The sequence below is a fragment of the Isoptericola sp. GX10416 genome, assembly GCF_056590155.1.
Map to the genome: position 1 here is coordinate 113,309 of NZ_JBWPVO010000004.1, position 100,770 is coordinate 214,078.

98 protein-coding genes, 3 tRNA genes, 1 pseudogene and 2 riboswitches (1 of these 104 running past the window's edge) are annotated in these 100,770 nt (G+C 71.5%); of the genes and pseudogenes, 43 read left to right on the top strand and 59 right to left on the bottom strand.

The genetic code is table 11. The features are described 5' to 3' along the window. The 7 genes from ACWAT2_RS08240 to ACWAT2_RS08270 form a co-directional block, all read right to left on the bottom strand. Positions 1 to 2,230, bottom strand: the 5' portion of a protein-coding gene (locus tag ACWAT2_RS08240; RefSeq protein WP_402374728.1) for a LamG-like jellyroll fold domain-containing protein. Its footprint begins 749 nt before the window's first position; 2,230 of the gene's 2,979 nt are visible here — the first part of the coding sequence; the start codon lies at positions 2,228 to 2,230; the stop codon falls past the left edge of the window. Positions 2,231 to 2,467: 237 nt separating this feature from the next. Beyond that, positions 2,468 to 4,534, bottom strand: a complete 2,067-nt coding sequence (locus ACWAT2_RS08245) for a glycoside hydrolase family 31 protein (RefSeq protein ID WP_402374730.1) — start codon at positions 4,532 to 4,534, stop codon at positions 2,468 to 2,470. Continuing rightward, positions 4,531 to 6,525 (bottom strand): glycoside hydrolase family 127 protein, encoded by a 1,995-nt coding sequence (locus ACWAT2_RS08250; protein ID WP_402374732.1) that lies wholly within the window; start codon positions 6,523 to 6,525, stop codon positions 4,531 to 4,533. The genes ACWAT2_RS08245 and ACWAT2_RS08250 overlap by 4 nt, the downstream gene beginning before the upstream one ends. Before the next feature lie 11 nt (positions 6,526 to 6,536). Continuing rightward, positions 6,537 to 7,355, bottom strand: a complete 819-nt coding sequence (locus ACWAT2_RS08255; RefSeq protein WP_402374734.1) for a carbohydrate ABC transporter permease — start codon at positions 7,353 to 7,355, stop codon at positions 6,537 to 6,539. Then, complete coding sequence (locus ACWAT2_RS08260) at positions 7,352 to 8,335, bottom strand: carbohydrate ABC transporter permease (protein WP_402374736.1); 984 nt, start codon at positions 8,333 to 8,335, stop codon at positions 7,352 to 7,354. The genes ACWAT2_RS08255 and ACWAT2_RS08260 overlap by 4 nt, the downstream gene beginning before the upstream one ends. A gap of 67 nt (positions 8,336 to 8,402) precedes the next feature. Next, positions 8,403 to 9,683 carry a sugar ABC transporter substrate-binding protein gene (locus ACWAT2_RS08265; RefSeq protein ID WP_402374737.1) on the bottom strand — a complete coding sequence of 427 codons (1,281 nt, stop codon included), beginning with the start codon at positions 9,681 to 9,683 and terminating at the stop codon, positions 8,403 to 8,405. Positions 9,684 to 9,818: 135 nt separating this feature from the next. Continuing rightward, positions 9,819 to 10,841, bottom strand: coding sequence for a LacI family DNA-binding transcriptional regulator (locus ACWAT2_RS08270; protein ID WP_402374739.1), 1,023 nt, complete (start codon positions 10,839 to 10,841; stop codon positions 9,819 to 9,821). A 214-nt stretch (positions 10,842 to 11,055) separates the two neighbouring features. Here ACWAT2_RS08270 and ACWAT2_RS08275 point away from each other — a divergent pair, with 214 nt between their 5' ends. Further along, positions 11,056 to 11,649 (top strand): DNA-3-methyladenine glycosylase I, encoded by a 594-nt coding sequence (locus tag ACWAT2_RS08275; RefSeq protein WP_402374741.1) that lies wholly within the window; start codon positions 11,056 to 11,058, stop codon positions 11,647 to 11,649. A 25-nt stretch (positions 11,650 to 11,674) separates the two neighbouring features. On the opposite strand, the gene ACWAT2_RS08280 is transcribed toward ACWAT2_RS08275, so the two are convergent. Then, positions 11,675 to 12,046: a winged helix-turn-helix transcriptional regulator gene (locus ACWAT2_RS08280; RefSeq protein ID WP_402374743.1), complete on the bottom strand. Its 372-nt coding sequence runs from the start codon at positions 12,044 to 12,046 to the stop codon at positions 11,675 to 11,677. Between the two features lie 79 nt (positions 12,047 to 12,125). Here ACWAT2_RS08280 and ACWAT2_RS08285 point away from each other — a divergent pair, with 79 nt between their 5' ends. Continuing rightward, positions 12,126 to 12,536 (top strand): RidA family protein, encoded by a 411-nt coding sequence (locus tag ACWAT2_RS08285; RefSeq protein WP_402374745.1) that lies wholly within the window; start codon positions 12,126 to 12,128, stop codon positions 12,534 to 12,536. On the opposite strand, the gene ACWAT2_RS08290 is transcribed toward ACWAT2_RS08285, so the two are convergent. Further along, complete coding sequence (locus tag ACWAT2_RS08290; RefSeq protein ID WP_402374747.1) at positions 12,479 to 13,426, bottom strand: LysR family transcriptional regulator; 948 nt, start codon at positions 13,424 to 13,426, stop codon at positions 12,479 to 12,481. The genes ACWAT2_RS08285 and ACWAT2_RS08290 overlap by 58 nt on opposite strands. A 95-nt stretch (positions 13,427 to 13,521) precedes the next feature. Here ACWAT2_RS08290 and ACWAT2_RS08295 point away from each other — a divergent pair, with 95 nt between their 5' ends. Then, a complete protein-coding gene (locus tag ACWAT2_RS08295) occupies positions 13,522 to 14,238 on the top strand; it encodes an SDR family NAD(P)-dependent oxidoreductase (protein WP_402374749.1) in 717 nt (238 codons plus the stop codon). Positions 14,239 to 14,343: 105 nt separating this feature from the next. On the opposite strand, the gene ccsB is transcribed toward ACWAT2_RS08295, so the two are convergent. The 3 genes from ccsB to ACWAT2_RS08310 all read right to left on the bottom strand — a co-directional run bounded on the left by ccsB (position 14,344) and on the right by ACWAT2_RS08310 (position 16,914). Beyond that, on the bottom strand, positions 14,344 to 15,303 hold the full coding sequence (gene ccsB, locus ACWAT2_RS08300) for a c-type cytochrome biogenesis protein CcsB (protein ID WP_402374751.1): 960 nt from the start codon (positions 15,301 to 15,303) through the stop codon (positions 14,344 to 14,346). 2 nt (positions 15,304 to 15,305) lie between these two features. Beyond that, complete coding sequence (locus ACWAT2_RS08305) at positions 15,306 to 15,653, bottom strand: hypothetical protein (RefSeq protein WP_402374753.1); 348 nt, start codon at positions 15,651 to 15,653, stop codon at positions 15,306 to 15,308. Positions 15,654 to 15,774: 121 nt separating this feature from the next. Then, the gene (locus tag ACWAT2_RS08310; RefSeq protein ID WP_402374755.1) at positions 15,775 to 16,914 is read right to left on the bottom strand and encodes an App1 family protein; all 1,140 of its coding nucleotides are present in this window, start codon (positions 16,912 to 16,914) and stop codon (positions 15,775 to 15,777) included. A gap of 127 nt (positions 16,915 to 17,041) precedes the next feature. On the opposite strand from ACWAT2_RS08310, the gene ACWAT2_RS08315 reads away from it, so the two are divergent. Together ACWAT2_RS08315 and ACWAT2_RS08320 are read left to right on the top strand one after the other, a co-directional pair. After that, positions 17,042 to 17,500: a DoxX family protein gene (locus ACWAT2_RS08315; protein ID WP_402374757.1), complete on the top strand. Its 459-nt coding sequence runs from the start codon at positions 17,042 to 17,044 to the stop codon at positions 17,498 to 17,500. Positions 17,501 to 17,529: 29 nt separating this feature from the next. After that, positions 17,530 to 17,976: a hypothetical protein gene (locus ACWAT2_RS08320; protein ID WP_402374759.1), complete on the top strand. Its 447-nt coding sequence runs from the start codon at positions 17,530 to 17,532 to the stop codon at positions 17,974 to 17,976. Between the two features lie 91 nt (positions 17,977 to 18,067). On the opposite strand, the gene ACWAT2_RS08325 is transcribed toward ACWAT2_RS08320, so the two are convergent. From ACWAT2_RS08325 to ACWAT2_RS08370, 10 genes are all read right to left on the bottom strand, one after another. Continuing rightward, positions 18,068 to 18,691 carry a TetR/AcrR family transcriptional regulator gene (locus ACWAT2_RS08325; protein ID WP_402374761.1) on the bottom strand — a complete coding sequence of 208 codons (624 nt, stop codon included), beginning with the start codon at positions 18,689 to 18,691 and terminating at the stop codon, positions 18,068 to 18,070. A 52-nt stretch (positions 18,692 to 18,743) separates the two neighbouring features. Continuing rightward, complete coding sequence (locus ACWAT2_RS08330; RefSeq protein ID WP_402374763.1) at positions 18,744 to 19,457, bottom strand: ABC transporter ATP-binding protein; 714 nt, start codon at positions 19,455 to 19,457, stop codon at positions 18,744 to 18,746. Beyond that, positions 19,454 to 19,951, bottom strand: a complete 498-nt coding sequence (locus ACWAT2_RS08335; protein WP_402374765.1) for an FtsX-like permease family protein — start codon at positions 19,949 to 19,951, stop codon at positions 19,454 to 19,456. Before ACWAT2_RS08335 ends, ACWAT2_RS08330 begins: the two co-directional genes overlap by 4 nt. Positions 19,952 to 20,146: 195 nt before the next feature. Further along, positions 20,147 to 20,701: a DUF488 domain-containing protein gene (locus ACWAT2_RS08340; RefSeq protein ID WP_402374766.1), complete on the bottom strand. Its 555-nt coding sequence runs from the start codon at positions 20,699 to 20,701 to the stop codon at positions 20,147 to 20,149. Positions 20,702 to 20,761: 60 nt separating this feature from the next. Continuing rightward, on the bottom strand, positions 20,762 to 21,874 hold the full coding sequence (locus ACWAT2_RS08345; protein ID WP_402374768.1) for a hypothetical protein: 1,113 nt from the start codon (positions 21,872 to 21,874) through the stop codon (positions 20,762 to 20,764). 75 nt (positions 21,875 to 21,949) lie between these two features. Continuing rightward, positions 21,950 to 22,603 carry a response regulator gene (locus tag ACWAT2_RS08350; protein ID WP_402374770.1) on the bottom strand — a complete coding sequence of 218 codons (654 nt, stop codon included), beginning with the start codon at positions 22,601 to 22,603 and terminating at the stop codon, positions 21,950 to 21,952. Further along, complete coding sequence (locus ACWAT2_RS08355; RefSeq protein WP_402374772.1) at positions 22,600 to 23,970, bottom strand: sensor histidine kinase; 1,371 nt, start codon at positions 23,968 to 23,970, stop codon at positions 22,600 to 22,602. The genes ACWAT2_RS08350 and ACWAT2_RS08355 overlap by 4 nt, the downstream gene beginning before the upstream one ends. Positions 23,971 to 24,039: 69 nt before the next feature. Then, on the bottom strand, positions 24,040 to 24,906 hold the full coding sequence (locus tag ACWAT2_RS08360) for a CPBP family intramembrane glutamic endopeptidase (protein ID WP_402374774.1): 867 nt from the start codon (positions 24,904 to 24,906) through the stop codon (positions 24,040 to 24,042). 12 nt (positions 24,907 to 24,918) lie between these two features. After that, positions 24,919 to 25,566 carry a lysophospholipid acyltransferase family protein gene (locus tag ACWAT2_RS08365; protein WP_402374776.1) on the bottom strand — a complete coding sequence of 216 codons (648 nt, stop codon included), beginning with the start codon at positions 25,564 to 25,566 and terminating at the stop codon, positions 24,919 to 24,921. A gap of 14 nt (positions 25,567 to 25,580) precedes the next feature. Continuing rightward, positions 25,581 to 26,816: an NYN domain-containing protein gene (locus ACWAT2_RS08370; RefSeq protein ID WP_402374778.1), complete on the bottom strand. Its 1,236-nt coding sequence runs from the start codon at positions 26,814 to 26,816 to the stop codon at positions 25,581 to 25,583. A 94-nt stretch (positions 26,817 to 26,910) separates the two neighbouring features. Further along, a riboswitch (SAM riboswitch) is annotated at positions 26,911 to 27,018 on the top strand. A gap of 5 nt (positions 27,019 to 27,023) precedes the next feature. Between ACWAT2_RS08370 and ACWAT2_RS08375 the strand changes: the two genes are divergently transcribed. From ACWAT2_RS08375 to ACWAT2_RS08390, 4 genes are all read left to right on the top strand, one after another. After that, positions 27,024 to 28,031, top strand: a complete 1,008-nt coding sequence (locus tag ACWAT2_RS08375; RefSeq protein WP_402374780.1) for a methylenetetrahydrofolate reductase — start codon at positions 27,024 to 27,026, stop codon at positions 28,029 to 28,031. Positions 28,032 to 28,137: 106 nt separating this feature from the next. Then, complete coding sequence (gene metE / locus ACWAT2_RS08380) at positions 28,138 to 30,594, top strand: 5-methyltetrahydropteroyltriglutamate--homocysteine S-methyltransferase (protein WP_402374781.1); 2,457 nt, start codon at positions 28,138 to 28,140, stop codon at positions 30,592 to 30,594. A 363-nt stretch (positions 30,595 to 30,957) separates the two neighbouring features. Next, a complete protein-coding gene (locus ACWAT2_RS08385; RefSeq protein WP_402374783.1) occupies positions 30,958 to 31,458 on the top strand; it encodes an FBP domain-containing protein in 501 nt (166 codons plus the stop codon). Between the two features lie 184 nt (positions 31,459 to 31,642). Next, entirely contained in the window at positions 31,643 to 32,068 is a 426-nt protein-coding gene (locus ACWAT2_RS08390; RefSeq protein ID WP_402374785.1) for an Hsp20/alpha crystallin family protein, read from the top strand. Between the two features lie 33 nt (positions 32,069 to 32,101). Here ACWAT2_RS08390 and ACWAT2_RS08395 read toward each other — a convergent pair whose 3' ends face one another. After that, positions 32,102 to 32,320 (bottom strand): hypothetical protein, encoded by a 219-nt coding sequence (locus tag ACWAT2_RS08395; RefSeq protein ID WP_402374787.1) that lies wholly within the window; start codon positions 32,318 to 32,320, stop codon positions 32,102 to 32,104. A 57-nt stretch (positions 32,321 to 32,377) separates the two neighbouring features. On the opposite strand from ACWAT2_RS08395, the gene ACWAT2_RS08400 reads away from it, so the two are divergent. Further along, positions 32,378 to 32,962 carry a P-loop NTPase family protein gene (locus tag ACWAT2_RS08400; protein ID WP_402374789.1) on the top strand — a complete coding sequence of 195 codons (585 nt, stop codon included), beginning with the start codon at positions 32,378 to 32,380 and terminating at the stop codon, positions 32,960 to 32,962. Here the strand turns inward: ACWAT2_RS08400 and ACWAT2_RS08405 are convergent. The 6 genes from ACWAT2_RS08405 to ACWAT2_RS08430 all read right to left on the bottom strand — a co-directional run bounded on the left by ACWAT2_RS08405 (position 32,959) and on the right by ACWAT2_RS08430 (position 39,739). Beyond that, a complete protein-coding gene (locus ACWAT2_RS08405) occupies positions 32,959 to 33,372 on the bottom strand; it encodes a (deoxy)nucleoside triphosphate pyrophosphohydrolase (protein ID WP_402374791.1) in 414 nt (137 codons plus the stop codon). The two genes, ACWAT2_RS08400 and ACWAT2_RS08405, sit on opposite strands and share 4 nt — an antisense overlap. 91 nt (positions 33,373 to 33,463) lie before the next feature. Then, positions 33,464 to 33,697: a LuxR C-terminal-related transcriptional regulator gene (locus ACWAT2_RS08410; protein ID WP_402374793.1), complete on the bottom strand. Its 234-nt coding sequence runs from the start codon at positions 33,695 to 33,697 to the stop codon at positions 33,464 to 33,466. 246 nt (positions 33,698 to 33,943) lie between these two features. Next, entirely contained in the window at positions 33,944 to 34,312 is a 369-nt protein-coding gene (gene gcvH, locus ACWAT2_RS08415) for a glycine cleavage system protein GcvH (protein ID WP_402374794.1), read from the bottom strand. 75 nt (positions 34,313 to 34,387) lie between these two features. After that, entirely contained in the window at positions 34,388 to 35,554 is a 1,167-nt protein-coding gene (gene gcvT / locus ACWAT2_RS08420) for a glycine cleavage system aminomethyltransferase GcvT (protein ID WP_402374796.1), read from the bottom strand. A 7-nt stretch (positions 35,555 to 35,561) separates the two neighbouring features. Then, a complete protein-coding gene (gene gcvP / locus ACWAT2_RS08425) occupies positions 35,562 to 38,504 on the bottom strand; it encodes an aminomethyl-transferring glycine dehydrogenase (RefSeq protein WP_402374798.1) in 2,943 nt (980 codons plus the stop codon). 147 nt (positions 38,505 to 38,651) lie between these two features. After that, positions 38,652 to 38,747, bottom strand: a riboswitch (glycine riboswitch). A gap of 83 nt (positions 38,748 to 38,830) precedes the next feature. After that, positions 38,831 to 39,739 (bottom strand): LysR family transcriptional regulator, encoded by a 909-nt coding sequence (locus ACWAT2_RS08430; RefSeq protein WP_402374800.1) that lies wholly within the window; start codon positions 39,737 to 39,739, stop codon positions 38,831 to 38,833. Between the two features lie 141 nt (positions 39,740 to 39,880). On the opposite strand from ACWAT2_RS08430, the gene ACWAT2_RS08435 reads away from it, so the two are divergent. Continuing rightward, positions 39,881 to 40,288 carry a CBU_0592 family membrane protein gene (locus tag ACWAT2_RS08435; RefSeq protein WP_402374802.1) on the top strand — a complete coding sequence of 136 codons (408 nt, stop codon included), beginning with the start codon at positions 39,881 to 39,883 and terminating at the stop codon, positions 40,286 to 40,288. 4 nt (positions 40,289 to 40,292) lie between these two features. Here the strand turns inward: ACWAT2_RS08435 and ACWAT2_RS08440 are convergent, their stop codons facing one another. Beyond that, positions 40,293 to 41,462 (bottom strand): pyridoxal phosphate-dependent aminotransferase, encoded by a 1,170-nt coding sequence (locus tag ACWAT2_RS08440; RefSeq protein WP_402374804.1) that lies wholly within the window; start codon positions 41,460 to 41,462, stop codon positions 40,293 to 40,295. 82 nt (positions 41,463 to 41,544) lie between these two features. On the opposite strand from ACWAT2_RS08440, the gene ACWAT2_RS08445 reads away from it, so the two are divergent. From ACWAT2_RS08445 to ACWAT2_RS08455, 3 genes are read left to right on the top strand one after another with little or no spacing between them, the layout of a single operon-like run. After that, the gene (locus ACWAT2_RS08445; protein WP_402374806.1) at positions 41,545 to 42,117 is read left to right on the top strand and encodes a DnaJ family domain-containing protein; all 573 of its coding nucleotides are present in this window, start codon (positions 41,545 to 41,547) and stop codon (positions 42,115 to 42,117) included. A 10-nt stretch (positions 42,118 to 42,127) separates the two neighbouring features. Then, positions 42,128 to 42,931: a Nif3-like dinuclear metal center hexameric protein gene (locus ACWAT2_RS08450; RefSeq protein WP_402374808.1), complete on the top strand. Its 804-nt coding sequence runs from the start codon at positions 42,128 to 42,130 to the stop codon at positions 42,929 to 42,931. Next, a complete protein-coding gene (locus tag ACWAT2_RS08455) occupies positions 42,928 to 43,998 on the top strand; it encodes an alpha/beta hydrolase (RefSeq protein WP_402374810.1) in 1,071 nt (356 codons plus the stop codon). Before ACWAT2_RS08450 ends, ACWAT2_RS08455 begins: the two co-directional genes overlap by 4 nt. On the opposite strand, the gene ACWAT2_RS08460 is transcribed toward ACWAT2_RS08455, so the two are convergent. After that, positions 43,999 to 44,514 (bottom strand): low molecular weight protein-tyrosine-phosphatase, encoded by a 516-nt coding sequence (locus tag ACWAT2_RS08460; RefSeq protein WP_402375108.1) that lies wholly within the window; start codon positions 44,512 to 44,514, stop codon positions 43,999 to 44,001. A 126-nt stretch (positions 44,515 to 44,640) separates the two neighbouring features. Here ACWAT2_RS08460 and ACWAT2_RS08465 point away from each other — a divergent pair, with 126 nt between their 5' ends. Next, positions 44,641 to 45,579, top strand: a complete 939-nt coding sequence (locus ACWAT2_RS08465; protein ID WP_402374811.1) for an SDR family oxidoreductase — start codon at positions 44,641 to 44,643, stop codon at positions 45,577 to 45,579. A 201-nt stretch (positions 45,580 to 45,780) separates the two neighbouring features. Here ACWAT2_RS08465 and ACWAT2_RS08470 read toward each other — a convergent pair whose 3' ends face one another. The 3 genes from ACWAT2_RS08470 to ACWAT2_RS08480 form a co-directional block, all read right to left on the bottom strand. Further along, positions 45,781 to 46,422, bottom strand: coding sequence for a hypothetical protein (locus ACWAT2_RS08470; protein ID WP_402374813.1), 642 nt, complete (start codon positions 46,420 to 46,422; stop codon positions 45,781 to 45,783). 231 nt (positions 46,423 to 46,653) lie between these two features. After that, positions 46,654 to 46,941 (bottom strand): hypothetical protein, encoded by a 288-nt coding sequence (locus ACWAT2_RS08475; RefSeq protein WP_402374815.1) that lies wholly within the window; start codon positions 46,939 to 46,941, stop codon positions 46,654 to 46,656. A gap of 164 nt (positions 46,942 to 47,105) precedes the next feature. Continuing rightward, positions 47,106 to 49,841 carry a pectate lyase family protein gene (locus ACWAT2_RS08480; RefSeq protein ID WP_480048787.1) on the bottom strand — a complete coding sequence of 912 codons (2,736 nt, stop codon included), beginning with the start codon at positions 49,839 to 49,841 and terminating at the stop codon, positions 47,106 to 47,108. A gap of 341 nt (positions 49,842 to 50,182) precedes the next feature. Here ACWAT2_RS08480 and ACWAT2_RS08485 point away from each other — a divergent pair, with 341 nt between their 5' ends. Beyond that, entirely contained in the window at positions 50,183 to 51,001 is an 819-nt protein-coding gene (locus ACWAT2_RS08485; RefSeq protein WP_402374819.1) for a response regulator, read from the top strand. On the opposite strand, the gene ACWAT2_RS08490 is transcribed toward ACWAT2_RS08485, so the two are convergent. The 3 genes from ACWAT2_RS08490 to ACWAT2_RS08500 form a co-directional block, all read right to left on the bottom strand. Further along, positions 50,977 to 51,363 (bottom strand): hypothetical protein, encoded by a 387-nt coding sequence (locus tag ACWAT2_RS08490; protein ID WP_402374821.1) that lies wholly within the window; start codon positions 51,361 to 51,363, stop codon positions 50,977 to 50,979. The two genes, ACWAT2_RS08485 and ACWAT2_RS08490, sit on opposite strands and share 25 nt — an antisense overlap. A gap of 203 nt (positions 51,364 to 51,566) precedes the next feature. Continuing rightward, positions 51,567 to 51,896: an Hpt domain-containing protein gene (locus ACWAT2_RS08495; protein WP_402374823.1), complete on the bottom strand. Its 330-nt coding sequence runs from the start codon at positions 51,894 to 51,896 to the stop codon at positions 51,567 to 51,569. Next, positions 51,893 to 52,276, bottom strand: coding sequence for a response regulator (locus tag ACWAT2_RS08500; RefSeq protein ID WP_402374825.1), 384 nt, complete (start codon positions 52,274 to 52,276; stop codon positions 51,893 to 51,895). The genes ACWAT2_RS08495 and ACWAT2_RS08500 overlap by 4 nt, the downstream gene beginning before the upstream one ends. Before the next feature lie 154 nt (positions 52,277 to 52,430). Between ACWAT2_RS08500 and ACWAT2_RS08505 the strand changes: the two genes are divergently transcribed. Genes ACWAT2_RS08505 through ACWAT2_RS08515 form a run of 3 tightly spaced genes read left to right on the top strand, consistent with a single transcriptional unit; the run spans position 52,431 to position 56,431 of the window. After that, on the top strand, positions 52,431 to 55,493 hold the full coding sequence (locus ACWAT2_RS08505) for a response regulator (RefSeq protein WP_402374827.1): 3,063 nt from the start codon (positions 52,431 to 52,433) through the stop codon (positions 55,491 to 55,493). Then, positions 55,393 to 55,899, top strand: a complete 507-nt coding sequence (locus ACWAT2_RS08510; protein WP_402374829.1) for a pyruvoyl-dependent arginine decarboxylase — start codon at positions 55,393 to 55,395, stop codon at positions 55,897 to 55,899. The genes ACWAT2_RS08505 and ACWAT2_RS08510 overlap by 101 nt, the downstream gene beginning before the upstream one ends. Beyond that, entirely contained in the window at positions 55,889 to 56,431 is a 543-nt protein-coding gene (locus tag ACWAT2_RS08515) for a hypothetical protein (protein WP_402374831.1), read from the top strand. Before ACWAT2_RS08510 ends, ACWAT2_RS08515 begins: the two co-directional genes overlap by 11 nt. A 48-nt stretch (positions 56,432 to 56,479) precedes the next feature. On the opposite strand, the gene ACWAT2_RS08520 is transcribed toward ACWAT2_RS08515, so the two are convergent. Next, positions 56,480 to 56,989 (bottom strand): MarR family winged helix-turn-helix transcriptional regulator, encoded by a 510-nt coding sequence (locus tag ACWAT2_RS08520; protein WP_402374833.1) that lies wholly within the window; start codon positions 56,987 to 56,989, stop codon positions 56,480 to 56,482. An 87-nt stretch (positions 56,990 to 57,076) separates the two neighbouring features. On the opposite strand from ACWAT2_RS08520, the gene ACWAT2_RS08525 reads away from it, so the two are divergent. Further along, positions 57,077 to 57,505 (top strand): Rid family hydrolase, encoded by a 429-nt coding sequence (locus ACWAT2_RS08525; protein ID WP_402374835.1) that lies wholly within the window; start codon positions 57,077 to 57,079, stop codon positions 57,503 to 57,505. A gap of 27 nt (positions 57,506 to 57,532) precedes the next feature. Then, positions 57,533 to 58,399, top strand: coding sequence for an NmrA family NAD(P)-binding protein (locus tag ACWAT2_RS08530; RefSeq protein ID WP_402374837.1), 867 nt, complete (start codon positions 57,533 to 57,535; stop codon positions 58,397 to 58,399). 18 nt (positions 58,400 to 58,417) lie between these two features. On the opposite strand, the gene ACWAT2_RS08535 is transcribed toward ACWAT2_RS08530, so the two are convergent. After that, positions 58,418 to 59,362: an alpha/beta hydrolase family protein gene (locus tag ACWAT2_RS08535; protein ID WP_402374839.1), complete on the bottom strand. Its 945-nt coding sequence runs from the start codon at positions 59,360 to 59,362 to the stop codon at positions 58,418 to 58,420. A 117-nt stretch (positions 59,363 to 59,479) separates the two neighbouring features. Here ACWAT2_RS08535 and ACWAT2_RS08540 point away from each other — a divergent pair, with 117 nt between their 5' ends. Further along, entirely contained in the window at positions 59,480 to 60,094 is a 615-nt protein-coding gene (locus ACWAT2_RS08540) for a TetR/AcrR family transcriptional regulator (RefSeq protein ID WP_402374841.1), read from the top strand. 690 nt (positions 60,095 to 60,784) lie between these two features. Here the strand turns inward: ACWAT2_RS08540 and ACWAT2_RS08545 are convergent. Beyond that, on the bottom strand, positions 60,785 to 62,035 hold the full coding sequence (locus ACWAT2_RS08545; RefSeq protein ID WP_402374843.1) for an ATP-binding protein: 1,251 nt from the start codon (positions 62,033 to 62,035) through the stop codon (positions 60,785 to 60,787). A 678-nt stretch (positions 62,036 to 62,713) separates the two neighbouring features. On the opposite strand from ACWAT2_RS08545, the gene ACWAT2_RS08550 reads away from it, so the two are divergent. Further along, complete coding sequence (locus ACWAT2_RS08550; RefSeq protein ID WP_402374845.1) at positions 62,714 to 63,328, top strand: hypothetical protein; 615 nt, start codon at positions 62,714 to 62,716, stop codon at positions 63,326 to 63,328. A gap of 788 nt (positions 63,329 to 64,116) precedes the next feature. Next, positions 64,117 to 64,578 carry a hypothetical protein gene (locus ACWAT2_RS08555; protein WP_402374847.1) on the top strand — a complete coding sequence of 154 codons (462 nt, stop codon included), beginning with the start codon at positions 64,117 to 64,119 and terminating at the stop codon, positions 64,576 to 64,578. A 225-nt stretch (positions 64,579 to 64,803) separates the two neighbouring features. Here the strand turns inward: ACWAT2_RS08555 and ACWAT2_RS08560 are convergent. Further along, positions 64,804 to 64,887 (bottom strand) — tRNA-Leu (locus ACWAT2_RS08560). Positions 64,888 to 65,163: 276 nt separating this feature from the next. On the opposite strand from ACWAT2_RS08560, the gene ACWAT2_RS08565 reads away from it, so the two are divergent. The 7 genes from ACWAT2_RS08565 to pknB are packed head-to-tail and all read left to right on the top strand — an operon-like array spanning position 65,164 to position 74,258. Further along, positions 65,164 to 65,883 carry an FhaA domain-containing protein gene (locus ACWAT2_RS08565; protein ID WP_402374849.1) on the top strand — a complete coding sequence of 240 codons (720 nt, stop codon included), beginning with the start codon at positions 65,164 to 65,166 and terminating at the stop codon, positions 65,881 to 65,883. A gap of 10 nt (positions 65,884 to 65,893) precedes the next feature. Continuing rightward, positions 65,894 to 66,382 (top strand): FHA domain-containing protein FhaB/FipA, encoded by a 489-nt coding sequence (locus tag ACWAT2_RS08570; RefSeq protein ID WP_402374851.1) that lies wholly within the window; start codon positions 65,894 to 65,896, stop codon positions 66,380 to 66,382. Positions 66,383 to 66,389: 7 nt separating this feature from the next. Next, on the top strand, positions 66,390 to 67,715 hold the full coding sequence (locus tag ACWAT2_RS08575) for a PP2C family protein-serine/threonine phosphatase (protein WP_402374852.1): 1,326 nt from the start codon (positions 66,390 to 66,392) through the stop codon (positions 67,713 to 67,715). Next, a complete protein-coding gene (locus ACWAT2_RS08580; RefSeq protein ID WP_480048794.1) occupies positions 67,712 to 69,298 on the top strand; it encodes an FtsW/RodA/SpoVE family cell cycle protein in 1,587 nt (528 codons plus the stop codon). The genes ACWAT2_RS08575 and ACWAT2_RS08580 overlap by 4 nt, the downstream gene beginning before the upstream one ends. After that, positions 69,295 to 70,752 carry a peptidoglycan D,D-transpeptidase FtsI family protein gene (locus ACWAT2_RS08585; RefSeq protein WP_402374854.1) on the top strand — a complete coding sequence of 486 codons (1,458 nt, stop codon included), beginning with the start codon at positions 69,295 to 69,297 and terminating at the stop codon, positions 70,750 to 70,752. Before ACWAT2_RS08580 ends, ACWAT2_RS08585 begins: the two co-directional genes overlap by 4 nt. Beyond that, the gene (locus ACWAT2_RS08590; RefSeq protein WP_402374855.1) at positions 70,749 to 72,200 is read left to right on the top strand and encodes a serine/threonine-protein kinase; all 1,452 of its coding nucleotides are present in this window, start codon (positions 70,749 to 70,751) and stop codon (positions 72,198 to 72,200) included. Before ACWAT2_RS08585 ends, ACWAT2_RS08590 begins: the two co-directional genes overlap by 4 nt. Then, positions 72,201 to 74,258 (top strand): Stk1 family PASTA domain-containing Ser/Thr kinase, encoded by a 2,058-nt coding sequence (pknB, locus tag ACWAT2_RS08595; RefSeq protein WP_449768914.1) that lies wholly within the window; start codon positions 72,201 to 72,203, stop codon positions 74,256 to 74,258. Positions 74,259 to 74,290: 32 nt separating this feature from the next. Here pknB and ACWAT2_RS08600 read toward each other — a convergent pair whose 3' ends face one another. From ACWAT2_RS08600 to ACWAT2_RS08615, 4 genes are read right to left on the bottom strand one after another with little or no spacing between them, the layout of a single operon-like run. After that, positions 74,291 to 74,944, bottom strand: a complete 654-nt coding sequence (locus ACWAT2_RS08600; protein WP_402374858.1) for an aminodeoxychorismate/anthranilate synthase component II — start codon at positions 74,942 to 74,944, stop codon at positions 74,291 to 74,293. Next, entirely contained in the window at positions 74,941 to 75,105 is a 165-nt protein-coding gene (locus ACWAT2_RS08605; RefSeq protein WP_402374860.1) for a hypothetical protein, read from the bottom strand. Before ACWAT2_RS08605 ends, ACWAT2_RS08600 begins: the two co-directional genes overlap by 4 nt. Further along, positions 75,105 to 75,887 carry a class E sortase gene (locus ACWAT2_RS08610; protein WP_402374862.1) on the bottom strand — a complete coding sequence of 261 codons (783 nt, stop codon included), beginning with the start codon at positions 75,885 to 75,887 and terminating at the stop codon, positions 75,105 to 75,107. Before ACWAT2_RS08610 ends, ACWAT2_RS08605 begins: the two co-directional genes overlap by 1 nt. Next, positions 75,884 to 76,615, bottom strand: coding sequence for a DUF881 domain-containing protein (locus ACWAT2_RS08615; protein ID WP_402374864.1), 732 nt, complete (start codon positions 76,613 to 76,615; stop codon positions 75,884 to 75,886). Before ACWAT2_RS08615 ends, ACWAT2_RS08610 begins: the two co-directional genes overlap by 4 nt. A gap of 126 nt (positions 76,616 to 76,741) precedes the next feature. Between ACWAT2_RS08615 and ACWAT2_RS08620 the strand changes: the two genes are divergently transcribed. Beyond that, entirely contained in the window at positions 76,742 to 76,981 is a 240-nt protein-coding gene (locus tag ACWAT2_RS08620; RefSeq protein WP_402374866.1) for a cell division protein CrgA, read from the top strand. Positions 76,982 to 77,058: 77 nt separating this feature from the next. Here the strand turns inward: ACWAT2_RS08620 and ACWAT2_RS08625 are convergent, their stop codons facing one another. After that, complete coding sequence (locus ACWAT2_RS08625; RefSeq protein ID WP_402374868.1) at positions 77,059 to 77,772, bottom strand: rhomboid family intramembrane serine protease; 714 nt, start codon at positions 77,770 to 77,772, stop codon at positions 77,059 to 77,061. Positions 77,773 to 77,947: 175 nt separating this feature from the next. After that, on the bottom strand, positions 77,948 to 78,487 hold the full coding sequence (locus ACWAT2_RS08630; protein WP_402374870.1) for a peptidylprolyl isomerase: 540 nt from the start codon (positions 78,485 to 78,487) through the stop codon (positions 77,948 to 77,950). An 86-nt stretch (positions 78,488 to 78,573) separates the two neighbouring features. Between ACWAT2_RS08630 and ACWAT2_RS08635 the strand changes: the two genes are divergently transcribed. Continuing rightward, positions 78,574 to 79,455, top strand: a complete 882-nt coding sequence (locus ACWAT2_RS08635) for a hypothetical protein (RefSeq protein WP_402374872.1) — start codon at positions 78,574 to 78,576, stop codon at positions 79,453 to 79,455. A 76-nt stretch (positions 79,456 to 79,531) separates the two neighbouring features. Here ACWAT2_RS08635 and ACWAT2_RS08640 read toward each other — a convergent pair whose 3' ends face one another. Then, positions 79,532 to 80,053 carry a CGNR zinc finger domain-containing protein gene (locus ACWAT2_RS08640; RefSeq protein ID WP_402375110.1) on the bottom strand — a complete coding sequence of 174 codons (522 nt, stop codon included), beginning with the start codon at positions 80,051 to 80,053 and terminating at the stop codon, positions 79,532 to 79,534. 84 nt (positions 80,054 to 80,137) lie between these two features. Between ACWAT2_RS08640 and ACWAT2_RS08645 the strand changes: the two genes are divergently transcribed. From ACWAT2_RS08645 to ACWAT2_RS08655, 3 genes are all read left to right on the top strand, one after another. Continuing rightward, a complete protein-coding gene (locus tag ACWAT2_RS08645) occupies positions 80,138 to 80,821 on the top strand; it encodes a haloacid dehalogenase type II (protein WP_480048800.1) in 684 nt (227 codons plus the stop codon). 264 nt (positions 80,822 to 81,085) lie between these two features. Next, the gene (locus ACWAT2_RS08650; RefSeq protein ID WP_402374875.1) at positions 81,086 to 83,677 is read left to right on the top strand and encodes a rhamnogalacturonan lyase family protein; all 2,592 of its coding nucleotides are present in this window, start codon (positions 81,086 to 81,088) and stop codon (positions 83,675 to 83,677) included. Positions 83,678 to 83,860: 183 nt separating this feature from the next. Further along, positions 83,861 to 84,364: a hypothetical protein gene (locus ACWAT2_RS08655; RefSeq protein ID WP_402374877.1), complete on the top strand. Its 504-nt coding sequence runs from the start codon at positions 83,861 to 83,863 to the stop codon at positions 84,362 to 84,364. A gap of 87 nt (positions 84,365 to 84,451) precedes the next feature. Here the strand turns inward: ACWAT2_RS08655 and ACWAT2_RS08660 are convergent. The 11 genes from ACWAT2_RS08660 to dnaA form a co-directional block, all read right to left on the bottom strand. Beyond that, positions 84,452 to 84,527: transfer RNA gene (locus tag ACWAT2_RS08660), tRNA-Ala, on the bottom strand. A gap of 8 nt (positions 84,528 to 84,535) precedes the next feature. Then, a complete protein-coding gene (locus ACWAT2_RS08665; protein WP_402374879.1) occupies positions 84,536 to 84,655 on the bottom strand; it encodes a DLW-39 family protein in 120 nt (39 codons plus the stop codon). Between the two features lie 26 nt (positions 84,656 to 84,681). Then, a tRNA-Ile gene (locus ACWAT2_RS08670) sits at positions 84,682 to 84,755 on the bottom strand. 116 nt (positions 84,756 to 84,871) lie between these two features. Beyond that, on the bottom strand, positions 84,872 to 85,897 hold the full coding sequence (locus ACWAT2_RS08675; protein ID WP_402374881.1) for a DUF3566 domain-containing protein: 1,026 nt from the start codon (positions 85,895 to 85,897) through the stop codon (positions 84,872 to 84,874). Continuing rightward, entirely contained in the window at positions 85,897 to 88,536 is a 2,640-nt protein-coding gene (gene gyrA, locus ACWAT2_RS08680; RefSeq protein WP_402374883.1) for a DNA gyrase subunit A, read from the bottom strand. Before gyrA ends, ACWAT2_RS08675 begins: the two co-directional genes overlap by 1 nt. Positions 88,537 to 88,639: 103 nt before the next feature. Then, positions 88,640 to 90,715 carry a DNA topoisomerase (ATP-hydrolyzing) subunit B gene (gyrB, locus tag ACWAT2_RS08685; protein WP_402374885.1) on the bottom strand — a complete coding sequence of 692 codons (2,076 nt, stop codon included), beginning with the start codon at positions 90,713 to 90,715 and terminating at the stop codon, positions 88,640 to 88,642. 315 nt (positions 90,716 to 91,030) lie between these two features. Then, entirely contained in the window at positions 91,031 to 91,528 is a 498-nt protein-coding gene (locus ACWAT2_RS08690; RefSeq protein ID WP_402375112.1) for a DciA family protein, read from the bottom strand. A 91-nt stretch (positions 91,529 to 91,619) separates the two neighbouring features. Then, positions 91,620 to 92,801: a DNA replication/repair protein RecF gene (gene recF / locus ACWAT2_RS08695; protein ID WP_402374887.1), complete on the bottom strand. Its 1,182-nt coding sequence runs from the start codon at positions 92,799 to 92,801 to the stop codon at positions 91,620 to 91,622. Between the two features lie 19 nt (positions 92,802 to 92,820). Continuing rightward, the gene (gnd, locus tag ACWAT2_RS08700; protein ID WP_402374889.1) at positions 92,821 to 93,720 is read right to left on the bottom strand and encodes a phosphogluconate dehydrogenase (NAD(+)-dependent, decarboxylating); all 900 of its coding nucleotides are present in this window, start codon (positions 93,718 to 93,720) and stop codon (positions 92,821 to 92,823) included. A 63-nt stretch (positions 93,721 to 93,783) separates the two neighbouring features. Then, positions 93,784 to 94,917 (bottom strand): DNA polymerase III subunit beta, encoded by a 1,134-nt coding sequence (dnaN, locus tag ACWAT2_RS08705; RefSeq protein ID WP_402374891.1) that lies wholly within the window; start codon positions 94,915 to 94,917, stop codon positions 93,784 to 93,786. A gap of 527 nt (positions 94,918 to 95,444) precedes the next feature. Continuing rightward, a complete protein-coding gene (gene dnaA / locus ACWAT2_RS08710; RefSeq protein WP_402374893.1) occupies positions 95,445 to 96,881 on the bottom strand; it encodes a chromosomal replication initiator protein DnaA in 1,437 nt (478 codons plus the stop codon). 317 nt (positions 96,882 to 97,198) lie between these two features. Between dnaA and rpmH the strand changes: the two genes are divergently transcribed. From rpmH to ACWAT2_RS08745, 7 genes and pseudogenes are all read left to right on the top strand, one after another. Then, positions 97,199 to 97,336 (top strand): 50S ribosomal protein L34, encoded by a 138-nt coding sequence (gene rpmH / locus ACWAT2_RS08715; protein ID WP_402375114.1) that lies wholly within the window; start codon positions 97,199 to 97,201, stop codon positions 97,334 to 97,336. Between the two features lie 3 nt (positions 97,337 to 97,339). Further along, on the top strand, positions 97,340 to 97,696 hold the full coding sequence (gene rnpA, locus ACWAT2_RS08720) for a ribonuclease P protein component (RefSeq protein WP_402374895.1): 357 nt from the start codon (positions 97,340 to 97,342) through the stop codon (positions 97,694 to 97,696). A 35-nt stretch (positions 97,697 to 97,731) separates the two neighbouring features. Further along, complete coding sequence (gene yidD, locus ACWAT2_RS08725; protein ID WP_402374897.1) at positions 97,732 to 97,992, top strand: membrane protein insertion efficiency factor YidD; 261 nt, start codon at positions 97,732 to 97,734, stop codon at positions 97,990 to 97,992. 54 nt (positions 97,993 to 98,046) lie between these two features. Then, complete coding sequence (gene yidC / locus ACWAT2_RS08730) at positions 98,047 to 98,988, top strand: membrane protein insertase YidC (RefSeq protein ID WP_402374899.1); 942 nt, start codon at positions 98,047 to 98,049, stop codon at positions 98,986 to 98,988. Beyond that, positions 98,985 to 99,518 (top strand): Jag family protein, encoded by a 534-nt coding sequence (locus ACWAT2_RS08735; protein WP_402374901.1) that lies wholly within the window; start codon positions 98,985 to 98,987, stop codon positions 99,516 to 99,518. The genes yidC and ACWAT2_RS08735 overlap by 4 nt, the downstream gene beginning before the upstream one ends. 121 nt (positions 99,519 to 99,639) lie before the next feature. Continuing rightward, entirely contained in the window at positions 99,640 to 100,275 is a 636-nt protein-coding gene (gene rsmG, locus ACWAT2_RS08740; protein ID WP_402374903.1) for a 16S rRNA (guanine(527)-N(7))-methyltransferase RsmG, read from the top strand. A 183-nt stretch (positions 100,276 to 100,458) separates the two neighbouring features. Then, a pseudogene (locus ACWAT2_RS08745) lies at positions 100,459 to 100,770 on the top strand (ParA family protein); the annotation flags it as partial.

Here is a 100,770-nt window from a genome sequence, read left to right on the forward strand (position 1 = left end):
CCACGTCACCGTCAGCCGGCTGCCCCTCGGCCAGCTCGGCGATCTCGGCGGCGGACAGCGCACGGCTGTAGATCGCGACGTCGTCCAGTGCGCCGTCGAACGCCGGGTCAGAGCCGTACTGCGACCTCCCGAGCCAGTTGCGTCCGTTCGTCGCCCCCAGGTCGGCGGGCGAGATGGTGATCTGGTCGTTGGTGACGACCGCCTCACCGTCGATGTACAGCGTGCCGGTCGTGCCGGACACGGTGACTGCCACCTGCGTCCACTCGTCGAGAGGAAGGTTCTGCCCCGGGTAGTCGAGGCGCTGCTCTCCTCCGGCACCGCTCGTGGTGATGACGAAGCGCGGCCCGCTGCCGGCGTTGAGGGTGAGGAACATGCTCGAGCCCGAGCCTGAGCCGATGTCGAACACCCGGGCCCAGGTCGGCAACGCGGACGGGTTCACCCAGGTGGAGATCGACCAGTCGCCGTCGAGCCCGTCGACGACGCCGTCCGGCACCGTGACGTAGGAGTCGGTTCCGCACAGGTCGAGCGCCGTCCCGAACTGACCCGGCTGCCGCGGCCCGTCGGGCGTGCAGTTCGACGTCGGGGCCCCGTCGGTCCACTGGACCACGGCTGCACCCGGCTCGGTGCTCATCTGGTCGACGCCGACGGTCAGGCCGGTCGCATAGTTGGCGAGCCGGACGTTGCCCTGGCCGTCGGGGACGAGCTGCCACAGCTGGTTCTCGCTCCCGTCCTCCTCCTGGAGGACGGTGGGTGCGCCGTTGCCGGTCGCCCCCGGCTGCGCGCCGAGGAGCAGTCCGCTGGCGGTGTCGGCGACGGTGTAGAGGCCCGAGCCGGCGGCACGGATCTCCCACTTGCTGCCCTCGCCAGCTGCGGACTGGACGGCACCGCCGTCATCCGAACCGAGGGGCAGGCCGGAGTGGACGTTGTCGAGGGTGTACGTCCCCGCTAGGTTCTCGGTCTCCCCGGCCTCGGACACGACGACGTGGTAGCCGTAGTTCGGATTCATCACGACCGGGACGGTGATGGATCCGTCCTCGCCGACGGAGTAGGTCGTGTCCGAGATGGTGATCGGTCCTGCGGTGGGCGTGGTCCTGCCGTAGGACGGCGTGACCTCCAGCTTCACGTTCACGTCGTCGCCGAGAGCGAGCTGGTCCAGTCCGTTGACCTCGATCGAGGTCGGGCCGCTGTTGCCGCCCGCGATGACCCGCACCTCGTCCTTCGCGTCGTTCACCGACGCCGCACCGTCCAGCGGGCTCTCGTTCGACGGCGGCGTCGTGGTGACCATGTTCCCGGTCATGTCGGCGTACCAGGTGTACAGCCAGTAGGCGCCGTTGGGTGCGCCACCGCGCTCGACCAGCAGGTCGCCCAGCGTCCCGGACTGGTTCCAGAAGGCGAGCTCGGCGCGGTCGATGCCGAACCGCTCGAACTTGGAGATGTACCCGACAAGTGGTCCGGGCAAGCCCACCTCCTGCGGGGAGGCGTACTCCGCGATGTCGATCGGCAGATCGGGCAGGCTCAGCTCGTCGAGCATGGCACGCACCGACTCCACGTCACCCTTGGTCTTCGACGACCGGATCAGCTCGTGCCACTCGAGCACGTCGGGGACGGTATCCGTCTCCTTCGCGAACTCGAGGAACTGGCGCATGTCGGAGATGTTGTCCGAGAAGCTCGGGCCCTGGATCGGGACGTCCGGTCCCAGCTCCTCGCGCAGTACGTCGTAGCTGAACTCCCACAGCTCCTCGAAGGTACCGTTCTCCTCCAGCCAGGTGTGGTCCGACTCGTTCCACGGGGCGTAGGCCACGATGTTGGTCGCACCCGACGCCTCGACGTCTGCCACGACATCCCGGATGACGTCCTCCCAGGCCTTGCGGTCCTCGGTGTTCTCCCAGCTGAACTGGTATGGCCAGCCGGGGTAGTAGTCCACGATCCGCACAACGATCCCGGCGTCGTGCCGCGCGGCGGTCTGCCACACGTCGAGGGTGTCGCCCGTCGGCTGCTGGCGACCACCCGGCGGCATCTGGACGAACGTGTTCGGCTTGATCGGGGCGATGAGGTCGTCGGACGGCACGCCCTCGTCGGCGATGCCGTACAGGGACCCCGTCGCCACGTGGGACACCTCACGGAACGGCTGGTCGGCCTCGACGACCAGCGTGGACTCCGGGCCCGGCTCGGCCGCCGCCGTCGTCGTGCTCACTGCGGCGCCCACGGTGCCCAGGGCCACGACGCTCACAGCCGTCATCGCCGTCATAGCGATCCGGCGGCGTCGAGCCTCCGGCACCGGTGATCTTCTCTTCAGAGACATCTTCGTACTCCTCGTTCATGGCGGAAGGCACCGCGTCGTGCCTTCCGCGGACGTCAACGTGCGAGTCTCGCGGATCTCGCCCCGGGGCCGCCCGGGGCGTCGTGCTCCCTCCCTTCGTCGACCTCACGCTGTCGAACCGGTTCGCTTCGGGTCGTCCCTCCTTCCTCAGGTGTTGCTGCTGGTCCGTCCGACGAGATGCGTCAGCGCGCCGTCGCGCAGGAACACCGGTACGACGTCGAGCGGCGCGTCGACGACGACGGTCGCGCCGCCGTCGTGCACCTCACCGGTCGCGGCGTCGGTCCACGACGCCCCGGCGGGCAGGTAGACCTCCCGCTCCCGGGCACCGGCCTCCAGCACCGGCGCCACCAGGACGTCGGGCCCGAGCAGGAACTGGTCGTCGACGTCCCAGGCGGCGGCATCGTCGGGGAACTCGTGGAACAGGCCGCGCATGGCGGGCTGACCGTCGAGGTGCGCGGCGCGCATCACCTCGCGCACGTAGGGGCGGAGCGTCTCGCGCAGGTGCACGTAGCGTTCCAGGACGCCGTACACCTCGTCGCCGAAGCTCCACAGCTCGTTCGGTCCGCCCGAGCGGAGCCGTCGCGACCCGTCGGCCGCGGTGACCTCCTCGTACGGCAGCCGGTCGCCGTGCAGCCGCATCACCGGGCAGAACGCCCCGAACTGGAACCAGCGCACCATCAGCTCCCGGAAGCCGGGGTCGCTCACGTCCCCGGCGTGGAACCCACCGATGTCCGTGGTGAACCACGGGATCCCGGCGACCCCCATGTGGATGCCCGCGGTGACCTGGCGCGTCAGGTCCTGCCAGGTCGAGGAGATGTCTCCCGACCACACGAGCGCCCCGTACCGCTGGCTGCCGGCCCACGCGCACCGCAGCAGGTTCACCACGTCGGTCTCGCCGTCGGCGGCCTGCCCCTCGAAGAACGCCCGCGCGAAGGCCTGCGGGTACAGGTTGCCCACCCGCTGGTAGGGGCCGAGGTGCGTGCGGTAGGCGTCGTAGTCGTAGACGCCGAGCTCGGGTTCGGCCTCGTCCAACCAGAACGTGCGGATGCCGTGCTCGCCGTAGTTGCGCCGGCAGGTCTCCCACAGCCACTCGCGGGCCTGGGGGTTCAGCACGTCGAGGAACACGCTCGGCCCCTCGAAGGACATCTGGACGTCGAGCCCGCGATCGGCGCGCACCAGCAGGTTGTGCTGCCGCAGGTACGCGAAGTTCTCCGAGGACAGCGCCACCTGCGGCCACACGGACACCATGAGCTCGACGCCGAGCTCGTCCAGCTCAGCCACCATCGCGGCCGGGTCCGGCCAGAACTCCTCTTCGAAGCGGTAGTCGCCCATGTGCGGCCAGTGGAAGAAGTCCGCGACGATCACGTCCAACGGCAGGCCCCGACGGCGGTGCTCGCGCGCCACCTCGAGCAGCTGCTCCTGGTTCCAGTAGCGCAGCTTGCACTGCCAGAACCCCAGGCCGCGCTCCGGCATCATCGGGGCGTGGCCGGTGGCGTCGGCATAGTTCCGCGAGATCGCGGCCGGGGTCGCCCCCGCCGTCACCCAGTAGTCGAGCTGTCGCGTGGACTCCGCGTGCCACTCGGTGCGGTTGCGCGCGAACGTCGCCCGCCCGATCGCCGGGTCGTGCCACAGGAACCCGTAGCCCGCGCTGGACACCACGAACGGTACCGACGCCTGCGAGTTGCGGTGCGCCAGCTCGAACGTGGATCCCTTGAGGTCCAGGACGTGCTGCTGGTACTGCCCCATGCCGGCCAGGTGCTCGTCCGGGTCCGCCTCGAACGCCGCGGTCAGCGTGTGCCCGTCTTCGCCGAGCCGCGGCCGGAAGGACCGGGCCCGCAGGTCCAGGGAGCCGCCCCGGTCCAGCTCGCGGAACAGCAGCCGCCCGTCGGCGTCGTAGAACGCGAGGTCGCACCGGAAGACGTCGTAGCCCACCGGTTCGTGGAACCACGACGACGTCGTGAGCTCGACCCGCACCGCACCGTTGACGAGCGTCGCGCCGTCCGTCCGCACCTCGGTCCGCACCTCGGCGTGCGCGGCCGGGTCCGGGGGCAGCAGCGCCCAGTCGGTGTCCTCGACGTCGCCCATGACGGTGGCGCGCACGCGGACCGAGTCACGGCCCCAGGGCTCGACGACGAGGACCTCGCCGCCGCCGCGCCAGACGAGGCGGGTGCCGTCGGCGTGGACGTGCGGAGCGGGGTGCTGGGTCACGGTCACCGTGCCCCTCCTTCCGGGACGAAGACGCGCATGGTCGACGGGCCGCGTTCGGCCCACCGGTGGTACGGCACGAGCGGGACGTCGAACGTGTCCGGCGTGCCGCCGTCGGGCAGGGGCAGGAGCGGGCCGGAGGTGAACGGCGGCGTCCCCGTGCCGCCGTCGGGCAGCGGGCCGGTGCGCGCCCGCACGAGCGCGCCGTCCGCGTGCGCACGCGGCGCGGCCGCGACGTCGAGGCGGACGCTCTCCAGCGAGACCCCGTCCGGGAGGTCGACGGACTCCAGGCACAGCACGAGCGGTCCGCGCTCGACGGCGACCGTGCCGCGGGCGGCGTCCACCCGCGGGTCCGGCCAGGTCAGCCGCGGCCCGACGGGCAGCTCGAGGACGACGACGTCGCCCGCCGCGAGCGCCCCGGGCACCTCCACCCAGCCGGGGGCCGGGCGGGACGCGGTGCCGGACGCCGCGGTGAGCGACGCGCCGTCGGCCCAGTGCGGCACCCGCAGGCGCAGGGACACGGGCTCCGAGGGGAGGTCGACGACCTCGATGCGCACCGTCCCGGTCGTGGGGTAGCCGGTGTCGACGCGCAGCGCGAGCGCGCCGTCACCCACCGCCACCCGGACGTCGCCCGCGGCGTACTGGGCGAGCGTGACGACCGCCGCGCCGTCGGCACCCGGTCCGGTCTCGGCCGGGCCACCGACGTCGTCGACGAACGCCGCGTAGGTGTGCCAGGAGGCGAGGGTGCGCGCCACGTTGGTGGGGCAGCACGACACGTCGAACCAGGGCGCACGGGCACCGCCCTCGGCGCGCGGGTTCACGGCGTCCGGCTGCATGGGGGCGCCCTCCTCGCGCTGCTGCAGCGGGTTGGCGTAGAAGAACGCGCGGCCGTCGGTCCGTGGCGAGGTGGCGACCACGTTGAAGAACGTGCGCTCGATGAGGTCGGCGTACCGGACGTCGTCCGTGGCGAGCAGGAGGCGCCACGACACCATGACGGACGCGATGCCGGCGCACGTCTCGCAGTAGGCACGGTCCGGCGGCAGCTCGAAGTCGTCGCCGAAACCCTCGTCCTGGTGGCGCGACCCCATCCCCCCGGTGAGGTACGTGCGGCGCTCTACCGTGCGCGTCCACTGCCGCTCGACGGCGGCGCGCAGGGCGTCGTCACCGGTGTCGACGGCGACGTCCACCGCCCCGGCCGCGAGGTACAGCGCACGCACCGCGTGGCCGCGCCACACGTCGGCCTCGCGCACCGGGACGTCGTCCTGGAAGTACGCGGGGCTGAGCAGCGCGATCGGGGCGAGGGTGCCGCGCCCGCGGCGCTCGACGAACAGGCGGGCCTGCTCCGTGTACCGCGGCTCGTCCAGCGCGCGGCCCAGCTCGGCGAGCCCGAGCTCGATCTCCGGGTGCCCGCAGATCCCCTGGCGGCCGTCGAGCCCGAACTCCCGGCAGACCTGGTCGGCCGCACGGCGTGCGACGTCGACCAGGAGGTCCTGGCCGTGGGTGCGCACCCGGGCGACGGCCGCCTGCAGCAGGTGACCGGTGCAGTACAGCTCGTGCCCGGTCGACAGGTCGGACCAGCGCGCCGGCTGGTTCCCGTGCCCGTAGCAGGTGTTGAGGTAGCCGTCGTCGTCCTGCGCCGCGGCCACGCGCGCCACGACCTTCGTCCACAGGGCCTCGGCGGCGGGGTCGGCGGTGCGGCCCAGCTCCCACGCCGCCGCCTCGAGGAGCTTGTAGACCTCGGAGTCGGAGAACTGCCAGCCGGGGCGCGGGACACCCGGCGTCCCGGCTGTTCCGTCGGTGACTCGGTCGAAGTTGGCGAGCCAGCCGAGCCGTTCCATCCAGTCGAGGCAGTGCTGCAGCGTGGCGCGGGCGTTCGTCTCCTGGAGCTCTCCCCAGAATCCGCCGTCCAGCGCCAGCTCGCCGATGCCGAGGCCGCGGCGGCTCCCGCCGGGCGCCACCGGACGGGCGCGCACGCCGCTGCTGATGAGGGTGTCTGTCACGTCGATGTCCTTCAGTCCTTGACGGCACCGGCGGTCACACCGGCCGCCACGTAGCGCTGGGCGACGACGAGGAGGATCGACGCCGGGATCGAGGCGACGACGGCGGTCGCCATGATCGCGTTCCACTGCGTGGTGTTGTTGCCGATGTAGTGGTAGATGCTGAGCGTGATCGGGATGAGATCGCCGTTGCGGTTGAGCGTCGAGGCGAAGATGAAGTCCGACCACGCCCACAGGAACGCGAACAGCGACACGGTGAGGATCGAGTTGCGGCTCATCGGCAGCACGATCGCCACGAACGTGCGCCACGCGCCGGCGCCGTCGACGCGGGCGGCCTGGAGCAGCTCGCGCGGGATGCCCGACATGAACGCCGTGAAGAGCAGCACCCCGAACGGCACCGCGATGGTCGAGTCCGCCACGATCAGCCCCGGGACCGTGTTGAGCAGCCCGAGGTTGTTGTAGACGGCGTAGAAGCCCATCGCCATGACGACGGCGGGGATCATCTGGGCGACCAGCAGCAGGAAGTTCAGCGTGCGCCCGCCCCGCAGGTGCAGCAGCGCCAGCGCGTACCCGGCCGGGGCGGCGATCACCACGGTGAGCACGACCGAACCCAGACCGATGAGGAGGCTGGTGCCCAGCGCCGGCAGCTGCTGGGCGAACACCGCCTCGTAGCCCTCGAACGTGGGGTCCCACGGGAACCAGTGCGGCGGGTCGGCCCGCAGGTCACGCGTCTCCGTGAAGGAGACGTTCACCATCCAGTAGACCGGGAACAGCATCAACGCGGTGAAGAGGACGCCCAGGGCGGTCTTCCACCAGACCTTGCGCTCCGTCATGACGAGGCCTCCTGTCGGTGCTGGAGGCGCAGGTGCAGGAACCCGAACACCAGCGCGATGACGATGAGCAGGTTGCCGACGGCGGCGGCGGGCGAGAAGTCGGGCTGTCCCGTGCCGAAGGCCTCGCGGTAGGACCAGATGGCGAGCGTCGTGGACGCGTCACCCGGCCCACCGGTCGTCATCACCCAGATCACGTCGACGACCTTCAGGGTGTAGATCAGCCCCAGCAGGATCGTGATCGCCGAGACCGGCCGCAGCAGCGGGAACGTGATCGACCAGAACTGCCGCCAGGGGCCGGCGCCGTCGAGCGACGCGGCCTCGTAGACCTCCCCCGGGATGTTCTGCAGGCCCGAGTAGAGGATCACCAGGTTGAACGGGATGCCCAGCCAGATGTTCGCGATCGTCACCGACAGCAGCGCCGTGTCCGGGGAGGTGAGCCAGTTGATCTGCTCGCCGCCGAACGCGGTGATCACCGAGTTGACGATGCCGTTCTCGCTGTTGAGCATCCAGGCCCAGGTGGAGGCCGACACGATGAGCGGCAGCAGCCACGGCACGAGGAACATCGCCCGCAGGGTGCTGGAGAGCCGGAAGCTCGACCGGAAGAACACGGCCAGCGCCAGGCCGATCGTGAACTGGAAGGCGATCGACCCGAACGTGAACACGGCGGTGTTCCACAGGGCCGTCGGGAACGTCGAGGAGCTGAAGACGTCGGCGTAGTTCTGCAGCCCGACGAACTCGGCGTCGCCCTGCACGAACGCACGGATCGTGTAGTCGTGCACGGACAGGTCGATGTTGCGCCACAACGGGTAGGCGTAGAAGAGCACGAGGTACACCAGGAGCGGTGCGGCGAAGCCGACCGCGGCCCACTGGCTCGAGCTCAGCGTCCGTCGGCGACGGCCGCCGGGCGGCGTGGCGGGCGTGGTGCCCGCCACGCCGCGCGGTGCTCCGCGCGACCCGACGTCGGCCGGGGTGCTGGTCATGAGAGGTCCTTCTCGACGGTCGCGCTCGCATTGAGCGCGGTTTGCGTGGCTGAGGGGCGGCGGCCCGTCAGCTCGTGGCGGCCTCGGCGTCGGCCTGCGCGGCCTCGAGCGCCTCCTGCGGCGTCGCCGCACCGGACAGCGCGTTCTGCACGGCGGTCCACAGCGCCTCGGAGATCAGCGGGTAGTCGTTCCCGAGACCGTCGCTGGTGCGGCCCTTGGCGCTCTGCACGGCCTCGACCCAGGGCTCGAGGTCCGGGTTCTCGGCCAGCAGCTGCTCCTGGCCCTCGGCGGTCGGCGGGACGTAGTACGCGAACGTGGTCGCCGTCTCGACGAAGCCCTCCGGCGTCGTCATGCACTCGACGATCTGGCGGGTCACGTCGTAGCGCGCGGTGTCCTCCTGGACGGGCGCGACGATGAACTCGCCACCGGTCGGGGCGGGGGCCACGCCGCCATCCTTGCCCGGGAGCTGGACGAGACCGGTCTCGAACTCGGCCTCGGCCGCGCTGTTGACCTGCCAGGTGCCGTTCTCGGCGAAGGCGAAGTCCCCCGTGAGGAACTCCTCCCACACCGTGTTCTGCGAGTTGTTGATGACGGTGTTGGGCGCGTAACCCTCGTCCAGCCAGCCCTTCCACAGCTCGAGGGCCTCGACGGCCTCCGGGGAGGACAGGTCTGTCAGGTCGGCGCCGGAGCCCCAGAACCACGGGAGGAACTGGAAGGAGCCCTCCTCGGTGCCGATGCCCGCGAACGTGATGCCCTTGTGCCCGGCGTCGGTGACCTGCGCGAGCGCGGCGGTCAGGGAGTCCCAGTCGGTGATCGAGGCCGGGTCGACGCCGGCGTCGGAGAGCACGTCGGCGTTGTAGTACAGCGAGAGCGTGTTGGCGCCGATCGGGATGCCGTAGGCGCTGCCGTCCACGACGCCGGCGTCGAGCAGGTTCTGGTCGATCGCGGAGGTGTCCAGGCCGAACTCGTCGACCGTGGTCAGCATGCCGGTGTCCGCGAGGGTGGACACGGCCGGGTTGTCGATGAGGATGACGTCGGGCGACGTGCCCTCCTGGGCCGACAGCAGGGCCTGGTTCGTCAGCGCCGTCGTGTCGTACGCGGTGCGCTCGATCGTGACGCCGGCGTCCTCGCCGCAGGTCTGGACGCGCGCCTCCCAGTCGGAGGAGCCGTCGTGCTGGGGGTAGGGGTCCCACCAGGTGTAGGTGCCCCCGGCGGCAGAGTCGCCGGACGCTCCGTCGGAGCTGCCGCCTCCGTCGTCGGACGAGCAGGCGCCGAGGACGCTCACGCCGGCCACGGCGAGAGCGGCGGCGGCCGCGAGACTGGTGGGCTTGCGCCGAGTGTGCTTCATGGTGCGGTTCCTCCTTGAACGGTGGCCGGTCCGACGTCGTCGGCGGCCGGTGCGGTGCTTCTTCTGTGTCTCCACCGGTGTCGAACCGGTTCGATCGTGGGCGGCGGGAGAGACACCCCGGAAGGTGGTGCGGAATCAGTCCCCTCGCGGGGGTGCGGTGCTCCCCCGGTCGACCAGCTCGGGCGAGACGAACCGGACCACGTGCGGCTCGTCGGGACCCGCCTGCCCCTCGATGCGCCGCACCAGCTCGCGCACGGCCATGCGGCCGAGCCGGTCGGGTGCGCTCTCGATCGAGGAGTACGGCAGGGAGAACGTACGGGCGAACTCGTCCGAGTAGCGCCCGACGACGGACAGGTCGGCCGGCGCGGTCAGCCGGCGATCGTGCAGCACGGTCGGCAGCGCTGCCGCGGCGGCCTCGTTGTTGACGAGCAGTCCCGTCGCGCCGGGGTAGGCGTCCAGCAGACGGTGCAGGTCGCGCCCCACCTCCGGCTGGTGCGACGAGCCGAACTCTGCGTGCAGGGTGATCCCCCGCGTGCGGGCCGCCTCGATCGCCGCGTTCTGCAGGCGCCACACGTAGGCGCCACCCCGCTCGACGACGTGCTCGGGCTGCGAGACGAGCAGCAGCTCGCGGTGCCCGAGGCGGTGCAGATGGTCCACCATCAGGCGGCCGGCGTCCTCGAAGTCGAGGTCGAACACGTCCACGCCGGTGCAGTCCGCCGGCAGCCCGACGAGCGCGCCCGGCTGGGGTGCCTCGCGCAGGATCGGCAGGCGGTCGTCGTGCTCGGCGACGTTGAGCAGGACGATCCCGTCGACCATCCGCGAGTCCGTCATCCGCCGCAGCGCGTTGCGCCCGTCGGCCTCGGTGGACAGCAGGATGTCGTAGCCGAGCTCGCGGGCCGTGTTGGAGACACCCAGCATGTACTGCAGCATCGCCGGGGCGAACTCGTCCTCGAGGAACTGCGCGAGCAGCCCGATGACGCGGGTCTGGGAGGTGGCGAGGGCCCGGGCGCCGGCGTTCGGCGTGTAGCCGAGCTCGCGGACGGCGGTCTCGACGCGACGGCGGACGTCGGCGGAGATGGTGCGCTTGCCCGACAGCGCGTACGACGCCGTGCTGCGCGAGACTCCCGCGACCCTGGCGACGTCCCCGATGGTGGCCACCGCGCCTCCTCGTTGTCGACCTCTTCGTTGCGAACCGGTTCGACACTAGCGCGCGTGGCGTCGGTGACGCAAGAGGCATTCCTTGGCGGGTTTTCGTGGGTGTCGGAGTGATGCTATCGAACCGATTCGCTACCCGTATCCGTTTCCTCGGCCACGACGCCTCGCCGGCCTGTGACGCCCGGAGCGTGTCGGTCCCGTCCGTCAGGCTGTGGGCATGACCCAGGAGACGACGCCGACCCCCGGCGCCCGCTGCTTCGGTGACGGCGACCCGCTCTACGCCGAGTACCACGACACCGAGTGGGGCCTGCCCGTGCACGGCGAGGCCGAGCTGCTCGAACGGATCGCTCTCGAGGGATTCCAGTCCGGGCTGTCGTGGCTGACGATCCTGCGCAAGCGCGACGCGTTCCGCGAGGTCTTCGGCGGGTTCGATCCCGAGCGCGTGGCTGCCATGACTCCCGACGACGTCGAGCGGCTCCTGGGCGACGCCCGCATCGTGCGCAACCGGGCCAAGATCGAGGCCACGATCTCGAACGGACGCGCGGTCCTGGCGCTGCACGAGTCCGGACGGACCCTCGACGAGCTGTTCTGGTCGTTCGCCCCCGCACCGCGCGCGACCCGGATCGCCACGTGGCAGGACGTCCCGGCCACCACGGACGAGTCGAAGGCGCTGGCCAAGGCGCTCAAGAAGGAGGGCTTCCGGTTCTTCGGCCCGACGACGGCGTACGCGGCCATGCAGGCCTGCGGGCTGGTCGACGACCACCTCGCCACGTGCCCGGTGGTCACCGCCGAGGGCGCGCCCGGCCGCTGAGCGGTGCCGTGTGCCCGGCCGAGGCTCAGAGCTCGGCCTCGTCGCGCGCGTCGTAGGCGTCGCGCGCGCGTTCGACGGCGGGCAGGTGCGCCGACGCCCACTCCAGGACGACGTCGACGGGCTGGCGCAGCGTCTTGCCGAGCGGCGTGATCGAGTACCGGACCGCGACCGGGCGCGTGGAGACGATCTCGCGTTCCACCACGCCGTTGCGCTCGAGCCGGCGAAGGGTGGCGGTCAGCGACTTCTGCGTCACCGCGGGGATGGCTCGACGCAGCTCGTTGAAGCGGCAGGGACGTTCGCAGAGCTCGTCGAGCACTCCGAGGGACCACTTGTCGAGCACCTGGTCGAGGAGCTCTCGGTGGGGGGCGTCGATGCGGAGCGCGCCGTCGGTATCCATGACGAAACCTCGTCTCGTTGAAGTGCCTTCCCGTGCCTAGATATCCTACCGATACCTGCTTCGACAAGGAGAGACGACCATGACTGTTCAGCACTTCACGCCGGAGGGCATGCTGCAGCCCACCCCCTACCACCACGTGGCCGTCGGCACGGGCACGACCCACGTGCACGTCAGCGGCCAGGTCTCCCGCCAGGCTGACGGGACCCCGGTCGCACCGGGCGACCTGGCCGGTCAGGTCGCCCGGTCCTTGCAGAACACGGGCCTCGGCCTGACGGCCGCCGGAGCGTCGTTCGCCGACGTGCTGCGTCTGACGTTCTACGTGACCGGGTGGACGCCGGAGAAGATCGGCGACCTCATGGCCGGGATCGAGGCGGTCGCCGAGGAGATCGGCCTCCCGCTCCCCATGCCGCCGGCCAGCCTGATCGGTGTCGACTACCTCTTCGAGCCGGACGTCCTCGTCGAGGTCGAGGCGACCGCGCTGCTCGACTGACCCGCCGGGCCGTGCCGACCGTCGTCGGCGGCCGGCGAGGGCCGCACCGCGACGGCCGCTGCGAGCAACGTGCCGAGCCCGGCGGGGCGGGTGTGCGCCGGCCACCCGAGGACCGTCGTCACGGGCGGCGCGTCCGTCACGGGGATCGCAGCGTGCTCCGGCCACTGCCACGCCCGGCTCGACGCGGGGATGACCAGGAGGGTGCGCCCCAGTGCGACGAGCTGTGCGAGCTGGGACTGCGATCGCACCTCCGGTCCGGGGCCGTCGGGGTACGTGCCGTCCAGTCGCGGCCATCGCGCCATCGGCAGGTCAGGGACGCGTGCGACGTCGGACATCGTCACCTCGGCCCGGGCGGCCAGCGGGTGCGCGGCGGGAACGATCGCCACCTGTCCCTCCGTCAGCAGATCCTGCGTCTCGAACCCGGCGAGATCGTCGACGGGGCGGTGCATCAGCGCGACGTCGGCCGCACCGCGACGCAGGACGCCGGCCTGCTCCCCCACCTCGCACAGCATCACCTCGACCGGTACGGCGCCGTCCGTGCTCGCGTGCGCGTCGAGCAGGGACTGCAGCAGCTCGTGGGAGGCACCGGCCTTGGTCACCAGCGTGATCGCCCGCGACCGGTCGGCGGCGCGACGGGTACGCCGCTCAGCCGCCTCGACGGCGGCGAGCGCCCGCCCGGCCTCCCCGTGCAGCACCTCCCCGACGGCGGTGAGCGCGACGCCCCGTCGATCGCGGTCGAAGAGCTGCGCGCCGAGCCGCCGTTCGAGCTGCCGGATCGCCCGCGACAGCGGCGGCTGCGCGATGCCGAGCCGCTCGGCCGCGCGCCCGAAGTGCAGCTCGTCGGCCACCGCCGTGAAATAGCGCAGCTCGCGCGTCTCGAGGGTGTCCACGGTGTCCGAGCCTACGCGGCTCATACCTGTGGGGTATCACAGGCGACCCGATCGATCTTGGACGGACCGAGCCCGCACGCCCGAGCATCGTTCCCATGGAACAGCAGAAGATCGCCCTCGTCACCGGCGCCAACAAGGGAATCGGGTACGCCATCGCCCATGGTCTGGGCCAGGAAGGCTTTCGGGTCGCCGTCGGCGCCCGCGACGACGCACGACGGGACGCGGCCGTCCAGAAGCTGCGCGCGGACGGTGTGGACGCCTTCGGCGTCGCGCTCGACGTCACCTCCGACGAGAGCGTCGCCGCGGCGGCGCGGGCCGTCGCGTCCGAGGCGGGGCGGCTCGACGTCCTCGTCAACAACGCCGGGATCTCCGGCAGCCTCGCCGACGGCGCCCAGGACCCGACGACCCTCGACCTCGACGTCGTGCGTACCGTGCTGGACACGAACGCGTTCGGGGCGGTGCGCGTGACCAACGCGATGCTGCCGCTGCTCGAGGGCGCCGACTCGCCTCGGATCGTGAACATGTCCAGCGACATGGGCTCCCTGGAGCTGCACACCGGCCCCCTCCTGGCCGCCTACGCGGCGTCCAAGACGATGCTCAACGCGCTCACGGTCCACTACGCGCGCCGGCTGGCCGATACGAACGTCATCGTGAACTCCGCGTGCCCCGGCTACGTCGCGACCGACTTCACCGGGCACGACGGCCCGCGCACTCCCGACCAGGGCGCCGTGGTCGCGATCCGGCTGGCCACGCTGCCCGACGACGGTCCCCGCGGCGGGTTCTTCAACGAGGCCGGACCGCTCCCCTGGTAACCGTTCGTGTTGTGGGCGCGATTTCTGGGGCTGAAGATGGCCTCAAGCAGACAAATCGGGCCAGAAATCGCGCCCACAACACGGAGGGTGGGTCGGTCGGTCGGGTCAGTCGAGGCCGCTGTAGGAGTGCTTGCCGTTGAAGATCAGGTTCACTCCGGTGAAGTTGAACAGCACGCACGCGTAGCCGACCAGCACCAGGTAGGCCGCGCGGCGGCCGGACCAGCCTCGCGTCGTCCGCGCATGGAGGTAGGCGGCGTAGACGACCCAGACGACGAAGCTCCAGACCTCCTTCGGGTCCCAGCCCCAGTAGCGCCCCCAGGCGTGCTCCGCCCAGATCGCGCCGCCGATCAGCGTGAACGTCCACAGGACGAACGCCACGGCGTTGAGGCGGAAGCTGAGTATCTCGAGCTGAGCGGGTACGGGCATCCCGTCCAGCCAGCGCCAGGACCGGCCGCTGAGCGCGACCGCGCCGTTCTCCCGGCTGTCCCGCAGGAGCTGGAGGACCGAGACGACGAAGCTGACGGTGAAGATGCCCGTCGCGATGATCGCGACCCCGACGTGCAGGACGAGCCAGTAGGACTGCAGCGCCGGCTGGGTTGCCGTCGCCGGGACGAAGACGACCTGGGCCAGCGCCAGGAAGAGCACGCAGAGCCCGACGACGAACGAGCCCAGGAACCGTACCTCGGCCCGTCGCGCGACCAGCACGAACGTCGCGAGCGTGATGAAGGCCCCGACGATCGTGAACTCGTACATGTTCGCCCAGGGGGCCCGCCCGGCAGCGATGCCACGCGCGACGATCGCCACCAGCAGGAGCACCGTGCCGAGCACGGTCACCGACATCCCCATCGCGGCGAACCGGCGGTTCTGGGGAGCGTGCGGTCCGCCGTCCACGCCGTCAGCGCCGTCAGCTCGGCCGTCGCTCTCCGTGGTGAGCGGGACCCGGGCCGGTGCCCGACGGGGCACGTCGGCCAACCGGGCGAGGTCGACGGCGAACATGATCAGCCCGATCGTCAGCGCGGTCGCCGCGGACCACACCAGGAGCTGGCTGAGCTCGGTGCCGGTCATGCTCACCAGAACACGGCCAGGGCGACGTTCACGAGCGAGAGGCCGCCGACAGCGTGCGCGAGGCCCACCGGGACCGTCTGGTCACGCTTGATCTTCGAACGGCCGATCCACGCCGCGACCAGGACAGCGACCAGCACGACGAGCTTGACGCCGATCTTCATGTGGTTGACGTCGCCGTCCGCCGACTCCGCCAGGCCCACGAGAGCGACACCGCTGGCGAGCTGCACCCAGCCGCCGACGAACTGCGACATGGTCACCGTCGGAGTCCGGAACCGCGCGAACCATCCACCCACCAGGGCAGCGGCGCCGAGGATGTGGACGAACAGGGCAAGCATCACCATCAGATCCATGGCCGTCACACTAGCCGACGCGGCGTCGGCAACATTCACGCGGCGGCTGTGATCTTCGCCCGTCGGCGCACCCGGCCCGGGACGTGGCGTCGCCGCCGGACGCCGCGGTCGTCAGGCTCGGTCAGGAGCCGAGCACGCCCGGGACCGTCGTGAGACGGCGCGCCAGCTCGTCGCCGTCCGCACCCGAGACGGTCGGCACCGCGGCCCGTGCACCCGAGCCCTCGAGGTCCGATCGCTCCGGGCCGGCCGCTGCCCCGCCGTCGGGCAGGTTGCCCGCGAGGACCTGCTCGGTGGGGCGGAGCCGGCGGATGGCCACGGCCGCCACCTGGTCGGGGCGGCGGTCGACGGCGCGCGCGTAGATGCCGGCGTCGTGCTGACCGTCGTCCCCCACGAGCAGCCAGCGCACGTGGGGGAACCAGGACATGAGCAGCTCGATGCTGGCGTCCTTGTGCGCCTGCCCGCTGCGGAACCAGCCGGTCATGGTGGGCCCCCAGTCGGTGAGCAGCAACGGACCCGGCGGGTAGGCGTTGCGCGCGAGGAAGGCCCGCAGCGTCGCCGCGGTGTTCCACGCGCCCGTCGAGAGGTAGACGAACGGCGCCTCCGGGTGGGCCTGCCGCAGCCGCCGGTAGAACGCGGGCATGCCCGGCACGGCGCGCCGCTTGCTGGAGTGGCGCACGAACGTGTTCCACGCCGCGAGCAGCGGGCGCGGCACCGAGGTGACCATCGTCGTGTCGTCGATGTCGCTGATCACGCCGAACCGCGTCTCCGGGCCGATGATCAGCAACGGCGCGTCCGCGGTGTCCTCCTGCTCCGGCGGGACCGTCGGCTCCGTCGCGCGCTCCGCCGCCGTCGCGGCCCCCGCGTCGCTCAGCCGGGCCCGCTGCCAGCCCGGCGGCAGCGGCGGGTCGGCCGGCACGTCCACCTGGACGTCGACGTAGCCGGCCCGGTCGCTCTGCACGACCTGTCGGGCGCCGCCGACCTGGACCAGGACCCTGCGGTGCGGGGCCGGCACCGTCACGAAGTGCCGGAAGCCGCGGCGCCCCGCGCGGTGGGCGTTGTCCGCCGCGACCCGGCCCGGCGGGGTCAGCAGCACCCTCGCGAGCACCCGCACCCGGCGCGGCGAACCGTAGCCGGAATACGTCTCCATCCGCGGCCGCCAGCCGACGCGGCGCAGCAGCCAGCCCGCCGCCTCGTAGAAGCGGTCCTCGACCACCGCGGCCAGGTGCGGCCGCTGCGACGGGTGCGGGGTCACGGTCATCATGCGGTCATCATCCGATCACTGAGCGCCCGAAGGCGCCGATGATCAGCGACGAGTCTCCACCAGAAGCCTTCCACGCCGCTATCAGACCAGGTAGCGAGCCTGTGCGCACGGTGCGACGATCACCGGCATGGATCTCTCCGTGCTCACCAGACCCTCGCCGCGCACGTCCGTGCCCCGCACGCTGGCACGGGTCGCGCTCGGCCTGGCGCTCGCCGGTGCGGGGATCTCGCACCTCACCGTCGCGCGCGAGGAGTTCCAGGCGCAGGTGCCGAGCTGGTTCCCCGTCGACGACGACGTCACGGTGCTGGCGTCCGGCGTCGTGGAGATCGCCATCGGCGGTTCCCTCGTGGTGCTGTCGCGGTGGAAGGTGGCCGTCGGTCTGGTCGCCGCCGGGTTCTTCGTGGCGATCTTCCCCGGCAACGTCGCCCAGTGGCTCGAGGGCACGGACGGGTTCGGCCTCGACACCGACGCCAAGCGCCTGGCCCGGCTGCCGTTCCAGGCGGTGCTCGTCGCCCTGGCGCTGTGGTCGACGGGAGCGTGGTCGGCGCTGCGGACCGCCCGTCGCACCGACCGGTCCGGCAGGTGAGCGACGCGCTGCGTGCCTAGCATGCTGCGATGAGCATGGACCTGCCGGACGGCGAGCACCAGACCCCCGCCGGCGTCTCGGACGCGACCGTCGAGGCGCTCGGCATGCTGAGCGAGGCGTTGGAGACCGTCGAGCGCGCCCGCGGCCACCTGTACACGTTCCACCAGCTCACCGGGGAGGCCGACCTGGCCCTCGGGGACGCGGTGGACAAGCTGCGCGAGGCCGGCCACGAGGACGTCGCCCGCCGGATCTCCGAGGACCTCGTCGGCCGCAACGTGATCGCCGGCCGCTGGACCTTCCAGATCGTCGAGGACTACGACGACGGCTACTGGCACGCGTTCCGCGCCCACGAGCGGGACGCCCGTGAGGAGCTCGCCGACGGCGTCCGGCACCTGGCGGAAGCGCGGATGAAGCAGGAGCGCCGCACCCACGCACGTCCCGGCCACGAGGTGGGGCCGGGCGACGTCGACCGCTAGCGCTCAGGCGCCGGGCCGCCGTCGACGGTTGCGGAACCACCGCCACCCGGCGACGACGAACGGGAGATAACGCAGGATCCGTGCCATCCCCTCACTCTTGGACGGAGCCGCTCGCCTCGCCATTCGGCCCGCCGTGCGGGGCCAGCCGCTCCACGAACGGTGCGACGAGCTCCTCGACGCTCGTCCAGACCTGCCCCAGCGGCACACCTGACTCGATCATCCGCGACCCGGAGTGCACGACGGCGTTGATGAGCTCGGCGCACCGCGTGACGTCGTGGACGCCGAGCGTCTCCAGCGTGTCGGCCAGCGGCTGCAGCAGCTCGTCGTGCATCGCGCGAGAGCCCTCCTCGACCGCGCCAGCGGGACCGACGCTCGCGAGCGCCGTCGCGAGCGCGTGCTCCCCCTCGGCCACGAGCTGGAGGTTGGCGCGCATGTAGGCGAGGACGCGCGCCGGCTCGTCGGGCGCCTCGTCCATCGCGCGTGCGACCGTCGCCGACCATCGCGGGAAGACGTCCTGGACCATGGCGTGCAGCAGGTCCTCGGCGGAGCGGAAGTACTGGTACACGCTCGGCCGGGCGAGCCCCGCCCGCTCGGCGAGCGCGGCGAACGTCGGGGGTCGCCCGGTCTCGGCCAGGAGGGACCTGGCGGCGTCGAGCAGCGCACGTTGCTGTGCCGAACGGTGCAAGGCGACCGTGGGAGCGCTGATCCGCGGCACGACTCTCCTTCTGACGGGCTCTCGGGCCCTGACCGGGCCCGAGAGCGTGAGCTCAAGCGCTGAGTCTCCCATCTTCCATCTCGACGATGCGGTCGCAGTGCTCGAGCACGTCACGGTCGTGGGTCACCATGACGGTCGCCACGCCGTGCTCGTGCGTCTCGGCGGCGAGAAGCCGGACGACCTCGTGGCTGCGCGCCCGGTCCAGGGCAGCGGTCGGCTCGTCGACGAGCAGCAGGGAGGGGGCGGTGACCAGTGCGCGGGCGATGCCCACGCGCTGCCGTTCGCCTCCCGACAGCTCGTGCGGCCGACGGTTCGCCTTGTGCCCCATGCCGACCTGCTCCAGGAGCGCTCGCGGCTCCCGACCCGGCGTCTCACGACCGCCGACGACGCGCAGCGCGAACCGCAGCTGGTCGACGGCCGTCAGGGCGGGGATCAGGTTGCCCGACTGGAAGACGAACCCGATCTGCTCGCGCCGCAGCGCCGCCTGCCGGCTCGCCTTGAGCGCGCCCACGTCGACGCCGCCCACGTGGACGCCGCCCGTCGTCGGCTGGATGAGTGCTCCCGCCACGGCCAGCAGGCTCGACTTGCCGGAACCGGAGGGGCCGAGGACGGCCAGGAGCTCGCCCTGCGGGACGGTGAGGCTCACGCCGTCCAGCGCGGTGACGGTCGAGTCGCCGTCGCCCAGCTCCAGGGAGACGTGGTCGAGGACGAGGCCGTCCGCGTGGCGTGCTGCGGAGTTCGAGAGCTGTTCGACGGCGTGCGTCATCGTTGTCCTCCGAGTGCGGTCAGGGGGTCGACGCGGGCGATGCGGCCGACGGAGACGGCGGCGCCGAGGAGTCCGAGACCGACCATGAGTCCGGCAGCGGCGGCCAGCGGCCTGGCCTCGAGCGAGAACGGCATCGGCGTCGAGGTCAGGAGTGCGCCGAACCCGACACCTACGCCGATGCCGACGGCGGTGGAGACGACGAGGACGACGGCGGCCTGACCGATGGCGTCCCGGACGAGGAAGGCGGTCGAGGCACCCATGGCGCGGGCGACGGCGATCTCGTGCTTGCGCTGGATGGTCCACACGGTGAAGAACGCGCCGACGACGAGCGCCGAGATCGCGTACAGGAACGCCTGGATGAGCTCGAGCGTGAGCGTCTCGGCGGAGTACCCGGGCGAACCGTCGAAGGACTCCTCGAGGCTCACGGTCGTGGTGGCGGCGACCTCGTCCCCGGCCGCGGCGTCGATGTCCGTCCCGGAGGCGGCGGTGAGCACGATCGCCGTGGCCTCGTCGTAGATCTCGGGCCGCGCCTCGGTCCCCTCGGGGACTCCGGCGTGGAAGTCGCCGAGAGGAGGTCGAGCAGCTCGCCGAGGTCATCGACGCGACGGTCTCGTCGCCGACCTGACCGAGGTGTGGGCCGCCGTCGGCACGGCCCCACCGGCGGGGCCACGGCCGCAGCAGCGGACGGGTCAGGAGACGGCGAGCGGGTACGTCACCGCACCGTCCGGGCCCACCGACGGCGTCGCACCCCACCGCCCCAGCTCGTGCGGCTGCGGCTTCGCGCCGTTCATGAGGTGGACGACCTGCCAGCCGCGCGCCGCCAACGTGTTGGCGACGAGCAGCCGGTGGCACCGCCAGGGCATCGGCTCGCCGCACATGACGGCCACGTGGCGGTCCTGCGCCAGCCCGGTCAGGCGCGCGAGGCCCGCCTCGTACTCCGGGGTGAGCGTGTGGTCGGCATAGTTCTTGAAGCTGACGTTCTGCCATCCGGCGTTCAGCTCCGGGTCGACGTCGCGCTGCTTCGGCCGACGCCCGGCGAGCTCGGTGAGGTGCTCGTAGCCGATGCCGGCGTCCGCGAGCCACGTGGTCATCTCGTCGGCGTCGAACTGCGGGCTGCGCCGCGACCCGGGCATCCGGCGCACGTCGGCGAGCAGCTCGATGCCCGCCGAGGCGAGCGTGTCGAGCACGACCTCCCGCGGGCAGGTCCAGTGCCCGATCGTCCAGATCTCCCCCGCCACGTCCACCGATGGCCTCCTCCCGCCGCGGCCACCTCATCGTAGGTCGGTCCTGCGGCCGAGCGCCGCTCAGCCCCGGCCGCACGCTCCGCAGGTGCCCCGACGGCGCAGCCAGTACGCGTAGGTCGCCGCCCCGAGCGCGGCCGACCACAGCGGCCACAGCAACGCCGGCCCGACAGCGCCCCACGTCTCGGCGTCCAGCCCGAGCATCCCCTCGGAGAACCCGAGGGCGATCATGGAGACGCCGGCGGGCAGCACGGCCACGGCCACGAGGGTCGCGGGCACGACGGCGAGACCCACCGGGACCCGCTTGCCGGCGAGACCGAGCATCCAGCGCGGGAAGACGTCTCCCCAGCGCTGGTACAGCCCGAGCGTGAGCACCGCACCGAGCAGCGCGAACGTACCGAGACCGATGGGGCCGATGAGGTCGAGCCCGCGCATCGACTCGACGGAGTCGCGGGAGAAACCCAGAGGGATGCCGAGCGCCCACGCGATGCGGGTGAGGCCGTAGAAGGCGGGGATCGCCGCGGCCACGAGCGCCGCGACCCGGCCCCAGCGCGCGGCCGCGGCCGGCGTCGTCCAGGCCGGGTCGGCGCCGTCGTGCCGTCGGCCGCACCGGTCGCACGCGGCGAGGCCGCGCCTGGTGGAGCGCACCGCGGCGACCGTGAGGAGCACCGCCCCGCACAGCACCACGACCTGGAACAGGAAGTCGGGTGCCACGTAGTGGTCGAGCGAGGCCCGCACCTCGGCGCTGAAGAGCGACATCACCAGGACGGCAGGCAGGTAGCCGACCCCGGCCAGGACGGTGGCGTCCACGAGCAGGACGGCGGCCAGCAGCACCGCGACGGTGCCGCCGACGGCAGCGCGGCGCGGGCCGTTCGCGGTGGAGCGTCCCCAGCGCAGCCACGCCGCGAGCGCCGCACCGACGGCCGCGAGGACGGCGACGCCGGTGGCCAGCGTCGCGACAGGCACGTCGCGGAGCAGGCCGTGGTTGATCGCCTCGGGCGTCACCACGGCGGAGTCCACCGCTCCCCGGTAGACGAGCGCCAGGACGAGTCCGGCCACCCACCAGAGGACGGCGAGGTTCTCGAGGCGGCGGGACGTGCGGGGGCGGGACGGCCGGCCGCGCGGCGCCCGGCCGGTCGGTGGTGACGACTGCTGCGAAGCTTCGTGTGTGGTCATGTCTCGAGCCTCGTGACCCGCGCCCACGAACGGATCCCCCGCCGCGACCAGCACGCTCCCCCGTGCGGGGGAACCTCAGCCCGCCCGCACGAACCCCGACGTGTAGGCACGCACCACGGCCTGGGTCCGGTCGCGCACGCCGAGCTTGCCCAGCAGGTTGCCCACGTGGGTGCGCACCGTCTCGACGCCGAGGTACAGCTCACCGGCGATCTCGGCGTTCGACATCCCGTCGGCCATGAGCCGCAGCACCTCACCCTCCCGGTCGGTGAGCCGCGCGGACACCAGGGCGTCGCCCGACGGCGGACGCCCGGCAGCGAGGCGGCGCACCGCGTCCGGGAACAGCAGCGAGTCGCCCTGCGCGACGGTGCGGACCGCCTGGGCGATCTCCTCCGGGCGGGCCCGCTTGAGGAGGAACCCCTGGGCACCGGCCTGCAGGGCGTCGAGCACGTGGTCGTCGTTCTCGAACGTCGTCAGCACGACCACGCGCGGCACCGGCCCGCCGGCACGGTCGACGACGGCACGGGTCGCGGCGATGCCGTCCACGCGCGGCATGCGCACGTCCATGAGCACGACGTCGGGCCGGGTGTCGGTGACGAGCTGCGGGACCCCGGCGCCGTCCTCCGCCTCGCCGACCACCGTCAGGCCGGGTTCCGCGTCGAGCACCACGCGCAGCCCGGCGCGCACGAGCGGCTCGTCGTCGACGATCGCGACGCGGACGTCCTCGGTCACGGCACCGATCCTGCCGCACCGGTGCCCGCGGTGCCGAACCGCGCACGCACGACCCACCGGTCCGGCTCCTGGCCGCCGTGACGGGGTCCGGCCTCCAGGGTGCCGCCGAGCAGCCCCACCCGTTCGGCCATGCCCGCCGTCCCGCGGCCGGTGCGTGGGGCGCCCGACGGCGGCCCCTCGGCCGTCGGGTTCGTCACCTCGATCTCGACCCCGCCGTCGTCGGCCGTCACCCGCACGGCCACCGGGGTACCGGGCGCGTGCCGCAGCGCGTTCGTGACCGACTCCTGCACGATCCGGTACGCCTCGCGCGACACGGCCTGCGGCACGTCGGGCTCCGGCGACGTGCCGGCCGTGCCCGACGACGGCGGCAGGCCGTCCAGCGCGACGTCGGCCCCCGTGCGCCGCACGTCCTCGACGAGGCGCGGGACGTCGGCGAGGGTGCGCACCGGCGGTGCGGGCGCCGTCGGCGACCCGTCGCCCGCAGGACGGCCCGCGGCACGACCGGGTCCCGGGTCGCGCAGCAGTCCCAGCACGTGGTCGAGGTCGGCCATCGCGGCGCGGCCGGTCGCCTCGATCGCGGCGAGCGACTGCCGCGCGGCGTCGTCGTCGGACCCGACCTGCCGTACGGCGGCTGCGGCCTGCAGGGTGGTGACGGTCAGGGCGTGCCCGACCGAGTCGTGCAGCTCGCGCGCCAGCCGGTTCCGTTCGACGGCGCGCCGGGCGGTCGCCTCGAGCTCGGCGATCCGCTCGGACTGGTCGGGACCGAGCAGCGGCAGCGCCGCCTGCCGCAGCACCACCCGGACGAGCGCCGCCGCATACGGGAGCGCGAGCAGCAGCACCAGGGCCGCCGCCAGGGACAGCAGTCCGCCGCCGAAGCCTCCGACCTCGTGGAACACCCCGATCACGACGTCCTGGTCGAGGCCGAGCCCGACCAGCACGAGCTGCGTCGCCAGCGGCACCACGAGCAGCAGCGCGAGGGTCGCCGCGGCACCGGCCGCCAGGTGGAGGCCGTACCACGCCGCCGCGCGCCACCGTGTCGCGGCGAGCAGCCTGCCGCCGTCGGACCGTGGGACCGGAACCTCCACCCCGAGGAACGTCCGCACCGCCAGGATCTCGAGCGTGCGCACCGCCCCCAGGAACGGCGGCACCAGCACGATCGCCGCCGTCACGCCGACGAGCACCGCCAGGGCCACCCGCGAGATCTCCGGCGCGGCGAACATCTGCGCGAACCCGGTCACGAGCACGCCGTACGCGCCGGCCACGACGCCGCCGAGCACCAGGTACACCCCGGTCTGCAGCGTCGACACCGACGTCAACGGGCGCAGCGCACGGCGCCACCCACCGCGCGATCCGGGTGCAGGGTCCATGCCGGTCAGTCTGGCAACGAGCGCGCGGCGGCGCCTCCCCCGCGCAGGGGAGCTGTCACCGCCGGCGGGTCACCACAGGACCAGGAGGATGGCCACGATCGTGAGGTCGGCCAGCACGTGAGCGACCCACGGCAGGAGCAGGCCGTGCGAGACCCGGCGCAGCACACTGAGGACGAGACCGTAGCCACCCGCGAGGAACACACCCCACCACCCGCTCGGGAAGCCGTACCAGTGGGAGGCACCGAACATCGCGGCGGCGAGCACGACCGCGACGGCGCCGCGCAGGTCGTGACCCAACGCCCGCTGCGCCACCCCGTTGTAGGCGCACTCCTCGGCCGCGGCGTTGACGAAGGCGAACGTCAGCGCCCCGAGCACCAGCACCCAGACGCCCTGGCCGTCGAGGATGTCTCGGTAGACCTCCTGTCCGGTGCCGACCTCGTCCGCCGCCCACGACCAGACCACGAGGGCCAGCGCCGCGACCGGGACGATCGCGACGGTCAGCCACACCCCCGGCCGGTTCACCGTCCCGGCCCGGAACCAGTCGGTCACCAGGGCGAGCCGGCGCCACCGGCTCACCAGGACGTAGAGCACGACGGCGAGGACGAGCGGCACCGGCCACAGGGCCACGCCCGCCGCACCCGCGACGCCGACGGCCTCGAGAGCCGCACCCGCGCCACGGAGCACCCCGGTGACCGCCACGAGACAGAGGGCCAGGGCCGCCACGCTCCCCGACCCCGACGGCGCTCCGCCGCGCGTCGCAGCACCGGCCGTCACCAGCACTAGCGCCGCCGCCGCGATCAGCGGCCCGGCCACCGGGTGCCCACCCACGACGACGGCCGCGACGAGGCACGCGGCGGCGAGCAGCGCCGGCACCACGGCACGCCGGTCCGGTGCCGCCGCGCCCTCTCCCACGCCGGTCCCCGCCACCTGCTCCATCCCCGAGCCCTTCTACGCCGCGAGCTCCTGACCGCTCAGCTGGTGGATCGACGTCATGACCTGGTCGGTCAGCTCGCGGCGGGCCTGGGCGGGCCGCAGCGTGGCGGTGATCTGGCGGTTCGGGTCGATCGGCACGCCGAACTCGACCCGGACGCCGCGCACGGGTCGCGGCAGGCGCCTGCCCACGGGCTGGACCTTCTCGGTGCCGTGCATCGCGACCGGCACCACCGGGGTGCCCCCGGCGAGCGCGAGCCACGCCACGCCGGTGCGCCCCGGGTGCAGCCGGCCGTCACGCGAGCGGGTGCCCTCGGGGTAGATGCCGAACGCGCCGCCGCGCTCGAGCACGTGCAGCGCGTCCTGGAGCGAGCGCTGGCCGGCGCGCGGGTCGTCCCGGTCGACGGGGATGTGGCCCATCGTGGTGAAGAACCAGCGCGAGAGGCGACCCTTGAGCCCGCGGCCCGTCCAGTACTCCGCCTTGGCGATGAACGTGACGTGCCGCGGAACCACGAGCGGCAGGATGATCGAGTCGATCACCGACAGGTGGTTGCTCGCGATGATGACCGGCCCGCGGCGGGGGACGTTGTGCAGGCCGGTGACCTGGGGACGCAGGAACACGTACACCAGGAGCGAGCACACGAGCTTGAGGATGCGGTACGTCACCGGCTCATCATCCCTCAGCCGAGGGTGACGAGGTAGTCCTCGGCCTCGTCGTCCCAGGCGAGCCGGACGGCGTCGGCGGCCGCGGCGGCCTTGCAGAACTGGAGGAACCCGCCGTAGCCGAGGGCCTTCTCCGAGAAGTCAGGGCGACGCTTGCGCACGTGGTTCTTCAGGCCGGAGAGGGCCGCGGTGCCGCCCGCGTCCTGCACGACGGCGCGCAGCAGGTCGAACGCCTTGGCGCTGTCCGGCTGCTCCGGGAGCTCGACCACCGGGTCGCCCGACGACGGTCCGTCGCTCAGGACGATGACGTCCCGGTCGGCGAGGTAGCGCAGGAACTCCCCAAAGGTGCGGAAGCCGTAGTCGGACTCGCTGAACGTCGGCTCCTTGCGCACCAGCGTGCGCTTGAGCTGCGACGCCGTCACCGAGCCGGACGCGGACCCCTGCAGGCCGGCGAGGGTCTGGGCGACCTTGACCTCCATGGTGGGCGGTTCGCCGGTGGGGGCGTCGTCGTCCTCGTCGTTGGCCGGCTCGGGCGCGCGGTCGGGCACGTCGACCGGTTCGGGCAGCGTGATCTCGGGCTTCTTGCGCCGGGTCCGGCCGGTCGAGGTCGTGCCCGACGGCGCGGCGGGCGTCGCCTCCTCGGCGGGCGGCAGGTCCTCGGCCACGGCCGCGGCGGCCTTGCTGCGACCGGTGGTGGCACGCGAGCCGGTCGACCGGCCGGAGCCGGAACGCTTCGTCGTGCTCCTCTTCGGACGAGACTCGGACTCGTCGGGGACCTCGACGCCCTCGAGGCGGTCGTAGAAGAGGAACTCGTCGCAGGCCGACGGCAGCAGGCGGGAGGTGGACTTCTCGACCCCGACGCCGATGACGCGCTTGTCGAGCTCACGCAGCTTGTGCACGAGCGGGGAGAAGTCCGAGTCGCCTGTACACATGACGAAGGTCGAGATGTACTCGCGCTCGAAGGCCATCTCGATGGCGTCGACGACCATCTTGATGTCGGCGGCGTTCTTGCGCGACGCCCCCATGCGCTGGGGCATCTCGATGAGCTCCACCTGGTGGCGGGTCAGCATCCGCCGGTCCTCGTCGAAGTACGACCAGTCCGCGTACGCGCGCCGCGTCACCACCCGGCCGCGCACCGCGAGGGCGTCCGCGATCGGCTGGAAGTCGAACTGCATCCCGCCCAGGTGCTCCCGGGCGCCGAGCGCGAGGTTCTCGTAGTCGAGGAAGACGGCAAGGCGCTCTTCGGTGTCCATGCCCGCCAGCCTACGGCGCCACCAGCCGAACCGATGCATCTCATCATGCGGTCGCACTTGTCCGCAGGGTGAACCGTGCGTACAGTCGAGCCCGAAGCCATCCAGAGCGGCCGAGAGTCCTGGCTCGACGACGCCGCAGCAACCCGTTCTCCGACGGAAGCCTCCCGAGGACGAAGGTGCTCAACGCCAGGCCTGATGGAGTGACGCATGGTCGCAGAGGCACCCCCGCACGTCCCGGTACACCGGCACCGCCCGACGGTGAGCTTCGAGCTCATGCCGCCCCGCCGGCCCGACGCCGCCCCCCGGTTCTGGGAGACGGCGCGCCGACTGGTCGCGGCGAACCCCGACTTCGTGTCGGTGACCTACGGCGCCGGCGGCGGTGACCGCGCCACCGCCCGGCACGTCGTGGCGACCCTGCTGGGCGGCACCCCCGTGCTGCCCATCGCCCACCTGACCTGCGTCGGAGCCTCCCGCGAGGACGTCTCCACCGTCATCGACGAGTTCCTCGAGGCCGGCGTCCGCTCGTTCCTCGCGCTGCGCGGCGACCCGCCGAAGGACCAGCCCGACTGGCGCCCGCCGGCCGACGGCGTGCACTCCTCGATCGAGCTCGTCGCCCTGCTGCGCGAGGTCGAGGCCCGGCGCTGCGCCGTCGACCCGGCCGCCGCCGTCCGCGGCGCCGCCCGGCCGCTCACCGTGGCGGTGGCCACCTTCCCGGACGGCAACCGCCAGGCGGGCACCACCCGCACCCAGGAGGTGCAGCGCCTGCTGGAGAAGCAGCAGGCCGGTGCCTCCTTCGCCATCACCCAGCTGTTCTACGCCGCGGACAGCTACACCGACTTCGTCGCCGAGGCCCGCGCGGCCGGCGTGACGATCCCGATCCTCGCCGGGCTGATGCCCACGACCGAGCCGCGCCGGCTCCGTCGTGTCGAGGAGCTCACCGGCGTCCCCGCGCCCCAGCACCTGCTGGACGCGCTCGACGCCCTGCCGGACCCGGAGGCGCAGCACGCCTACGGGACCGCGTACTCCGTCGAGCTCGCCCAGCGCGTGCTCGACGCGGGCGCACCCGGCCTGCACGTGTACACGTTCAACAAGTACCGACCCGCTCTGGACCTGCTCGAGGGTGTTCACCTCGGCGGTCGGACGCCGCACGGCGTCCCTGACCTGGCCAGAAGGCCGCTGGTACCGGGCATCCCGACCGTGGCTCCCGCCGTCTGACGCCTTGCCGAACATCGAGGTCCCGCCCGCGATGCCCGGTCATTGCGGTCGCGACCTCGACGCTCGGCGCCGTCGCGACGCGGAAGCACCGACACCTGGAGTGCTCATGACCACACCGACCGAACCCCACCGCCCCACCACCGCGTTCCCCGGCGGCACGATCCTCGGCTATCCCCGCATCGGCCGCCGCCGCGAGCTCAAGCGCGCCGTCGAGTCCTTCTGGGCCGGGCGCACCGACGCCGTCGACCTCGAGGTCGCGGCCGGCGCGCTGCGCCGCGACACCCTGCGACGCCTCGTCTCGCTCGGGCTGGACCCCGAGGACGGCTCCGTCCCCGGCTCCTTCTCGTTCTACGACCAGGTGCTCGACGTCGTGGCGCTGCTCGGTGCCGTCCCGACCCGGTTCCGGGACCTGATCGACGGCGACGACGGATCGCTCGACCTGGACGGCTACTTCACCGTGGCCCGGGGCCGCGGCGAGGACGCGCCGCTCGAGATGACCAAGTGGTTCGACACGAACTACCACTACCTGGTGCCGGAGATCAGCGAGACGACGCCGATCTCCTTCGCGGACCACCGCATCGTCCGTGAGTTCGCCGAGGCCAAGGAGGCGGGCGTCACCACCCGGCCGGTCCTCGTCGGGCCGGTCACCTTCCTCGCGCTGTCCAAGGCCGCCGACGACGCGGGCGAGGGCTTCCACCCCCTCGACCGGCTCGACGACGTGGTCGCCGCGTACGCCGAGCTGCTCCGGGCGCTGGCCGCCGTCGGCGTGCCGTGGGTGCAGCTCGACGAGCCCGTCCTCGTCTCGGACACGGTCGACGCCACCGCCGAGCGGGTCGATGCCGCGATCACCTCCGCGTACCGCGCGCTGGCGACCGACCTCGCCGCACGGTCCGACGACGACGGTCTCGACGCCGAGGCGGAGCGCCCGGCCATCCTCGTGGCCACCCCGTTCGGCGGGCTCGCGACCGGCACGCCGGCCGACGGCGGCACCCGCGACGGCCTGGCGCTGCTCGCCGCGACCGACGTGGACGCCATCGCGATCGACCTGGTCAAGGGCTCCGTCCCCACGGGCCACGGGCCGCACGGGACCGTCCCCGGCCTGGAGACGAAGACCCTCGTGGCGGGCGTCGTCGACGGGCACAACGTGTGGCGCGCCGACCTCGCCGCCCGGTTCGACCGGCTCGCCGCGCTGCGCCCGCTGGGCGCCGGCGCCCTGACCGTCGGCACCTCGACGTCGCTGCTGCACGTGCCGCACGACGTGGAGGACGAGTCGTGGGAGGGGCCGGCCGCCGAGCGCGCGGGTCGCTCCCCCGAGCTGCGCCGCTGGCTCGCGTTCGCCGACCAGAAGGTCCGGGAGGTCACGACGCTGGCCCGCGCCGTCACCGACGGCCCGGACTCGGTGCGCGCCGAGCTCGACGCGGCGAGCGCGGCGCTGGCCGAGCGGGCGACCGCACCGGGCGTCGTCGTCCCCACGGTCCGCGAGCGCCTGGGCGCGCTCGTCGAGGGCGACTTCGCCCGCGGCGCGCACGCCGAGCGGGTCGCCGCCCAGCGTGAGCGGCTCGGGCTGCCGCCGCTGCCCACCACGACGATCGGCTCGTTCCCGCAGACGGCCGAGATCCGCAAGGCGCGGTCGGCGTGGGCCCAGGGCGAGCTCGACGACGAGGCGTACACCGCCGCGATGCGCGCGGAGATCGCCCGGGTGGTCGCGCTCCAGGAGGAGATCGGCCTCGACGTGCTGGTGCACGGCGAGCCGGAGCGCAACGACATGGTGCAGTACTTCGCCGAGCTGCTGGACGGGTTCGCGACGACGGACCTGGGCTGGGTGCAGTCCTACGGGTCGCGCTGCGTGCGGCCGCCGATCCTGTGGGGCGACGTGACCCGCCCGGCCCCGATGACGGTCGGGTGGACCCGGTATGCCGCGTCGCTCACCGAGAAGCCCGTCAAGGGCATGCTGACGGGGCCGGTGACGATCCTCGCGTGGTCGTTCGTGCGTGACGACCAGCCGCTGGCGGACACCGCGAACCAGGTGGCGCTCGCCCTGCGCGACGAGGTGCGCGACCTCGAGGACGCTGGCACCGCCGTCGTGCAGGTGGACGAACCCGCCCTGCGCGAGCTGCTGCCGCTGCGCCGCGCCGACCAGCCGGAGTACCTGCGCTGGTCCGTCGGGGCGTTCCGGCTGGCGACGGCGGGAGCGGAGGCCTCCACGCAGGTGCACACGCACCTGTGCTACTCGGAGTTCGGCGAGGTCATCGGCGCGATCGACGGGCTGGACGCCGACGTGACGTCCATCGAGGCCGCGCGGTCGCGCATGGAGGTCGTGCCGGAGCTCCACGCCGCCGGGTACGCGCGCGGCGTCGGGCCGGGCGTCTACGACATCCACTCGCCCCGCGTGCCGTCCGTCGACGAGGTCACGGAGCTGCTGCGCCTCGCCGTGGGCTCCATCGACCCGGACGTGGTGTGGGTGAACCCGGACTGCGGGCTCAAGACCCGCGGGTACGCCGAGGTGGAGCCGTCGCTGCGCCACCTGGTCGCGGCGGCGCAGGCGGTGCGCGCCGGGCTCTGACCGCCGTCGTCACACCCCGTCGGCGCTCCCGTGGCGCCGGCGGGGTGTGATCTGTGCACGCGGTGCAGAACCGTCTGGACCGTCGCGGCGCCGGTGTGCCAGCATCGACGGTGGTCCGCCGTCGGGGCGGGCCGCGGACCGGTACGAGGAGCGAGAGATGCAGCGCGTCGTCGCGGGGATCGGGGTGGCCCTCGAGGCCTGCTCAGGCAACCCGTCGACCCAGGCCGCCTGCCGCTGACCCACGGGGCCCGTGCGGAGGTGCCTGGCTCAGCCCTGCCCTCCTTCACCCGATCCGTCGAGGCTGCGCGTCTGCGCCCTCGCCGTGACGGCCGCGGGTGAACCCTGCTCCCCGAAAGCCGACCCATGACCCCCTTCACCGAACAGCAGATCCGCGCGTCCCTCGTCAACGCCACGCGCAGCGAGCGGCAGCGGATGATCCTCCCCGACCTCGCAGTGCTCCGCTGGGACCGCCTCGACTACCTCGGCTGGCGCGACCGCAAGCAGCCGCTCGCCGCGTACGTGATCGCCGAGATCGACGACGAGCCCGTCGGCATCATCCTGCGCGCCCCGGAGACCAGCAGCCGCCGCGCCGCGATGTGCGCCTGGTGCGAGGACGTCGCCGACAACAGCGACACGTCCCTCTACGTCGCACGCCGCGGCGGAGCGCCCGGCCGCAAGGGCAGCACGATCGGCACGCTGATCTGCACCGACTTCCGCTGCTCGCGCAACGTGCGCCGGCGGCCCACCCTCGCAGAGTCCGGGGCCGACGACGACGCGGCGCGCGCCGCCGTCGTCGAGCGGCGCATCGAGGGCTTGCGCGAACGCAGCCGCCGGTTCCTCGAAGAGGTGCGCAGCACCGCCTGACCGGCGTGCGACGGCGCCTGACTGCACCTCGATGGATGTTCGCCGAGAGCGAACAGACACCTCTTGGCACTCTCGGGGTGAGAGTGCTAAATCATGAGGTGTAGCCAGGCGACGCCGGACGGACCGGCGCGCTGATCGCGGTCGGGGCCGCACCGTGCGGCCCTCGTCGAGGAGGTGATGCGCGATGGCTACCTACTGGGACCCGTTCCAGGAGATGGACCGACTCTTCGGGTCGCTCGCCACGTCGAGGAACGCTCCGGCGATGCCGATGGACCTGTTCCGCGAGGGCGACCACTACGTCCTCGCCGTCGACCTGCCCGGCATCGACCCCGGCAGCATCGACGTCTCGTGCGAGGACCGCACCCTGACGATCCGCGCCGAGCGCACGCCTCGGTCCGGCGAGGGTCAGTGGCTCGTGCGGGAGCGGACGTCCGGCACGGTCGCGCGGCAGCTCACCCTGGGCCGCGGACTGGCGCTCGACAACATCTCGGCGAACTACGCCGACGGGGTGCTGACGCTGACCATCCCGGTGGCCGAGGACGCGAAGCCGCGCCGGATCGAGGTCAGCCACGAGTCCGACCGCGAGACCATCGAGGCCCGCAAGAGCTGATCGCGACAGCCGGAGGTCGGCGCCGGTGAGGGCTCAGCCCTTGCTGGCGCCGATCATCGGCAGCCCGAACGCGAGCCCCGTGGCGAGGATGCCTCCGGTGAACACGTACGGGGCGATGGACGGGTCGGCCGTCGCGCCGACCCCGATGAGGACCAGACCGCCGAGGAACAGCACGAACGAGACGATCACGCGCCCGAGCATCGCGCCCGGGGCGTCGTTCTGCGGGGCGGGGTTCACCTTGAAGTCGCTCATGGGGCCAGCCTAGCCCGGCGCCGTCCGGCGCACGACGGAGCCCGGTACGATCTCCGGATGCCTCGACCCGGACTCCCCCGCCGCGTCCTGGTCGCCGGGACCTCCGGGGCGGGCAAGACGACGCTGGCCGCCCGCCTGGCAGAGATCCTCGACGTCCCCCACACGGAGCTGGACGGCCTCTTCCACGGCCCGCGGTGGACACCCCGGCCCGAGTTCCGCGACGACGTCCGGGCACTGGTGGCGAGCGACGCCTGGGTCACCGAGTGGCAGTACCGGGCCGTGCGACCGCTCCTGCTCGAGCGGGCCGAGCTGCTGGTCTGGCTCGATCTGCCGGTCCAGGTCCGCATGGACCAGGTGGTGCGGCGCACCCTGGGCCGGCGGCGCCGTCGCACCGTGCTGTGGAACGGCAACGTCGAACCTCCCCTGCGGACGTTCCTCACCGACGCCGACCACATCGTGCGGTGGGCGTGGCGCACCCGCCGCTCGCTCGACCACCTCGACGAGCGGCTGGCGGTGCAGGCGCCGCACCTCGAGGTGGTGCGGCTCCGCAGCCGCGCGGAGGTCGAACGGTGGGTGGGACGCACCGCGAACCGCGCGGAGCGTCCCGTCCCGGCGCCACCCGGCGTCGTCGGGTCGACCTAGGAGAGCCTGCGGGCGAGCGTCTCGACGATCCGCACGTCCCCGTCGAGCCAGTCGACGTCCCACAGGCTGCCCGCGTCCAGCCAGCGCAGCTCGTCGTGCTCCACGAGCGGTGCCGGCTCACCTCCGGCGAGCGCGGCGAACCACAGCCGCAGCACGTGCCGGTCGGTGATGATCCAGGCACCGTCGTCGGGCCCCGTCAGCTCGGTCCCGAGGGTGACGGTGACGCCGAGCTCCTCGTGGAGCTCACGGTGCAGCGCCTCGTGCGGCTGCTCCCCCGGTTCCGCCTTGCCGCCGGGGAACTCCCACCGGCGGGCGAGCCTCGCGGGCCGGGACCGGCGGGCGGCGAGCAGACGCGCCGGTCGTTCGAGCGAGTCGACGATGGCGGCGGCGACGACGAGGCGACGGGTCATGGCCGCGAGTCTGCCATCCGCCGCTGGACAGACGTGTGCCCCGCTACCAACATCCCCCGAGTGGTAGCGGGGCCAGACGTCGTCCAACCGATCAGGGCGTGCGCAAACCTGCGGTGCGAGCCCAGGCCACGGCGTCGGCCCGGGTCGAGACCCCGAGCTTGCGGTAGACGCTGCGTACCTGCGACTTCACCGTGTTGCGCGTGACGAACAGCTTGCTCGCAATCTGCTCGAGCGTGACTTCCTCGGACAGGTTCGACAGCACGACCTGTTCACGGACCGTCAGACCAGGGTCGAGGACCAGACGGTCCATCTCGATTGCACTCATCGTTCTTCCTCCACGACGGCCGCCGATCGCCACGATCGACTTGGGGATCTGCCGTCACAGGAGGAGAGCGTGCAGCGCGCGGTTCATGACGCGCACCACAGAGCGGCTATGTGCGCAAGCGGGGTCGGAGCGTTCCCACGGTGGCTGTCGGGGCGCCTTCTGCGCGATATCTCCGCAGGCCAGGGGCATTTCTTCCGGTTGCACGGAGCAACGGAAACCTCATTATCACAATCAGGTCACGGTTGCCTATCCAGCGTGCTGTGCGTACTCCTCCGCGCTGAGGAGCTGGCCCGCACCGGTCACCTCGACCTTGAAGAGCCACCCCGCGCCGAACGGCTCCGAGTTGACCACCGCCGGGTCGTCGATCGCGGCCTGGTTGACCTCGACGATGGTGCCGGAGACCGGCGAGTAGAGCTCGGACACGGACTTGGTGGACTCGATCTCGCCGATGACGGTGCCCGCCTCGATGGTGGCGCCCACCTCCGGCAGCTCGAGGTAGACCACGTCACCGAGCGCGTCGGCGGCGACGGACGTGACGCCCACCGTCGCGGGGGTCGCGTCGTCGACCCACTCGTGCTCGACGGAGTAGCGCAGGTTCGCGGGAAAGTCGGCCATGGGAAGGACTCCTGTCGTGGGGTAGGGCTGGCTAGATTGTGTCGGACGACGGCGCGGCGCGCCGGGTGCGGACGCTCAGCCGCGCTCGCGGCGGTAGAACGGCATCGGCACGACGACGAAGGGCTCCGCCCGCCCCCGCACGTCGACGGCCAGCTCGGTCCCCTCCGCGGAGACCTCCGGCGTCACGTACGCCATCGCGACCGGGTGGCCCAGCGTGGGCGACGGAGCCCCCGACGTCACCGTCCCGACCCGCGAGCCGAGAGAGCCGGCGTCCGAGGCGTCACGCTGCACGACGGCGTACCCCGCGCGGGCAGGGCGCCGTCCAGTACCGCGCAGGCCCACCAGGACCCGCTCCGGTGCGTCGTCGTGCCGGTCGGCGAGCGCGGCGCGGCCCACGAACTCGACCGGTGTGCCGTCGTCGGACACCTTGTCGAGCTTGACGATGCGGCCCACTCCGGCGTCGTACGGCGTGGTCGTCGTGTCGAGCTCGTGGCCGTAGAGCGGCATCCCGGCCTCGAGGCGCAGGGAGTCACGGGCCGCCAGCCCGGCGGGCACGAGCCCGTGCGGCTCCCCCGCCGCGAGCAGCGCCCGCCACAGCGCCACGGCGTGCTGCGTGGCGACCCAGACCTCGAACCCGTCCTCGCCCGTGTAGCCGGTGCGGGCCACGAGCACGGCCTCGTCACCGAACCGCATGCCGAGGCTGGCGTAGTACTTCAGCTCGTCGAACGCGGTGCCGCCGGAGTTCTCGGGGTCCTCGGTGAGCACCTCCGTCACGATCTGCGCGGCGCGCGGGCCCTGCACGGCGATCAGCGCCTGGCTCGCGGAGACGTCGCGCACCTCGGCGTCGAACCCGGCCGCACGCTCCAGGAAGGCGACCAGCACCGTCTCCGCGTTCGCGGCGTTGGCGACCACGAAGTACTCGTCGTCACCGGTGCGGTAGACGATCAGGTCGTCGAGCACTCCCCCGTCCTCGGCGCAGAGCATCGTGTACCGGGCGCCCGCGTGGCGAAGCTTCGACAGGTTCCCCACCAGGGCGTGGTCGAGGAACGCCCCGGCGTCCGGGCCGGTCACCGCGATGCCGCCCATGTGCGACAGGTCGAACAGGCCGGCGGCCTCGCGCACCGCGCGGTGCTCGGCGAGGTCAGAGGTGTATCGCAGCGGCATCATCCAGCCGCCGAAGTCCGTCATCGTCGCGCCGAGCGCCTCGTGCTCGGCGTGCAGCGGCGTCTTCTTCTCCGTCATGGCGTCCTCAGTTCTGGCCGAGCGGCTCGGCGTAGGCGTCGATCGGCGGGCAGGAGCACTGCAGGTTGCGGTCGCCGTGCGCCTGGTCGATGCGGCGGACGGGCGGCCAGTACTTGGCGGCGCGCAGGCCGGCGACGGGGAACGCCGCCTCCTCGCGCGTGTACGGGCGGTCCCACTCCACGCCCAGCAGGGTGGCCGCGGTGTGCGGTGCGTGCCGCAGCGGGGAGTCCTCGAGCGCCCAGCGCCCGCTCGCGACGGCGTCGATCTCGCCGCGGATGGCGATCATCGCCTCGACGAACCGGTCCAGCTCGCCGAGGTCCTCGGACTCCGTCGGCTCGACCATGAGGGTCCCCGGGACGGGGAAGGCCATCGTGGGCGCGTGGAAGCCGAAGTCGACCAGCCGCTTGGCGACGTCGTCGACGGTGACGCCGGTCTCGGCCGTGATCTGGCGCAGGTCCAGGATGCACTCGTGCGCCACGAGACCGTGGGCGCCCGTGTAGAGCACCGGGTAGTGGCCCCCGAGCCGTGACGCGACGTAGTTGGCGGTCAGCACGGCGTTCTGGGTCGCCGCCGTGAGGCCCTCGGGCCCCATCATCGCGAGGTAGGCGTACGAGATCGGCAGGATGCCGGCCGACCCGTGCGGGGCCGCGGATACCGGCGGCACTCCCCCCTCCCGGGCCGTGCTGCCCGACGGCGTGGGGTCGCCCGGGAGGAACGGCACCAGGTGCTCGGCCACCGCGACCGGGCCCACGCCCGGGCCGCCACCGCCGTGCGGGATGCAGAACGTCTTGTGCAGGTTCAGGTGGGAGACGTCGCCGCCGAACCGGCCGGGTCGGGCGAGGCCGACCAGCGCGTTGAGGTTCGCACCGTCGATGTACACCTGACCGCCCGCATCATGTACAGCGCCGCAGACCTCGCGGACATGCTCTTCGTAGACGCCGTGCGTGGACGGGTAGGTGATCATGATCCCTGCCACGTGGCCGCCGTGCTGCTCCAGCTTGGCGTGCAGGTCCGCGAGGTCGATCTCGCCGTCGTCGGCCGTGGCCACCACCGCGACCCGCAGACCGGCCAGCGCGGCCGACGCGGCGTTGGTGCCGTGCGCCGACGCCGGGATGAGCACGATGTCGCGGTGCTCCTCGCCGCGGGACGCGTGGAACGCGCGGATCGCCAGCAGGCCCGCCAGCTCGCCCTGCGAACCGGCGTTGGGCTGCACCGACACCGCGGCGTACCCGGTGATCCGGGCGAGCCGGTCCTCGAGGTCGGCGATGAGCTCCGCGTACCCGAGCGCCTGGTCGGCCGGCACGTAGGGGTGCAGGTCGGCGAAGCCCGGCCAGCTGATCGGCTCCATCTCCGCGGTGGCGTTGAGCTTCATCGTGCAGGAGCCGAGCGGGATCATCGTGCGGTCCAGCGCCAGGTCCTTGTCGCTGAGGAGGCGCAGGTAGCGCAGCATGGCCGTCTCGGACCGGTGCCGGTGGAACACTGGGTGCTGCAGGAACGCCGTGCCGCGCAGCAGCACCTCGTCGAGCCCGACGCCCTCGGCCGCGTCGGCGGGCGCGTCGGCGGGCGCGTCGGCGGGCGTGTCGGCGGGAGTGGCGTCGAACAGCCCGAGCAGCGCCTCGACGTCGGCCTCGGTGGTCGTCTCGTCGCACGCGATCTGTACGTGGTCACTATCGGAGACGTACAGGTTGTAGCCCGCCGCGACGGCGGCAGCGCCGACCGAGGTGGCGCGGCCTGGCACCGCGACGCGCACGGTGTCGAAGAACGCGCCGTGCACCACCTCGACGCCCGCCGCGCGAAGACCGCCCGCGAGCGCGAGCGCCCGGCCGTGCACCCGCTCGCCGATCGCCCGCAGGCCCTCGGGACCGTGGTAGACGGCGTACATCGAGGCGACCACGGCGAGCAGCGCCTGCGCGGTGCAGATGTTCGACGTCGCCCGCTCACGGCGGATGTGCTGCTCCCGCGTGGCGAGGGCCAGGCGGTACCCGACCGCGCCGTCCGCGTCCACCGACACGCCGACCAGGCGGCCCGGGAGCTGACGCTCCAGACCCTTGCGCACCGACATGTAGGCGGCGTGCGGGCCGCCGTAGAACAGCGGGACGCCGAAGCGCTGTGCGGAACCGACCGCGACGTCGGCCCCGAGCTCGCCGGGGGAGACCAGCATCGTGAGCGCGAGGAGATCGGTGGCCATGGTCACCAGGGCACCGCGGTCCTTCGCCTCCCCGATGACGGAACGGACGTCGAGCACGCGCCCGGAGGCGCCCGTCTGCTGGACCACGACGCCGACGAGGTCACCCGCGGGGAGCGTGCCGCCGTCGGCCTCGAACGCGGCGAGGCCGGCGTCGAGTCCGTCCTCGAGCGACACGACGACGACGGGCAGCCCGACCGCCTCCGCGCGGCCCTGCGTCACGGCGAGCGACTGGCCGAACAGGTCGGCGTCGAGCACCACGTAGCCCTGCTTCGCGCGCGAGGCCCGCCACATGAGGGCGACTGCCTCGGCGACGGCGGTGGCCTCGTCCAGCAGCGACGCCCCGGCGATCTCCAGCCCGGTGAGGTCCTCGACCACCTGCTGGAAGTTGAGCAGCGCCTCCAGCCGGCCCTGGGAGATCTCCGGCTGGTACGGGGTGTACGCGGTGTACCAGGCGGGCGCCTCGAGAACGTTGCGCCGGATGACCGGGGGAGTGATCGTCGGGTAGTAACCCAGCCCGATCATCTGCCGCTTGACCTGGTTCTTCGCGGCGACCGCGCGCAGGTCGTCGAGCACCTGCGCCTCGCTACGGGCGGCCGGCAGGTCGAGCGGCTCCTGCTCGCGGATCGTGGCGGGGACGGCGGCGTCGACGAGCGCGTCGAGGTCTGCGTACCCGAGCTGGTCGAGCATCGTCGCCGTCTCGTGCCCGCGCGGGCCGATGTGCCGGTCGGCGAAGACGTCCGGGTCGAAGGGGGAGTGGGTCACGAGGAGCGCTCCGAGGGTCGGTGGACGAGGACCCTCCCCGCTCTGTCATGGGACCTGAGAGTTTTGCCGGTCCGCCTGTACGGGGCGCGCCGACTTGCACCGTCGGTGGGCCCGCCGCCGAGGCGTCGGACCGCTTTTCAGAGTTGCCTCGCCGTGACGGTACAGGGGCCTGAGAGATTCCCGGGGAGGGTTTGCTCCTTCGGCGCCGGTCCCCGGAGGGCCGGACTCTCCCGTCGCGGTTCGAGCGGCTGTGCGGTTCTGCGATTGTCCGCGCAGTCTACCGCCGAGGTCGTACCGCCGTCGTCGAGGTAGTACCTCGGCCGGGGTCAGGTGAGCTCGAGGCCTCGGGCCACGTCCACCATCGCGTCGACGACCGCCCGCACCGCCGGACCGGGCTCGTGCCGCGTCGCCCGGTGGCGCACGATGACGCGGCGCGATCCGAGCCCGGGCATCGCGACGCGCTCGACGCCGTCGGGCACCTCGCCGCTCTCGACCGCGAGCGCCGGCAGCATGGCGATCCCCTGGCCGGCGGCCACGAGCGCGAGCGCGGTGTCGAAGTCGAAGTAGGCGTGCCGCGCCTCGATGGTGGTGCCGAGGGTGCGACCGAGCCGACGCAGCGCGCGGTCGGCAGCGGTCCCGCCGAGCGCGCCGACCCAGGGCAGGTCGCGCAGGTCGTCGAGGCGTTCGGGCGTGGGCAGCGACGCCGGCACCACGAGCCGCCAGGGCTCGTCGAGCAGCGGCACGTCGTGCGCGCCGCGGGGGGCGGGGGCGTCGACGTCTCCGTCGTGCTCGAGGAGGACGACGTCGAGGTCGCCGGCGCGCAGCATCCGGACGGACTCGGCGGGCTCGTGCTCGCGGACGTCGATGGTGACGCCTGGGTGTTCCTCGGCGAGCGGGCCGAGCAGGGGAGCGACGACCGCGCGGATCGCCGACTGGAACGCGCCGACCTTGACGGTGCCGGTGACGCCCTCGCCGAGGTTGGCGATCTCCTGGCGTGCCTCGAGGAGCTCGGCCTCGATGCGTTCGGCCACGTCGGCGAGGACCCGGCCGGCGGGTGTCAGGGTGACGCCTCGCGGCCCTCGGTCCAGCACCGCGAAGCCTTCCTCGGCCTCCAGACGAGCGATTTGCTGAGAGACGGCAGAAGGGGTCACATGCAAAAGATCTGCTGCGGCGAGGACGCCGCCGGCACGGTGCACGGCAAGGAGGAAGGCAAGCCTTCGTGGGTCGGTGGCCATGTAGTGATGCTAACCGGCATCTGCAGAAAGATTCAATTGTGCTGAACGGGTTTCGTGCCGCAAAATTGTTTTCGGCGCCCGACGAGTCAGTGGTCGGAGGCGGGCGCCATCCCCCCCTGAAACCCTCGTGAGGAGGCTCGTATGTTGCCGTACCTGTTGTCCGTGGTCACCGCTCTTGGTTGGGTCGGCGCCATCGTCGGCCTCGTCGCCTACTTCCAGGTGTCGCGGGGGCGCTGGGCGCCCAACTCGATCCAGTTCCAGGCCGCCAACCTCTGCGCGACCTCCATGCTGTTCCTCGTCGCCGCCGTGCACGGCGTGTGGCCGTCGGTCGCCGCGAACATCGCCTGGATGATCATCGGCACGCAGGCCGTCCTCATGATCGTCCGCGCACGCCGCGACGCCCGCCGCAATGCGGAGTACGCCGAGCGGGCCTACGCCGAGCCGACGTACAGCGAGGCCGGCACGGAGACGGTCTTCGCCGAGGCCGGCGCACCGGCGGAGCCCCTCGTCGACCACCTCGCGGTGCCGACGCCGCTCGCCATCCGCTGACCAGCTAGAGGGTGGCCTGCCAGGCCACGATCCGGTCGACGGCGCGGGCGACGACGTCGGGGGCCGCGGCGAAGGACAACCGCACCCAGTCCCGACCCCGCTCGCCGTCGAAGTCCGTGCCCGGCGTGATCGCGACGTCCGCCTCCGCCAGCAGGCGCGAGCAGTACGTCACGGCGTCCAGACCGAAACGGGCGACGTTCCCGTACAGGTAGAAGGCGCCGTCGGCCGGGGCCACCGGTCGCCACCCGAGCTCGTCCACACGGTCGAGCAGCGCGGTGCGCGACGCCGCATATCGCTCGACGTTCGCGGCCGCGGCCGCATAGCCCTCGGGGGAGAACGCCGCGATCCCCGCATGCTGGGCGAGCGCCGGGGGAGACAGGGCGACGTTCCCGGCGAGCGCGTCGACCGGGCCCACCAGCTCGTCCGGCAGCACCAGCCAGCCGAGGCGCCAGCCGGTCATCGCCCAGTACTTCGAGAACGAGTTCACGACGACGGCGCCCCGGTCGGTGGACGTGGCGGCCGTCGCCTGCTGGACGTCCTGGCTGTAGGCGATGCCGTGGTAGATCTCGTCGCTGATGAGGCGCACCTCGTGCTCGGCGCACCAGCGGGAGACGGCGTCGAGCTCGGCCGGGGCGATCATCGTCCCGGTCGGGTTCGCCGGTGAGGCGACGACCAGCCCGTCGAGCCCGCCGCCGTAGTACGCCTCCATGAGCTGGGAGACGGTGGGCTGGTAGCGGGTCTCGGGGCCGCAGTCGAGCTCGACGACCTCGCACCCGAGCGCCGTCAGGATGTTCTTGTACGCCGGGTAGCCGGGGCGCGCGAGCGCGACGCGGTCACCGACGTCGAACGCCGCGAGGAAGGCGAGCAGGAACCCGCCGCTCGATCCGGTGGTGACGGCGATGCGGGCCGGGTCGACCTCGACGTCGTACCAGCGGCGGTAGTGCCCGGCGATCTCCGTGCGCAGCGCGGGCACGCCCAGCGCCTCGGTGTACCCGAGGTCCGCGCGGCGCAGGAGGTCCGCCGCCCGCTCCCGCACGACGTCGGCGGCACCGGCCGAGGGTTCGCCGGCGCACAGGTTGAGCACGTCGTTGCCCGCGGCCCGGCGGGCGTTGGCGGCGGCGAGCACCTCCATGACGGCGAACGGCGGGACCTGGCTGCGGCGCGAGACCTTCATGGCGCCCATCATGCCCGGCGCGAGCCGTTCGGGTCGTCGCTCTCGGGATGTTCGGGCTGCCCGGGATCGGTACCGTGGCCGTATGGGCGCCCACCGACGAGACCCTGAGGACCGTCAGCGCGACGGGTACGCCGCCGCGCCCGACCCCGCGCGCCGGGCCGCGCAGTATCGCGTCGACCGTGAGGTCGCCCACGACCTCACCGAGCAGCAGCTCAGTGGGCAGGACGACCGGGCAGGTGCCGAGCCCGCCGAGGAGACCGCCCCGCCGCGCCACCGCATGGACGACCGCGCCCGCTGGATGGACACGGTGGTGGACCAGGCGATCCGCCGCGGCGAGTTCGACGACCTGCCCCTGCAGGGCAAGCCGCTGCCGGGCATCGGCGGGACGCACGACCCGGACTGGTGGTTGAAGAGCCTGGTCGAGCGGGAGCAGATCTCCGGCGTCCTGCCGGCCGCACAGCTCCGCGCCGAGCACTCCGCCCTCGACGAGACGCTGGACCGGGAGCACGAGGAGCGTCGCGTCCGGGAGATCGTCGGCGACTTCAACGCCCGGGTGATCGACGCGCGTCGGCAGCTCACGGGCGGTCCGCCCGTCGTCACCCCGACCCGCGACGTCGAGCGCGAGGTCTCTCGATGGCGTCAGCGGCGCCGGTAGTCTCGCGCCCATGACCTGCACCGTCGCGCAGCTGATGGCGCGCACCGCGGCGGCGCTCGACGTCCCCGCGCGGCGCACCACCGTCGACGGCCTCGACGCGGGCGACCCCTCCGCCGTCGTGCGCGGCGTCGCCGTGACGACCCTCGCCACGCTGGCGGTGCTCGAGCGGGCGGTCGCGGTCGGCGCGAACGTCGTCGTGACGCACGAGCCGCTCTTCTACGACCACCAGGGCGCCGCGACGGCGGAGCTGGTCCGCGAGGCGGACCCGGTGCACGCCGCCAAGTCGGCGTTCGTCCGCGAGCACGGGCTCGCCGTGTGGCGGATGCACGACGCGTGGCACGACCGGCGCCCCGACGGCATCGACGCGGGCGCGGCCGCCGCGCTCGGCTGGACGTTGGACGCGGACGCGGCGGCCCGCGGCGTCGCCTGGAGCGATGTGCGCCCGACGACGGTCGGCGAGCTGGCCCGGCACGTCGCCGCCGCGCTCGGCTCGACCCAGACGCGGTTCGCGGGCGACCCGCACCGGACGGTCCGCCGGGTGGGTCTCGACCTGGGCTTCCGCGGGTTCGCGCGCAACCGTGCCCTCCTGCGCGCGGCCGACGTGGACGCCGTCGTCGTGGGGGAGGCGCACGAGTGGGAGGTCGCGTCGTACGCGGCGGACCTCGCCCACCTCGACGGCACGGGGTTCGTCGTCGCGGGTCACGTCCCGAGCGAGCAGGCGGGCATGAGCCTGTTCGCGGACTGGTTGCACGGCACGGTGCCGGAGGTGCCGGTGACGTTCCTGTCGACGCCCGACCTGCTGGCCGGGACATGAGCATCCCGCTCCCGGACCCACCGCCGGGGCCCGTGCCGGAGGACGGCTGGGTGCCCGACGTCCTGGACGGGTTCGAGCAGCGCACGCTCGAGCTCGCCCCGGACTTCGAGGGGGAGGTCGTCGCGACGCTGGTCCGGCGGCGGCACGACGGTCCGCTGCGGGGCGACGCGGGCGTCGACCTGCTGTACGTCCACGGCTGGATCGACTACTTCTTCCAGACGCACCTCGCCGACTTCTGGGAGGGCCTCGGCGTCCGTTTCCACGCCGTCGACCTGCGCAAGTACGGCCGGAGCCTGCGCCCGCACCACACGCCGGGCTTCGTCACGCAGCTCCGCACGTACGACGAGGACATCGAGGCCGCGCTGTCGGCGATGGGGCACGGGGCCGACGGCGGCACGGGGCGTCGGTTGGTCGTCATGGGGCACTCGACGGGCGGGCTCGTGGTCAGCCTGTGGGCGCACCACCGACCAGGTCGGGCGGACGCGCTGGTGCTGAACAGCCCGTGGCTGGAGTTCCAGACCCGCAAGGTGGGTCGGCTCGTCCTGGAGCCGAGCATCCGCGCTCAGGCGGCGATCGCCCCGCGCAGCCAGCTGGCGAACGTGGACCTGGGGTTCTACGTCCGCACGATCTCGTCGCGGCACGAGGGCGCGTGGGAGCTCGACCCGGCCTGGCGTCCGGACGCCGGGTGGCGTGCCACGCCCGCGTGGCTGGCGGCGATCTTCGCGGGCCACGACCGGGTCGCGCGGGGTCTGTCGATCGACGTGCCGATCCTGGTGCTGCTGTCGGCGCGCTCGACCCCGCCGGTGCGGTGGTCGGAGGAGATGAACCGCACCGACACGGTGCTCGACGTGGTCGGCGTCGCCGCCCGGACGCCCCAGCTCGGCCGGGTCTCCACGCTCGCGCGGATCGAGGGCGCGCTGCACGACGTCACCCTGTCGGCGCCGGAGGTGCGCGACGTGGTGTGGTTCGAGACCGAGCGCTGGTTCCGCGCCTACGTCCCGCGGGCTCCGGCCCCGGAGCCGGAGCCGCGCGGGTGGCGGCGCTGGTTCTCCTGGCTCCGGCGGTAGTCAGCCCTCGACGCGCTCGGGGTGCCGCCCGTCGAGCGCCGCGCGGGCGTGCTCCACGATGCCGTCGGCGGCCGCCTCGACCTGCGCGAGGCAGGTCTCGAAGCCGTCCAGGTCGCCGTACCAGGGGTCCTCGACGTCCAGGACGGACTCGCTGCCGCCTGCCGGGACATCGGGGGCCGCAGGGTCGAAGGACCTGTACATCCGGATGTCCACGTCTGTACCGTCCGCCACCGTGCGCAGCGCGCGGGCGTGCCGGGTGGTCATGGCCAGCACCAGGTCCCGCTCGGCGAGCAGGTCGGCGCGCACCTGCCGCGCCCGGTGCCCGTCCCCGGCCGGGTAGCCGTGCGCCGAGAGCACCTGCCGCGCCCGCGGGTCCACGGGATTGCCGGCCTCCTCGTCGCTGACGCCCGTCGAGTCGACCACGACCCGGTCGTCGAGGCCGGCGTCCCGGAGGCGCTCGTGCAGCACGATCTGCGCCATGGGGGACCGGCAGATGTTGCCGGTGCAGACGATCATCACGCGGTAGGTCCTGGAGGTCACGGGCTCCATGGTGGCAGACCGGCCCTCGGACCACGGTGCGCAGGCCGCGCGGTGGGACCCGCAGGCCGCGCGGTGGGGCGTGCCCGCACGTAACGTTGCCGCATGAGGTGGTCCGCAGACGGCTTGATCGCAGTGACGGGGGCCTCCGGGCGGCTGGGCTCGCGCCTCGCGTTCCGGCTGGCCGCCGAGGGTGCGCACCAGCGGCTGGTGGTCCGCGACCCCTCGCGGGTGCCGCGGTTGGCCGACGGCCGCGCTCTGCCCGAGTGCGAGGTCGCCGTCGCCGACGGCTATGCGGACGCCGCCGGGATGCGCGCCGCTTTCGACGGCGTGCGGACGGTCTTCCTGGTCAGCGCCCGGGAGTCCGCCGACCGCGTCGCCCTGCACACCGCGACCATCGACGCGGCTGTCGCCGCCGGGGTGGAGCGGCTGGTGTACATCTCGTTCGTGAGCGCTGCACCGAACGCCGTGTTCACGCTCGCGCGGGACCACTGGGCGACGGAGCAGCACCTGCGCCGCAGCGGCCTGCGCTGGACCGTGCTGCGCGACAACCTGTACCACCAGGAGCTGGCGAGCTTCGTGGGTCAGGACGACGTCATCCGTGGCCCGGCAGGCGAAGGGCGGGTGGCGTCCGTGGCGCACGACGACGTCGCGGACGTCGCGACCGCCGTCCTGCTCGACGAGGCGCCCACCCGGCACGACGGCGTGACGTACGACGTCACGGGACCGATCGCGCTGAGCCTCGCGCAGGTCGCGGAGCTGCTGTCGTCCGCGACCGGCCGCCGCATCACCTACCACGCCGAGACGGTGGAGGAGGCGCACGCGTCCCGTGCCGGTCTGGGGGTCTCGGACGCGGAGCTGGCCGGCTGGGTCTCCTCGTACACGGCGATCGCGGCCGGCGAGCTGGCGCACGTCTCCCCGGACGTCTCGCGGCTGGTGGGCCGCCCGGCGCGCTCCTTCGAGCAGTGGCTGGACGACTACCCGGTCGAGTGGGAGGACCTGCTGCGCCGCCCGACCGCCGGACCGACCGACCAGTCCCGCTAAATACCTTGGCGGACGGCGCCGTCGGGCATAGCGTCGGTCCTACGACGAAAGGAGGTGATCCGAGAAGTGAAGACTCTTCGGACCAGCGAGGTGGTCACGGGCTGAGTCCCGTGACCACCGGGACCCGCGGGTGCCGTGCCATCGTCCAGCACGGCGGGAGACCTCTCCGCCCCGCGGGTTCTCTCGTACCCTCCGGGCGGGCTACGCCCGGCCGCAGTTGTCGGTGATGGCGTCGGCCGCGATGTACTCCGTGACGGGGTCGGGCGTGGCGTCGCAGTCGACGAGGTCGGTCTCGATCTCGTCGAACGACGTCACGTCGACGTCCACCGCGTTGCTCCCGTCGCCACAGGTGACGGTCGCGCTGCCCGTCGTGCGCTCGGCATAGGCGTAGATCACGTAGGTGCCCTTGTCCGCTCCCACCAGCAGCGCGTCTGGCTCCGCGATGGCGGGGGCCTCCGTCGCCGCGAGCAGGCCGCCCCCGACGGCGTCGCGCACCATGGCCTCCTGGTCGTCGGTCGCCCCGGACGCGGCGCGCGCCCCGGCCGCCTCGCCCCGGCTCCACTCGCTGCGCACGGTGGAGTCACCGTCGCCGGACAGCCGCACCACCGTCACGGCCGTGTACATATCCTGGGACTCAGGGGTGCCGTCCCACTCGACCAGCACGCCGCCGCCGCAGGTGCTCTCCGCGGCGGGCGCCGTCTCGGCCGCGGGACTCGCCGAGGCCGGACCGGTTCCGGGGTCGTCCGCGCCGGCACAGCCCGCCAGCAGCAGGGCGGTGCTGACGGCGGTCGCTGCTGCCAGCCGCCGACCGTTGGTCCTGGTTCTCGCTCCGTTGCGCCTCACGCGCCGCAACCTACCGGATGGAAAGCGCTTCTTGACAGGATGAAATCGTCGCAGAACCACAACGATTCGGCATCAGGGCGGCGTCCGCCACCGGTTCAACCCCTCAGGCCCGCAGGGCGCGAGCCGCTGCGCGAACTGCCGCAGGGTCGCGAGGAGCACGGCCGGCACCGGGATCACCACCGGCAGTCTTCTGGGGCCCGGCGACTCAGCTCGACGTGATGATGCGCATCATCAACGCGTGAACGGGTTCGCCGGATCGATCGTCGAGCCCGGGCCGGCAGACGCGGCGGGCTCCGCGGTCCCGCCGTCCGGCTTGGGGCGGTGGCGCTGCGAGACCCGCAGGATCGCGATCCCCGACGCCGCGACGCACACGGCCACGACCGCGATGAACACCCCGAACGGGATGACGTCGAGCGAGAGCAGGACCACGGCCGTCACCAGGACGGCCCCCTCGACCATGGCGATCTTCAGGAAGCTGCGTGCCATGGCCTTGCCGGCGGGCGTCTGGTTGGTGTTCATCCCGCGAGCATAGAGCGCCGGTCGGGCCGTCCTACCGTCCTCGAGGCGGCGTCGACGGCTCGGCATCATGGGCTCCTGGGCTCGCGCAGGTGGGCGAGGGCCCGAGGAGCCCGCTGCTGGACCCCTCGTACCCCCGCCCGACCTTCACGCTGCTGCCGCTTCTGCTACCCGAACGTGACGTCGAGCGACCCGTCGGCCGCGAACGACCAGTTCAGGGAGCCGGCGTACTGACCGCAGGCGGACCCGTTCGAGCCGTCCCAGAACGAGTTGCCACCCGCGTCCGTGCCGCGGTAGCGGTCGGTGGACCCGCTGTCGCAGGAGACGTTGCCGCTGAACACCGAGGAACCGCCGTCGAAGTTGAAGTTCCGCTCCTCGTTGCCGATGCTCACGTTGCCCGAGACCGCCATCGACCCAGGGTTCCGGTTGTACGTGAACCCGTGCTTGCCGTTGTCGACCGCGTAGCTGTCCTTGATGACGTGGTCGACGGCGATGTCCTCGCCGCCGAGCTTGAAGCCGTTCCGGTCACCGTCGTCGTTCTGCGTACCGTCCGACAGCGTCCCGTTGGAGTAGGCGAGCGAGTTCTCGATGGTCACCTCGCCGATCGCTCCGGTCGAGGACTTCGTGTAGAGGTCCCAGCCGTCGTCGATGTTGTGGTGCGCCACCGTGTCGCGGAAGACGTTCCCCGGACCGGAGGTGAGCTTCGCGGCGAAGCCGTCGGCGTCCTCACCGTCGGAGTCGGCGTTGTCGTGCGACTCGCTGGACACGACCAGGTTGTGCGACGGCCACTCGCTCGACGGCGCTCCCGCGATCAGACGGGAGAGCTGCAGGCCGGTGTCGTGGTTGTAGCGGGTCACCACACGCTCGATGATGTTGTGGTCACCGCCGAGCAGGATGCCGTTGTCACCGGCGTGCTGCACCACCAGGCCGTAGACGTGCCAGTAGTCGCCGCCGATGGCGAGACCACGGTTCGAGGAGTCCTCGGACTGTGCGGAGAAGTCGAGCACCGGCGTCTCGCCCGGGTAGGCGGAGAGCAGCGTGCGGTCACCCGAGGTGCCGTCGTTGCCGGGCTCGATCGTCACCGTGTCGGCCAGGTCGTACGTGCCGCCGCGCAGGAAGACCTCGCCGCCGGCGTTCACCCGGTCGATCGCCGAGGTGAGGGTGGTGGGGTCGCTCTCCGTGCCGGCTGCGCCGTCGGACCCGCCCGGCGCCACGTAGATGGTGTCGGCTCCCGGCTGGGGCTCGTCGGGGTCCGGCTCCGGGTCGGGGTCGGTCGGGTCCGTCGGGTCCGGCGTCGGGTCGGCGCCCGGGTCGGTGCCCGGGTCGCCGGCGTAGGTCTCGAACTCGGCCACCCGGGGTGTGCCGTTCGAGCCGGTGATCTCGAAGTTGATCTTGCGCAGCGACGTCGTCGGGATGTCGATGACGCCGGCACCGCTGCCCGTGGCCAGCACCTGATCGGTGTCGTGGTTGACGACCTGCCACGAGCCGATGTTGCCCTCGGCACCCGAGGCCTCGCGGATGTTGATGGACGAGACCGTGGTGTCGCCGCCCCACTTGATGGAGATCCGGCCGGTGGAGCTCGACGGCGACCAGTAGCTGCTCATGTCGCCGTCACGCACGTCGCCGTAGCTCGTGCCGCTGGCCTTCGACGAGCCGTCCGAGCCCGCGCCGATGCTGAGGTTCTCGCCGCTCGGCGGGTCGGTCGGGTCCGGGTCCGTGGGGTCCGTCGGCTCCGGGTCCGGGTCCGTGGGGTCCGTCGGCTCCGGGTCCGGGTCGGTCGGGTCGGTCGGGTCCGGCGTCTGCGGGTTGCAGGAACCGTCCGAGACCTGGAGGCCCTTGTTCGCCCCCGCCGTCTCGGCGAGCAGGTTCGGCACGCACTCGGCGTCGTCGAGCTCGTACGAGTACGGCACGGAGATCGACGCCGTCGACGTCGGGTTCGGGCCGGCCGGGTGGTTGTCGCCGCCGTCCGAGGACCAGGTGATGTTGTCCCAGATGTTTCCGCTGACCTCCCAGGAGCCCATGTCGTCCGTGTAGAACGTGCCGAGCGGGTCCTTGGAGTCCTCGAAGTAGTTGTTCTCGACCAGCGCCTTCGCGCCCAGCCGGGAGTTGATCCCCGACTTGACCAGGCCCACGAAGTGGTTGTTGTAGGAGTGCGCCGTGCCGGCACGCAGGAGCGGCGTGCGGGAGTCGATGTTCTCGTACAGGTTGTGGTGGTAGGTGACGGGACCGTTGCCGGTGTCCCCGTCGCTGGACCCGACGAGCCCGCCACGACCGGAGTTGCGCAGGATGCTGTAGGACAGCGTCACGTCCGTCGTGTCGGCCTTCATGTCGAACAGCGCGTCGTACCCGGACGACTCGCCGCCGGAGGCCTCGAGCGTGAGGTGGTCGGCCCACACGTTGCTGACGTCGCTCTCCATGCCGATGGCGTCACCGCCGTTGGAGGTGGGCGAGCCGGACTTCTTGACGTTCCGCACGTGCAGGTTCTGCAGGATGATGTTCTCGGACGAGCGCACGTGGATGCCGAGCTGGTCGAAGAGCGCACCGCTGCCCACACCGACCAGCGTGACGTTGCTGATCTCCTTGAGCTCGATCTTGTCGTCGGCGGTGTTGCAGCTGTCCCCGGACACCTTGCTGGTGTTGCCGTGGTTGATGGTGCCCTCGACCTCGATGATGATCGGGGTGTCGCTGCTGGATCGGGTGCAGAGGGCCTCGTGGATCTCGGTGCCCGTGCTGGCCCGGACAGTCTGCCCGCCGGCCCCGCCGGTGGTCCCGGTCGCGAATCCGGTGGCGGTGCCGGTGGCGGCCTGCGCGTCGGCCATCCACAGGGCGGTGATGCCCATCGTCCCCGCGAGGGCCATCGTGGCCCCTGCCGCGGTGAGCCGTCTTGCGGCTGTTCTTCTCATCATTGCCTCACTTCGTCATCGAAATCGGGCATTGCGTGTGGTGCGACGCGTCGCGGGCGGACGGTCCGCCGTCGGGCAGCTCCGCCCGTGGTGACGCGTTGCCTCATCGAGGAGCCCTTGTCGCGCCTGACTCCGGCGTTGGAACTGACACCCGGATGAGACCGTTCCCATCAGGAACCGGTTTCTCATGCTAGAGATCGGTTTCCCAGAACGCAAGTTCACCCGCAGCTTCACCCGATACGACAACCCGCGCGTGATAACTTCCGGCCCTCGGACATCCGCGGGGGCGACACCGACGTGGCACCCGTGCGCTCCGAGCAACCGGCCACTAACGTGGCGCCATGACCGCTGGCCCCATCCCGAGCCGCCCCCGTGACGGGTCCGGTCCCGCTCGCACCGCGGTCATCGTCGAGGACGACGCCGAGATCAGCGCGCTCCTCGAGGAGGTCCTCAAGCAGGCCGGCTTCCAGACGTACACCGCTGTCGACGGCCGCAGCGGGGTCGAGCTCGTGACACGGATCGACCCGCTGCTGACCACGCTCGACATCAGCCTGCCGGACATCGACGGGATCGAGGTGTGCCGGCAGATCCGTACCGTCTCGAACACCTACGTCGTGATGCTCACCGCGCGAACGGACGAGATCGACGCACTGATGGGCCTCGACGCCGGCGCGGACGACTACCAGACCAAGCCGTTCCGGCCGCGCGAGCTGAGGGCACGTATCGAGGCGATCCTGCGCCGGCAGCACCGCGACCTCCCCCCGGGCGCCGCCCCGGTGACGCCCACCACCGCCCCACCGGGAGTGCACCCGCCCGACGGCGTCGCCCCGGTCGCGACGACGACCGCCGACGGGCTCCTGGTCGACCGGGCCGGCCGCACCGTCCACGTGGAGGACGTCGAGGTCCACCTCACCCGCAGCGAGTTCGACCTGCTCTCCGCGCTCGCCGGCGCGCCCGGCCGCGTGCTGTCCAAGGACGCGCTGGTCCGGGTGCTGTGGGGAGGCGAGTACGACACCGGCACGCCGGTCACCTCTGCCGACCGGCGCGGCGTCGAGGTCCACATGGCCAACCTGCGGCGCAAGATCGGGGACGACCCGGCCTCGCCCCGGTGGATCAGCACGGTCCGCGGCGTGGGCTACCGCTTCGACCAGCGGCACTGAGCGAGAGCGGTCGACACCAGCGCTGCGGCCATCTGCGCGTCGATCATGACCTCCCGCGCCAGCACGCGCGCCGACTCCAACCCGTCGTCACCCGCGTCCAGAGCTGCTCGGCAGCGCGCGGTGGAATAGGCGAGGTCCTCCAGGCCCAGCATCACCGCCGAGCCATGGAGGCTGAGGAGCCGGGTCCTGGCCAGGTCTCCGTCACCGCGGACCAGCGCCCGGCGACAGGACGTCAGACGGCGCGGCAGCAGCTCCAGCCAGATCGTCGCGAACCGGTCGACCGCAGGCCCGTTGCCCTCCAGCTGGTCGATCAGGTCCTGCCAGGCCCGCGCAACGGCGGCGGACGGATCGATCGTGGTCATGCGCGCCCCCCGGGCGTCCTGGTGCGTCCGGCGTCGTCGGCCGTCGTGACCGCCGCGAGCGCGAGCTGCACGGTCATGTCCGGTTCCGCGAGGTAGATGGGCGTCGACACCCTCCGATGGTGAGCATCCGACCTCATGCGCGACTCCCGACGTGATCAGGATCCGCTCAGGATCACCTCAAGATCGGGGCCCGCCGGGGCAGGTCAACGGCGCAGGACGCGCACTGTCTCGTGGAGCACGTCGCGCGCCGGCGCGACACGGTCCGGGCGCCCGTCCCGCAGCGCGGCCTCGACGTGCCGGGCGGCATCGGCCAGCTCGTCGTCGCCGAAGGTCCCCGCCGAGCCCGCGATCGCGTGGCACAGCCGTGCGGCTTCGCTCCGGTCCGTGGCGCCGAGCGGTCCCCTGCGGCGTACCAACAGCTCGAGCACCCGGTCCGCCCGGGCGAGGTTGCGCTGCCGAGCGCTGCGGCCGATCCGGGCGACCGCACCGTCCAGCCCGTCGTCCCCGGCGGCGCGCCCGGGCGATCCGTTCACGCTGGCCACCCGAGCATGTCGGCGAGGATCTGCGGCAGGGCGAGCGGGTCGAACGGCTTGGTGATCACTCCCGCCGCACCGAGACCGTCGAGCCGGCCGATGTCGTGCGAGCCGATCTTCGCGGTCAGGAACACCACCGGGACGTCCCGCAGCGCGTCGACGGCCCGCATCCGGGCCAGCACGGTCGGGCCGTCGAGCGTCGGCATCATGACGTCCAGGAGGATCACGTCCGGACGGACCTCGCGCGCGAGCCTGACGCCACCCACCCCGTCGCCCGCCGAGTGCACCTCGTGGCCTCCGACGGCGGACAGCGACAGCGCCGCGACCTCGCGGATCGACGAGTCGTCGTCGACGACCACCACGACACGCCTGGTTCCCACCTGTTCCGCCCCCCGGTGCCCGGACCTCGACGACGCTACCGTCTCACGACCCGCCACGCGCGGCACGCGCCGTCCGTCGCACCCAGAGCCGTCGGTCGGTCGGGCGGCGTCGGTCGGTCGGGCGGCGCCGACCGCGTTCACCTACCCTCGGGCCATGGACGAGGCGCGCCGCGCAGCGGCACGGGCGCACAGGCAGTTCCTGGGGTGGTCCTGGGCTGCCGGCGGGACCGTGCTCGTGGTCGCCGTCGTGCTCGCGGGCCCGTTCGACCCGGCCGTGCGGGAGGTCGCGTCCCAGGCGGCGCTCGCCGCTGCCGCCGTGTTCGCCTGGGCCAGCTGCGGTCGGCGTGCCGTCCGCTCTGCCGGACGACGGCGGCGGGCGTGGGGCGCCCTGAGCCTCGGTGGGGCGGTCGGCCTCCTGGGCAACGTGTACGCCACCGTCGTGGACGACCCGGCGACGGGCGACGTCGCCTACATCCTCGCCCTCACGCTCGGCGTCGTCGGGCTCGCGTCGTTCCCCACCGTCCGCCGACGCGGCCTCGAGATCCCGCGGATGCTGCTCGACAGCATCGTCGTCGGCGGGTCCGTGCTGTACATCGCCGTCTTCGCCGTCGTCCTCAGCGGCCGCGACGTGACCGGCCAGCCCGCTGTGAGCGCCTACGTGCTGCCCGTCGCCGACGCGCTGCTCGCCACCCTGGCCGTCCTCGTGATGACCCGGTCGAGCGCCGCGGAGCGGGTACCGCTGGTGCTCGTCGGCAGCGGGTTCGTCCTCTACGCCGTCGCGGACGTCACGTTCGCGTTCTTCGCGGCCGAGAACGAGTTCACCTTCGGCAGCCCCGCCGACCTGGGCTGGATCGGGGGATACGCGGCCATCGCCGTCGCCGCGCGACACCCTGCGGCGTCCGGGAGCCCTGTCGACAGCCGGCGCCGCGACGGGTCGCCCGTGCTCGGCACGGTCGTGACGTTCGCCCTCTTCCTCGCTGCGGCCCTGGTCCGGGTGGTCGGGTCGGGCGAGGAGATCCCGTGGGTGGCGGACGCCCTCTGGATCGTGGTGCTCGTGGCGGTGGTGGCCCGGCAGATCCTCGTGGTGGTCGACAACGAGTCGCTTCTCCACGGCCTGGAGCGACGGGTCGAGCAGCGGACGGCGCAGCTCCGCGCCCTGGCCGCCGAGCGCGAGCGCACGCTCGAGTCCGTCGCCGACGGCATCTACGGCGTCGATGCCGAGGGTCGCCTGACCTTCGTCAACGCGGCCGCGTGCCGGGCGCTCGGTGCGACACCGGACGATCTCGTGGGACGTGACGCGCACACCACGTTCCACGCCTCCAGGGAGGACGGCTCCCCGTTCCCGGTGGAGAGCTGCTACATCACCGAGGCGGTGCGCGACGGCGTCACCGCCACGGCGGAGCAGGACGTCTACCGCCGGCTCGACGGCAGGAACGTGCCGGTCGAGGTCACCGCGAGCCCGCTGCGCGACGACAGCAGGATCCGCGGGGCGGTCGTCGTCTTCCGCGACGTCACCGAGCGCCGCGAGATCGAGCGCCTGAAGGACGAGTTCGTCTCGGTGGTCAGCCACGAGCTGCGCACGCCGCTCACGTCGATCCGTGGCGCGCTGGGCCTCCTCGACAGCGGCGTCCTGGGCGACGACCCCGCACGGGCGCGGCGCATGGTGCACATCGCGCTGACCAGCGGCGACCGGCTCGGGCGGCTCGTGGACGACATCCTCGACTTCGAGCGCATGGCTGCGGGCTCGACCTCCCTGGAGCTGGCGGAGCAGCCGGTCGACGCCCTCGTCGTGGCAGCGCAGGAGCAGGTCGCCGTCCTCGCGGACCTGGCAGGTGTCACCCTCGAGCACAGCCCGTCCCCGGAGGTCGTCCGGGCGGACGCCGATCGCATCGTGCAGACCCTCGTGAACGTGCTGTCGAACGCGGTGAGGTTCTCCGTGCGGGGCAGCACGGTGCGCACCAGCGCCCTGCCGGCCGGCGACATGGTCGAGCTGCGCGTCGACGACGACGGACGCGGGATCCCGCCCGCCAAGCTGGAGGCCGTCTTCCGCCGGTTCGAGCAGGTCGACGCCTCCGACGCCCGCGAGCGCGGCGGGACCGGTCTCGGGCTGCCGATCGCCCGCGGCATCGTCGAGGGCCACGGAGGCAAGATGTGGGCCGTCAGCGAGGGCGACGGCACGGGGACGAGCATCCGGTTCACCCTGCGGCGTGTCGACGCGCACCGCACGCCGACCGGCCCGTACGCCGCCGACGGCGAGCCTGCGGGCCTCACGCACGCTCCGCCGTCGGGCACGGACCCGCGCAGCACGGGCGACGACGACGACGCGGGCACGCCGCGCGTCGTCGTCGTGGACGACGACCCCTACGTGGTCGACGTGCTGAGCACCATCCTCGAGGAACGCGGGTTCGCGGTCATCGGCGTGACCGACGGAGAGGCCGCGCTCGACCTCGTCGCCGCGGAGCACCCGGCGGCGATCGTGCTGGACCTGGCCATGCCCGGCACCGACGGCGCCGAGGTGCTGTCGCGGCTGCGCCACACCGCCGCGACGGCTCGGGTCCCGGTGGTGGTGGTCTCCGGGACCGAGCCGACCGAGGCCGGTGCGAGCGCGGACCTCGCCGACGGGTGGCTGGTCAAGCCGGTCGACCCGGGGCGACTCGTCGCGACCGTGCGCGACGTCGTCCGCCGGCATCCACGCCACGAACGCGTCCTCGTCGTGGAGGACGACGACGAGCTGCGCGAGGTCGTGGCCGCCGTGCTCGAGCACGGCGGGCTCACCGTCACCCAGGCGCGCTCGGTCGGCGAGGCCCGGACCGCCCTCGCCACGGCCGAGCCGGACCTGCTCGTGCTGGACCTCTCCTTGCCCGACGGCACCGGGCAGGCCCTCGTGGCCGACCTGCGCGAGGATGGACGGCTGGGGCAGGTGCCGCTCGTGGTCTACACGGGCAGCCCGGTGGCACTGCACGACCGTGCGGACCTGAGACTGGGCCGTACCGTCTTTCTCGCCAAGGATCGCACCGCACCCGACACCCTGCTGCGGCCGGTGCTGGACCTCCTTGACTCCGTCGCCGGCCGGACGACCGGCACGGACAACCCTCCACCCGACCTCCGAGGAACTGATGAGCGACAACCTGACGATCCGCATCAGCAAGGGCACCGGCACCGGACGGACGACCCTCGCGGCCTTCGACGCCGCCCTGGTCGCCGCCGGGGTCGGTGACTTCAACCTGATCCGGCTGAGCTCCGTCGTCCCACCTGGCAGCACGATCCTCAAGGTGGAGCCGCAGGACGGCATCTCCGGGGACCACGGGGACGCCCTCTACTGCGTCTACGCCGAGGCGCACGCCTCGTTGCCGGGGCACGAGGCGTGGGCCGGGGTCGCCTGGTCGGTGCGCGACGACGGCAGCGGAGCCGGTCTGTTCGTCGAGCACGAGGGCCCTTCCTACGAGCAGGTCGCCACGGACCTCGGCCACAGCCTGGAGGACCTGTCCGCGTCACGCGGCGGCGTCTACCACCCGCAGGGCCGCCGGATCACCGGCATCACGTGCGAGACGCTGCCCGTGTGCGCCGTCGTCGTGGCGACGTTCCGGCGGGCCGGCTGGGCGGAGGCCGCCGATGGCCACTGACGTCACGTTCGAACCGACGCTGAGCGGTCCGGTGGCCGAACGCTTCTGGCAGCTGTACCTGGAGGCCTTCGAGCCCCTGCGGACCCGGGCGGCAGCGCGGCACGTGCTGCACCGCGAGGAGTTCGACGAGGAGATGGCCGACCCCCGCGTCCTCAAGCTCCTGGCGCACGACGAGACCGGCGACGCGGTCGGGATGACCACCCTGGCGACCGACCTCGCCGCCGTGCCCTGGGTCAGCCCCGAGTACTTCGCCGCCCGGTACCCGGAGCACGCGGCGCGCGGGGCCGTCTGGTACATCGGCTACACGCTCGCGCACCCCGGCCGGCGGGCGACCCGCACCTTCATGGACATGATCGACGCGCTCGTCGCCCATCTCGCGGAGCACCGGGTGGTCTGCGCCTACGACGTCTCCCGCTTCAACGACGACGGGCTGCGGTTCGCGGACAACCTGCGCCGCCACCTCGAGCGGACGCGCGACGTCACCGTCGAAGAGGTGGACCGGCAGACGTACTACGCGACGACGTTCCACTGAGGCCGCCCTCACCGGGGGAACGCCTGCCACGTCACGGGTGCGGCCGCGTCACGGGGCGGGGAAGTCCTCCGGTCGCGTGCGCAACTTGGCCGCGATCCGCGCGAGCGCCCGCTGGTCCGTGGCCGTGAGCGGGTCGAGCACGTGCTCGCGCACGGACCGCAGGTGGGCGGGCGCGGCCTCGACGACCTTGGCGAAGCCCTCCTCCGTGAGCGCCGCGATGGTGCGGCGGCGGTCGTCGGGGTCGGGGTACCGATGGGCCCAGCTGCGGGCCTCGAACCTCTTCATCACGTTGGACAGGCGGGGCAGCGCCCCGTTGGTGAGGTAGGCGAGCTCGCTCATGACCAGACGGCGGCCCTCGGCCTCCGACATGTGGCTCAGCGTCAGGTACTCGAAGAGGGTCAGACCGGCCGCGCGCTGGACGGCCGACTCGAGCCGGCCCGGCAGCAGCAGCATCAACGAGACGGCGCCGGTCCACGCCTCCTTCTCGCTCTCCGAGAGCCAGCGCACGTCGGCATCGGCGGCCGCGTCGACCTGTTCGTCCTGGGTCGGTTCCGGCATGCGGCCGACTCTAGCAGTTTACTTTTCGCATGAAGTTGACCGTGATATGTTTCAGTTCACGCATGAACCAAACGGGAGGCGCTTCGCATGACCAGGCCCGAGTTCTTCACCACCCCCGGCTACGGCGACATGCTGCGCGAGCGGCTCCACTACCACCAGGCGGTGCGGCTCGGGGACACCGTCCACCTCTCCGGCCAGGGCGGCTGGGACGACGAGTTCCACTTCCCGACGGACCTGCGCGACGAGATCGTCCAAGCCTTCGACAACGTCGAGCGGACCCTGGCCCTGGCCGGTGCCACCTGGCGCGACGTCGTCGCCGTCGACAGCTTCCACGTCCCGACGGCCACCGACGAGATCGGCGACGAGCACACGTCCGTGATGACCGAGCAGCTCCACCTCCGGATGGGGGACCACGCGCCCGTGTGGACGGAGATCGGCGTCGCGGCCCTCGGCGCCGTCGGCATGCGCGTCGAGATCCGGGTCACGGCGATCGCGCCGGTCGCCGACGGCTCCTGAGTCACCCACCACGAGAAGTGGCCGACGATGCGCGTCCTGATCACCGGAGTCCGCGGCAAGACGGGATCGGCGCTGGCCGACCGTCTGGCACCGCGTGACGACGCCGAGCTCTGGGGCGGCAGCAGTGACCCCGCACTCGTCCGCGACGGCCGGATCGTCCCGGTCGAGCTCTCGTGGGACCGGCCGGACGCCTGGCCTCGCGCCAACCAGGGGGTGGACGCCGTCTTCGTCGTCGTCCCGCTCCGCGAGGACGCCCCGGCTCTCGTCGCCTCCTACGTCGCCACGACCTCGCCGTCGACCCACGTCGTCCTCCTCTCCGAGCGCGACCCGGAGCAGTCGGGCGCGCACGGCTGGTCGGCCACGGTGGAGCGCGCGGTCCGCGAGAGCGGACGGTCATGGACCATCCTGCGGCCGGGCTGGTTCATGCAGGTCCTCACCGACACACGCTTCTTCGGCGACCAGATCGCCGACGGCGCGTTCACGTTCCCGCACGCGGACGCGCCCCTGGCATGGATCGACACGCGTGACATCGCCGAGGTGGCCGAGCTGGCGCTGACCGACCGGCGGCATGCCGGGCAGACCTACGAGCTGTCCGGACCGGAGGCCCTGCTGCCGGACCGGACTGCCGCACTCCTCTCGGTGGCGCTGGGCCGGACGGTCCGCCACATCGCGCTCGACATGGAGGAGGCGCTGGATGGGCTCACAGGGTTCGAGCGCGACCTCACCGAGGTCACCTTCGAGCGGGTGCGCGCCGGGGACTTCGCCGTCGTCACCGACGCCTTCCGACGCCTGACCGGCCGTCCGGCGCGGTCGCTGGAGCAGTTCATCACGGACGCGGCAGCCGCCGGAGCATGGCCGGGGACGAGCCCTGGGGACGACGACGGCGCCCGATGAGGGACGCGCCGTCGTCCGTCACCTGCTCTCGACCCGCCCGATCGGGTCGGTGCTGCCACTGAAGGCGGTTCGCGCGGCAGGCCAGCCGGCGTCGTCCACGTGGAGCGCGGTGCGCAGGTACGCCGTGCTCAGGCGCTGGACGACGGCGACCCGCTCCGGGTTCTCGTCGGTGGTCTCAGCCACCTCGTACCCGACGATCCCGCCGAGCGCGTGCTCCGCGCCGTAGAGCGTGAGGAGATCGGTGGCGCCAGGGCTGTGCCGGTAGGCGTCGGTGAACCAGTCGGGTCCACGGCTGGACATCGCCGACTGGTCACGGTCGCCGGCCACGACGAGCGTCGGGGTGGTCAGCTCCTCGAACGAGGGGCGCATGAACGGGAAGTTCGCCTGCGCGAAGGGGTGCAGGTCGTCGCCTCCGAGTCCGGTGGCGGCGAACAGGATTCCCGCGGTGATGCGGCTGTCGGTCATGTCCGCACCGACCTGGCCGGACTCGTCGAGGATCCGCGCACCGAGGAGCGACTGGACCGACTGCGCGCCCCAGGAGTGACCGGCAGCGGCGACGCGGCTCCGGTCGACCCGGCCGGCGAGGCCCGGCACGGCGGCCTCGACGGTGTCGAGCTGGTCGAGGATGCGCGTGAGGTCGGCGATCCGCTCGGTCCAGATCGTCGGGAAGACGGGATGGTCGAACCCGAAACCGTGCCGACGCGAGTCCAGGTGCGTGGGCTGGATCACGACGAACCCGCGGGAGGCCCAGAACGCCGTCAGGGGCGCGTACCCGTCGAGGTTCCACCCGTTGCCGTGGGAGAACACCACGACGGGGAGGTCGGTGCCCGTCGCCGGGGCGGAGACGCGCACCTCCAGCGGCAGGGGTCGGCCCGGGGCCGACAGCTCGAGCGGAGCGACGGAGACGACCGGGGTGCCGGTGCCGACGATGCCGTCCAGTGAGTCGACGATCGATGTCGTCATGACAGATTCCTTCCTGAGGGGTGCGCTCTGCGATACTGGTATCGGAACGCTGTTCCGCCACAATACGGAGCACCGTTCCGAAACGCAAGCCTGCGTCGTCGACCCCGAGGAGGACCCATGGCTCGGAGCGGACCCGAGCAGCGGCCTGCCGCGCAGCCCAGGCCGGCGGGGCGCCCACGCCGGAACCAGCAGGACCTCCTGCAGGCAGCAGCGGCAGTGTTCGTCACCTCCGGCGTGGACGCCCCGGTACGGGAGATCGCGGCGAAGGCCGGGGTCGGTGTCGGGACCATCTATCGACACTTCCCGACCCGCGCGGAGCTCGTCGTGGCGGTGTACCGCCACCAGGTCGAGGCCTGCGCCGAGGCAGGGCCGCGGCTGCTCGCGGAGAGCCCGACACCCGAGGCGGCGCTGCGCGCGTGGGTGGCGCTGTTCGTCGAGTTCCTGGTCACCAAGCACGGGCTCGCAGGCGCCCTGCACGGCCAGGACGCGGAACCGGACGCGTTGCACCGGTACTTCATCGACCGGCTCGTGCCTGTCTGCGGCGCACTCCTGGACGCTGCCCGGGCGGCGTCCGGCCACGACGCCCTCCCGGTCGACGCCTACACCGTGCTCAAGGGCATCGGCAACCTGTGCATCGGGGCAGCGGCCGACCAGCGGCACGATGCCGACATGCTCGTACAGATGCTGATCAGCGGAGCGCTCGCCCACGACGTCCCTGAGCCCACGAGCTGATCTCGGACGGCAGAACGTCGAACACGTCATCTCGGACCGTCCGGCTGCCCAGAGAGTCCAGCGGGGCGTGATCGTGGCCACGAGCGCGGCACCGATCTCCGGGAACGGCGAAACCGGCTCTTCGTCGATCCTGTGAAGAGCGGCGCTGCCCGTCACCCCGCCCCTATCCGTGCAGCAGACCCGAAGCCATCATCACCACTCAGGTCGCACTCGCCGCCTGAGAACCGCTGTCACCTATCTGTTCAGCAGACCCCTCACGCACCGCCCGTCGGCGAGGACCACCCGGCCAGGCCAGCAGCACCAGCCACAACCCGACTACCTGACCCACCGGCACCGCCGACCGGACGAGCACGTCCCGAACAGGTCCTGAACCACGCCGCGGCCACCGCAGGGCCACCGCCCGACACCACCACCGCCGTCGGACGACCGGCCCACCGGGCGCCCGACCCAGCACCAGCCGGCGCCACGCTGCGCGAACCACCCAGAAACGACAAAAGCCCCGGCCGGGTGACCCCGGCCGGGACTTTTCGAAACTGCACCGCTCTCGAAACCGAGAACGGCCTCACGTGGGTGGTTCCCGAAACTCGTTGACCAGCACCGGAGCGACCACCAAGGAGAGTCCAGGCACACCTCGAGGGGACGGCCAGGCACACCCGCTTCGCGCGTGCCGCCGCGATCGTCGCAGAGGGGTCAGGTCCAGAGGCGCTCGATCGGGAGCACGTGGATCCGGTCGTCTACCTCGTATCCCGTCGCGCCCGTGTAGAACGTGATCCCGGCGACGAAGGAGGATCCCAGGCGATCCCGCAGGGCGACCAGCGGCGAGAGTTGCGTCCGCTTGACGACGTCCCCTGCCTTGACCTCGATGGCGACGACCGCACCGTCATGCCGCTCCAGGACCAGGTCGACCTCGAGGCTGTCCCGGGTGCGCCAGTACCCGGCCGAGACAGGGTCATCCATCCATGTCGTCTGCCGGATCGCCTCCTGGACGACGAAGGACTCAAGCAGGTGGCCGAACTCTGTGAGGGAGGCTGGGTCAAGTCGCTTCATCTTCGCGGCGCTCAGTCGCAGGAGGTGGGCGCCGATCCCAGAGTCGACAACGTGAATCTTGGGAGACTCGATACTCCTGGGCAGGACGGTCACGCCCCAGGCAGGGAGCCGACGGACGAGGAACAGCGACTCGAGGAGTTCGATGTACGCGGAGGTCGTGTCCCACGACGGAGCCACATCATTGGCGACCTTCGAGACGTTGAGGACGCTTGCCGTCTGGCCGACGGTGCGCGTGAGCACGTCCCTCAGGTCGGATCTTCTGCCTATACGTCGCAGCTCGCCGGCGTCTCGTTGGATCGACTGTCCCACGTGTGCCTCGAACCAGCGGGACCTGTCCGCCGCGGTGGGTTGCGCGAGCGCAAGGGGCATTCCGCCCCGCATCACACGATCGACGTACTCGTCCCTGGACGTGGTCGCGGCCCGGGCATGGTGTTCGACGTCTCCCTCAAAGGCGCGCGCGATGAGGTCGTTGGCGGTCGCGTCGAGTTCGGCTTGCGTCAAGGGCATAACCGGTAGCCGCTGGATGCGCCCCGTCAGAGCTTGCGTGCCTCGCGGCAAGGAGTCGTAGCTTGCCGAGCCTGCGAGGACAAACATGCCCGGCCTCGTCTCACGGTTGAGCCGAGCCTTGATCGCGTCCAGCAGCGACGGAGCCTTCTGGTACTCGTCGACGAGCACTGGTGTGTCTTCTGCGACGACTGCCGCCGGACTGTTCAGCGCGAGCTGAAGGTAGTCCTCCCGATCCAGGTCGATCACTACGGCATTCGTGTCGGCTGCCAGCCCATCCAGCAGCGTCGACTTGCCCACTCCGCGGGGCCCTTCGAGAAGGAGCACCGGCGTCGTCGCCGAGCGGTGGCGGACCACTCGGGTCAGTCGTCGTGCGATCAGGCTGGTCACAACCCCAACGTAGCTCCATGTCGGAACCTGCCGCTACCCGAAGTCGGAATCTGCCGCCCCGGAAAGTCGGATCCTGCCGTCGCTCAACCTCGGAGCCTGCCGATCGGGATCGCAACCACGGCCATCGACATCCTCTCGGTGCCTTGCGGCCGCAGACTGACCGTCACCTACCCGTGCAGCAGTCCCCCGTCCGTACGGTGGTGTCCGCCGGCCGCCGGGATCCTCCGGGGATGCTCAGCGCCTGTAGCAAACAGGGCTGTGCCGGCAATGAACATCACGACGGCCCGGACTAGCCGAAGCCGCAGCATGCACACCCCTGGAGGATGCGGAATGAGCACGTTCCACGCCGAACGACGTCGCCATGACACCCCCACTCCCGCATCGGCGATGGGGTGCCCTGCTCGTGCGCTCCGGAGCCCACAACCGGACCATCGGGCCATGTGAGCCAACACCGGCACGCGCCGCACACCACAGAGCGGCACCACCCGGTCAGCGAACTGTCCTGCATGGCCTGGCTGACGAGTTGAGGCTGATGCTCAACAGTTCATCAAGTATGCGCACCCAGCACGCGACACTAGATTCGCCTGCATATATTGAGCAACTGGCTGCCTGCTACAGACTCGTAGTGTCAGCCGATTGCATGAAAGCATCCAGCCCTTCACGACCGAAAGAGTCGAAATGAAGTCACTGCGCGTTACCGCTTCCAGCCTTGTGGCCGCCCTGGTCATCCTTGGCTCGCCCATCAGTGGCGCCAGCGCCACACCTGGCCACACTGGCACTGAAGACATCGTCGCAGACCTCGATACGGAAGGCTCAGAGGCTACCGACGAAACAGAAGCGACCACCGCCACGCCGTACATACTTGCAGCCAGCCCAGAAGAGGCGATCGCGCTACTCGACGAACTGGAATCTCAACAAGCAGATGAAATCACCACCCGAGCTGTGAGCTTCGGACCCTGCACTCTCCACCCATCAACGATCCACTGGCGAACGTCGTCGGGCAACAAATCCATCGGCCAAAAGCCGTACACTCGATGCACGGTGCCAGTGAGCAGGATTCACCACACGACGGAACTGCGATACCAGCATTACCTCACATGGAAGGTCGCGAAGAAGAAGACCGGCGGAAACTACAACCAGAAGAATTACACTCAGAAGAACGTCGAACACTTTTGCACCGGCACTACTGGCACGAATTTTAGGGGGACAACCCTTGGAAAGATCGTCTACAAGGGGAAGTCGTACTACTCACGCGTCTACACTTCTCCGGCACGGTTTGGGTGCCGAGTATAGTGACTTCTACCTGTATTGCCGTCTTTGGATACACTCCGCTAGGGGCAGAGGTCTTCGCAGGAGTAATACCTTCAGGGTCACGACACCTCGAGCGGCTGCAACAAGAGATCTACTCCAACTACGGCAGGATTCCGTACGGGTTCGAGGGTGACGTGCCCTGGCACCGGGCCACCGAAGAAGGTGAATCCGTCCATGTTGTGGTCAGCCGCGACCCCGGTGATCCTGTCGCCATTGCGGCTTATGATCGACTCCAGGACGCGCGCAGGTCCGTGCGAGAACAGGCGGAGATCGGACGCGAGGCCCGGATCGTTACGACGACAATGGGCCATCTCGACGAGGGTGCGTTCAAAGTCACCTGACGAACGCACGCCCCGTGGGGCGGTGGGAGGTTGAACCGGGTTCGACTTCTCATCGTCCCATCGCACCTCCCGCAGAATTGCGACGGCCCTTCGATGTTGTACTCATGCCCGCTATGTTGACAGCCGGACCGCGCCGAGGATGGCGACCACCAGGTCGCGCGGCGCTCGGCGAGGACGCCTGAAACGCCCTGATGGGACCGACGTCGAGTCCTCCTACCCCGCCTTCCGACCCGACGCGCTCCGCGCCGACGGGAGGATCAACGCCGACCCGGACGCGGACTGGGTCAAGCGGACGGCCACTTCCCGGAGGCGCACAGATTCGATGCCCGCGAGCCCTACCGGTTCATCCCCCACGCCCGGCACGACGACCGCCGCGGCACCCAGCGTTTCAAGGGTCCCGCGCTGGCGGGCCACCTACGCTGCCCGAACGTGCCCGCCTCCATGCGCCTGGATGCCGCGCTGCCCACCACAACCTGCACCCCCGGCTCAACGTGCGGCTGCGGCATCACCGTCACCGTCGACGACAGCGCCTGCGAGAACATCCGCCAGCCCCACCCGTGGCAGTCCAACGCCTGGGCCCTGGACTACAACCGCCGCACCCTCATCGAAGGACTCAACGGCCAGATCCGCTACCAGAAGCTGAAGATCGACCGCGGCTTCATCCGCATGCGCGGCCTGGCAGCCACCGCTTGGCTGCTGGCGACCCAGCTCGCCGGCTACAACGCCGTCCACCTGCACGCTTGGCACACCAGCCGCCATCGGCCCGACCCGTGGCAGCAGCACCTGCGCGAAGTCGCCGACAACCGGCCGCTGGACCGCTACACCCGCACCCGCGGACGCCGAGCACCACCAGTCGTCGACGACGCCGACACGAAGACTAAAGAACACTAAAGGCCCTGGCCGTCAGGCCACGCCCTGTCATGCCCTGAACAGGCCCTGACAGCCGCTGAACAGGTCAAAGAGACCGTCGGCCACGCCCAGACGAGCCGCGAGCGCCGGACCCACTCCCGAAACCGGGCCACCGCCGTCGGGCAGGAACGACGAAACCCCCGACCGGATGAACCGGCCGAGGGTTTCGGGAACGGGTGGCTCCCTGATTCGGGAACTACCCTCACGTGCGCGAGGGGGGAGTTGAACCCCCACGCCCTCTCGGGCACACGGACCTGAACCGTGCGCGTCTGCCTATTCCGCCACTCGCGCGTGCCGTAGGAGATTAGCACGCGGCGGCCCCCGGTTCCCAACCCGATCGGGCCCACCCGGCAGGGACCTGTGTCACACCGGCGGCACGGGAGACGGCGCCCGCTCCGACCCGGCGCGCCCCGGCCTGCGCACCGTGACACGCTCGTGACCTCGGCACGCGGGTCTACCCGAGGGATTCGCACGAAATCCACAGGTTTACGGGCGCGGGTGGTGCACCCCTGCCTACGATCTGGATAGTCTGCCCGCGACAGGCACGGGTGGACGAGAGGAGGTGGCATGGGAGCGCTGGACCGCTTCGAAAAGAGCGTCGAGCGGCTGATGAACAACGCGTTCGCCAAGGTCGGGCGTGGCGGCGAGGTCAAGGCGGTGGAGCTGGCGAGCCGGCTGCGACGCGAGATCGACGACCGTGCCGCCGTCGTGGGCCGTGACCGGACGGTCGCGCCGAACGAGTTCACCATCGAGCTGAGCCCTGCCGACTTCGCGCAGGTGCAGTCGTGGGGCGCGGAGACGCTCGCCGACGAGCTCGCGACGAACCTGACCGAGTACGCGGCGTCGCAGCACTATGCCTTCGTCGGCCCCGTGAGCGTGTCCTTCGAGAACCACGAGGAGCTCACCGGCGGCCGCTTCCAGCTCCGCTCGGCCACGGTGCGCGGCAACGTGGCACCGGCGACGAACCCGGCTCCGAGCACCCGGCACCCGCTCATCGACATCGACGGGCAGCGCTACCTGCTGACCGGCCCGGTCACTGTGATCGGCCGCGACGCCGAGGCGGACATCGTGGTCGACGACCCGGGCGTCTCCCGCCGGCACCTCGAGATCCGCGTCGCGCCCGAGGGCGTGGTCGCGACGGACCTCGGTTCCACCAACGGCCTCTTCGTCGAGGGGCACCAGGTCCCGGCGGCGACGCTGCTGGACGGCAACACCATGACCATCGGCCGGACCCGGATCATGTTCTGGACAGGTACCTCGGCCGGCCGATCGAACGAGGACTGGTGATCGACCGAGGATGAGCGAGCTGACGTTCACCCTGCTGCGGCTGGGATACCTGGTGCTGCTCTGGGTGTTCGTGCTCTCGGCGGTCGCGGTACTTCGCCGCGACCTCGCCCTGCGTTCTCCGCGTTCACGCAAGCGTGCCGACGACGGCGGTGCACCGGCCGCCGCACCGGCCGCGGCGGCGAGCAGCCCGGCCCCTGCGCGCAGCTCCGGTCCGCAACGGCTGGTGGTCACGGCGGGTCCGCTGAGCGGGACCACCCTGCCGCTGTCGACGTCGTCGATCCTGCTCGGCCGCGCACCGAGCTGCACGCTGGTGCTCGACGACGACTACTCTTCGTCGCGTCACGCCCGCATCTTCCCGCAGGGGGACCAGTGGTACGTCGAGGACCTGGGCTCCACGAACGGCACGTTCATCGGCGACCAGCAGGTCACCTCGCCGACCCCCCTCGCACCGGGGGTCGGCGTGCAGATCGGCCGCTCCGTCGTCGAGCTGCAGGGGTGACGCCTTCGTGACCCTCGCCCTGAGGTATGCCGCGCGCTCCGACGTCGGGCTCGTGCGGCAGAACAACCAGGACTCCGCCTATGCGGGGCCGAACCTGCTGGTGGTGGCCGACGGCATGGGCGGTCACGCCGGCGGCGACATCGCGTCCAGCCTCGCGATCGCCGCCCTGGCGCCGCTGGACGAGACGGAGCACGGCCCGCAGGAGGCGCTGGCCGACCTGGAGCGGACGGTCGAGCAGGCGCGTCAGGACCTGGTGCACGCCTCCGAGGTGGATCCGGACCTCGCCGGCATGGGCACCACGGTGACCGCGCTCCTGCGGTCCGGCAACACCCTCGCGATGGCCCACCTGGGCGATTCGCGCGCCTACCTGCTGCGCGACGGGGCGCTCAACCAGGTGACCGTGGACCACACGTTCGTCCAGCACCTGGTGGACACCGGGCGCATCTCCCCGGACGAGGCGGAGACCCACCCCCAGCGCAACGTCGTCATGCGCGTGCTGGGCGACTTCGACGTGGACCTCACGCCCGACATGTCGGTGCGGGAGGCACGTCCGGGCGACCGCTGGCTGCTCTGCTCGGACGGCCTGTCGGGGTTCGTCCCCCTCGAGCAGATCACGCAGGTGCTCGCGGAGTGCGAGTCTCCCGAGGAGGCCGCGGACCTGCTCATCACCCTCGCGATGACCGCCGCGAGCACCGACAACATCACCGTGGTGGTCGCCGACGTCGTCGACCCGGACGACGTCGAGGCCTCGTGGGTGTCCACCTCGACCCAGGTGGTCGGTGCCGCGGCCTCGGAGATGTCGCCCGAGCTGGCCCGGCCCGCGCCGGACGCGGCCGAGGACGCCTCGCGCCGTCATGACGACGACGAGGACGACGAGGACGACGACGCACGCCCGGCACCGAAGCGACGCCCCTGGATCGGCGTCCTCGTGATCCTCGCGGTGCTGGGTGGCCTCGGATACGGCGCCTGGTGGGCGTACGGCTGGACCCAGGAGCAGTTCTACGTCGGCGTCGCGGACGGGCAGGTCGCCGTGTACCGCGGCATCCCGCAGAGCGCCGGCCCACTGACCCTCTCCCAGCCGGTGCGGCTGACGGGCACGCCCGTCGACGAGCTGCCCGCCTACTGGAGCGACCGGCTCGACGGCACGATCCGCGCGTCGTCGGAGGCCGAGGCCCTCGAACGCGCCGAGCGCCTCATCGACGACGCGCTGCCCACCCCCACTCCGAGCCCCAGCACCAGTCCCAGCCCTGAGTCGAGCGGCAGCCCGGCGCCGTCGTCGAGCCCCGCGTCCGGGTCCAGCCCGGCGGCGCGGGACGAGGGGGCCGAGGCGTGACGTCCCAGAACCTCACGGTGGAACCCAGGCAGCGCCGGCCGTTGCGCATCGCCGAGGTGTTCCTCCTGGTCCTCGCCCTGGGCGGCGGTATCGGCGGCTTCGCGATGGTCGGGCTGTCGATCCGTGGAGAGCTGCCCGACCAGTTCTGGTTCCGCAGCATGCTGCTCGCCGTGACGGCACTCGTCGCGCACGTCGTGCTCCGCCTGCGTGCACCGTGGGCCGACCAGGTCATCCTGCCCGCGGTGGTGCTGCTCAACGGCATCGGCCTGTCGATGATCTGGCGCCTCGAGATCTCCGACGCCACCGGCATGGCTCCCGCGGACGCGGCTGGCAACATGCAGGCGACGTTGCTGGGCGCCATCGTCGCCTTCGCCCTGCTCTGGGTCCTCAAGGACCACCGCTGGCTGCGGCGCTACACGTACACGGCGATGGTCGTGGGCCTGCTGCTCATCGCGCTGCCGCTGATCCCGGGCGTCGGCCAGGAGATCAACGGCGCGAGGATCTGGATCAACGTGGGCGGCTTCTCCCTGCAGCCCGCCGAGTTCGCCAAGATCGCGTTCGCCGTGTTCTTCGCCGGCTACCTGGTCACCAACCGTGACACGCTCGCGCTCGCCGGTCCCAAGGTCTTCGGCCTGCAGCTCCCGCGGCTGCGTGACCTGGGCCCGATCCTGCTCGTGTGGGCGGCGTCCCTCGCCGTCCTGGTCCTGCAGCGCGACCTCGGTACGTCCCTGCTGTTCTTCGGGCTCTTCGTCGCGATGCTGTACCAGGCGACGGCCCGGTCGAGCTGGATCGTCCTGGGCCTCACGCTGTTCGGGGCGGGCGCGCTCACCGCGGCGCGGCTGTTCCCGCACGTGGGGGCCCGCATCGACGTCTGGCTGCACCCGTTCGACGCGTCGCAGTACGAGAGGGACCCCGGCGGGTCGTACCAGCTCGTCCAGGGGCAGTTCTCGATGGCGAACGGTGGGCTGTTCGGCACCGGGTGGGGCGAGGGCCGCCCCTTCCAGATCCCGTACGCGTTCTCGGACTTCATCTACGCGGCTCTCGGCGAGGAGCTCGGCCTGACGGGCCTCACAGCGATCGTCCTGCTCTACCTGCTCGTCGTGCAGCGCGGCCTGAAGTCGGCCCTCAGCGTGCGCGACGGCTTCGGCAAGCTGCTCGCCGGCGGCCTGGCGTTCGCGATGGCCCTGCAGGTCTTCGTGGTGATCGGCGGCATCACGCGCATCATCCCGCTCACGGGCCTGACGCTGCCGTTCATGGCGCAGGGCGGTTCCTCCCTGCTCGCCAACTGGATCGTGATCGCCCTGCTGCTACGGATATCGGACAGCGCCCGGCGGCCCTCCGACCTGCCGGTGCGCGGGCAGGTCTCGGCCGGCGCCCCGGCTGCGGAACCGGAACCGATCCTCGTCGGCTCGTCCGGGTCGGACGGCGGCACCCCGGCCGACGTGACGCCCCCGGCAGGCAGCAACCTGCCGCGACGACGGGTCACCGACCGCGACCCCCACGGCACCCCGGGCGACGCGGCCCCCACCGAGCACATCGGCACCGACGTCCCGCCCGAGCATCGAGGAGGTGAGAGATCGTGAACACGACCACGCGTCGTCTGGCCGGGATCGTCATGGTCATGTTCCTCGCGCTCCTCGTCTCCACGACGTGGATCCAGTTCTTCGCGGCAGACACGCTGAACAACGACCCGCGCAACGCCCGCGCGCTCTACGCGCAGTTCGGCACCGACCGCGGCCCGATCGTGGTGGGCGGCGACGCGATCGCCAGCTCCGTGCCCTCGGACGACGAGTGGAACTACCAGCGGGAGTACGCCAAGGGCCGGCTCTACGCTCCGCTGACGGGCTACTACTCGTTGGTCAGCGGCACGTCCGGGATCGAGCAGGCCGAGAACGACTTCCTCGCCGGGTCGGCCGACGCCCTGTGGGTGGAGCGGGTGCAGAACGTGCTGACGGGCTCCGACCCGCAGGGTTCGTCCGTCGAGCTGACGATCGACCCTGCCGCGCAGCGCGCCGCCTGGGACGCCCTGGGTGACCAGCGCGGCGCCGTGGTGGCGATCGAGCCGTCCACCGGCAAGATCCTGGCGATGGTCGCGAAGCCGACGTTCAACCCGAACGACCTCGCCACCCACGACACCGGCAAGGCCAACAAGGCTTACCTGGACCTGCTGAACGACGAGGACAAGCCGCTGATCAGCCGGGCCACGGGGACGCACTACCCTCCCGGCTCCACGTTCAAGCTGGTGACCGCCGCTGCGGCGCTCGAGAGCGGGGACTACGACGAGAGCACGGTCATCGACGCGCCGGTCACGTACACGCTGCCCGGCACGCGGACCGACCTGCCGAACTACGGTGGCACGGCGTGCTCCCCGAGCGGCGAGCAGAGCCTGGCGGACGCGCTGCGGATCTCCTGCAACACCGCCTTCGCGAAGCTCGGCGTCGACCTCGGTGCCGACGCGCTGGCCGAGCAGTCCGCCGACTTCGGGTTCGGCGAGACGGTCGACGTCCCGTTCCCCGCGGTGGCCAGCCGGTACCCGGACCCCGACTCGCTGACTCCCGACAGGGTCGCGCTGTCCGCGATCGGGCAGGGCGACGACGTCGTCACGCCCCTGCAGGTCGCCATGATCACCTCGGCGATCGCGAACGGCGGCGAGCTGATGGAGCCGTTCTCCGTCGAGACGGTGCGTGACGCCGAGCTCGAGGTGGTCTCCGAGACGCGACCGTCGAGCATGGGCCGCTCCGTGTCCGAATCCACGGCTTCCCAGCTGCGGGACATGATGGTCTCTGTCGTCGAGGACGGTTCCGGCACCGCGGCGCAGATCTCGGGCGTCACGGTGGCCGGCAAGACGGGCACCGCCCAGACCTCGCGGGACGTCTCCCCGCACGCCTGGTTCACGGGGTTCGCCCCCGCGGACGACCCGCAGGTCGCGGTCGCGGTGGTCGTCGAGCAGGGTGGCTCCATGGGCTCCGAGGCGACGGGTGGCCGCGTGGCCGCCCCGATCGCCAAGGCCGTCGTCGAGGCGGTGCTGAACGGATGAGGCCCTCCATCGGGCTCTCGCTGGGCGAGCGCTACCACTTGACCCGCCAGATCGCCGTCGGCGGCATGGGCGAGGTCTGGGTCGCCGACGACAGCTACCTCGGCCGCGACGTCGCCGTGAAGGTGCTGCGCGAGGAGTTCACCGGCAACGAGGACTTTCTCAAGCGGCTGCGCACCGAGGCGCGCAACAGCGCCGCGCTCTCGCACCCGAACATCGCGCAGATGTACGACTACGGCGAGCAGGACGGCGCCGGCTACCTCGTCATGGAGCTCGTGCTCGGCGAACCCCTCGCCGACCTGCTCGAGCGCGAGCCCGTCGTCGCGCCGCGCAAGCTGCTGCCGATCCTCTCCGCGACCGCTCGCGGGCTGCACCACGCCCACCGGGCCAAGGTGGTCCACCGGGACGTCAAGCCGGGGAACATCCTGCTCGAGCACGACACCCGGAACGTCAAGATCACGGACTTCGGCGTCTCCCTGGCCGCCAACCAGGCCACGATGACCGCGACGGGCATGGTCATGGGCACCGCCCAGTACCTCTCGCCCGAGCAGGCCGTGGGACAGCCCGCGACGGCGGCCTCCGACCTCTACGCGCTCGGCATCGTGGCCTACGAGGCGACCGCCGGCCGACGCCCCTTCACCGGGTCGACACCGGTGGACATCGCTGTCGCGCACGTGAACAGTGCCGTGCCGCCCCTGTCGTCCAGCGTCCACCCGGGCCTCGACGACGTCATCATGCGGATGCTCGCCAAGGACCCGAACAAGCGGCCCGCCTCCGGCGCCGCACTGGCCGACGAGCTGGACGCGCTCGCCCAGGAGATCGCCGAGGACCCCCTCGGAGCGCGGTCCCGGGCCGCCCGCCGCGCCGCCCGCACCGGCCGCCCCGCACCCGTCCGGCACGCGCGGCCCGACGACGCACCGACGTCGGCACGCTCGCTCGACCCGGCGACACCCGCGGAGCGCCCCACGGCCGCGCAGACGGCGTCCACCCCGGACCTGCCCGACCCCGGGGCGCCGCGCAGCTACCCGGCGCGCCGCGACCTGCGCACGAACCCGCCGTCCCGCCCCACGCCACCGCGCGGCGGCCCACCCGGCCGCGCCGCGACCCGCAGCGGCCCGACGCGCACCCCTGCGTCCCGGTCGTCGAACCGGTCGTCGGGGCGCCCGGTGCGCAGCTCGACGACGACGGGACAACGTCTCGGGCCGCTCGGCCGGCTCTCCTGGCCGCTGCTCGCCCTCCTCGGACTGCTCGGTGTGCTCCTCCTGGCCACGCTCCTGAGCGGAATCTTCGGCGGGGGTGACGGCGATGCTGCCGCCCTGCCGCTCCTCGCCGGCGGCGCGCTGGTGACACGCCCCGCGAGATTGCGGACGATGACCGACCCCGGTTCTGGGATGATGCTCCAGGACCCGTCGCACCCCGCCGGTGCGACAACGACCCAGAAGGACGTCTGAGTGGTGGACAACACGCCCCGAGTACTCGCGGGCCGGTACGAGGTCGGTGAGCTCATCGGCCGCGGTGGCATGGCCGAGGTGCACATCGGCCACGACACCCGCCTCGGTCGCACCGTCGCGATCAAGGTGCTGCGGTCCGACCTCGCACGCGACCCGTCGTTCCTCGCCCGGTTCCGACGCGAGGCGCAGTCGGCCGCCGCCCTCAACCACCCGGCGATCGTCGCCGTGTACGACACCGGGGAGGACACCTCCACCGACGCGGCGGGGCAGCAGGTCCACATCCCGTTCATCGTCATGGAGTACGTCGAGGGCCACACGGTCCGCGACATCCTCGCCGACGGCGCCGCCGTGCCCATCGAGGAGGCCGTCGAGATCACGGTCGGCATCCTCAGCGCGCTGGAGTACTCCCACCACGCCGGGATCGTGCACCGCGACATCAAGCCCGCCAACGTCATGATCACGCCCACGGGCGCCGTCAAGGTCATGGACTTCGGCATCGCGCGCGCGATGGCGGACTCCGCCGCGACCATGACGCAGGGGCAGGCCGTCATCGGCACCGCCCAGTACCTGTCGCCCGAGCAGGCGCGCGGCGAGCAGGTCGACGCCCGCAGCGACCTCTACTCCACCGGCTGCGTGCTCTTCGAGCTGCTCACCGGGCGCCCGCCGTTCGTGGGCGACTCGCCGGTCGCGCTCGCCTACCAGCACGTGGGTCAGCAGCCGCAGCGGCCCAGCGAGATCGCCAACGACGTGCCCGAGGTCCTGGACCGCATCGTCCTCAGCTCGCTGGCCAAGGACCGCAACGACCGCTACTCCTCGGCAGGGGAGTTCCGCTCCGACCTCGAGTCGGCCGTGCGCGGGGGCAACATCATGGCCCCGGCGCTCGGCGCCGCGGCAGCCGGTGCCGCAGCCGCCTACGGGGCGACGCAGGTGCTCGGCGACCCCCAGGGCACGCAGGTCATGTCGCCCACCGGCGGGCCCGCGCCCTGGGGCCAGACCGGGCTGCCCGTCGACCAGACGGCGGCCGGTACCGCCGTCCCTCCCGGCGAGGAGGAGGAGAATGGCAACCGCAAGTGGCTGATGTGGACGCTCATCGGCGTCGGCGTCCTGGCCCTCGCCGCGATCCTCTTCTTCTGGCTCAGCAGCGGCGAGGACGAACCGACGCTCGCCACCGTGCCCGAGCTGACCGCGAACATGAGCCCGACTGAGGCGAAACGCGCCATCGAGGACGTCGGGCTGGTCTACTCCGAACGGGTGGACGACGAGTCCGACGAGCCGGAGAACACGCTCACCCGCTCCGACCCGGCCAGCGGCGAGCAGGTCCCGGAGGGCTCGCAGGTGCTCGTGTACTTCTCCGGCGGGCCAGAGACCTTCTCGATGCCCGACGTGACGGGCAGGAGCCTCGAGGAGGCCGAGCAGGAGATCGCGGATGCGGGCCTGGTGGTCGGCGACCGGGAGGAACAAGCCAGCTCGAGCGTGGACGAGGGCGACGTCATCTCGACCGACCCCGGGCCTGGCGCCGCGGTCAACCCCGGGGACACCGTGGACATCGTCTGGTCCAACGGGCAGGTCGAGCTGCCGGACCTCCTCGGGATGTCGGAGGAGGACGCCAAGGCCACGCTCGAAGAGCTCGGGCTCAGCCATGGCACCAGCAGCGAGCCGGTGCAGGACCCGAACGACGTCGGCAAGGTCGTGAACCAGTCGCCCGAGGCGGGCACCGTCGGTCAGGACACCACCGTCGAGCTCACCATCGGTGAGGAGCCCGAGGCGGAGACGGTGCAGGTGCCGAACGTGGAGGGTATGAGCGCCGAGGAGGCCGAGAGCGCGCTCGGTGGCCAGGCCAACCTGAACCCGATCCAGCGGACCGAGTCGTCGGCCGACTACTGCCCGGGCTACGTCGCGCGGCAGGAGCCACCGGCCGGGACCGAGCGGGAGGTGGGGTCCGACGTGACGATCATCGTCTCGACGGGCGCCGAGGGCCAGGACTGCAGCGCCGGCGAGGCGACCCCGGCACCGCCCGAGGACGACGACGGCCCCGGCCTGGGGCTCGGCGACGACTGACCCAGCCCGGACGCGACCGGAGGTGGCGCCGCTCAGCCCTGGTGGACGAGCGGCGCCATCCCGGCGGACCGCTCCACGGCCGCCGGGTCGCCGCACACCGCGAGCCAGTTGGCGAGCAGGCGGTGACCACCCTCGGTCAGCACCGACTCGGGGTGGAACTGCACCCCGTGCAGCGGCAGGTCGCGGTGCTGCACGCCCATGACGACCCCGGTCGCCGTCGTGCACGTGACCTCGAGCTCGGCCGGCACCGTGCGCGGCTCCACCGCGAGGGAGTGGTAGCGCGTCGCGGTGAAGGGTGAGCCCAGGCCGTCGAGCACCCCGTGGCCCTCGTGCTCCACCTCGCTCGTCTTGCCGTGCATCAGCTCGGCGGCGTGCGACACGGTCGCCCCGTAGACCTCGGCCAGCGCCTGGTGGCCCAGGCAGACACCCAGCATCGGCGTCCGGGAGCGGGCGCAGGCGCGGATCACGTCCTCCGACGAGCCCGCCTCCTGGGGCGTGCCCGGCCCGGGCGAGACGAGGACGCCGTCGAAGGGCGTGCCGTCGTCGTGCCAGAAGCGGCCGTCCGCGTCGGGCTCCGGCACGGCGTCGTTGCGCACGACGGTGGTGCGCGCCCCGAGCTGGTCGAGGTAGCCGACGATCGTGTAGACGAAGGAGTCGTAGTTGTCGACGACGAGGATGGAGGTCATGGGTGCGCCTCGACGGTGTTGTCGTTGATGGGGACGTACGCGGACAGCCAGGGGAAGACCCACTCGAAGCAGGCCCACACGAGGGCCACGAACACCACGAGCAGCAGCAGCACCCGGAACCACGCGGGTCCAGGGAGGATACGCCACAACGCGCCGTACATCACGCCTCCCCGTCATCGATACCGCGCACCTGGACGCCGGCCTCGACGAGCTCGATGGGTGTGCCCTCCTCGACGGGAGCCCAGTAGTCCAGCTCAGCGTGGACGATGTACCGCTGGGCCGCTGAGTACATCGGGTGGCACGCGGTCAGGGTGAGGAGGCGCTCGGTCAGCTCCGGCACCGGGTCACCGGCCTGCAGGCCGGGCACGGGTGCGATGACCTCCACCTCGTGGGGCCACACGATCTCGTGCGTCGTCGTGCGGTACACGTACCAGGTGTCCTCCGTGCGGAAGACGAGCGGGTCGCCCTCCTTCAGGTCCGCGACCTGGTGGTACGGCTTGCCGTACGTGGTGCGGTGACCGGCCGTGGCGAAGTTGCCGAGGTCGCCGGGCATCGCCGTGCCCGGGTAGTGGCCCGCCCCGAGCCGGTCGAGCACCCGCGCCTTGTCCACGCCCTGGGCGACGGGGGTCACGAAGTCGTCGCCCCACCGGGGCACGTACAGCTCGGCGAAGACCGTCTCGTCCGCGGGCTCCTCCATGACGGGCGGTTCGTCCCGGTGCTCGCTCGCGATCGCCGGGCCGTCGTCGACCTGGAGCGGGGGCGGCTCGGGCCACTCGAGCTCGGCGAGCACCTGGGTGTGGATGCGCCCGGCCTGGACGTCGGTCCACCACAGCTGCCACACGACGAACAGCCCGAGGAACACCCCGGCGGTGATGAGGAGCTCGCCGACGACGCCGATCGTCGCGCTGAGGGCGCCGCCCCGGCGCCCGCGCGCGTGCCTCACGAGAACACGTCCGTGCCTTCGGGCACGGTGGCGTGCTGCAGCTCCTGGCCCCCGGTGTAGGCGGGCATCTCGACGCCGTCGAGCTCCTGGACCTGGTAGCCGAGCCCGATCCAGTCCACGTACTGCTTGTAGGTGGCGACGCCCGGGGAGGCCTCGAGGGCGGCCCGCAGATCGTCCGGCTCGCCGATGACCTCGATGACGTACGGCGGGGAGAAGACCTTGCCGTGCAGCAGCAGGATGTTGCCCGAGCACCGGAAGGCGCTGGTCGACGTGACGCGCTCACCCTGCAGCGTCATCGCCTCGGCACCCCCGGCCCAGAGCGCGTTGACGACGTGCTGCACGTCCTGCTGGTGCACCACCAGGTCGTCGGGCCGCACGTCGGGGATCTCCAGGGACGACGACGGCGCGTCCTCGAGCGCGACGCTCAGGCCCCGCCCGGACACCGGCCAGGCGCCGGAGACCACCGCCTCCTGGGCACGCAGAGCGGGATCACGCCGAGGGGCGTCGACGTCGACCGCGTCACCGAGCCGGTCCACCTCCTCGTCCAGGCGGCTCGCCTGCTCGCTCAGCTCCTCCACACGAGCCGACTCGGCGGCGATCACCGACGCGAGGTCGTCGCCGTGGCGGCTGTCCCGCTCGTCGGCGAGCTGGGCGCTGGCGGTGAAGAGCACGCCGGACAGCGCGAGCACGCCCGCGACGGAGATCGCGGAGCGGATCCGTGGTGACATCGCGGGCCTCCTCCCTCGTGTTGCCGGTCCTGGTGCGGCTGGCCACTACGCTAGACGAAAATCCCGTCGTCGGCGGTCGAGAATTCGTCTCGAACGTCGCAGAACACCCTCACAGGAGTGCACCCCGTGTCCGAGCCCAAGCCCGAGAAGAAGTTCGATCCCGTGCCCCGGAAGTCTTCGGCCAATCCCCGCTGGCTCGTCCCCACGATGCTCGGACTGATGCTCGCCGGACTCGTGTGGATCGTCACCTACTACCTGACGAGCCAGAGCCTCGGGCTGCCGGTGCCGCAGCTCGGCAACTGGAACCTCCTGGTCGGCTTCGTCCTCATCATCGCCGGGTTCTCCCTGACCACACGCTGGAAGTGACCTGGGCTGTACAAGTTCCACAGGTGTGATTCCACACCTGTGCATATCTCTGGGGATAACTCGTACGGTCCCTGCCGTCAGAGCATCGGCAGGGACGCGACGGCCGAGTACTTCCACACCGTGAGGGCGACGAGGACGACGCCGACCGCGGCCGGGAGCACCCAGCCCACGAGCTTCTGCCGTTCCCTCGGCGCAGCGGCGTAGCCGGCACCGACAGCGAGCCCGACGACGAGCCCGCCGACGTGTGCCTCCCAGGCGATGTTGTCCACGAACAACGGCAGCGCCATGTTGATCGCGATGAGGACCACGATCTGACCGGCGTCGCGTCTCATGCGACGCAGCACCGGGATGATCGCGCCGAACAGACCGAAGACGGCCCCCGACGCCCCGACCGCCGCGGTGTACCAGCTCGCGCCCAGCGGGTCGGCCAGCAGGAGCACGCCCACCGAGCCGCCCACGGCCGCGAGCACGTAGAGCGCGAGGTACCGGCCGCGCCCGAAGGCCTGCTCGAGGAACGGTCCCACGAGCCACAGCGCGTACATGTTGAACAGGATGTGCAGCGGGCTCGTGGAGTGCAGGAACGCGGCTGTGAGGAAGCGCCACGGTTCCACCTCGCCGATCGAGGCGGAGAACGCCCACTGCTGCGTCCAGGCGCCACCCGTCGTGAGCTGCAGGATCCAGCTCATGACGCACAGCCCCATGATCGTCAGGGTCACGACGGGACGCCCGCCGCGGACCGCTCCGCCGAAGACCGTCCTGGTGCCCCGGGCGGCCTTCGCCGTCTGCGCCACGCAGTCGACGCACTGGACCCCCACGGGGGCGGGGCGTTGGCACTCCGGGCAGGTCGGTCGGCCGCAGCGCTGACACCGCACGTACGCGACCCTGTCAGGGTGCCGCGGGCAGACCGGCGGTGCCTCGCCCGGCCGCCCGTCCGGCGGCTGCTGCGGGGTGCTGATGGTGGGGCCCTCAGTCCTCGATCGTGACGTGCTCGATGACGATGTCCTCGACCGGACGGTCACCGGGGCGCACCTTGGTCGCACCGATGGCGTCGACGACGGCGCGCGACTCGTCGTCCGCGACCTTGCCGAAGATCGTGTGCTTGCCGTTCAGCCACGAGGTGACCGTCGTGGTGATGAAGAACTGCGAGCCGTTGGTGCCCTCGACCTCGCCGGTGACGGGGTTGCGGCGCTTGCCGGCGTTCGCCATCGCGAGGAGGTACTTCTGGTCGAAGGAGAGCTCGGGGTGGATCTCGTCCTCGAAGGTGTAGCCCGGGTCGCCCGTGCCGGTGCCCAGCGGGTCGCCGCCCTGGATCATGAAGTTGTCGATGACCCGGTGGAAGATCACGCCGTCGTAGAGCGGGTCGGTGCGCTCGGCGCCCGTGCGCGGGTCGGTCCAGACCTTCGTGCCCTGGGCCAGGCCGACGAAGTTCGCGACCGTCTTCGGCGCGTGGTTCGGGAAGAGCTCGAGGCGGATGTCACCGGCAGAGGTGTGGAGAGTTGCGAACATTGCTCCATCATCGCACCGGTGACCCCGATGAACGCCACCGGGCGTGTAGCGGTGCGACCCGACGCGACGAGTGGCACAGTGGTCGCATGGTGCAGACCCCGAAGATCGACTCCGCCAAGGTCAAGGACTCCGCCGCGGAGGTCACGGCCGCGCTCGTCGGCGCGGGATCCCGTGCCGCGGACAGCGCCAAGGACGCCGCGGGCCAGGCCAGACAATGGGCCTCCCCACGTGTGGACTCGTTCGTCGAGTGGCTCCGGCCACGCGTCGAGCAGGCGTGGAACGAGAGTGTTCAGGCCGCCGCGCCGCGTGTCGAGCAGGCCGCCGGCAGGACCGGCCCGCTCGTCGACAGTGCTCACGACAAGATCGTGGACGAGTACCTGCCCAAGCTCGTCGACGTGTTCAACGACGCTGCCAGCCGGGCGGCGATGACGACCGAGGAGGCGGCCAAGGTTGCCAAGAAGGCCGCGAAGGCGGCCGAGAGGTCGGCGCGCAAGGCCCAACGCAGGTCGCGTCGTCGCAAGACGTTCGTGTGGACGGTGGTGCTCGGTGGTGCCGCCGCCGCGGGCTACGCGTTCTACCGCCGTGCACAGCCGCAGAACGACCCGTGGGCCGAGCCCTGGGAACAGTCCACCGCACCCGACTTCGACGGCGTCGCGCGCGACGCGCGCCACGTCGTCGGTGACGCGGCCGAGGCGGTGGGCGAGGCCGCCGGTGCGGCCGTCGCCAAGGGCAAGGAGGCCACCGAGAAGCTCTCGAGCAGGGCTTCGGAGGCCAAGGAGGAGGCGAAGGAGAAGTCGGCTTCCCGGACCTCCCGGACCCGCAAGTCGGCGGCGAGCACGACCAAGGATGCGGTGGACGACGCCGCAGCCGGCGCCAAGAAGGCCACCGACGCCGCCCAGAAGAAGGCCGACGAGGCTGTGGAAGCAGCCGACGAGGCCGTCGACAAGACGGACGACGACAAGAAGTAGTCCGCGCGACGTCGCGTCGCCGGAACGACACGAGCCCCCGTCCTGATCAGGACGGGGGCTCGTGTTGTCGACGGGGTCAGGAACGTCGTCGCGCCCGGTACGCCGCGGCGTTGACGCGGTTGCCGCACGCGGCCATGCCGCACCATGTCCTCCGTGCCCCGCGGGACCGGTCCAGGTAGAGGCGGGTGCAACCCTCCCGCCCGCACTCCTTGATCCGGGCGGAGCGGTCCGCGAGCACGACCATCCCGCGGCGCGCGATGAACGACAGCACCGCGCGGACGTCGCCCGCGCGGTGCACGCCCTCGTCGTCGAGGGTGATCGACGGCGTCGGCCCGGCCGCGACCGTGTTCACGACGTCGAGGCTCCGGCGATCGAACGGCCGGTCGTGGCAGTGGTCCTGCGCGAGCCGGTAGACGGCCTCACGCAGCGACAGGGCGTCGGTGAACGCGTCGGCGTCGACGTCGACGGTCGGCACCTCGTCGCACCGTGCCGTCCACCGCACCAGGTCAGCCGGGGTCATCAAGAGGTCGACCGGGTCGTCGTGCCGCCGGAGCACGGTACCGGTGAGGTCGAGTGCGGGGTTTCCGCTGACGAACATGATCTCCACGTCATCATCTTGACCAGTGACGCACGGCGATGGCAAGGTCGTCAGTATCTGAACCAGTGACGAAGGGAAGACGCGGTGCGTGGTCTCGACCGGAGGCGGACAGTGGTCGTCGACGTGCTCGGCACCCTGGTTGACGAACGCACCGGCCTGCACGCCGAGATCTCGTTCGCCGCGCCGAGGGCGGACGGGGCGTTCGTCGCCCGGCTGGCCACGACGTGGCAGGAGCACGTCACGGACCAGCAGCAGCGCGTCGTCGAAGGTCGGCGGAGCTACATCGACGCCAGTGCTCTGGATGCCGAGGCGGCCGCGCTCGTGGCGTCGCGGGCCGGGATCGCCGACCCGCGGGCGGTGCACCGCCTGGCTACCGCCCGCCGCCGGCTCCCGGCCTGGACGGACACCGTCGATGCCCTGACCCGCCTCGCCCACCGCGTCACGGTCGTCGCGCTGTCCAACGCCGGCGCGGCAGACCTCGATTCTCTGCGTCGGTACGCGGGCCTGCGCTGGCATCACGCCGTGTCCAGCGACGACGTTCGCGCCTACAAGCCGGATCCGCGCCTCTACGCGCGGGCGGTCGAGGTCGCGGGCGGCCGCCCTGAGGACTCCGTCATGGTGGCGGCGCACACGTGGGACCTCCGTGGAGCACAGGCCGCGGGGATGCACACCGCGTATGTCCACCGACCGGGTGGCGACCCGCCCCGGCCTGACGACGTCCTCGATGCGCAGGTCGGCAGCCTCGCCCAGCTGGTGGCCGCGCTGTGAGCTTCGGGCGTTCGCGTCCGTAGGGCGCGGCGTCGCGCCCGGTACGCCGATGAACCGTTTAAGCGCGGCCCCGCCGGTGACGGCAGGGAACCGCTTACCCTAGTCTCGGTCCTCACCGGATGTATCGGTTCAAGCCGGTTGGACGTCGCGACGGTGCGACCCCCCTGCCATCGCCGCGACGCGCCAGACCATCGGCCGTGCCCGGCATGGCCGTGCCATCTCACGAAGGAGTGAAGAATGTCCAGGCAAAGAAGAACCAGGGCCATGCTCGTGGCCGCAGTCTCCGGACTCGCCGTCGCCGCCACGGGCGTCGGCGCCCTGAACACCGCTCACGCGGATCCGACACGCTACGAGGCCGAGACGGCCCCCGCCGTCTGCGACGGCACGATCGACTCCAACCACGCCGGCCACTCTGGCACCGGATTCTGCAACACGGAGAACGCTGTCGGCGCCACGCTCGACCTCACGATCGAGGCCGAGAGCGACGGCACCGCCACCGTCGGCATCCGGTACGCCAACGGTGGGACGACCGACCGACCGGCCGACGTCGTCGTCGGCGGCACCGCTGTCGGCACCGTCCCGCTGGGCCCGACGGGAGCGTGGGACTCCTGGGCCACCAGCACGGTCACCGCCCCTGTCACCGCCGGCTCCACCACGATCCGCCTGGCCGCGACCAGCGGAGGCGGCCTGGCGAACATCGACTACGTCGAGTCCGACGTCGCCGCCGCGCCGACGCAGAGCCGCCTCGAGGCCGAGGACGGCCCGGCCGTCTGCGAGGGCACGATCGACTCCAACCACGCCGGCCACTCGGGCGCCGGATTCTGCAACACGGACAACGCCGTCGGTGCCGGCATCGAGTTCTCGGTCGACGCCGAGGCCGCGGGCACCATGACCCTTGACGTCGGCTACGCCAACGGTGGCTCGAGCAGCAGGCCCGGCGAGTTCCTCGTCAACGGCGTCGCCGTGCGGACCGCGCAGTTCTACGCCACCGGAGCCTGGACGAGCTGGTCGACCCAGACCGTCACCGCCGAGCTCGAGTCCGGGGTCAACACCGTCCGCCTGCAGGCCACCGGTGGGGACGGTCTGGCGAACATCGACTACCTGGACGTCACGACCGGCGGTTCCGAGGAACCGGGCGGCGGCGACGGCACCTACGAGGTCGAGGCCCTGACGCGGGGCGTGAGCGTCCGGCCGGCGGACGGCGGCAACCTCGTGAGCTGGCGCCTGCTGGGCACCGACGACCAGGACGTGGCCTTCAACGTCTATCGCGACGGACAGAAGCTCAACTCCTCACCGATCACGGGCGCCACGAACTACCGGGACACCGGTGGCTCCTCGAGCTCGACGTACTCGGTCGCGGCGGTGACCGGCGGGACCGAGGCTTCGCCGTCCGGCACCGAGGCCCGATTCACCTCGGGCGGCTACCTCGACATCCCGATCGACCGTCCGGGAGGCAACTACTCCGCGAACGACACCAGCGTCGGCGACCTGGACGGCGACGGAGACTACGAGTACGTCGTCAAGTGGTACCCCGACAACGCGAAGGACAACTCCCAGTCCGGGCACACCGACAACACGATCATCGACGCCTACACCCTGGACGGGAGCCGCCTCTGGCGGATCGACCTGGGCCGCAACATCCGCTCCGGCGCCCACTACACGCAGTTCCAGGTCTTCGACTACGACGGCGACGGCGACGCCGAGATCGCGATGAAGACCGCCGACGGCACGCGGGACGGTCAGGGGACCGTGATCGGCAGCGCGAGCGCCGACCACCGGAACTCCGGCGGGTACGTCCTGTCCGGACCCGAGTTCCTGACCATCTTCGACGGCCGCACCGGTGCGGCGATCGACACCGTCGACTATCAGCCACCGCGTGGGAACGTGGGGAGCTGGGGCGACGACTACGGGAACCGCGTCGACCGGTTCCTGGCCGGGACCGCCTATCTCGACGGTGCGACCCCCTCCATGGTCTTCGCGCGGGGCTACTACACCCGCTCGGTCATCTGGGCCGTCGACTTCGACGGGCAGAACCTGTCCACGCGGTGGATCTTCGACTCCGACGACCGCGGCTCCCAGTACCGCGGCCAGGGCGCCCACAGCCTCTCCATCGCCGACCTCGACGGCGACGGCCGCCAGGACGTCGTCTACGGCGCGATGGCGATCGGCTCGGACGGCGACCCGCTGTGGAACTCCCGCATGGGCCACGGCGACGCGCTCCACGTCTCCGACTTCGTGCCCGGCCGTCCGGGGCAGGAGGTGTACATGCCGCACGAGAGCGGGAGCGCCCCGTCCTCCAGCCTGCTCGGCTCGGACGGCACCGTCCTGTTCCAGACCAGCCCCGACGGTGACAACGGCCGCGGCGTGGCCGCCAACGTCACCACCAGCAACCCTGGCGCCGAGTTCTGGTCGTCGAACGTCTCGGGGCTGCGCAACGCCTCGGGGGACACCGTCGGCTCCAAGCCGAGCTCGGCGAACTTCTTGGCGTGGTGGGACGACGACGGGGAACGCGAGCTGCTCGACGGCACCCACGTCGACGACTACGACGACGGTCGCCTGCTCACCGCGTCCGGCGTGGGAACGAACAACGGCACCAAGTCGAATCCCGCTCTCTCGGGGGACGTGCTCGGTGACTGGCGCGAGGAGGTCATCTGGCGGACGAGCGACTCCTCGGCGCTCCGCATCTACTCCACGCCCTACGCGACGGACCTGAGAATCGCCACGCTCATGCACGACCCGCAGTACCGGGTCGCGATCGCGTGGCAGAACACGGCCTACAACCAGCCGCCGCACCCCAGCTTCCACATCGGGAGCGAGGTCAGCAGCTACCCCTGGCCCGACGTGCGCACCCCGTAGCAGGACACCGCACACCGCGACGAAGGCCGCTGACCCGAGGGCCAGCGGCCTTCGTCACGTGCGCCTGCGGGTGTGAACGTGGCCGAGACCGGCGCGCCGCCGCGATGAGATCATCGCTGGGTGGGGCGGAGCCCGGCGACCACGGCGCCCTGTCCCGCGCGCTGACCGACGAGAGGAATCAGCATGAACAGGCCGCCTGTCGGCGGGGGTGAGATGCCGGGCCGGATCTCTGACGTGCGATGGCACGCGATGAGCGGCTTCGCGCTCGTCGGCGTCATCGCCGTGATCGCGGGTGGGCTCGTCGCTGCGGCCACCGGACCGACCGGATTCACCCACGGCTCCTGGGTGGCGGCGTACCTGGTGCTGGTCGCCGGCGTCTCCCAGGTCGGCCTCGGTGTGGGGCAGGCGCTGCTCGCCGCGGTCCCTCCCTCCGGAAGACGCCGTGCCTGGCAGCTCGTCGTCTACAACGCCGCCAACACCGCAGTTCTTCTCGGCACCCTGATCAGCTCGGTGGCCGTGGTGGTCGCTGGTGGTGCCCTGCTGCTCCTTGCGCTCGCGCTGTTCCTGGCAGCGGTCCGCCATCCGCGCACGCACTCCTGGCACCTGGCGATCTACCGGCTGCTCCTCGCGATCCTCGGGGTGAGCGTGCCGGTGGGCATCGTCCTGTCAGCCCTGCGTCAGAGCTGACCTGCGTCGGGACCATCACCCGGTGAGGATCAGCACCCTCGACGCACAAAAAAGACCAGGGCCGAACGTGTCGGCCCTGGTCAGGTGTGGTGGAGCCAGGGGGACTCGAACCCCCAACCCCCTGCTTGCAAAGCAGGTGCGCTACCAATTGCGCCATGGCCCCCGGGGGATTCAGTCGAGAGAGTCGGTGACCTCGGTCCAGAGGTCACGGTCGGCCGCATCGGCCGAGACGCGGCGCCAGACGAGGTACCCCGCCGCTGCGGCGAGCAGGACGATGAACAGCTTCTTCATGCTGGACCTCCGCGTCTGCCAGGGAGTGGGGCTAGGAGGACTTGAACCTCCGACCTCTTCCTTATCAGGGAAGCGCTCTAACCGTCTGAGCTATAGCCCCTCCGCACGTGTTCGAAGAACGCGTGCAGCACGGAACGTTACCGTACCCGGCGCTCCGGCCCCAAACCGCGGGAGGTTCCCCGTGGTGTGACGTCCATCGCGCCGGGCCGCCCCTCGTCAGTCGTCGGTGAGGGTGAGGTGGACGCCGCCGACGAGCGCTGCCGTGATGTTGTACAGGATCGCCATGATGGTGGCGATCGCCGTGAACAGCACCATGTTGACCAGCGCGATCAGCGTCGAGAGCGAGATCATCCGTTCGAACTCGACGACCTGCGTGATGTTGATCGTCTGTGGCCCCATCGTCTCGATGAGGAAATCCTGGATCGTCGCGAACGTCCCGAGGGAGTTCAGCGAGTACCAGACCACGGCGGTGGCCACGACGATCATGATGCCGATCGCCACCGACAGCAGGAACGCGAGCTTCATGATCGACCAGGGGTCGATGCGCGACACGGCGAGCCGGACGCGGCGCGGGCTACCGAGACCTTCGCTCGGGGTGGCGGCCGACGCGGGCACGGGCTGGGCTCCCGCTGCCGCACCGTACTGGCCACCGGCGGCCGACGGCGAGGCCTCGGTCTGGGCCGCGCCGTGCACCCCGCCCACGGAGTAGTGCATCTCGGGCCGCGGCGCGCTCTGCGTCGCTCCCGCAGAGGGCGGCGGCGGGGGAGCGCTCTGGGTCCCTGCCGACGCCGCATCCGGCGGCTCGGCGCCGGTGCTTGAGGAGGCCGCCGACTGCACCTTCTTGGCTGCGGTGCGCGCCGCCGCGAGGGCAGCGGCCGCCGCCTTGACGGCGCCGTCCTTCACCGAGGAGCCGTTCGCCGGTTCCGGAGCTGCCGGAGCGGCGGGCGGTGGCGCGGCGGCCGCCGTCGGAGCCTGCTCGGTCGACGGGCCTCCGCCCGGCGTCTGGTCCGTCGCAGGCTGGGAGGCCGGCGGCTCCGGGGTCGACGGCGCATCGTTCGCCGGCTTGTCGGTCGGCTCCGGCTCCGCCGCCGGGACGGCGGACGAGCCGCCCTTCTCCGGCGCCGAGACACGGTCCTTGCCCGACGTGGTCGGCGCTGCCGGGACGGGCGCCATCTGCTGCGTCGACTCCGCAGCGTCCGCCGTCTTCGTCCCTGCCTGCCCCGCGTTCTTGTCGCTGGCCATCAGATGTTCCCGTCCCCGGTCTCGTCCTGCTCGGGCGTGGTCGCCTCCGCGGCCCCGGCCGGGCCGCCGTCAGCGGCCTGCTCCTCCACGCTAACCGACACCTCGTCCTCGCGACGCTCGACGTTCCGGGCGACCGCGATGATCCGGTCCTTCTTGTCCGGCTTGGCGAACGTGACCCCCTGGGTCGTACGACCCGTCAGGTTCACCTCGTCCACCCGAGACCGGACGATCTTGCCACGTTCCATGATCACCAGGACCTCGGTGTCCGCGTCCGTCACCAGAGCGCCCACCAGGTCGCCCCGCGCCTCGACGAGGTTGGCCACCTTGATGCCGTAGCCGTTGCGACCCTGCAGCCGGTAGTCGTCGATCCGGGTGCGCTTGGCGAACCCGCCCTCCGTGACCACGAACAGGTCGGTGCCCGGCGTGACGACGTCCGCGTTGAGCAGCTCGTCGCCCTCGCGGAACTTCATCCCGGTCACGCCGGACGTCGCGCGCCCCATCGGGCGGAGCGTGTCGTCGTCGGCGGGGAACCGGATCGACTGTCCCTTGCGCGAGACGAGGATGAGCTCGTCGTCCATGTTGACCAGGCGCGCCGCCACCAGCTCGTCCGGTATGCCCTCGTCGTCCTGGCGCAGGTTGATGGCGATGAGGCCGCCGCTGCGCGGGGAGTCGTAGTCGCCGAGCCGGGTCTTCTTGACGAGTCCGCGGCGTGTGGCGAGCACCAGGTAGTCCGCGGCGTCGTAGTCCCGGACGGCGAGCACCTGGGCGATCTTCTCGTCCGGCTGCATGGCGAGCAGGTTCGCGACGTGCTGGCCCTTGGCGTCACGCGCCTGCTCGGGCAGCTCGTAGCCCTTGACCCGGTAGACCCGGCCGGCGTCGGTGAAGAACAGCAGCCAGTGGTGCGTCGTCGTGACGAAGAAGTGGTCGACGATGTCGTCCTCGCGCAGCGTGGCACCGCGCACGCCCTTCCCGCCGCGCCGCTGGGCGCGGTAGGAGTCGGTCCGGGTCCGCTTGGCGTACCCGCCGCGCGTGATCGTGACGACCACGTCCTCCTCGGGGATGAGGTCCTCGATCGACATGTCGCCGTCGTACGGCAGGATCGTGGTCCGACGCTCGTCGCCCCACTTCTCGGTGACCTCGTCGAGCTCGGTCGCGACGATCTCCCGCTGCCGTGCGGGCTTGGCGAGGATGTCCTCGTACTCGAGGATCTCTGCCTTGAGCTTGGCGTGCTCGTCGAGGATCTGCTGGCGCTCCAGGGCGGCCAGACGGCGGAGCTGCAGCGCGAGGATGGCGTTCGCCTGCGTCTCGTCGATCCCCAGGAGGCCCATCAGGCCCGAGCGGGCCTCGTCGGCGTCGGGGGAGCGGCGGATCAGCGCGATGACCTCGTCGAGCGCGTCCAGCGCCCGCAGGTAGCCCTCGTAGATGTGGATCTTGTCCTGCGCTTCGCGCAACAGGTAGGCCGTGCGGCGCCGCACGACCTCGATCTGGTGCTGCGTCCAGTGCCGGACGAAGGCGTCGAGGCTGAGCGTGCGGGGCACCTCGTCGACGAGCGCGAGCATGTTTGCGCTGAAGTTGTCCTGCAGCTGGGTGTGCTTGTAGAGGTTGTTCAGCACGACCTTCGCGACGGCGTCCCGCTTGAGGACGATGACGAGCCGCTGGCCGGTGCGGCCCGAGGTCTCGTCGCGGATGTCCGCGATGCCGGCGATCTTCCCGTCGTTGACGAGGTCGGCGATCTTGGTGGCGAGGTTGTCCGGGTTCACCATGTACGGCAGCTCGGTGATGACGAGACAGATCCGGTTCTGGATCTCCTCGACGTCCACCACGGCGCGCATGGTGATCGAGCCGCGACCCGTCCGGTAGGCGTCCTCGATGCCCTTGGTGCCGAGGATCTGCGCGCCCGAGGGGAAGTCCGGCCCCTTGATGCGCTGCATCAGGGCGGCGAGGAGCTCCTCCTTGGAGGCGTCCGGGTTGGCCAGGTGCCACCGGACGCCGTCGGCCACCTCGCGCAGGTTGTGCGGCGGGATGTTGGTGGCCATGCCCACGGCGATGCCGGCCGACCCGTTGACCAGCAGGTTCGGGATGCGGGACGGCAGGACGACCGGCTCCCGCGTGCGGCCGTCGTAGTTGTCCTGGAAGTCGACGGTGTCCTTGTCGATGTCCCGGACCATCTCGAGCGCCAAGGGCGCCATCCGGCACTCGGTGTATCGCGGGGCCGCGGCCGGGTCGTTACCGGGGGAGCCGAAGTTCCCCTGCCCTGCGACCAGCGGGTACCGCAGCACCCAGTCCTGGACGAGGCGGACCAGCGTGTCGTAGATCGCCGTGTCGCCGTGCGGGTGGAACTTGCCCATGACGTCGCCGACGACGCGGGAGCACTTCGAGAAGGCGCGGTCGGGACGGTAGCCGCCGTCGTACATGGCGTAGAGCACCCGGCGGTGCACCGGCTTGAGGCCGTCACGCACGTCGGGCAGCGCGCGCCCGACGATGACGCTCATCGCGTAGTCCAGGTACGACCGCTGCATCTCCAGCTGCAGGTCGACCTGCTCGACGCGGCCGTGCTGGATCGCGGCGAGCGCGACGTCGTCGCCTGCCGGTGCCCCCGTGGGGCCGTCCGTCTCGGGGCCGGGTGTCTCGTCCGTCACCGTGTCTCCGTTTCTTCCTGCGCCGCCAGGGCGCGGGTCCTGCCTCGATCAGTGCTGAAGTTCTGTACAACTGCGCAACCTTGTGGCGTACGCGCAGCTCCGGTCAGATGTCGAGGAACCGGACGTCCTTGGCGTTGCGCTGGATGAAGCTGCGCCGAGACTCGACGTCCTCACCCATCAGCACCGAGAAGATCTCGTCAGCCGCGGCCGCGTCATCGATGGTGACCTGCATCAACGTACGGTGCTCCGGGTCCATCGTGGTGTCCCAGAGCTCCGTGTAGTCCATCTCACCGAGACCCTTGTAGCGCTGGATCCCGTTCTCCTTGGGGATCCGCTTGCCCTTGGCGATGCCCTCCTGGAGGAACGCGTCGCGCTCCCGGTCGGAGTAGACGTAGTCGTGCGGGGCGTTCGTCCACTTGAGCCTGTACAGCGGCGGTTGCGCCAGGTACACGTGCCCCTGCTCGATGAGCGGTCGCATGTACCGGAACAGCAGCGTCAGCAGCAGCGTGCAGATGTGCTGGCCGTCGACGTCCGCGTCGGCCATGAGCACGATCTTGTGATACCGCAGCTTCGCGATGTCGAAGTCCTCGCCGATGCCGGTGCCGAACGCCGTGATCAGGGCCTGGACCTCGGCGTTGGACAGCGCCTTGTCCAGGCGCGCCCGCTCCACGTTGAGGATCTTGCCGCGCAGCGGCAGGATCGCCTGGTTGTGCGGGTCACGGCCACGCACCGCCGAACCGCCGGCGGAGTCGCCCTCGACGATGTAGATCTCGCACTCTTCGGGGCGGTTCGACTGGCAGTCCTTCAGCTTGCCGGGCATCCCGCCCGAGCTGAGGATCCCCTTGCGTCGGGTCGCCTCGCGTGCCTTCCGGGCCGCGATGCGCGCCTGCGACGCCGAGATCGCCTTGCGGATGATGTCCCGCGCCTCGTTCGGGTGGGCGTCGAACCAGTCGACCAGCTTCTCGCGCACGACGCGCTGGACGAACGTCTTCGCCTCGGTGTTGCCGAGCTTGGTCTTCGTCTGCCCCTCGAACTGCGGCTCGCCCAGCTTGACGCTCAGCACCGCCGTGAGCCCCTCGCGGATGTCGTCACCCGTGAGGTTCTCCTCCTTCTCCTTGAGGATCGCCTTGTCCCGGGCGTACGAGTTGACCAGGCCGGTCAGTGCCGCACGGAAGCCCTCCTCGTGGGTGCCGCCCTCCGTCGTCGAGATCGTGTTGGCGAACGTGTGCACCGACTCGCTGTACGCGCTGGTCCACTGCAGCGCGATCTCGAGCGAGATCTTCGCCGTCGTGTCCTCCGACTCGATGTCGATGATCTCCGGGTGGATGATCTCCGACCGCTTCGCCGCGTTGATGTGCTTGACGTAGTCGATCAGGCCGTCGTCGTACTTGTACGTGACGGTCCGCACCGCGCCGTCCTCGGACTCGGCGTCGTGCACCTCGTCGTCCGGGGACGCGGCAGCCGCAGCGTCGTCATCATCGGCGACGCCCTCGACGGCGTCGGGCGCGCCGGTGATCTCGTCCGGGCCGGAGACGTGCTCGGTCCGCTCGTCCGTCAGCGTGATCCGCAGGCCCTTGTTGAGGAACGCGTACTGCTGGAACCGCGACCGGAGCGTCTCGAAGTCGAAGTCCGTCGTCTCGAAGATGGTGTCGTCGGCCCAGAACGTCTGCGTCGTGCCCGTCTCCTGCGTGGCCTCGAGCCGCTGCAGCTCACCGACCGGAGCGCCGCCGTCGGCGAACTCCTGGCGCCAGGCGTAGCCGTCACGGCGCACCTCGGTGACCACCCGCGACGAGAGGGCGTTGACGACCGAGATGCCCACGCCGTGCAGACCGCCGGAGACGGCGTAGCCGCCGCCCCCGAACTTTCCGCCCGCGTGCAGGATCGTCATGACGACCTCGATCGTCGGCCGGCCCTCGGTGGGGTGCATCGCCACGGGGATGCCACGGCCGTTGTCGACGACGCGCACCCCGCCGTCCGCCAGGAGCGTGACGTCGATGGTGTCCGCGTGGCCGGCGAGAGCCTCGTCGACCGAGTTGTCCACGACCTCGTACACGAGATGGTGGAGACCTCGCGCGCCGGTGGACCCGATGTACATGCCGGGTCGCTTGCGGACTGCCTCGAGGCCCTCGAGGACGGTGATGTTCCCGGCGTCGTAGCTGTTGTCGGATCGCTGAGCCACAGGCTGTAGCACTCCTCGTCGTCCAGGCACGCGACGGGGTGTCCCGGACCGAGGTCCGGGCCGCAGCACAGGGACGGGCACGGGTGTGCCGGCTGCGGGTCGGTGCCGTGCGCCACCGGGGGACCATCGAGGCCCGAGCAGTCGTCGACCGGCCCGATCGGGCCGGTCGCACGGTTCTCCACGGACCCGGATCGACACCCGGGGACACCTACCGAGTCTACCGGAGATCCGCGGGAAATCGCGGCCACCGGGCCGCCGAGCGTGTGCTCTCCCACACGTTGTCCACAGGTTTCTCCACATCGACCACCAGCCCGGTCAGCCGAAGGTGTCACCCGGCCCGGGACCGCGCACCGACCGGCGTCCACGACGGAAGCTCGGCCCCGCCGGACCGAGCACCGAGACCCGCTCCACGACGCCCTCGCCGACCTCCTCGTCGAGCCGCCGCATCAGCGTCGGCACGAGCAGCCGCACCTGCGTCGCCCACGCCGTGGAGTCCGCCCGCACCACCAGGACCTTGTCCTCGAACGTCTCCGGCGTGCAGTGGTCCGCGACCTGGTCCCCGACCACCTCGCGCCACCGGCCGATCACCCCACCGACCGAGACCTCCTCGTGCCAGCCCTTGTCCCGCAGCAGCCTTGCCACCACGTCCGAGACCAGCCGCGGGTCGCGGGCGTTCGGCCCCTTGCCGGGATCCTTGCGCGGCTCCGCCAGGGCCGACCGGCGCGACGGGCTCCCCGGGCGCAGACCCTTGGCCCGCGCGGCCGCCTTGGCGCGGTTCAGCGCCTCGCGGGCCACCTCGGACCGCGGGGTCAGCTCGGTGCGTTCGACGACGGGACGCGGGTCACGCTCGCGCCGCTCGTCCGGGGAGCCGAGCGGGTCCGCGGGACCGCCGTCGGCCCCCTGCTCAGACACGACGTACCTGCCCCGGCGTGACCTCGAAGCGGGCACCCAGGAGAGCCTCCGGGACGTCCTGCGGCACCGCGGCCGTCACCAGCACCTGCCGCGCCGGGACCACGAGCTCCGCGAGCCGCTCGCGACGGCGGACGTCCAGCTCGGCGAAGACGTCGTCGAGGATCAGCACCGGGTCCGCGTCCGAGCCGTGGTCCGGGTCCCAGAAGACTCCCTCGGTCTCGATCGGCTCCGACCCGCCGCCCAGCAGCCGGAACGCCGCGAGGCGCAGAGCCAGCGCGAACGACCACGACTCCCCGTGGCTCGCGTAGCCCTTCGCAGGAAGATCGCCGAGGGAGAGCACGAGATCGTCCCGGTGCGGCCCGACGAGGCTCTGGCCCCGCTCGATCTCCTGCGCCCGCTGCTCCTCGACGGCGGCGGCCAACAGCTTCTCGAGCTCCTCCGGCGCCACCGCGTCCGACGGTCCGTCGGGCAGCACCGCCGAGCGGTACCGGATCTGCGCCTCGCTGTCCGCGTCGCTGACCTGCTCGTACGCCGTCGCCACGAGCGGCTGCAGGGAGCGCACGAGCGCGGTGCGCCACGCCAGCACCTGCCCACCGAGCTGGGCCGCGCGGGCGTCCCAGACCTCCAGCGCCGACAGGTCCGGGTCGCGCCCGGCGGCCCGGTGACCGCGCAGCGACTTCAGCAGCGCCGACCGCTGACGGACCACGCGCTCGTAGTCGGCCAGCACGCCGGCGGCACGGGGGAGGAGCTGCACGACGAGCTGGTCCAGGAAGCGGCGCCGGCCGTCCGGGTCGCCCTTGACGAGACCCAGGTCCTCCGGGGCGAACAGGACGGTGCGCAGGATCCCGAGGACGTCGCGCGCGCGGCCGAGCTGGCCGCGGTTCACGCGAGCCCGGTTCGCCTTGCCCGCGGTGATCTCCAGCTCGACCGTCGACGCTCGCTCGCCCCGGACGACGCGGGTCCGGACCACCGCACGCTGGGCGCCGGCACGGATCAGCGGGGTGTCGTTCGCGACCCGGTGGCTGCCGAGCGTCGCGACGTACCCCAGAGCCTCCACGAGATTCGTCTTGCCGCGGCCGTTGCGGCCCACGAACGCGTTGGGGCCCGGCTCGAGCTCGACGTCGGCTGCCTCGTAGGACCGGAAGTCGAGCAGGGAGAGGTGCGAGACGTACATGACCCCAGTGTCGCGCGGACTACTCGGCCGAGGGCTTCGTGGCGTGTCCGCCGAACTGCTGGCGCAGCGCGGCGACGGCCTTCATCGCCGGGGAGTCGTCCTGGCGCGAGGAGAACCGGGAGAACAGCGCGGCCGAGATGACGGGGAGCGGGACGGCGTTGTCGATCGCCTCGTCCACCGTCCAGCGGCCCTCGCCCGAGTCCGCGACCCAGTCGTCGATCGCTGTGAGCTCCGGGTCCTCCTCGAGGGCCTTGACCATGAGGTCGAGCAGCCACGAACGCACCACCGTGCCGCGCTTCCACGCGCGCATCGTGCCGTGGACGTCGGTGACGACGTCCTTCTTCGCGGACAGCAGCTCGTAGCCCTCGGCATAGGCCTGCATCAGCCCGTACTCGATGCCGTTGTGCACCATCTTGGCGAAGTGTCCCGCCCCCACGTTGCCGGCGTGCACGAAGCCCTCCTCGCGCGGACCCTCGGGCCGCAGCGCGTCGAAGATCGGCATGAGGTACGCGACCTGGTCGTCGGGTCCACCGCACATCAGGCCGTAGCCGTTCTCCAGACCCCAGATGCCACCGGAGACGCCCACGTCGACGTACCCGATGCCGCGCTCCGCGAGCTCGGCCGCACGCGCCTGGTCCTCCGGGTAGTGGGAGTTGCCGCCCTCGATGACGATGTCGCCGTCGCCCAGCAGGGTTCCGAGCTCCTGGACCACGCCGCGCGTCGGTTCACCGGCCGGGACCATCACCCACACCACGCGTCGCGGCCCGGGCAGCGCGGCGACGAGCGCCGCGAGCGACGCGACGTCGGACACCTCGGGACGCGGGTCGTAGCCCGTGACCTCGATACCCGCGCGGCGCAGACGCTCGCGCATGTTGTTGCCCATCTTGCCCAGACCGACCAGTCCCATGTGGGTGACCATGTGGAGAACCTCCCGGATAGGCGTGCTGCGAGCGTACGGGCCTCGAGGAGAACCCGCCCTGACTCAGGACGAGAAGCGGATCGGGACCAACAGGTAGCGGTAGGCGGACGAGTCCTCGCCGTCCAGGGACTCCTGGCCGGTGAACTCCACCGGCTTGTTGGGGTGCGTGAACGACAGCCGGACGAAGTCCGTGCCGAGCGCGCCCAGACCGTCCAGCAGGAACTGCGGGTTGAAGGCGACCTGGATGTCCTCACCGACGAGGACCGCCTCGAGGGCCTCGGACGCCTGCGCGTCGTCGCCCTGGCCGGCGTCGAGCACGACCTGGCCCTCGGAGAACGCGAGGCGGATCGGGGTGTTGCGCTCGGCCACGAGCGCGACGCGCTTGGCAGCGTCGATGAGTGCCTGGGTGGGGACGACGGCGTGGATCGGCGTGGCGTCCGGGAACAGCCGCCGCACGGCCGGGTAGTCGCCGTCGACCAGCTGGGACGTCGTGTGCCGGCCGCCGGCCTCGAAGCCGATGAGATCGATCCCCTCGCCGGTGGAGAGGCCGATGTTGACCTGGCCACCGCCCGCGCCGAGCGACTTCGCGACGTCGTTGAGGGTGCGGGCGCGCACCAGCGCGACGGCCGAGTAGCCCGGCGTGGCGGGCGTCCACGTCAGCTCACGCAGCGCGAGACGGTACCGGTCGGTCGCGAGCAACGTGATCCGTTCGCCCTCGATCTCCATCCGGACACCGGTGAGGAGCGGGAGCGTGTCGTCCCGGCTCGCTGCCACGCTGACCTGCGCGACGGCGTGCGTCAGCGAGTCGCCGGGCACCGTGCCGGTGAGCTCGGGCATCGCCGGCAGGGCCGGGTAGTCCTCGACGGGCATGGTGAGCAGCGTGAACCGGGAGGCGCCACAGGTCAGCGCCACCTTGTTGCCCTCGACCGTGACGTCCACCGGCTTGCTGGGCAGGGCACGGGAGATCTCGGCGAGGAGGCGGCCGGAGACGAGCACCGTGCCCGGCTCGGAGACCTCGGCGGGGATCTCGGAGCGGGCCGAGACCTCGTAGTCGAAGCTCGCCAGGCCGATGGTCCCCGCGGCGTCGGCCTCGAGGCGGACACCCGCCAGGACCGGGGCCGGCGGCCGCGTGGGGAGCGTACGGGCCGTCCAGGTCACGGCCTCGGCCAGGACGTCACGTTCAACCCGGAACTTCATCCCACTCCTCAGTGTGCTCGTGCGGTGCGACGACATGCCTGGCAGCAGCGCCGTCGTCCGTGCAAACCCTACCGTGCCGAGGCCCGGGAGGAAGGGCGTGCCGTCACTGCCGTCCAGCGCTTCGAAGGCGTGTGGATCTCTCCTGGGATAAACACGTTCATCGTCGTCGTAGGGGTTGTGGATGATGGGGAAAACCGCCGTCTTCCCAGGTCAGAGGGCTTGCGAGGCTGTGGAGAAGGTTGGGGGCGAACCTGTGGGCAACAGGGTGCCCCTGTGGACGGTGGTTTCTGTACCCACAGGCGTCCACCGATGAGGGTGCGTTCGTCCACCGGTTCTGCGGCGTGTTCCACAGGCATCCACAGATTTGTCCACAGGTGTGCACCGGGCTGAGACCGGAATCGGGGGAGTTGTCCACCGATGCGGTCCACAGGATGGGGACAGCCCGGCTGAAATCGCATGTTCTCGGGCACGCTTCTGTGGGAAACCCTGTGAACACGAGGTTCTCCACAGGGCTGTGGAATTGTGGATCAGCCGCGATGCTGTTGCTTGATGCGGCTCGTCAGCTCCGTGACCTGGTTGTACGTCGACCGGCGCTCGGCCATCTGCCCGGCGATCTTCTTGTTCGCGTGCATGACCGTCGTATGGTCGCGGCCGCCGAACTGCTGGCCGATCTTGGGCAGGGAGAGGTCTGTCAGCTCGCGGCACAGGTACATGGCGATCTGCCGGGCGGTCACGAGCACCCTGGACCGGGACGTGCCGCAGAGGTCGTCGATCGTGAGACCGAAGTACGCGGCGGTCTGGGCGATGACCATGGCCGGGGTGATCTCGGTGGCCTGGTCGTCGTCGGTAATGAGGTCCTTGAGGACGATCTCGGTCAGGGCGAGGTCCACCTGCTGCTTGTTCAGGTTGGCGAACGCCGTCACCCGGATGAGCGCTCCCTCGAGCTCGCGGATGTTCGTCGAGATGCGCGAGCCGATGTAGCTCAGGACCTCTGCCGGCACGTCGAGCCGCTCGCTCGCGGCCTTCTTGCGCAGGATGGCGATACGGGTCTCGAGGTCGGGCGGCTGGACGTCCGTGATGAGACCCCACTCGAACCGGGAGCGCAGGCGGTCCTCGAACCCGTCGAGCTGCTTGGGCGGGACGTCGGAGGTGATGACCACCTGCTTGTCCGCGTTGTGCAGCGCGTTGAAGGTGTGGAAGAACTCCTCCATCGTCTGTTCCTTGCCCTGCAGGAACTGGATGTCGTCGATGAGCAGGACGTCGACGTCGCGGTAGCGCCGCTGGAACGCGCCGGTGCGTCCCTCGCCGATGCTGTTGATGAAGTCGTTGGTGAACTCCTCGGAGTTCACGTACCGCACCCGCACGTGCGGGTAGAGGTTGTGGGCGTAGTGACCGATCGCGTGCAGGAGGTGGGTCTTGCCCAGCCCGGAGTCGCCGTAGATGAAGAGGGGGTTGTAGGCCTTGGCCGGCGCCTCGGCCACCGCCACGGCGGCCGCGTGCGCGAACCGGTTGGAGGAGCCGATGACGAACGTCTCGAAGATGTACTTCGGGTTCAGCCGCGTGGGCTCCGCTGCCTCCTTGCGCGCCGGCGGCGCGGTGCGGGGCACCGAGGTCCGCTCGGGGGCGGAGATGTCGTGCTCGGGCTCCTCGGAGGGCGGGCTGTAGTCCTGCGTGGGCCCGGCCAGCGCCTCGTGGCTGAGCTCCGGGTCGACGGTGATCCCGAAGCGGATGTCGCGCCCGAGCGTCGAGGACATCGCCGAGACGAGCTGGTCGCGCACGCTCGTCTCGAGGTAGTTGCGCGTCTGCTCGTGCGGGACGGCGATGAAGACCGTGTCCTCCAGGATCGCCATCGGCTTCGCGAGCTTGATGAAGGCGAGCTGCCGCTGGGTCATGTCCGACCGCGCCTCGAGGGTCGCCAGGGTCTGTGACCAGACCTCGGTGATGTCGGCGTCGGGCTGGGGCACGGGGGTTCCTCCGGGCGGTCGGGTGACAGTGTCCACATAGTTTTCCACACCCTGTGGAACCTGTGGACATCGGTGTGGACGACGGCGGACCGGCAGTGGTCGTGTCGTCGTCGTCACGCTGGGCCCGGTTGACCGGAGAGGCTCCGACGGCGTAACGTCGGACAGCCGTTCCAGGTACTTTCGCGCGCCCTCCTTCGGGCGAGCGGCCTCGGGTCGGCCCGGTCGACACACTGCCCGTGCGGACACCGACCTGCAACCTGACCGACATCGTCGAGGACCTGACGGTGTGCCTCCCCGACGTTTTCTTGGAGTACCTCGTGAGCAAGCGGACCTTCCAGCCGAACAACCGCCGTCGTGCGAAGACCCACGGTTTCCGGCTGCGCATGCGCACCCGCGCCGGCCGCGCCATCCTGGCGAACCGCCGTCGCAAGGGCCGCGCCGACCTCGCTGCCTGAGCCGTGCTCCCTGCGGCGCGTCGCATGCGCCGCTCTTTCGACTTCGAACGAGCGGTGCGCGGTGGCGCGCGCGCAGGGCGCTCGACCGTCGTCGTCCACCTGACCCGGGCACCGGGGCAGGTGGACGGCCCTTTGGTGGGCCTGGTGGTCTCCAAGGCGGTCGGGAACGCCGTGCACCGGAACCTGGTGAAGCGGCGCCTGCGAGGCATCGCAGCCGCCCATCTCGCCGAGCTGCCCGCGGACGCCCTCGTGGTCCTGCGCGCGCTGCCGGCGTCCGCTGCGGCGGACTACTCCCGCCTCGCCCGCGACGTCTCCCGCGGCATGCACAAGGCGCTCGCCCGGTTCGCGGGGCCGGGCTGATGGCCGGCTCGGTTCTCGGACGCAGCCGAGAGCTGATGCGCGCCGTCCCGACGGCAGTGCTCGTCGGGGCGATCCGCGTCTACCAGGCCGTCGTGTCGCCGATGACCGGTCCGACCTGCAAGTACTACCCGTCCTGCTCGCAGTACGCGCTGGTCGCAGTCCGTACGCACGGACCGCTGCGGGGGACCGGACTCGCGCTCTGGCGGATCCTGCGGTGCAACCCGTGGAGCCTCGGCGGCGTCGACGACGTGCCGCCGGCTCGTCAGCACGAGCACCGCGGCGCCCACACGCACTGACCTCCCGGGGTCGCGCCACCCGGACTCAGCTTCCGACAGAGGAGACATTTCGGGATGATCGATACCATCCTGTACCCCATCCAGTGGGTCGTGGCCTGGATCATGTACGGGTCCCATCAGTTCTTCACCCTGCTGGGCTTCCAGGACGGTCCGGGCTTCGCCTGGGTGCTGTCGATCGTCGCACTGGTGATCGCCATCCGTATCCTGCTGATCCCGCTGTTCTTCAAGCAGATCAAGGCCTCGCGCGGTATGCAGATGATGCAGCCGGAGCTCCAGGCGATCCAGAAGAAGTACAAGAACAAGAAGGACCCGTCGTCGCGCGAGGCCATGGGCCGCGAGACGATGGAGCTGTACCGCAAGCACGGCACCAACCCGATGGCCTCGTGCATGCCGATCCTCCTGCAGTCGCCGATCTTCTTCGCCCTGTTCCGGCTGCTCTACAACCTGGGCGACATCTCGACCGGTGCCGACTCGGCGATCGGGCCGATCGACCAGTCGGTCGCCGCCGACATCGAGCACTCCTCGCTCTTCGGCGCGCAGCTCTCAGACATCTTCCTGCAGACGGACGACTGGGGTGCCCGGATCGTCATCCTGGTCCTCATCGTCGCGATGAGTGCCACGACGTTCTTCACGCAGCGCCAGCTCACGATGAAGAACATGCCGAAGGCCGCGCTCGAGGGGCCGATGGCGAACACGCAGAAGATGATGCTCTACGCGCTGCCGGTGATCTTCCTGATCTCGGGCGTGAACTTCCCTGTCGGTGTCCTGATCTACTGGACCACGACGAACCTCTGGTCGATGGGGCAGCAGTTCTACACGATCAAGCGTATGCCGGCGCCGGGCTCCGAGGCGGAGCGCCAGCTCAAGGAGAAGCAGGCCGCGAAGGCTGCCAAGAAGGGCATCGTCGCCGAGGAGCCCACCGAGATCGAGCCGCCGAAGCCTGTCGGCCAGCGTGAGCAGCCGGTGCGGAAGAACCGCAAGAAGAAGAAGAGATGAGGTCAGCCATGACGAGCGACGCGACGCCCGAGAACGGCAAGACGCTGGTGGCACGGCTCGAGGAGGAGGGTGAGGTCGCCGCAGACTACCTCGAGGAGCTGCTCGACATCGCCGACCTGGACGGTGACATCGACCTCGACATCCACCATGAGCGTGCCGCGGTCGAGGTGGTCTCCGAGGAATCCCCCCGGTCTCTCGACGCGCTGGTCGGCAGGAACGGCGAGGTGCTGGAGGCGCTTCAGGACCTCACGCGACTGGCGGTGCAGGCGCGCACGGGGGAGCGGAGCCGACTGATGCTCGACGTCGGCGGTTTCCGCGCGGGGCGGCGCGCCGAGCTCGAGACGCTCGCGACCGATGCGATCACGCGCGTGCGGGAGTCCGGAGAGACGGAGTCCTTGGAACCGATGAACGCCTTCGAGCGCAAGGTGGTGCACGACGTCGTGGCCGCGGCGGGCTTGGTGAGCGACTCGGCCGGAGTCGAGCCGCAGCGGCACGTGGTGATCCATCCGGCGGGGGACACCACGGCGTGACGACCGCCGACGGGGCCCGCTGTTTCACGTGAAACAGCGGGCCCTCGTCGTGTCTGGAGGATGCTGACCAAGGAGGGGACGAGCCATGCTGGACCCCGACGTGAGTGACAGGATGGTGCGCATGGAATCGGACGAGACGATCGGGACGAGCGCGGCGGTACGCGACTACTTCGGCGAGCACTACGACGCGGTGGCCCGGTTCCACGCCCGGCTACGGGACGAAGGCGAGCTTCGCGGGCTGATCGGCCCGCGCGAGGTCGATCGCCTGTGGGAGCGACACGTCCTCAACTCCGCGGCGGTCGTGCCGTTCCTCGCATCGGCGAACACTGTGGCGGACATCGGATCCGGCGCCGGGCTGCCCGGCGTCGTCATCGCGATCCTGCGTCCCGACGCCACGGTGCACCTGATCGAACCCATGGAGCGACGGACCACCTGGCTCGAGGAGGTCGTCGACGACCTCGGGCTGACGAACGTCGAGGTCAAGCGAGGCCGCGCGGAGGAGTATGACGGCGCGTTGGAGGTCGACGCGGTGACATCTCGTGCGGTGGCAGCTCTGTCGAAGCTCGCACGGATGAGCCTTCCGCTCGTCAGGCCCGGCGGAGAGTTGGTCGTCCTCAAGGGACGCAATGTCGCGCAGGAGATCGAGCCGGCGCGAAAGATCCTGCGCAAGCTCGCCGTCGGGGAGCCGGAGATCCTGGAGGGCCGGACGGTCGACGGCGTGGAGTCGACGACGGTCCTCCGCGTCCGCCGCAAGTAGCGCTACGGCTCGCGGCCCGGCATGTTTCACGTGAAACATGCCGGGCCGTCGTCGTGCTGCGGGCGCTTCGTCGCGAGGTGTATGACGTGCGGGTGTCAGCGCCGCGGCCGTGGGTGCGAGGCCGTAGAGTGAGCGCGGAACTGCATCGACGTGCGACGCGACGTGGAGGAACGACCCGTGAGCATGAGCGCCGACCGCCAGGACGCCTCGTCCGAGGACGGTACCTGGAGCACCCCTGACGCGCGCGACGCCGGTGTTTCACGTGAAACATCCCCCTCGCCGGAGATCGGCGGTGGATCCACCTCGCACCCGGGAGCTCCGCACGCGGGAGCCTCGCACGCGGGGGATCTGCACCGGGAGGCGCTGATCTCCTCCGTGCCGGAGGTGGACGAAGACACGCCCTTGGCCGCACAGCTGGCGCTGGATGCGCGACGCCGGCTCGAGCTGGACGGACGGAGGTTCCCGCGTCCCGAACGCACGCGGATCATCACCGTC

Excerpts from the sequence above, each read along its gene's own strand:
- ACWAT2_RS08255 (WP_402374734.1), bottom strand. The coding sequence starts at position 7,355 with ATGACGGAGCGCAAGGTCTGGTGGAAGACCGCCCTGGGCGTCCTCTTC.
- ACWAT2_RS08260 (WP_402374736.1), bottom strand. The coding sequence starts at position 8,335 with ATGACCAGCACCCCGGCCGACGTCGGGTCGCGCGGAGCACCGCGCGGC.
- ACWAT2_RS08265 (WP_402374737.1), bottom strand. The coding sequence starts at position 9,683 with ATGAAGCACACTCGGCGCAAGCCCACCAGTCTCGCGGCCGCCGCCGCT.
- ACWAT2_RS08275 (WP_402374741.1), top strand. The coding sequence starts at position 11,056 with ATGACCCAGGAGACGACGCCGACCCCCGGCGCCCGCTGCTTCGGTGAC.
- ACWAT2_RS08280 (WP_402374743.1), bottom strand. The coding sequence starts at position 12,046 with ATGGATACCGACGGCGCGCTCCGCATCGACGCCCCCCACCGAGAGCTC.
- ACWAT2_RS08285 (WP_402374745.1), top strand. The coding sequence starts at position 12,126 with ATGACTGTTCAGCACTTCACGCCGGAGGGCATGCTGCAGCCCACCCCC.
- ACWAT2_RS08295 (WP_402374749.1), top strand. The coding sequence starts at position 13,522 with ATGGAACAGCAGAAGATCGCCCTCGTCACCGGCGCCAACAAGGGAATC.
- ccsB (WP_402374751.1), bottom strand. The coding sequence starts at position 15,303 with ATGACCGGCACCGAGCTCAGCCAGCTCCTGGTGTGGTCCGCGGCGACC.
- ACWAT2_RS08305 (WP_402374753.1), bottom strand. The coding sequence starts at position 15,653 with ATGGATCTGATGGTGATGCTTGCCCTGTTCGTCCACATCCTCGGCGCC.
- ACWAT2_RS08310 (WP_402374755.1), bottom strand. The coding sequence starts at position 16,914 with ATGATGACCGTGACCCCGCACCCGTCGCAGCGGCCGCACCTGGCCGCG.
- ACWAT2_RS08315 (WP_402374757.1), top strand. The coding sequence starts at position 17,042 with ATGGATCTCTCCGTGCTCACCAGACCCTCGCCGCGCACGTCCGTGCCC.
- ACWAT2_RS08320 (WP_402374759.1), top strand. The coding sequence starts at position 17,530 with ATGAGCATGGACCTGCCGGACGGCGAGCACCAGACCCCCGCCGGCGTC.
- ACWAT2_RS08330 (WP_402374763.1), bottom strand. The coding sequence starts at position 19,457 with ATGACGCACGCCGTCGAACAGCTCTCGAACTCCGCAGCACGCCACGCG.
- ACWAT2_RS08345 (WP_402374768.1), bottom strand. The coding sequence starts at position 21,874 with ATGACCACACACGAAGCTTCGCAGCAGTCGTCACCACCGACCGGCCGG.
- ACWAT2_RS08355 (WP_402374772.1), bottom strand. The coding sequence starts at position 23,970 with ATGGACCCTGCACCCGGATCGCGCGGTGGGTGGCGCCGTGCGCTGCGC.
- ACWAT2_RS08360 (WP_402374774.1), bottom strand. The coding sequence starts at position 24,906 with ATGGAGCAGGTGGCGGGGACCGGCGTGGGAGAGGGCGCGGCGGCACCG.
- ACWAT2_RS08370 (WP_402374778.1), bottom strand. The coding sequence starts at position 26,816 with ATGGACACCGAAGAGCGCCTTGCCGTCTTCCTCGACTACGAGAACCTC.
- ACWAT2_RS08375 (WP_402374780.1), top strand. The coding sequence starts at position 27,024 with ATGGTCGCAGAGGCACCCCCGCACGTCCCGGTACACCGGCACCGCCCG.
- metE (WP_402374781.1), top strand. The coding sequence starts at position 28,138 with ATGACCACACCGACCGAACCCCACCGCCCCACCACCGCGTTCCCCGGC.
- ACWAT2_RS08385 (WP_402374783.1), top strand. The coding sequence starts at position 30,958 with ATGACCCCCTTCACCGAACAGCAGATCCGCGCGTCCCTCGTCAACGCC.
- ACWAT2_RS08390 (WP_402374785.1), top strand. The coding sequence starts at position 31,643 with ATGGCTACCTACTGGGACCCGTTCCAGGAGATGGACCGACTCTTCGGG.
- ACWAT2_RS08395 (WP_402374787.1), bottom strand. The coding sequence starts at position 32,320 with ATGAGCGACTTCAAGGTGAACCCCGCCCCGCAGAACGACGCCCCGGGC.
- ACWAT2_RS08400 (WP_402374789.1), top strand. The coding sequence starts at position 32,378 with ATGCCTCGACCCGGACTCCCCCGCCGCGTCCTGGTCGCCGGGACCTCC.
- ACWAT2_RS08405 (WP_402374791.1), bottom strand. The coding sequence starts at position 33,372 with ATGACCCGTCGCCTCGTCGTCGCCGCCGCCATCGTCGACTCGCTCGAA.
- ACWAT2_RS08410 (WP_402374793.1), bottom strand. The coding sequence starts at position 33,697 with ATGAGTGCAATCGAGATGGACCGTCTGGTCCTCGACCCTGGTCTGACG.
- gcvH (WP_402374794.1), bottom strand. The coding sequence starts at position 34,312 with ATGGCCGACTTTCCCGCGAACCTGCGCTACTCCGTCGAGCACGAGTGG.
- gcvT (WP_402374796.1), bottom strand. The coding sequence starts at position 35,554 with ATGACGGAGAAGAAGACGCCGCTGCACGCCGAGCACGAGGCGCTCGGC.
- ACWAT2_RS08430 (WP_402374800.1), bottom strand. The coding sequence starts at position 39,739 with ATGGCCACCGACCCACGAAGGCTTGCCTTCCTCCTTGCCGTGCACCGT.
- ACWAT2_RS08435 (WP_402374802.1), top strand. The coding sequence starts at position 39,881 with ATGTTGCCGTACCTGTTGTCCGTGGTCACCGCTCTTGGTTGGGTCGGC.
- ACWAT2_RS08440 (WP_402374804.1), bottom strand. The coding sequence starts at position 41,462 with ATGAAGGTCTCGCGCCGCAGCCAGGTCCCGCCGTTCGCCGTCATGGAG.
- ACWAT2_RS08445 (WP_402374806.1), top strand. The coding sequence starts at position 41,545 with ATGGGCGCCCACCGACGAGACCCTGAGGACCGTCAGCGCGACGGGTAC.
- ACWAT2_RS08450 (WP_402374808.1), top strand. The coding sequence starts at position 42,128 with ATGACCTGCACCGTCGCGCAGCTGATGGCGCGCACCGCGGCGGCGCTC.
- ACWAT2_RS08455 (WP_402374810.1), top strand. The coding sequence starts at position 42,928 with ATGAGCATCCCGCTCCCGGACCCACCGCCGGGGCCCGTGCCGGAGGAC.
- ACWAT2_RS08460 (WP_402375108.1), bottom strand. The coding sequence starts at position 44,514 with ATGATCGTCTGCACCGGCAACATCTGCCGGTCCCCCATGGCGCAGATC.
- ACWAT2_RS08465 (WP_402374811.1), top strand. The coding sequence starts at position 44,641 with ATGAGGTGGTCCGCAGACGGCTTGATCGCAGTGACGGGGGCCTCCGGG.
- ACWAT2_RS08475 (WP_402374815.1), bottom strand. The coding sequence starts at position 46,941 with ATGAACACCAACCAGACGCCCGCCGGCAAGGCCATGGCACGCAGCTTC.
- ACWAT2_RS08480 (WP_480048787.1), bottom strand. The coding sequence starts at position 49,841 with ATGAGAAGAACAGCCGCAAGACGGCTCACCGCGGCAGGGGCCACGATG.
- ACWAT2_RS08485 (WP_402374819.1), top strand. The coding sequence starts at position 50,183 with ATGACCGCTGGCCCCATCCCGAGCCGCCCCCGTGACGGGTCCGGTCCC.
- ACWAT2_RS08490 (WP_402374821.1), bottom strand. The coding sequence starts at position 51,363 with ATGACCACGATCGATCCGTCCGCCGCCGTTGCGCGGGCCTGGCAGGAC.
- ACWAT2_RS08505 (WP_402374827.1), top strand. The coding sequence starts at position 52,431 with ATGGACGAGGCGCGCCGCGCAGCGGCACGGGCGCACAGGCAGTTCCTG.
- ACWAT2_RS08510 (WP_402374829.1), top strand. The coding sequence starts at position 55,393 with ATGAGCGACAACCTGACGATCCGCATCAGCAAGGGCACCGGCACCGGA.
- ACWAT2_RS08515 (WP_402374831.1), top strand. The coding sequence starts at position 55,889 with ATGGCCACTGACGTCACGTTCGAACCGACGCTGAGCGGTCCGGTGGCC.
- ACWAT2_RS08520 (WP_402374833.1), bottom strand. The coding sequence starts at position 56,989 with ATGCCGGAACCGACCCAGGACGAACAGGTCGACGCGGCCGCCGATGCC.
- ACWAT2_RS08525 (WP_402374835.1), top strand. The coding sequence starts at position 57,077 with ATGACCAGGCCCGAGTTCTTCACCACCCCCGGCTACGGCGACATGCTG.
- ACWAT2_RS08530 (WP_402374837.1), top strand. The coding sequence starts at position 57,533 with ATGCGCGTCCTGATCACCGGAGTCCGCGGCAAGACGGGATCGGCGCTG.
- ACWAT2_RS08535 (WP_402374839.1), bottom strand. The coding sequence starts at position 59,362 with ATGACGACATCGATCGTCGACTCACTGGACGGCATCGTCGGCACCGGC.
- ACWAT2_RS08540 (WP_402374841.1), top strand. The coding sequence starts at position 59,480 with ATGGCTCGGAGCGGACCCGAGCAGCGGCCTGCCGCGCAGCCCAGGCCG.
- ACWAT2_RS08550 (WP_402374845.1), top strand. The coding sequence starts at position 62,714 with ATGAAGTCACTGCGCGTTACCGCTTCCAGCCTTGTGGCCGCCCTGGTC.
- ACWAT2_RS08565 (WP_402374849.1), top strand. The coding sequence starts at position 65,164 with ATGGGAGCGCTGGACCGCTTCGAAAAGAGCGTCGAGCGGCTGATGAAC.
- ACWAT2_RS08570 (WP_402374851.1), top strand. The coding sequence starts at position 65,894 with ATGAGCGAGCTGACGTTCACCCTGCTGCGGCTGGGATACCTGGTGCTG.
- ACWAT2_RS08590 (WP_402374855.1), top strand. The coding sequence starts at position 70,749 with ATGAGGCCCTCCATCGGGCTCTCGCTGGGCGAGCGCTACCACTTGACC.
- ACWAT2_RS08600 (WP_402374858.1), bottom strand. The coding sequence starts at position 74,944 with ATGACCTCCATCCTCGTCGTCGACAACTACGACTCCTTCGTCTACACG.
- ACWAT2_RS08605 (WP_402374860.1), bottom strand. The coding sequence starts at position 75,105 with ATGTACGGCGCGTTGTGGCGTATCCTCCCTGGACCCGCGTGGTTCCGG.
- ACWAT2_RS08615 (WP_402374864.1), bottom strand. The coding sequence starts at position 76,615 with ATGTCACCACGGATCCGCTCCGCGATCTCCGTCGCGGGCGTGCTCGCG.
- ACWAT2_RS08630 (WP_402374870.1), bottom strand. The coding sequence starts at position 78,487 with ATGTTCGCAACTCTCCACACCTCTGCCGGTGACATCCGCCTCGAGCTC.
- ACWAT2_RS08635 (WP_402374872.1), top strand. The coding sequence starts at position 78,574 with ATGGTGCAGACCCCGAAGATCGACTCCGCCAAGGTCAAGGACTCCGCC.
- ACWAT2_RS08640 (WP_402375110.1), bottom strand. The coding sequence starts at position 80,053 with ATGTTCGTCAGCGGAAACCCCGCACTCGACCTCACCGGTACCGTGCTC.
- ACWAT2_RS08650 (WP_402374875.1), top strand. The coding sequence starts at position 81,086 with ATGCTCGTGGCCGCAGTCTCCGGACTCGCCGTCGCCGCCACGGGCGTC.
- ACWAT2_RS08655 (WP_402374877.1), top strand. The coding sequence starts at position 83,861 with ATGAACAGGCCGCCTGTCGGCGGGGGTGAGATGCCGGGCCGGATCTCT.
- ACWAT2_RS08665 (WP_402374879.1), bottom strand. The coding sequence starts at position 84,655 with ATGAAGAAGCTGTTCATCGTCCTGCTCGCCGCAGCGGCGGGGTACCTC.
- ACWAT2_RS08675 (WP_402374881.1), bottom strand. The coding sequence starts at position 85,897 with ATGGCCAGCGACAAGAACGCGGGGCAGGCAGGGACGAAGACGGCGGAC.
- recF (WP_402374887.1), bottom strand. The coding sequence starts at position 92,801 with ATGTACGTCTCGCACCTCTCCCTGCTCGACTTCCGGTCCTACGAGGCA.
- gnd (WP_402374889.1), bottom strand. The coding sequence starts at position 93,720 with ATGGTCACCCACATGGGACTGGTCGGTCTGGGCAAGATGGGCAACAAC.
- dnaN (WP_402374891.1), bottom strand. The coding sequence starts at position 94,917 with ATGAAGTTCCGGGTTGAACGTGACGTCCTGGCCGAGGCCGTGACCTGG.
- yidD (WP_402374897.1), top strand. The coding sequence starts at position 97,732 with ATGCGCGCCGTCCCGACGGCAGTGCTCGTCGGGGCGATCCGCGTCTAC.
- yidC (WP_402374899.1), top strand. The coding sequence starts at position 98,047 with ATGATCGATACCATCCTGTACCCCATCCAGTGGGTCGTGGCCTGGATC.
- ACWAT2_RS08735 (WP_402374901.1), top strand. The coding sequence starts at position 98,985 with ATGAGGTCAGCCATGACGAGCGACGCGACGCCCGAGAACGGCAAGACG.
- rsmG (WP_402374903.1), top strand. The coding sequence starts at position 99,640 with ATGGAATCGGACGAGACGATCGGGACGAGCGCGGCGGTACGCGACTAC.